Source organism: Mesobacterium hydrothermale (genome assembly GCF_035818635.1).
GTDB lineage: Bacteria > Pseudomonadota > Alphaproteobacteria > Rhodobacterales > Rhodobacteraceae > Mesobacterium_A > Mesobacterium_A hydrothermale.
The window spans coordinates 1-113,510 of record NZ_JAYLLH010000007.1 but is presented as its reverse complement, the minus strand read 5'-3'; the positions used below and the strand labels follow the sequence as shown (position 1 = coordinate 113,510).

Annotated in this window: 105 protein-coding genes (1 of these 105 running past the window's edge); 46 read left to right on the top strand and 59 right to left on the bottom strand. The window is 64.0% G+C overall.

From position 1 onward, the window contains the following. On the bottom strand, positions 1–2,483 hold the 5' portion of the coding sequence (locus tag VK792_RS07150) for an Rne/Rng family ribonuclease (protein ID WP_326296728.1). Its footprint begins 484 nt before the window's first position; only the first 2,483 of its 2,967 coding nucleotides appear in the window; its start codon is at positions 2,481–2,483; its stop codon lies beyond the left edge, outside the window. Positions 2,484–3,107: 624 nt separating this feature from the next. Next, a complete protein-coding gene (locus VK792_RS07145; protein WP_326296727.1) occupies positions 3,108–3,983 on the bottom strand; it encodes an NAD(P)-dependent oxidoreductase in 876 nt (291 codons plus the stop codon). A 108-nt stretch (positions 3,984–4,091) separates the two neighbouring features. On the opposite strand from VK792_RS07145, the gene VK792_RS07140 reads away from it, so the two are divergent. Continuing rightward, positions 4,092–6,554 carry a penicillin acylase family protein gene (locus tag VK792_RS07140; RefSeq protein ID WP_326296725.1) on the top strand — a complete coding sequence of 821 codons (2,463 nt, stop codon included), beginning with the start codon at positions 4,092–4,094 and terminating at the stop codon, positions 6,552–6,554. Positions 6,555–6,722: 168 nt separating this feature from the next. On the opposite strand, the gene VK792_RS07135 is transcribed toward VK792_RS07140, so the two are convergent. After that, on the bottom strand, positions 6,723–7,943 hold the full coding sequence (locus VK792_RS07135; protein ID WP_326296724.1) for a calcium-binding protein: 1,221 nt from the start codon (positions 7,941–7,943) through the stop codon (positions 6,723–6,725). A gap of 279 nt (positions 7,944–8,222) precedes the next feature. Then, positions 8,223–8,687 (bottom strand): GatB/YqeY domain-containing protein, encoded by a 465-nt coding sequence (locus tag VK792_RS07130; protein ID WP_326296723.1) that lies wholly within the window; start codon positions 8,685–8,687, stop codon positions 8,223–8,225. 184 nt (positions 8,688–8,871) lie between these two features. Here VK792_RS07130 and carA point away from each other — a divergent pair, with 184 nt between their 5' ends. Next, on the top strand, positions 8,872–10,032 hold the full coding sequence (gene carA / locus VK792_RS07125) for a glutamine-hydrolyzing carbamoyl-phosphate synthase small subunit (protein WP_326296721.1): 1,161 nt from the start codon (positions 8,872–8,874) through the stop codon (positions 10,030–10,032). A 66-nt stretch (positions 10,033–10,098) separates the two neighbouring features. Then, entirely contained in the window at positions 10,099–11,970 is a 1,872-nt protein-coding gene (locus VK792_RS07120; protein WP_326296720.1) for a glycosyltransferase family 2 protein, read from the top strand. Here VK792_RS07120 and VK792_RS07115 read toward each other — a convergent pair whose 3' ends face one another. Further along, the gene (locus VK792_RS07115) at positions 11,971–12,618 is read right to left on the bottom strand and encodes a GntR family transcriptional regulator (protein ID WP_326296718.1); all 648 of its coding nucleotides are present in this window, start codon (positions 12,616–12,618) and stop codon (positions 11,971–11,973) included. 119 nt (positions 12,619–12,737) lie between these two features. Between VK792_RS07115 and VK792_RS07110 the strand changes: the two genes are divergently transcribed. From VK792_RS07110 to VK792_RS07100, 3 genes are all read left to right on the top strand, one after another. Continuing rightward, positions 12,738–13,382 (top strand): pyrimidine 5'-nucleotidase, encoded by a 645-nt coding sequence (locus VK792_RS07110; RefSeq protein ID WP_326296717.1) that lies wholly within the window; start codon positions 12,738–12,740, stop codon positions 13,380–13,382. A 99-nt stretch (positions 13,383–13,481) separates the two neighbouring features. Beyond that, the gene (locus tag VK792_RS07105) at positions 13,482–13,712 is read left to right on the top strand and encodes a hypothetical protein (RefSeq protein ID WP_326296716.1); all 231 of its coding nucleotides are present in this window, start codon (positions 13,482–13,484) and stop codon (positions 13,710–13,712) included. Positions 13,713–13,771: 59 nt separating this feature from the next. Next, the gene (locus VK792_RS07100; protein WP_326296714.1) at positions 13,772–14,968 is read left to right on the top strand and encodes a UbiH/UbiF family hydroxylase; all 1,197 of its coding nucleotides are present in this window, start codon (positions 13,772–13,774) and stop codon (positions 14,966–14,968) included. 107 nt (positions 14,969–15,075) lie between these two features. Here the strand turns inward: VK792_RS07100 and VK792_RS07095 are convergent, their stop codons facing one another. The 3 genes from VK792_RS07095 to VK792_RS07085 form a co-directional block, all read right to left on the bottom strand. Beyond that, positions 15,076–16,200: an aminotransferase class V-fold PLP-dependent enzyme gene (locus tag VK792_RS07095; protein WP_326296713.1), complete on the bottom strand. Its 1,125-nt coding sequence runs from the start codon at positions 16,198–16,200 to the stop codon at positions 15,076–15,078. A 132-nt stretch (positions 16,201–16,332) separates the two neighbouring features. Then, entirely contained in the window at positions 16,333–16,788 is a 456-nt protein-coding gene (locus VK792_RS07090; RefSeq protein WP_326296712.1) for an Lrp/AsnC family transcriptional regulator, read from the bottom strand. Beyond that, positions 16,785–17,240: an Lrp/AsnC family transcriptional regulator gene (locus VK792_RS07085; protein WP_326296710.1), complete on the bottom strand. Its 456-nt coding sequence runs from the start codon at positions 17,238–17,240 to the stop codon at positions 16,785–16,787. Before VK792_RS07085 ends, VK792_RS07090 begins: the two co-directional genes overlap by 4 nt. 131 nt (positions 17,241–17,371) lie before the next feature. On the opposite strand from VK792_RS07085, the gene ilvC reads away from it, so the two are divergent. After that, complete coding sequence (gene ilvC / locus VK792_RS07080; RefSeq protein WP_326296709.1) at positions 17,372–18,394, top strand: ketol-acid reductoisomerase; 1,023 nt, start codon at positions 17,372–17,374, stop codon at positions 18,392–18,394. Positions 18,395–18,500: 106 nt separating this feature from the next. On the opposite strand, the gene VK792_RS07075 is transcribed toward ilvC, so the two are convergent. Then, positions 18,501–20,135: an FAD-dependent oxidoreductase gene (locus tag VK792_RS07075; RefSeq protein WP_326296708.1), complete on the bottom strand. Its 1,635-nt coding sequence runs from the start codon at positions 20,133–20,135 to the stop codon at positions 18,501–18,503. A gap of 289 nt (positions 20,136–20,424) precedes the next feature. On the opposite strand from VK792_RS07075, the gene VK792_RS07070 reads away from it, so the two are divergent. Continuing rightward, positions 20,425–21,342: a DMT family transporter gene (locus VK792_RS07070; protein WP_326296707.1), complete on the top strand. Its 918-nt coding sequence runs from the start codon at positions 20,425–20,427 to the stop codon at positions 21,340–21,342. 63 nt (positions 21,343–21,405) lie between these two features. Here VK792_RS07070 and folP read toward each other — a convergent pair whose 3' ends face one another. From folP to VK792_RS07035, 7 genes are all read right to left on the bottom strand, one after another. Next, positions 21,406–22,410, bottom strand: coding sequence for a dihydropteroate synthase (gene folP, locus VK792_RS07065; protein WP_326296705.1), 1,005 nt, complete (start codon positions 22,408–22,410; stop codon positions 21,406–21,408). A 90-nt stretch (positions 22,411–22,500) separates the two neighbouring features. Beyond that, positions 22,501–23,373 (bottom strand): dihydroneopterin aldolase, encoded by an 873-nt coding sequence (locus VK792_RS07060; RefSeq protein WP_326296703.1) that lies wholly within the window; start codon positions 23,371–23,373, stop codon positions 22,501–22,503. A gap of 97 nt (positions 23,374–23,470) precedes the next feature. Next, on the bottom strand, positions 23,471–24,106 hold the full coding sequence (locus VK792_RS07055; protein ID WP_326296701.1) for a cell wall hydrolase: 636 nt from the start codon (positions 24,104–24,106) through the stop codon (positions 23,471–23,473). A gap of 168 nt (positions 24,107–24,274) precedes the next feature. After that, entirely contained in the window at positions 24,275–26,884 is a 2,610-nt protein-coding gene (locus tag VK792_RS07050; protein ID WP_326296700.1) for a putative PEP-binding protein, read from the bottom strand. 127 nt (positions 26,885–27,011) lie between these two features. Further along, positions 27,012–29,240, bottom strand: a complete 2,229-nt coding sequence (gene glyS, locus VK792_RS07045) for a glycine--tRNA ligase subunit beta (RefSeq protein ID WP_326296699.1) — start codon at positions 29,238–29,240, stop codon at positions 27,012–27,014. 12 nt (positions 29,241–29,252) lie between these two features. Beyond that, entirely contained in the window at positions 29,253–29,768 is a 516-nt protein-coding gene (locus VK792_RS07040; RefSeq protein WP_326296698.1) for a DUF6446 family protein, read from the bottom strand. Next, positions 29,765–30,694, bottom strand: a complete 930-nt coding sequence (locus tag VK792_RS07035; RefSeq protein ID WP_326296696.1) for a glycine--tRNA ligase subunit alpha — start codon at positions 30,692–30,694, stop codon at positions 29,765–29,767. Before VK792_RS07035 ends, VK792_RS07040 begins: the two co-directional genes overlap by 4 nt. A gap of 155 nt (positions 30,695–30,849) precedes the next feature. On the opposite strand from VK792_RS07035, the gene VK792_RS07030 reads away from it, so the two are divergent. Then, on the top strand, positions 30,850–32,640 hold the full coding sequence (locus tag VK792_RS07030; protein WP_326296695.1) for a serine protease: 1,791 nt from the start codon (positions 30,850–30,852) through the stop codon (positions 32,638–32,640). 111 nt (positions 32,641–32,751) lie between these two features. Here VK792_RS07030 and VK792_RS07025 read toward each other — a convergent pair whose 3' ends face one another. The 5 genes from VK792_RS07025 to VK792_RS07005 form a co-directional block, all read right to left on the bottom strand. Then, positions 32,752–33,336, bottom strand: a complete 585-nt coding sequence (locus tag VK792_RS07025; RefSeq protein ID WP_326296693.1) for a hypothetical protein — start codon at positions 33,334–33,336, stop codon at positions 32,752–32,754. Between the two features lie 88 nt (positions 33,337–33,424). After that, the gene (locus tag VK792_RS07020) at positions 33,425–35,596 is read right to left on the bottom strand and encodes an RNA degradosome polyphosphate kinase (protein ID WP_326296692.1); all 2,172 of its coding nucleotides are present in this window, start codon (positions 35,594–35,596) and stop codon (positions 33,425–33,427) included. Positions 35,597–35,636: 40 nt separating this feature from the next. Then, positions 35,637–36,332 (bottom strand): P-loop NTPase family protein, encoded by a 696-nt coding sequence (locus VK792_RS07015; RefSeq protein ID WP_326296691.1) that lies wholly within the window; start codon positions 36,330–36,332, stop codon positions 35,637–35,639. Between the two features lies 1 nt (position 36,333). Continuing rightward, on the bottom strand, positions 36,334–37,404 hold the full coding sequence (locus VK792_RS07010; protein WP_326296690.1) for an AI-2E family transporter: 1,071 nt from the start codon (positions 37,402–37,404) through the stop codon (positions 36,334–36,336). Between the two features lie 100 nt (positions 37,405–37,504). Next, positions 37,505–38,872: an FAD-dependent oxidoreductase gene (locus VK792_RS07005; RefSeq protein ID WP_326296689.1), complete on the bottom strand. Its 1,368-nt coding sequence runs from the start codon at positions 38,870–38,872 to the stop codon at positions 37,505–37,507. Between the two features lie 253 nt (positions 38,873–39,125). Between VK792_RS07005 and proS the strand changes: the two genes are divergently transcribed. The 7 genes from proS (at position 39,126) to VK792_RS06970 (ending at position 48,181) form a co-directional block, all read left to right on the top strand. Then, complete coding sequence (gene proS, locus VK792_RS07000) at positions 39,126–40,469, top strand: proline--tRNA ligase (RefSeq protein ID WP_326296688.1); 1,344 nt, start codon at positions 39,126–39,128, stop codon at positions 40,467–40,469. Between the two features lie 286 nt (positions 40,470–40,755). Further along, entirely contained in the window at positions 40,756–41,904 is a 1,149-nt protein-coding gene (locus VK792_RS06995) for a LacI family DNA-binding transcriptional regulator (protein ID WP_326296687.1), read from the top strand. Next, positions 41,880–43,226 carry an ABC transporter substrate-binding protein gene (locus tag VK792_RS06990; RefSeq protein ID WP_326296686.1) on the top strand — a complete coding sequence of 449 codons (1,347 nt, stop codon included), beginning with the start codon at positions 41,880–41,882 and terminating at the stop codon, positions 43,224–43,226. Before VK792_RS06995 ends, VK792_RS06990 begins: the two co-directional genes overlap by 25 nt. Before the next feature lie 119 nt (positions 43,227–43,345). Next, positions 43,346–44,578: a carbohydrate ABC transporter permease gene (locus tag VK792_RS06985; RefSeq protein WP_326296684.1), complete on the top strand. Its 1,233-nt coding sequence runs from the start codon at positions 43,346–43,348 to the stop codon at positions 44,576–44,578. A 94-nt stretch (positions 44,579–44,672) separates the two neighbouring features. Next, on the top strand, positions 44,673–45,875 hold the full coding sequence (locus tag VK792_RS06980) for a carbohydrate ABC transporter permease (protein WP_326296683.1): 1,203 nt from the start codon (positions 44,673–44,675) through the stop codon (positions 45,873–45,875). 3 nt (positions 45,876–45,878) lie between these two features. Next, a complete protein-coding gene (locus tag VK792_RS06975) occupies positions 45,879–47,135 on the top strand; it encodes an MGH1-like glycoside hydrolase domain-containing protein (RefSeq protein ID WP_326296682.1) in 1,257 nt (418 codons plus the stop codon). Next, entirely contained in the window at positions 47,135–48,181 is a 1,047-nt protein-coding gene (locus VK792_RS06970) for an ABC transporter ATP-binding protein (RefSeq protein WP_326296681.1), read from the top strand. The genes VK792_RS06975 and VK792_RS06970 overlap by 1 nt, the downstream gene beginning before the upstream one ends. Before the next feature lie 120 nt (positions 48,182–48,301). On the opposite strand, the gene ureG is transcribed toward VK792_RS06970, so the two are convergent. From ureG to VK792_RS06900, 14 genes are all read right to left on the bottom strand, one after another. Continuing rightward, positions 48,302–48,937, bottom strand: coding sequence for an urease accessory protein UreG (ureG, locus tag VK792_RS06965; protein ID WP_326296680.1), 636 nt, complete (start codon positions 48,935–48,937; stop codon positions 48,302–48,304). Next, entirely contained in the window at positions 48,925–49,344 is a 420-nt protein-coding gene (locus VK792_RS06960; RefSeq protein WP_326296678.1) for a DUF3995 domain-containing protein, read from the bottom strand. The genes ureG and VK792_RS06960 overlap by 13 nt, the downstream gene beginning before the upstream one ends. Then, entirely contained in the window at positions 49,341–49,976 is a 636-nt protein-coding gene (locus tag VK792_RS06955) for an urease accessory protein UreF (RefSeq protein ID WP_326296677.1), read from the bottom strand. The genes VK792_RS06960 and VK792_RS06955 overlap by 4 nt, the downstream gene beginning before the upstream one ends. Continuing rightward, a complete protein-coding gene (locus VK792_RS06950; protein WP_326296676.1) occupies positions 49,966–50,511 on the bottom strand; it encodes an urease accessory protein UreE in 546 nt (181 codons plus the stop codon). Before VK792_RS06950 ends, VK792_RS06955 begins: the two co-directional genes overlap by 11 nt. A 21-nt stretch (positions 50,512–50,532) precedes the next feature. Beyond that, positions 50,533–51,093 (bottom strand): hypothetical protein, encoded by a 561-nt coding sequence (locus VK792_RS06945; RefSeq protein ID WP_326296675.1) that lies wholly within the window; start codon positions 51,091–51,093, stop codon positions 50,533–50,535. 159 nt (positions 51,094–51,252) lie between these two features. Continuing rightward, positions 51,253–52,962: an urease subunit alpha gene (gene ureC, locus VK792_RS06940; RefSeq protein ID WP_326296674.1), complete on the bottom strand. Its 1,710-nt coding sequence runs from the start codon at positions 52,960–52,962 to the stop codon at positions 51,253–51,255. Positions 52,963–52,964: 2 nt separating this feature from the next. After that, positions 52,965–53,285, bottom strand: coding sequence for a hypothetical protein (locus VK792_RS06935; protein WP_326296673.1), 321 nt, complete (start codon positions 53,283–53,285; stop codon positions 52,965–52,967). Then, a complete protein-coding gene (locus tag VK792_RS06930; protein WP_326296672.1) occupies positions 53,282–53,692 on the bottom strand; it encodes a carboxymuconolactone decarboxylase family protein in 411 nt (136 codons plus the stop codon). Before VK792_RS06930 ends, VK792_RS06935 begins: the two co-directional genes overlap by 4 nt. Before the next feature lie 6 nt (positions 53,693–53,698). Beyond that, positions 53,699–54,037: a hypothetical protein gene (locus VK792_RS06925; protein WP_326296671.1), complete on the bottom strand. Its 339-nt coding sequence runs from the start codon at positions 54,035–54,037 to the stop codon at positions 53,699–53,701. A gap of 20 nt (positions 54,038–54,057) precedes the next feature. Then, complete coding sequence (locus VK792_RS06920) at positions 54,058–54,453, bottom strand: lysozyme inhibitor LprI family protein (RefSeq protein WP_326296669.1); 396 nt, start codon at positions 54,451–54,453, stop codon at positions 54,058–54,060. A 16-nt stretch (positions 54,454–54,469) separates the two neighbouring features. Continuing rightward, positions 54,470–54,775 (bottom strand): urease subunit beta, encoded by a 306-nt coding sequence (locus VK792_RS06915; protein WP_326296787.1) that lies wholly within the window; start codon positions 54,773–54,775, stop codon positions 54,470–54,472. Positions 54,776–54,787: 12 nt separating this feature from the next. Continuing rightward, the gene (locus VK792_RS06910; protein ID WP_326296668.1) at positions 54,788–55,363 is read right to left on the bottom strand and encodes a HupE/UreJ family protein; all 576 of its coding nucleotides are present in this window, start codon (positions 55,361–55,363) and stop codon (positions 54,788–54,790) included. 45 nt (positions 55,364–55,408) lie between these two features. Next, positions 55,409–55,711: an urease subunit gamma gene (locus VK792_RS06905; protein WP_326296666.1), complete on the bottom strand. Its 303-nt coding sequence runs from the start codon at positions 55,709–55,711 to the stop codon at positions 55,409–55,411. 4 nt (positions 55,712–55,715) lie between these two features. Next, positions 55,716–56,498 carry an urease accessory protein UreD gene (locus tag VK792_RS06900; RefSeq protein ID WP_494337872.1) on the bottom strand — a complete coding sequence of 261 codons (783 nt, stop codon included), beginning with the start codon at positions 56,496–56,498 and terminating at the stop codon, positions 55,716–55,718. A gap of 349 nt (positions 56,499–56,847) precedes the next feature. On the opposite strand from VK792_RS06900, the gene VK792_RS06895 reads away from it, so the two are divergent. The 3 genes from VK792_RS06895 to VK792_RS06885 are packed head-to-tail and all read left to right on the top strand — an operon-like array spanning position 56,848 to position 59,371. Continuing rightward, on the top strand, positions 56,848–57,600 hold the full coding sequence (locus VK792_RS06895) for a 5-oxoprolinase subunit B family protein (protein WP_326296664.1): 753 nt from the start codon (positions 56,848–56,850) through the stop codon (positions 57,598–57,600). Continuing rightward, positions 57,597–58,607, top strand: coding sequence for a 5-oxoprolinase subunit C family protein (locus VK792_RS06890; protein WP_326296662.1), 1,011 nt, complete (start codon positions 57,597–57,599; stop codon positions 58,605–58,607). Before VK792_RS06895 ends, VK792_RS06890 begins: the two co-directional genes overlap by 4 nt. After that, positions 58,604–59,371, top strand: a complete 768-nt coding sequence (locus VK792_RS06885; protein ID WP_326296661.1) for a LamB/YcsF family protein — start codon at positions 58,604–58,606, stop codon at positions 59,369–59,371. The genes VK792_RS06890 and VK792_RS06885 overlap by 4 nt, the downstream gene beginning before the upstream one ends. Positions 59,372–59,465: 94 nt before the next feature. Here VK792_RS06885 and VK792_RS06880 read toward each other — a convergent pair whose 3' ends face one another. Together VK792_RS06880 and ychF are read right to left on the bottom strand one after the other, a co-directional pair. Further along, positions 59,466–60,197, bottom strand: coding sequence for a DUF6065 family protein (locus VK792_RS06880; RefSeq protein WP_326296660.1), 732 nt, complete (start codon positions 60,195–60,197; stop codon positions 59,466–59,468). 121 nt (positions 60,198–60,318) lie between these two features. Continuing rightward, positions 60,319–61,416, bottom strand: coding sequence for a redox-regulated ATPase YchF (gene ychF / locus VK792_RS06875; protein WP_326296659.1), 1,098 nt, complete (start codon positions 61,414–61,416; stop codon positions 60,319–60,321). A 97-nt stretch (positions 61,417–61,513) separates the two neighbouring features. Between ychF and VK792_RS06870 the strand changes: the two genes are divergently transcribed. Both VK792_RS06870 and trpA read left to right on the top strand, forming a co-directional pair. Next, positions 61,514–61,930: a VOC family protein gene (locus VK792_RS06870; protein ID WP_326296658.1), complete on the top strand. Its 417-nt coding sequence runs from the start codon at positions 61,514–61,516 to the stop codon at positions 61,928–61,930. 157 nt (positions 61,931–62,087) lie between these two features. Further along, positions 62,088–62,879, top strand: coding sequence for a tryptophan synthase subunit alpha (trpA, locus tag VK792_RS06865; RefSeq protein WP_326296657.1), 792 nt, complete (start codon positions 62,088–62,090; stop codon positions 62,877–62,879). 87 nt (positions 62,880–62,966) lie between these two features. On the opposite strand, the gene argC is transcribed toward trpA, so the two are convergent. Then, on the bottom strand, positions 62,967–63,884 hold the full coding sequence (argC, locus tag VK792_RS06860; protein ID WP_326296656.1) for an N-acetyl-gamma-glutamyl-phosphate reductase: 918 nt from the start codon (positions 63,882–63,884) through the stop codon (positions 62,967–62,969). A 144-nt stretch (positions 63,885–64,028) separates the two neighbouring features. Beyond that, positions 64,029–64,802, bottom strand: coding sequence for a ZIP family metal transporter (locus tag VK792_RS06855; RefSeq protein ID WP_326296655.1), 774 nt, complete (start codon positions 64,800–64,802; stop codon positions 64,029–64,031). Between the two features lie 129 nt (positions 64,803–64,931). Between VK792_RS06855 and VK792_RS06850 the strand changes: the two genes are divergently transcribed. After that, on the top strand, positions 64,932–66,095 hold the full coding sequence (locus tag VK792_RS06850; protein ID WP_326296654.1) for an alpha-hydroxy acid oxidase: 1,164 nt from the start codon (positions 64,932–64,934) through the stop codon (positions 66,093–66,095). Positions 66,096–66,198: 103 nt separating this feature from the next. Here VK792_RS06850 and VK792_RS06845 read toward each other — a convergent pair whose 3' ends face one another. After that, positions 66,199–67,347, bottom strand: coding sequence for an MFS transporter (locus VK792_RS06845; protein ID WP_326296653.1), 1,149 nt, complete (start codon positions 67,345–67,347; stop codon positions 66,199–66,201). 155 nt (positions 67,348–67,502) lie between these two features. Here VK792_RS06845 and VK792_RS06840 point away from each other — a divergent pair, with 155 nt between their 5' ends. The 4 genes from VK792_RS06840 (at position 67,503) to VK792_RS06825 (ending at position 70,547) form a co-directional block, all read left to right on the top strand. Then, entirely contained in the window at positions 67,503–68,126 is a 624-nt protein-coding gene (locus tag VK792_RS06840; RefSeq protein WP_326296651.1) for a 50S ribosomal protein L25/general stress protein Ctc, read from the top strand. Between the two features lie 125 nt (positions 68,127–68,251). Continuing rightward, positions 68,252–68,947, top strand: a complete 696-nt coding sequence (gene pth, locus VK792_RS06835) for an aminoacyl-tRNA hydrolase (protein WP_326296650.1) — start codon at positions 68,252–68,254, stop codon at positions 68,945–68,947. 56 nt (positions 68,948–69,003) lie between these two features. Beyond that, positions 69,004–70,167, top strand: a complete 1,164-nt coding sequence (locus VK792_RS06830; protein ID WP_326296648.1) for a serine hydrolase domain-containing protein — start codon at positions 69,004–69,006, stop codon at positions 70,165–70,167. Between the two features lie 11 nt (positions 70,168–70,178). Beyond that, a complete protein-coding gene (locus VK792_RS06825; protein WP_326296647.1) occupies positions 70,179–70,547 on the top strand; it encodes a DUF2237 family protein in 369 nt (122 codons plus the stop codon). A 217-nt stretch (positions 70,548–70,764) separates the two neighbouring features. On the opposite strand, the gene trpB is transcribed toward VK792_RS06825, so the two are convergent. The 10 genes from trpB to dusB form a co-directional block, all read right to left on the bottom strand. Next, positions 70,765–72,012, bottom strand: a complete 1,248-nt coding sequence (gene trpB / locus VK792_RS06820) for a tryptophan synthase subunit beta (protein ID WP_326296645.1) — start codon at positions 72,010–72,012, stop codon at positions 70,765–70,767. Between the two features lie 205 nt (positions 72,013–72,217). Next, positions 72,218–73,492, bottom strand: a complete 1,275-nt coding sequence (gene hflX, locus VK792_RS06815; RefSeq protein ID WP_435404834.1) for a GTPase HflX — start codon at positions 73,490–73,492, stop codon at positions 72,218–72,220. Beyond that, the gene (gene hfq / locus VK792_RS06810; protein ID WP_326296644.1) at positions 73,489–73,728 is read right to left on the bottom strand and encodes an RNA chaperone Hfq; all 240 of its coding nucleotides are present in this window, start codon (positions 73,726–73,728) and stop codon (positions 73,489–73,491) included. The genes hflX and hfq overlap by 4 nt, the downstream gene beginning before the upstream one ends. 125 nt (positions 73,729–73,853) lie before the next feature. Then, positions 73,854–75,371, bottom strand: coding sequence for a TrkH family potassium uptake protein (locus tag VK792_RS06805; RefSeq protein WP_326296643.1), 1,518 nt, complete (start codon positions 75,369–75,371; stop codon positions 73,854–73,856). Positions 75,372–75,374: 3 nt separating this feature from the next. Beyond that, a complete protein-coding gene (trkA, locus tag VK792_RS06800; RefSeq protein ID WP_326296642.1) occupies positions 75,375–76,751 on the bottom strand; it encodes a Trk system potassium transporter TrkA in 1,377 nt (458 codons plus the stop codon). A 188-nt stretch (positions 76,752–76,939) separates the two neighbouring features. Next, positions 76,940–78,349: a nitrogen assimilation response regulator NtrX gene (gene ntrX, locus VK792_RS06795; RefSeq protein ID WP_326296641.1), complete on the bottom strand. Its 1,410-nt coding sequence runs from the start codon at positions 78,347–78,349 to the stop codon at positions 76,940–76,942. Between the two features lie 15 nt (positions 78,350–78,364). Beyond that, positions 78,365–80,626 carry a sensor histidine kinase NtrY-like gene (locus VK792_RS06790; protein WP_326296640.1) on the bottom strand — a complete coding sequence of 754 codons (2,262 nt, stop codon included), beginning with the start codon at positions 80,624–80,626 and terminating at the stop codon, positions 78,365–78,367. Between the two features lie 99 nt (positions 80,627–80,725). Next, positions 80,726–82,096, bottom strand: a complete 1,371-nt coding sequence (locus tag VK792_RS06785; protein ID WP_326296638.1) for a response regulator — start codon at positions 82,094–82,096, stop codon at positions 80,726–80,728. After that, the gene (locus tag VK792_RS06780) at positions 82,096–83,181 is read right to left on the bottom strand and encodes a two-component system sensor histidine kinase NtrB (protein ID WP_326296637.1); all 1,086 of its coding nucleotides are present in this window, start codon (positions 83,179–83,181) and stop codon (positions 82,096–82,098) included. Before VK792_RS06780 ends, VK792_RS06785 begins: the two co-directional genes overlap by 1 nt. Further along, on the bottom strand, positions 83,178–84,161 hold the full coding sequence (gene dusB / locus VK792_RS06775; RefSeq protein ID WP_326296635.1) for a tRNA dihydrouridine synthase DusB: 984 nt from the start codon (positions 84,159–84,161) through the stop codon (positions 83,178–83,180). The genes VK792_RS06780 and dusB overlap by 4 nt, the downstream gene beginning before the upstream one ends. A 160-nt stretch (positions 84,162–84,321) precedes the next feature. Between dusB and VK792_RS06770 the strand changes: the two genes are divergently transcribed. From VK792_RS06770 to VK792_RS06755, 4 genes are all read left to right on the top strand, one after another. Further along, positions 84,322–85,467, top strand: a complete 1,146-nt coding sequence (locus VK792_RS06770; protein WP_326296634.1) for a bifunctional 2-C-methyl-D-erythritol 4-phosphate cytidylyltransferase/2-C-methyl-D-erythritol 2,4-cyclodiphosphate synthase — start codon at positions 84,322–84,324, stop codon at positions 85,465–85,467. Continuing rightward, positions 85,464–85,949, top strand: coding sequence for a phosphatidylglycerophosphatase A family protein (locus tag VK792_RS06765; protein WP_326296633.1), 486 nt, complete (start codon positions 85,464–85,466; stop codon positions 85,947–85,949). The genes VK792_RS06770 and VK792_RS06765 overlap by 4 nt, the downstream gene beginning before the upstream one ends. Further along, a complete protein-coding gene (locus VK792_RS06760) occupies positions 85,946–86,419 on the top strand; it encodes a CinA family protein (protein ID WP_326296632.1) in 474 nt (157 codons plus the stop codon). The genes VK792_RS06765 and VK792_RS06760 overlap by 4 nt, the downstream gene beginning before the upstream one ends. 157 nt (positions 86,420–86,576) lie before the next feature. Continuing rightward, a complete protein-coding gene (locus VK792_RS06755; protein WP_326296631.1) occupies positions 86,577–87,755 on the top strand; it encodes an ammonium transporter in 1,179 nt (392 codons plus the stop codon). Between the two features lie 39 nt (positions 87,756–87,794). On the opposite strand, the gene VK792_RS06750 is transcribed toward VK792_RS06755, so the two are convergent. Beyond that, positions 87,795–89,066, bottom strand: coding sequence for an MmgE/PrpD family protein (locus VK792_RS06750; RefSeq protein WP_326296629.1), 1,272 nt, complete (start codon positions 89,064–89,066; stop codon positions 87,795–87,797). Positions 89,067–89,150: 84 nt separating this feature from the next. Beyond that, positions 89,151–89,603: a type II toxin-antitoxin system RatA family toxin gene (locus VK792_RS06745; protein WP_326296628.1), complete on the bottom strand. Its 453-nt coding sequence runs from the start codon at positions 89,601–89,603 to the stop codon at positions 89,151–89,153. A 69-nt stretch (positions 89,604–89,672) separates the two neighbouring features. Between VK792_RS06745 and hpt the strand changes: the two genes are divergently transcribed. The 4 genes from hpt to VK792_RS06725 all read left to right on the top strand — a co-directional run bounded on the left by hpt (position 89,673) and on the right by VK792_RS06725 (position 91,916). Then, the gene (gene hpt / locus VK792_RS06740; protein WP_326296627.1) at positions 89,673–90,218 is read left to right on the top strand and encodes a hypoxanthine phosphoribosyltransferase; all 546 of its coding nucleotides are present in this window, start codon (positions 89,673–89,675) and stop codon (positions 90,216–90,218) included. Positions 90,219–90,221: 3 nt separating this feature from the next. Continuing rightward, the gene (locus VK792_RS06735) at positions 90,222–90,407 is read left to right on the top strand and encodes a hypothetical protein (RefSeq protein WP_326296626.1); all 186 of its coding nucleotides are present in this window, start codon (positions 90,222–90,224) and stop codon (positions 90,405–90,407) included. 165 nt (positions 90,408–90,572) lie between these two features. Continuing rightward, positions 90,573–91,031, top strand: a complete 459-nt coding sequence (locus tag VK792_RS06730; protein WP_326296625.1) for a c-type cytochrome — start codon at positions 90,573–90,575, stop codon at positions 91,029–91,031. A 3-nt stretch (positions 91,032–91,034) separates the two neighbouring features. Beyond that, on the top strand, positions 91,035–91,916 hold the full coding sequence (locus tag VK792_RS06725; protein WP_326296624.1) for a cytochrome c: 882 nt from the start codon (positions 91,035–91,037) through the stop codon (positions 91,914–91,916). On the opposite strand, the gene VK792_RS06720 is transcribed toward VK792_RS06725, so the two are convergent. The 3 genes from VK792_RS06720 to VK792_RS06710 form a co-directional block, all read right to left on the bottom strand. Next, entirely contained in the window at positions 91,889–93,190 is a 1,302-nt protein-coding gene (locus tag VK792_RS06720) for a tetratricopeptide repeat protein (RefSeq protein ID WP_326296623.1), read from the bottom strand. The genes VK792_RS06725 and VK792_RS06720 overlap by 28 nt on opposite strands. Beyond that, complete coding sequence (gene lipA, locus VK792_RS06715; protein ID WP_326296622.1) at positions 93,190–94,140, bottom strand: lipoyl synthase; 951 nt, start codon at positions 94,138–94,140, stop codon at positions 93,190–93,192. Before lipA ends, VK792_RS06720 begins: the two co-directional genes overlap by 1 nt. Before the next feature lie 182 nt (positions 94,141–94,322). Then, positions 94,323–95,390 carry a DUF6456 domain-containing protein gene (locus VK792_RS06710; RefSeq protein WP_326296621.1) on the bottom strand — a complete coding sequence of 356 codons (1,068 nt, stop codon included), beginning with the start codon at positions 95,388–95,390 and terminating at the stop codon, positions 94,323–94,325. A gap of 225 nt (positions 95,391–95,615) precedes the next feature. Here VK792_RS06710 and VK792_RS06705 point away from each other — a divergent pair, with 225 nt between their 5' ends. Beyond that, entirely contained in the window at positions 95,616–95,903 is a 288-nt protein-coding gene (locus VK792_RS06705) for a DUF6477 family protein (RefSeq protein ID WP_326296619.1), read from the top strand. A gap of 58 nt (positions 95,904–95,961) precedes the next feature. On the opposite strand, the gene VK792_RS06700 is transcribed toward VK792_RS06705, so the two are convergent. Further along, positions 95,962–97,515: a trimethylamine methyltransferase family protein gene (locus VK792_RS06700; RefSeq protein WP_326296618.1), complete on the bottom strand. Its 1,554-nt coding sequence runs from the start codon at positions 97,513–97,515 to the stop codon at positions 95,962–95,964. Between the two features lie 338 nt (positions 97,516–97,853). On the opposite strand from VK792_RS06700, the gene VK792_RS06695 reads away from it, so the two are divergent. Together VK792_RS06695 and guaA are read left to right on the top strand one after the other, a co-directional pair. Continuing rightward, positions 97,854–99,122 (top strand): OmpP1/FadL family transporter, encoded by a 1,269-nt coding sequence (locus VK792_RS06695; protein ID WP_326296617.1) that lies wholly within the window; start codon positions 97,854–97,856, stop codon positions 99,120–99,122. A 105-nt stretch (positions 99,123–99,227) separates the two neighbouring features. Beyond that, on the top strand, positions 99,228–100,793 hold the full coding sequence (gene guaA, locus VK792_RS06690; protein ID WP_326296785.1) for a glutamine-hydrolyzing GMP synthase: 1,566 nt from the start codon (positions 99,228–99,230) through the stop codon (positions 100,791–100,793). A 92-nt stretch (positions 100,794–100,885) separates the two neighbouring features. Here guaA and VK792_RS06685 read toward each other — a convergent pair whose 3' ends face one another. Then, the gene (locus tag VK792_RS06685) at positions 100,886–101,728 is read right to left on the bottom strand and encodes an FkbM family methyltransferase (protein ID WP_326296616.1); all 843 of its coding nucleotides are present in this window, start codon (positions 101,726–101,728) and stop codon (positions 100,886–100,888) included. Positions 101,729–101,940: 212 nt separating this feature from the next. On the opposite strand from VK792_RS06685, the gene VK792_RS06680 reads away from it, so the two are divergent. The 9 genes from VK792_RS06680 to VK792_RS06640 all read left to right on the top strand — a co-directional run bounded on the left by VK792_RS06680 (position 101,941) and on the right by VK792_RS06640 (position 111,187). After that, positions 101,941–102,810, top strand: coding sequence for a DMT family transporter (locus VK792_RS06680; protein ID WP_326296615.1), 870 nt, complete (start codon positions 101,941–101,943; stop codon positions 102,808–102,810). Positions 102,811–102,936: 126 nt separating this feature from the next. Continuing rightward, positions 102,937–104,097, top strand: a complete 1,161-nt coding sequence (locus tag VK792_RS06675) for an OmpP1/FadL family transporter (protein ID WP_326296614.1) — start codon at positions 102,937–102,939, stop codon at positions 104,095–104,097. A 122-nt stretch (positions 104,098–104,219) separates the two neighbouring features. Further along, complete coding sequence (locus tag VK792_RS06670; RefSeq protein ID WP_326296613.1) at positions 104,220–105,125, top strand: DMT family transporter; 906 nt, start codon at positions 104,220–104,222, stop codon at positions 105,123–105,125. Positions 105,126–105,185: 60 nt separating this feature from the next. Beyond that, complete coding sequence (locus VK792_RS06665; protein WP_326296612.1) at positions 105,186–106,058, top strand: ATPase; 873 nt, start codon at positions 105,186–105,188, stop codon at positions 106,056–106,058. A gap of 65 nt (positions 106,059–106,123) precedes the next feature. After that, positions 106,124–107,065 carry a homoserine O-succinyltransferase gene (locus tag VK792_RS06660; RefSeq protein WP_326296610.1) on the top strand — a complete coding sequence of 314 codons (942 nt, stop codon included), beginning with the start codon at positions 106,124–106,126 and terminating at the stop codon, positions 107,063–107,065. Between the two features lie 309 nt (positions 107,066–107,374). After that, positions 107,375–108,322 carry an alpha/beta fold hydrolase gene (locus tag VK792_RS06655; RefSeq protein WP_326296609.1) on the top strand — a complete coding sequence of 316 codons (948 nt, stop codon included), beginning with the start codon at positions 107,375–107,377 and terminating at the stop codon, positions 108,320–108,322. Positions 108,323–108,407: 85 nt separating this feature from the next. Continuing rightward, complete coding sequence (gene ppk2 / locus VK792_RS06650; RefSeq protein WP_326296608.1) at positions 108,408–109,280, top strand: polyphosphate kinase 2; 873 nt, start codon at positions 108,408–108,410, stop codon at positions 109,278–109,280. Then, positions 109,280–109,897, top strand: a complete 618-nt coding sequence (locus VK792_RS06645; protein WP_326296607.1) for a TetR/AcrR family transcriptional regulator — start codon at positions 109,280–109,282, stop codon at positions 109,895–109,897. The genes ppk2 and VK792_RS06645 overlap by 1 nt, the downstream gene beginning before the upstream one ends. Before the next feature lie 51 nt (positions 109,898–109,948). Continuing rightward, positions 109,949–111,187 carry a lytic murein transglycosylase gene (locus tag VK792_RS06640; RefSeq protein ID WP_326296606.1) on the top strand — a complete coding sequence of 413 codons (1,239 nt, stop codon included), beginning with the start codon at positions 109,949–109,951 and terminating at the stop codon, positions 111,185–111,187. A 117-nt stretch (positions 111,188–111,304) separates the two neighbouring features. Here the strand turns inward: VK792_RS06640 and VK792_RS06635 are convergent, their stop codons facing one another. Both VK792_RS06635 and VK792_RS06630 read right to left on the bottom strand, forming a co-directional pair. After that, the gene (locus VK792_RS06635; RefSeq protein ID WP_326296605.1) at positions 111,305–113,227 is read right to left on the bottom strand and encodes an FAD-dependent monooxygenase; all 1,923 of its coding nucleotides are present in this window, start codon (positions 113,225–113,227) and stop codon (positions 111,305–111,307) included. A gap of 50 nt (positions 113,228–113,277) precedes the next feature. Next, positions 113,278–113,510 (bottom strand): hypothetical protein (locus VK792_RS06630; protein WP_326296604.1); only part of this gene is annotated, 233 nt, incomplete at its 5' end.

Here is a 113,510-nt window from a genome sequence, read left to right as displayed (position 1 = left end):
GGCTCGTCACCGTCTGCGGCAACCGGCGCTTCGGTCTCGTCGCTGGCGGCGTCTTCGGTTGCGCTCTCGGCGGCCTTGTCCGCGCCCTCTTCCGCGGGCTTCTTGCGCCGCGACCGGCTGCGCGAGCGGCGCCTCCTGGGCTTGTCGTCGCCCTCGCCCTCCGCGGCCTCGGGGCTTTCGCCCTCGGTCTCGGCCTCGTCGTCGTCGTCGGCGTCCGCGCTGTCAGCCTCGTCAGAGACCTGAGCTTCGCCTTCGCCGTTGCCGGGCTTCTTCCGCCGCCGACGACGACGGCGCTTCTTGGGTTTTTGTTCCTCGTCCTGCGCCTCGGGGGCTTCGGTTTCGGCTTCGGCCTCGTCTTCCTCTTCGACCAGGTCTTCCTCGTCGATCTGGTCCATCAGCGAGGTGTTCACCGACACCACCGGCACGGTGACTTCGGGCACGGCCCGGGTCGCGGTCTTGAACTTCTCGATCGAGAAATCCGGGCTGATCAGCATCGCGTCGCCTTCGATCCGGACCGACAGCCCATAGCGGGCCTCGATCTGCGCGATGTGCTCGCGTTTCTGGTTCATCAGGAAGTTGGCAATGCTCACCGGGCATTTCACCAGAACTTCGCGTGACCGGCCGCGGGTGCCTTCCTCTTCGATCTGGCGCAGGATGTTCAGCGCCATGTTGTCGTCCGAGCGCAGCAACCCGGTGCCGTGGCAATGCGGGCAAGGCGCGGTTGTGGCCTCGATCATGCCGGGGCGCAGGCGCTGACGGCTCATCTCGAGCAGGCCAAAGCCGCTGATCCGGCCGACCTGGATGCGGGCGCGGTCGTTCTTCAACCGGTCCTTCAAACGCTTTTCGACGGCGTTGTTGTTCTTGCGCTCGTCCATGTCGATGAAGTCGATCACGATCAGGCCGGCCAGATCGCGCAGGCGCAACTGGCGGGCCACCTCGTCGGCGGCCTCAAGGTTGGTCTTCAGCGCGGTTTCCTCGATCGAGCCTTCTTTCGTGGCCCGGCCAGAGTTCACGTCGATCGCCACCAGCGCTTCGGTCACGCCGATCACGATATAGCCACCCGATTTCAGCTGCACGGTCGGGTTGAACATCGCCGCCAGATAGCTTTCCACCTGGTAGCGCGCGAACAGCGGCAGACCGTCCTGGTAGTTCTTCACGTTCTTGGCGTGGGACGGCATGATCATCTTCATGAAGTCCTTGGCGTTGCGATAGCCGCGTTCGCCTTCGACCAGAACTTCGTCGATGTCGCGATTATACAGATCGCGGATCGACCGTTTGATCAGGTCACCTTCTTCATAGATCTTCGCCGGGGCGGTGGATTTCAGCGTCAGCGCGCGGATCTGTTCCCAGAGGCGCTGCAGGTATTCATAGTCGCGCTTGATCTCGGTCTTGGTGCGCTTGGCGCCCGCGGTGCGGATGATCAGCCCTGCGCCCTGCGGCACGTCGATCGACTGGGCGATTTCCTTCAGCTTCTTGCGGTCGGGCGCGTTGGTGATCTTGCGCGAAATGCCGCCGCCACGGGCAGTGTTCGGCATCAGCACGCAGTACCGGCCGGCCAGCGACAGATAGGTGGTCAGGGCCGCACCCTTGTTGCCACGCTCTTCCTTGACGACCTGTACCAGCAGGATCTGGCGGACCTTGATGACCTCCTGGATCTTGTAGCGGCGCGCGCGCGGTTTGCGGACCGGACGAATGTCTTCCTCGACGTCGTGATCCGACACGGACTCGATGCCGTCGTCGTGGTCGTCGTCTTCGTCGTGCTCGTCGTCGGACTCGTCCTCGTCGGCGTGCTCGTCGTCGGACTCTTCCGCTGCCTCGGTGTCTTCGGCCTCTGCATCGGCAACGGCTTCGTCTTCCACGGCTTCGGACACATCCGTCGCCGCGGCAACTTCGGGCGCGTCTGCTGGCACTTCGGCTGCGGCCTCAGGGGCCTCTGCCGCCTCGGCGGTCCCATCATCCGCCACCGCGTCCACCGGTTCTTCAACCGGGGTTTCGGCTACGGTTTCCATCGGCGACAGCCCTTCGGTGTCGCCTTCGTCAAGGTCGATGGTCTCCATCCCGGCGATTTCCCTGGAAACCTCGCGGGTGGTGGTTTCGTCCTGCGACTTGGCCTTTTCCGCCTCGGCACGCGGCTTGCGGCGGCGGCGGGATTTCGGCCTGGCCTCGTCCTCGTCCTGCGCGTGCATCGCGTCGGCATAGGCCTGTTCTTCCGCCATCAGCGCCTCGCGGTCGGCGACGGGGATCTGATAATAGTCGGGATGGATTTCCGAAAACGCAAGGAACCCGTGGCGGTTGCCGCCGTAATCCACGAACGCCGCCTGAAGCGACGGTTCGACCCGGGTTACCTTTGCAAGATAGATGTTGCCAGCAAGCTGGCGTTTACTTTCGGATTCAAAATCGAACTCTTCAACCTTGTTTCCGTCAACCACCACAACGCGGGTTTCTTCCGCGTGGGTGGCGTCGATGAGCATTTTCTTTGCCATGTTGTCCGTCTGCACACCCAATCGAACCCAGGCCCTGTCGGGCGCGGGGTGGCTGGGCGGTGTCTTGTCTGGGCGAGGGTGCGCGCGCGGGAAAGCAGTGGCGGTTCGCCTCCTGCCTGATGCCCCATAACGTTCGCGCGTTTCATCGCGGTTCTTCTCCGACGCAGTCCCGGTTCACGGTCTGCGCCCGTTTAATACCCGCCGCTGTCGCGATCCGGGCGATACTTCTGGCCATGTGGCCTGAAAACTCCGTCGCAGTCGGCGCGGTTTGTCCGGCGTCGGTTCTGCTTCGGCGAAACTCTCGGTGGCGCGGATGTTTGTATACAATCCGGCCTTCGGCCAACATAAGGGCAGAGCGTGGACAAAGGCAATGGGCAATGTCACCTTTACCCGCGCCCCGGGCCCAACCGTTGCTTTGAGGTCTGCAAACACCGCCTCTGGGCCTGTCGCGCGTTCGGCAAGGCCGCGATCCCGGTCCCGGCCCCGGCGGCAAACGCCAAGGCCGGAGCGCGGCCGCGATCATCGCGCAACGCCCGGCCCGCCCCGGCGCGAGGCAGAAAATCGAACAACACCAATGCGGTCGAAGTGCCCGGACCAGGTTCCGGGCACCGGTCTTCGAGGGTGTCAGCCGTCCAGCTTGCGCAGGCGCTTGATCAGGCTGGACGTATCCCAACGCCCACCGCCGATTTTCTGCACCTCTTTGTAGAACTGATCGACCAGCGCCGTCACCGGCAGCGAGGCGCCGGTTTCATTCGCAGTCGCCAGGCAGATGCCCAGGTCCTTGCGCATCCAGTCGACGGCAAAGCCGTGCTCGAACTTGTCGTCGATCATGGTTTCATAGCGGTTCACCATCTGCCACGACCCGGCCGCACCGCCGCCGATCACCTCGATCACCGCGCGCCCGTCCAGCCCCGCCTTCTCGGCGAAATGCAGACCTTCGGACAGGCCCTGCACCAGGCCGGCAATACAGATCTGGTTGACCATCTTGCAGAGCTGGCCCGCACCGCTGTCGCCCAGACGCTTGCACAGCTTGGAATAGGCGTCGATCACCTGCTCTGCCTTGGCATAGGGGGCTTCCTCGCCGCCGCACATCACCACCAGCTGGCCGTTCTCGGCCCCGGCCTGCCCGCCGGAAATCGGCGCGTCGACAAAGGCGATGCCCTTTTCGGCCCCGGCGGCGTGCAGTTCGCGCGTCACTGCCGACGACACGGTGGTGTGATCGACAAAGATCGTGCCCGCGGCCATCCCGGCAAAGGCGCCGTCGTCGCCCAGGCAGACCGACCGCAGGTCGTCATCGTTGCCAACGCAGGACATCACGAAATCGCAGCCCTCGGCGGCCTCGCGCGGGGTGGCTTTCCAGCTTCCACCGAACTCTGCCGCCCATTTTTCCGCCTTCGCCGCGGTGCGATTGTAAACCGTGACCTCGTGACCGGCCTTCACCAGGTGGCCCGCCATCGGGTAGCCCATGACGCCAAGACCAAGAAATGCAACTTTTGCCATTGTATCCTCCCTTAGGGTTTGCCCTGTCTTGCCTTGCCCATGGCCCCTTGGCAAGGGGCGGCGGGCAGGCTACCCCCATGGGCAATCCGCAGGGAAGAGGAGCACATCATGGCCCAAGTCTTTCGCTGGCTGTTCCGGCTGACCACCGCCGCGCTGGTTCTGGCGGTGCTGGCCGTCGTGGCGGTGTACTACCTGGCCTCGCGGTCGCTGCCGGAATACAACAAGACCCTTCAGGTCGCCGGCATCACCTCGGATGTGGAAATCATCCGCGACAATTCCAACGTCCCGCATATCTTCGCCGCCTCGGATCGCGACGTGTTCTTTGGCCTGGGCTATGTTCATGCGCAGGACCGGCTGTGGCAGATGATGCTGATGCGCCGCACGGCCCAGGGCCGGCTGAGCGAGATGTTCGGTGCCCGCACTCTGGAAACCGACAAGCTGTTGCGGCGGCTTGATCTTTACCCGCTGGCGGTACAGTCGGTGCAATATCAGGACGCCCGCACGCTGGACGCGCTGGAAAGCTATGCCGCCGGGGTGAATGCCCGGCTGGAAGAAATCAACCGCGACAGCCTGGGCCGTGGCGCACCGGAATTTTTCCTGTTCGACGCCCCGATTGCGCCGTGGCAGCCTGCCGACTCCATCGCCATCGTCAAGCTTATGGCGTTGCAGCTCTCGGGCTATCTCGGTGACGAGGTGCTGCGCGCCCGCACCTCGCTGCTGTTGCCCGATGCCAACCGCCTTGCCGATATCCTGCCCGACGTGCCCGGCCCCGCGATCGCCGCCCTGCCCGACTATGCCTCGCTGGTGCCCGGCGTGCCGCGCTTCACCGATGCGCCGCCGCTGCAGCACGCGGCCCTGATGCCGGTGCCGCCGCGCGGGCTGGCCGGGGCCTCGAACGCCTGGGCCGCCGCGCCGTCACGCGCCGCGGCCAATGGCGCGCTGCTGGCCAATGACCCGCACCTTGGCTTTACCGCGCCGACGATCTGGTACCTTGCCCGGCTCGAGCTCAGTTCCGGTGGCGTCATCGGCGGCGGCATCCCCGGGATCCCGGCCCTGATGGTGGGCCGGTCGGAACAGATGGGCTGGGGCCTGACCAGTTCCTACCTCGACGACCAGGACGTGTTCATCGAAGAGCTGAGCACCGAAAACCCCGAGGAATACCGCACCCCCGACGGCTTCAAACCCTTTGTCACCCGCAAGTCGATCATCCAGATCAAGGACACCGCCCCCGTCACCATGACCCTGCGCTGGACGGACAACGGCCCCGTGCTGCCCGGCACCCAGTTCGACCTGGGCACCATCACCCCGCCGGGCCACGTCGCGGCCCTTGCCTGGACGGCGCTGACCCCGCGCGACACCTCGATGAGCGCCGCCATCGGCCTGATGTTCGCGCGCACTGTCGATGACGCGCTGGAAACGACCAAGACCTACATCGCGCCCTCGCAGAACCTGACGCTTGCCGGGCCAGACAAGATCGCGCTGAAACTGATCGGCGCCATGCCCCGCCGCGATGCCAACCACCAAAGCCAGGGCCGCCTGCCCAGCCTGGGCTGGATGGCGCAGAACCGCTGGCAGGGGATGCTGCCCGCGTCGGCCAACCCCGAATTCATCGCCCCCGCCGGGGGCATCGTCGGCAACACCAACAACAAGATCGTCGACCGCCCGTTTCCGCTGCACGTCAGCTTCGAATGGGGCGACAGCCAGCGCATCCAGCGCTGGCGCCGGATGATGCAGGGCCGTCAGGTCCACACCCGCGACAGCTTTATCGAGGTCCAGCTCGATACCGTGTCCACCGCCGCGCGCACCCTTCTGCCGCTGATCGGCCGCGACCTGTGGTTCACCGGGCAGGCCGCCGCCGAAGGCACCCCGGAACGCCAGCGGCAAAAGGCGCTCGACCTGCTGGCCAACTGGAACGGAGAGATGAACGAGCACCTGCCCGAGCCGCTGATCTACGCCGCCTGGCTGAAATTCCTACAGGACCGGCTGATCCGCGACGACCTCGGCCCGCTGGCCGGCGAATTCACCCATGTCGAGCCGCTGTTCATCGAACGCGTCTTCCGCGACATCGACGGCGCCAGCGCCTGGTGCGACATCATCCGCTCCGCCGCCGTCGAAAGCTGCACCGACGTCGCCCGCCTTGCGCTGGACGACGCCGTGGTCTGGCTCGGCGAAACCTATGGCACCGCGCTGGAATCCCTGCGCTGGGGCGAGGCGCACCAGGCCACCCACGACCACCCCGTTCTGGGGGAAGTGCCGCTGCTGCGCTATTTCGTCAACATCCGCCAGCCCACCAGCGGCGGCGACCAGACCCTGCTGCGCGGCCGCACCCGGGGCACCGGCCCCGACCCGTTCCAGAACGTGCACGGCGCGGGCTATCGCGGCGTCTACGACTTCGCCGACCCCGACAGCTCGGTCTTCATCTCGTCAACCGGCCAGTCCGGCCACTTCCTGAGCCGCCATTACGACGACCTCGGCCTGCTCTGGCGCCGCGGAGAATACATCCCCATGTCGCTGGACCGAGACCTCGCCCGCGCCGCCTCCGTCGGCATAACGCGGCTGGTCCGGGATTAAGGGGTGGGGATGACATGCACCCCGCAAAGGTCAACACCACCTCCCTTGGGGACGGTCCGTCACAGAACGTAACTGGCCCGGCGACACTCTGTCGCCCGGATCTCGAGCTACTGCTCCATCCTGCGGGGAGGTGTCAGGCAGTATGGCTGATCGCGGCCGGGCCTTGCGTCAAGCGAAGTCGAATGCGTCCAGGTTTATCCCGACAGCAAAGACATCCTCGATCGTCAACGAGCCGATCAAGGTTTCGATCAAAAGATCGGTCCTGCCGTCGATTGTATAGGTGGTGACACTCTCATCGCCACCATCAAAGAACCCGTTTCCATTGGTGTCCAGCAGGCCGAGTTCTGCATCGTTTGTGGGCGTTACAGTGCCATAATGCGTGTGTGCAAACGAAACACCGTCAAGAACGATCCTGTCGCCCGCGTCGCGACTAAAGCCTTCGATGGTGCTGTTGCCCGTCCCTCCCCGAAACACGAAACGATCGTCGTTCCCGCCTGCAATAACATGGTCCGCGCCCTCGCCGAAAATGAAGGTATTTCCGCCCCACCGATCCTCTAAAACATCGTCACCTTCACCACCATCAAGCGTGTCCGCGCCAAAGCCGCCGCGTAGGGTATCGTGCCCGTCGCCACCATCGAGATAGTCGTCCCCGACGTCGCCAATCAGCCAGTCATGGCCGGCGCCGCCAAACAGCTTGTCGTCGCCCGCGTCGCCATAGATGTAGTCCATGCCGGTCTCACCCACCGCCACATCATCGCCCTGCCCGCAATAAATCTCGTCGGCCCCGCCACGCCCGACGATGTAGTCGTCGCCGCCCATGGCCCAAATCTGATTTGGACCTTCGGTTCCAAAAAACATGTCGTTGCCATTGGTGCCCACGACGCCTTCGACCGAAATCAGTTGTTCCTCGACAACAGCGCCTTCCAGGATGATTTCGCCTTCAATATGAGGCCCGGAAATCACCTCGTCCGCTTCCAGGACGAGCGCCATTCCCTTTTGCAAATCCACGATGACCTGCGCGGCGCCTTGATAGGACACGACGTCAAACCCCTCGCCTCCGTCAAAATAGTCCACGCCGTCGCCACCCCAGAAAAAATCGTTGCCGCCCAGTCCGTCAAACCAACTGTCGTTTTTATTCCCCAAGACGACATCGCCCCGCTCGCTTCCAGACACATCCAAGGCCATTTGGGAAAACCTTTCGTGGTCCCCGTTGATCCACATGCCCTGGTAGTCCCAAAATGCTCTCAATTGGTTCGACCTGCCCGCAAGCTGAGCGAAGTTATATCCGTCGCTATCGCGATTGGCCTCGGTAAAAAACCATCCTATCGCCGGAATAAAAAGGGTCCCGTCGTATTCTTTGTGGTCGTATTCATAGGGCTTGCGGATCATGGCCGTTTTCCTTTGGACAACTCTTGCCCAAAGGCTAGCAAAACGCCGCAAAGCGGTCAGGTCATGAAAACCGTGCCTTTGCTGGAGTAGGGTTGCACCCGGCCTTTAGCCCCGCACCGGACGCCCCGTGAACCCCCATCCGGCACATCCGCGTATGCATGGAATGTGCATGCAATGTGCATGAGTTGTGCCCCCGGCAAAACCCAGCCTCATCAACGTGTTAAGGAGTGATTCCCTGCGGCGTCCCGGCGCCGGGCGGACCCGGCGCGCCCGGATCGCTCAGCCCTGCGCCAGCTTGTCCTTGATCAGCGCGCCGACCGCGCCGAAATCCATCTGGCCACTGTATTTCGTCTTCAGCACGCCCATGACCCGGCCCATGTCGCGGATCGAGTCCGCGCCGACCTCGGCCACCGCCGCATCGACCGCCTTTGCGACCTCGTCATCCGACAGTTTTCGCGGCAAAAAGCCTTCGATAACAACGATTTCCGCCAGTTCGCGCTCGGCCAGGTCCAGCCGCCCGCCCTCTTCATAGGTCTTGGCGCTTTCGCGGCGCTGCTTCACCATCTTGGCAAGGATCGACAGGATCTCGGCCTCGCCGACCCCGTCTTCCTGACCTTCGCCGCGCAGCGCGATGTCGCGATCCTTGATCGCCGCATTGATCAGCCGGATCGTCGACAGCCGGGCGCTGTCCTTGTCCTTCATGGCCTGTTTCATCGCCGCGGTGACGCGCGCCCGAAGTTCCATGTTCCCCATCCCCGTTGGTTTCATGCAAAATGGCACCATATGCGAAGACGCCAACCGGCGCAACCTGCGGAGGGATCCGACAAGCCCCTGTAAAACAAGGATTATTCTTTTCCCGCGCGGACTTGACCCGGTGCGCCTGCGGGCATAGTTTCCCGCCAATTTGCCCATTATCAGGAGTCGCGCCATGCCCCAGGACATCTCGCGCAAACCCACAGCCTGTCTGGCACTGGCCGACGGCACCGTGTTTTACGGACAGGGCTTCGGCGCGACCGGCGAAACCGTGGCAGAGCTGTGTTTCAACACCGCGATGACCGGCTACCAGGAGATCATGACCGATCCGTCCTATGCCGGGCAGATCGTGACCTTCACCTTTCCCCATATCGGCAACACCGGCGTCACCCCCGAGGATGACGAAACCGGCGACCCGGTGGCAGACGGCATGGTGGTCAAATGGATGCCCACCGACCCGTCGAACTGGCGCGCGGCACAGGATTTGTCGGCCTGGCTGGCGGCCCGTGGCCGCATCGCCATCGGCGGCATCGACACCCGCCGCCTGACCCGCGCGATCCGCCAGCAAGGCGCCCCGCACGTGGCGCTGTCGCACGATCCCGAAGGCAATTTCGACATCGCCGCGCTGGTCGCAAAGGCCCGCGCCTTCCGCGGGCTGGTGGGGCTTGACCTGGCCAAGGACGTGACCTGCGCGCAAAGCTATCGCTGGGACGAAATGCGGTGGGCCTGGCCGGATGGCTATGCGCGCCAGACCAATGCCCGCCACAAGGTGGTTGCGGTGGATTACGGGGCCAAGCGCAACATCTTGCGATGCCTTGCGAGTGCCGGGTGCGACGTGACGGTGCTGCCTGCCTCGGCCACCTATGACGATGTCATGGCCCATGATCCTGATGGCGTCTTTCTGTCGAACGGCCCTGGTGACCCGGCAGCGACCGGCGAATACGCCGTACCGATGATCCGCGACCTGCTGGACAAGACAGAGCTGCCGATCTTCGGCATCTGCCTGGGTCATCAGATGCTGGCACTGGCGGTGGGTGCAAAGACCATCAAGATGAACCACGGTCACCATGGCGCCAACCATCCGGTGAAAGAGATCGAGACCGGAAAGGTCGAAATCACGTCGATGAACCATGGCTTTGCGGTAGACAGCCAGACCCTGCCCGATGGCGTGCTGGAAACCCATGTGTCGCTGTTCGACGGCTCGAACTGCGGAATCCGCATGGCCGATCGCCCGGTGTTTTCCGTCCAGCACCATCCGGAAGCAAGCCCCGGCCCGCAGGACAGTTTTTATCTGTTCGAACGGTTCGCCGCCTCGATGGACCGGGCGGCCGGTTAAGCCACGATTAACCATCTGTTAAGGCTCGGGTGCTCCACTGGTTTCAGCCAGTGGAGCACCCGAGCCATGCCCGATTCCATTCCAGACCGAATTTCCGCGCAGGACAGCGTGCGGCGGCTGGGTCTGCGTCCGGGCGTGCCGATGGCGCGGTTGCTGATGGACGCGGGCGCAGCGTCGCCACGGCAAATGCTGACCGCGCTTGGCGATGCCAAACGCACCGGCGCTAGCCTTGACCAGGTGATGTTGTCACAGGGGCTGGCAAGCCCCGAAGACACGCTGGCCAGCCAGGCGGTGCATCATGGCGTGCTGGTCGTCGATCCCGTCACTGTACCGCCTGATCCGACGCTTGCGGGGATGATCGACCCGGAATTCAGCCTGCAGCACGCTTTCCTGCCCTGGGCCCGGATTGGTGACACGGTGCTGATCGCCACCGCAAGGCCAGAGGAGTTTGCCGCCACCTGCGCCCGCCTGCCGACGGGGATTGGCCCGCTGCGCATGGCGCTGGCGCTGGAAAGCGATCTTCAGGCGGTGATTGCCGAACGTCACGCCCACGATCTGGCCCGGGCGGCGGAAACCTGGGTTCGGGCGGAAGAAAGCTGCCGTGATTTCAGGGAACTCAGCGGCCGGCGCCTTGCTGTTCTGGCCACGGCCGGGGGCGGCATGGGTCTGGCGCTGATCCTGTGGCCTCAGCTGTTTTTCGCGGTGGCGGTGGGGCTTGCGATGCTGTCACTGATCGTGTCGCAGATATTGAAGATCGCAGCCGCCTTTGCCGGGCAGGCCCACGTGCCACCAGACAATCGCCGCATCGTGCCCGCGCGCTATCCGATGGTCAGCGTCCTGGTGCCTTTGCTGCATGAAAAGGACATCGCCAGCACGCTGATCCGCCGCCTGTCGCGGCTGAGCTATCCCAAATCCCGGCTTGAGGTCTTGCTGGTACTGGAGGCTGCGGATGACCAGACCAAGGCCGTGCTGGCGCACACCAACCTGCCCGGCTGGATGCGGGTGATCGAGGTCCCGCCAGGCAGCGTGACCACCAAGCCGCGCGCGCTGAACTATGCATATCGGTTCAGCAAGGGTGAAATTGTCGGCATCTATGACGCCGAGGATGCCCCCGACCCGCACCAGCTTGAGCTGATCGCGGCCCGTTTCGAAACCGCTCCGCCCGAAGTCGCCTGCCTGCAAGGCGCGCTGGATTTCTACAACCCACGCGCCAACTGGCTTTCGCGGTGCTTTACCATCGAATACGCCGCCTGGTTCCGGGTCTTGCTTCCCGGGCTGGCACGGTTGGGCTTTGCCATCCCGCTGGGCGGGACAACCGTGTTCTTTCGCCGTCACGTGCTGGAAGAGGTCCGCGGCTGGGACGCCCACAATGTGACCGAGGATGCCGATCTGGGCATTCGCCTTGCGCGCTATGGCTATCGGACAGAAGTCGTGCCGACCGTCACCCGGGAAGAGGCCAACAATCGCCCCCTGTCCTGGGTCAAGCAGCGCTCGCGCTGGCTGAAGGGATACCTGGTTACCTACCTTGTGCACATGCGCAGCCCACGCCGTCTGCTGTCCGATCTGGGGCCGTGGAAATTTGCCGGGATGCAGGCTGTTTTCCTGACCACGATCCTGCAATTCACGCTGGCGCCACTGCTGTGGTCGTTCTGGCTGGTGCAACTGGACCTGACGCATCCGGCGCAGGCGTTGCAAGAACCGGTGTTCCATGCCCTGCTTGCGCTCTTCCTGCTGTCCGAAGGGGTGTCTTTGCTGGTCGGGAGCCTCGCCCTTGTGCGCAGCCCGCATATCGGGCTGATCCCCTGGGTGCCGACGTTGATCCTCTATTTCCCTCTGGCAGTTGCCGCCGCCTACAAGGCGTGGTGGGAACTGCTCGCCGATCCGTTCTTCTGGGACAAGACAACCCACGGCCGCTCCGGACCGGATCCCCCGGCGTGATCAGCGCGCCTCGGACGTATTGTCCAGTTTCAGCCGCGTGACAAAGGCCACCGAAATATGGTCGCGCAGCGCCTTGTAGGCCGCATCTTCGTCCCGCCGGGCGATTGCATCGACGATCGCCTGGTGTTCAGCCATCGCGATTTCCCCCCGGCCCTGCGCCGCGAGCGACGTGGTTGCCATCAACGCCATCGACCGGTGCACAAGGTCCAGCTGCTGCACCAGGTACCGGTTGTGCGATGCCAGGTGGATCATCTTGTGAAACCGCCGGTTCGCCCGTGCCAACGCAGACGGATCGTTCATCAGGGCCCGGTCTTCGTCCACCATCTCTCGCAGGACCTGAATTTCCTCCTCGGTCGCGTGACGGGCGGCCAGCCGCGCGGCCAACCCTTCCAGTTCGGTCCGCACCACGTAAAGTTCGGCCATCTGGTTGTGGTCGAGCGAGGCCACGATCAGCGATCGGCCATCCCGCGCCAACAGGGACTGTGTTTCAAGCCGTTGCAACGCTTCGCGAATCGGCGTTCGAGAGACTCCGAAACGGTCGGCCAGATCACTCTCGACAAGCCGGTCTCCGGGCTTGAATTCGCCCATGTCGATCGCCTCGAGGATCAGGGTATATGCATCCTTCTGCGGCGATTTCGCTTGCGGCATGGTCTACCTCCCGGGTCAGTCGCGGCAAGATAGCCCCCCGACGGCCGAACTTGCAAGTTGGCCATTGCCGCATGGGCCGCGCGCCCCTAGCTATGGCGCACGCAACCCGGGACACAACCATGCCGAAAAACCGTTTCAGCCACGTCAAGACCTGGGTTTTCGACCTCGACAACACGCTTTACCCACCCGCGGTGCGGCTTTTCGATCAGATCGAGGTGAAGATGACCCGCTTCGTGATGGAGGCGCTGGGGGTCGACCATGACCGCGCCAACCATCTGCGCAAGCACTACTGGCGCACCTACGGCACCACGCTGGCCGGTTTGATGCGCGAACATGACATCGACCCGGGTCCCTATCTGCACGACGTGCACGACATCAGCTTTGAAGCACTATCCCCGGATCCGCATCTGTCAGAGTTGATCCAGTCGTTGCCTGGCCGCAAACTGGTCTATACCAACGGTTCCGCCCCCTATGCGGCGAAGGTCCTGAAGGCGCGCGGACTGGATGCCGCGTTTGACGAAATCTACGGCGTCGAACACGCCGATTACCACCCCAAGCCCGAACGCCGAGCGTTTGAAACCGTGTTCGGCCTGGCCGGGATCGATACGGAATCGGCCGCCATGTTCGAAGATGACCCGCGCAACCTGGCCGCCCCGCATGACATGGGCATGCGCACCGTTCACGTCGCCGAAACCCCGGTCGAGGCCGAGCATATTCACCACCACACAGAGGACCTCGCGCAATTTTTGGCAAGGATCACATAAGTAAATTCAAATATTCATATATGCGACAATATGAACATGTGATGGGCGTGACAGAAAATATATGTGTACTGGACAACATAAAATCCAGTGGAGACCTTCATGACCCAAATCGACACCTCGCCTGCAACTTTCGGTGGTGCCGTTTCCGAAATGCCGCTCGGGTTCTTTGCCCGCAACGGTCTGGCTGCCTTCTACCTGCTTCTGGCCGTACTGGTCGTGCTATGGGGCGTGGCCGTCTACACTTGGGGCCCGGTCGCCCTGACCGTGCCCGCACTGGTCATGGTGCCGGTGGTCTATGCCGTTCTGATCACGATCACTGTCGGGAAGTGATGCCGCATGGCTCCTGTCTGCGGCTGGCGTTAGACTGGCCGCAGTGAAGGAGCTGTTCGATGGATCATGACATCGTCATCTCCGGAGGCGGGATCGCCGGGCTTACCGCCGCGGCCGCCTTCGGAACCCAAGGGTTCAACGTTCTGTGCGTGGACCCTGCCCCGCCGGTCACCACCCGCGACAGCGACGGGTCGGACCTGCGCACAACCGCGTTCCTGCAACCGGCGCAGGCGTTCCTGGAACGCGCGGGCCTTTGGGCCCGGCTGGCCCCCCATGCCATGCCCCTGCAGACCATGCGCATCGTCGACGCAGGCGGAGACATCCCCGAACCGCGCGTGATCAAGGATTTCGACGCCTCCGACATTTCCGCGCTGCCGTTCGGCTGGAACCTGCCGAACTGGCTGCTAAGGCGCGAGATGGCGGCACATCTGGACCAGATGCCCACTGTCGATTTTCGCCCCGGTACCGCCACCACCACGCTGTTCACCCGCACGGCAGAGGCCCGCGTCGGGCTCAGCGACGGCACAAACGTCCGCTGCAAGCTGGTGATCGCCGCCGATGGGCGCGGCTCTCCGATGCGAAAGGCCGCGGGGATCGGGGTGCACACCACCCGTTTCGGGCAAAAGGCGCTGGCCTTCGCGGTCACCCACCCGATCCCGCACGGCAATGTCTCGACGGAAATCCACCGCACCGGCGGCCCGTTCACGCTGGTCCCGCTGCCCGACTACAACGGGCTGCCCTCCTCGGCCGTGGTCTGGATGGAAGAAGGCCCCAAGGCACAGGACCTGTTCGCGCTGGCCGATGCCGATCTGGAGCGCGCGATGACAGACCGGTCCTGCGGCCTGTTTGGCCCGCTGAAACTGGCCTCGCGCCGCACAATCTGGCCGATCATCGCCCAGCACGCCGACACGCTTTACGGCGAACGTCTGGCGCTGGTGGCCGAAGCCGCCCATGTCGTGCCCCCGATCGGGGCACAAGGCCTGAACATGAGCCTGAACGACATGGTGGCGCTGCTGGAGCTTGCGGAAAAGCACCGCGACACGCTTGGCGATCAGCCCATGTTGCAGGCCTATCACCGCGCCCGCATGACCGATATCCGCGCCCGCGTCGCCGGCATCACCCTGCTCAACCGCACCTCGATGCTGTCGGCGCGGCCGCTGCGCGACCTGCGGGCCAAGGGGCTTGACGCGCTCTATTCGATCAAGCCAGTGCGCACGACGCTGATGCAGATGGGCCTTGGCACCCGGGCGCGTTGACCCGTTTCTTTTGCCTTGAAAAGACCTCGGGGGTGAATTTTCTCTGAAAGCGAAAAGAGGGGGCAGCGCCCCCTCTTCTCACCGTGCCAAACCGGACAGCGCCCGGATCAAAGCACCTGGTCCAAGACCCCGCGCAGCCGCGCCACGGTGCCATCCACGTCATAAAGCTTGTCCAGCCCGAACAGCCCCAATCGGAAGGTAGAAAAGCCCTGCGGCTCGTCACATTGCAGCGGCACACCGGCGGCAATCTGCATACCCCTGGCGGCAAAGGCGCGGCCCGACTGGATTTCCGGATCAGAGGTATAGCTCACCACGACCCCCGGCGCGCCGAAGCCCTCTGCCGCGACCGATTTCACGCCTTTCTCTGCCAGCATCGCACGCACCGCGTTGCCCAGCGCCCATTGCGCCCCTTTCAGCCGGTCAAAGCCATATTCGCGGGTTTCCAGCATTGTGTCGCGGAAAGCGCGCAGGCTGTCGGTGGGCATTGTGGCGTGATAGGCATGGCCGCCGCCTTCATAGGCCGCCATGATCGACCGCCATTTCTTCAGATCCAGCGCGAAACTGTCCGAGCTGGTCTCTTCCATCCGCGCCATGGCGCGATCGGACAGCATCACCAGTCCGGCCGCAGGGGTCGACGACCACCCTTTCTGCGGGGCAGAGATCAGCACATCGACACCGGTCGCCTGCATGTCGACCCAGATCGTGCCCGAGGCGATGCAATCCAGCACCATCAGCGCGCCAACCTCATGCGCGGCAGAGGCCAACGCGGTGACATAGGCATCGGGCAGGATCACACCGGCGCTGGTTTCGACATGCGGCGCAAAGACGATGTCGGGTTTCAACTCGTGGATTTTCGCCACCACCTTGTCAATCGGGGCGGGCGCAAAGGCAGCGGTCGGCTCGTTGCCGGTCTGGCGCGCCTTCATCACCGTGGTGTCGGCGGCAAAGCCCCCGGCGTCGAAGATCTGCGTCCAGCGGAACGAAAACCAGCCGTTGCGCACCACCAGCACGTTGGCGCCATGGCCGAACTGGCGCGCGACCGCCTCCATCCCGTAGGTGCCGCCCCCGGGGACCACCGCCACCGCGTCGGCGTGATACACCTCTTTCAGCATGTCAGAAATGTCGCGCATCACCTGCTGGAACGTCCCCGACATGTGGTTCAGGGACCGGTCGGTGAAGACGACGGAAAATTCCTCCAGACCCTCAGGGTCGACGGTATCAAGCAATGCCATGGCTGGCGCCTCCTTTGTCCTTTGCGCCGTGCTAGCGCGAATGACGCCCAAAGGCAAAAGCAGATATCAACCGCACCGCAGGTTCAGGGCCGTTCTGGCGGCGCGCCTGCAACCGGTCGGTCTGGCATGTCCTCAGATCGGCCCGGGGCGTCGCTCTTCGCTCAACATCACGTTGGCCTCGACATTGCCCACCCCCGGCAGCGTCATGATGCGCCGCCGCAGCACACGTTCGAAATCCGACAGGTCCCGCGCCGCCACCCGCAGACGATAATCGTACATCCCCAGCACATGTTCAACCGTCTGCACCTCTGGGATGGCACAGACCGCGCGTTCGAAATCCTCCAGGCTGACACGCCCCTTGGTGGCCAGCTTCACCCCCAGAAACACCGTCACGCCAAAGCCCAGCGCCGCGCGGTCCAGGTCCAGCCGCGCGCCCGCGATCACGCCGGCCTCTCGCAAACGTTTCAGCCGGCGCCAGGCCGCCGGTTGCGACAGGCCGAACTGCCGGCCCAACGCCCCCGCGCTGATCTGCGCATCACGTTCCAGCGCCCGCAGAAAGCCACGGTCGATCTCGTCCAGGTCCATCACAGCGGCAGCGCCTCGTCGGTTTTCAGCCGGGCGATATGCACCAGCGATTCAATGTCGGAAATGTGCGGCAGCGGCAAAAGCCGTTCGCGATAGATCTGCTGGTAATGCGCGATATCCCTCGCAATGACTTGCAGCCGCACATCGACCACACCCAGGAATGTCTGGAGTTCCAGCACCTCGGGCACCTCGCGCGCCGCTGCCAGGAATTCATCGAAGGCGCGCGGCGCGGTCTTGTCCAGCGTCACCCGCAAAGAAACCTCGACATCATAGCCCAGCGCGGGCCAGTGGATCACCCCGCGCACCCCGCGCAACACCCCGGACCGGCGCAACGCCTCAAGCCGCCGCGACAGGGTGGTCGGGGTCACCCCGGCCCGGCCCGCCAGATCCGAGGCCGCGATTTCCGGTGCGGCCTGGTACTGCCGAAGTATGCGCCTGTCGGTATCGTCAAGCATGATTTCTCCGAATTTTTAAGATTTTAGGAATTACTGTGCATCATCTTGCTAGAAATATCCAAAAAACGCAAACACACTCGGCGTCACAGGGCTATTTTCCCCGCCAGAAACACAAAGGAAGGAGCGCCAAGATGCGCGTTTATTACGATCGCGATTGCGACATCAACCTGATCAAGGACAAGAAGGTCGCCATCCTGGGCTATGGCAGCCAGGGCCATGCCCACGCGCTGAACCTGCGCGACTCGGGGGCCAAGAACATCGTCGTTGCCCTGCGCGAAGGTTCGCCCTCGGTCAAGAAAGCCGAAGCCGAAGGTCTGGCCGTGATGGGCATCGCCGAAGCGGCTGCCTGGTGTGACGTCATCATGTTCACCATGCCCGACGAATTGCAGGCAGAGACCTATAAGAAATACGTTCACGACAACCTGAAGGAAGGCTCGGCCATCGCCTTTGCCCACGGCCTGAACGTGCACTTCGGCCTGATCGAGCCCAAGCCCGGCGTCGACGTCATCATGATGGCACCGAAGGGCCCGGGTCACACCGTGCGCGGCGAATACACCAAGGGCGGCGGCGTGCCCTGCCTGGTGGCCGTGCACAATGACGCAACCGGCAAGGCGCTGGAAATCGGCCTGTCCTACTGCTCGGCCATCGGTGGCGGCCGCTCGGGCATCATCGAAACCAACTTCCGCGAAGAATGCGAAACCGACCTGTTCGGCGAGCAAGTCGTTCTGTGCGGTGGCCTGGTCGAACTGATCCGCATGGGCTTCGAAACCCTGGTCGAGGCCGGTTACGCGCCGGAAATGGCCTATTTCGAATGTCTGCACGAAGTGAAGCTGATCGTGGACCTGATCTACGAAGGCGGCATCGCCAACATGAATTACTCGATCTCGAACACCGCCGAGTACGGCGAATACGTGTCCGGCCCGCGCATCCTGCCCTACGACGAAACCAAGGCCCGCATGAAGGACGTCCTGACCGACATCCAGCGCGGCAAGTTCGTGCGTGACTTCATGCAGGAAAACGCCGTTGGCCAGCCCTATTTCAAGGCCACCCGCCGCATCAACGACGAGCACCAGATCGAAGCGGTCGGTGAAAAGCTGCGCGAAATGATGCCGTGGATCTCGGCCGGCAAGATGGTCGACAAGTCGAAGAACTAAGCAGCCCCGGCGGGGGGGCCCCCGCCCGCCCGACACAGGGAAAGGCCAGCGCGGAGACCGCGCTGGCCTTTTTCATGTCGAAGCGCGCTGCAAAAACAGGTGGCGCTTATCCCGCCGCCTTCTGCTCGGCCTCTTCGGAATGCCAGTCGATGCCGTAAACTGCTTTCATGTGACCCTGGAAATAGTCGCGCATCAGCGGGAAGCCCTCGGCCAGCTTCACGAAATCCTCGCGCGCGATGACCATGATCTTGCAGTCGCTCAGCGCCTTGACCGTGCCCGACCGGCGGCGGTGCCCCAGCAGCAGCCGTTCGCCGAAATGGCCGCCCGGCCCGATCACCTTGGTCACCTGTTGCCCCGCATCGTCGGTATAGGTTAGCTCGACCTCGCCCGAAACGATGGTATAGAACCCGTCCGCGCGCGTGCCGGTCTCGAACACCCGGTCGCCTTCGCGATAATGCACGAAGCGCACGCCCCGGTCGGCACCGCTGGTCAACTGCACCACGGACCGCGGTGTGAACAGATCGTAGATCCAGTTCGTCAGAACCCGCAGCTTGGTCGGAAAGCTCGGCAGGAACGACAGGTAGTAGGCACGCCACAACAGCCATGCGGGCAGCCCCGACAGGTTCAGACCCCAAACCTGTGCCACGCCCTTGTGCGCCCCAAGCGACGCAAGGGCACCTTGCGATTTGTACTTGAACGGCGTCATCGTCTTGGCCCGCAAAGAGGCGGCCATGTTGTTCCCCAGATGCCGGGCTTCGCGCACGGCGAATTGCGCGGTCGGCGGGGCAAAATCGTCGCGCGCCTCGGCGCCGTCCTTCATCGGGATCAGCGCGCAATCGCCCAGCGCCCAGACGTTTACGTGGCCTTCGACATTCAGATTGCGGTCGACCTTGATCCGGCCGTGCGCTTTGGGCAGGTCCATCCGCTGCACCACGGGCAGCGGCGCGTTGCCGATCGTGGCGACGATCGTCCGGGTCGGAATTTCCTCGCCGGTCGAGGTGATCAGCCGCGTGCCGGTGGCGGATTTCACCCCGGTGTTCAGCATGATCTCGATCCCGCGCGCCTTCAGCTTCTCGGCGGCATAGGCCCCCAGTTTCTCGGGCAGTTCGTTCAGCACCCGGGGCGCGAATTCCACCACGATGGTGCGCACCTCCTCGGGCTTGATGTTGGGATAGTATTTCAGCGACCGGTCGATCATTTCCTTCATCTCGCCCACGGTCTCGACCCCCGAGAACCCCGCGCCGATGACACAGAAGGTCAGCGCCTCGCGCTTGACCTCGGGCAGGTTGGTGATGTCGGCATGTTCCAGCCGTTCGATCACATGGGCGCGCAGCCGCCGCGCATCCTCCAGGTTCTTCATGGTCAGCGCGTGGTCCGACAGGCCCGGCATCCGGCTCAGGTCACTGCCCTGCCCCAGCGCGATTACCAGCTGGTCATAAGGCACCTCGGTCGGGCGGCGCTGCACACCCTGGAACACGGTCACCACACGGCGTTCGAAATCCACGTTTTCGACCCGCGCCTTGCGCACCGTGATCCCCTTCAGCAGGAACCGCAAAGGCGAAACCGCCTGAACGGCGTTGATCGAGCCCGCGCCAACCTCAGGCAGAAGCGGCTGGAACACGAAATAGTTCTGGTCGCTGATCAGCTCGACCCGGACATGGGTGCCAAGCTTTTTCTTGATTTCCTTCGCCGCGAACATGCCAGCGAAACCGCCACCAAGAACAAGGATACGCTGGGCCACGCAAAGCCCCCTTTTCTGCCAAAGCTATCCTCCCGCATTGGCCTATAGCGCAGGACCGAGCGGAATTCCAAGCCCCGCACGGCAAGTATATTCATGTAAGCCATTGAAATCACTTGCATACCATGGCATCCCGAATGGTGCATCCAGACAAGCTGTGGAAAACATTACAAAAGGCGCCGCGACCGCCTGCCCGACCCAGGGAACGATGTTGCAATTTCGCCCGCGGTTTTCGCGATTGACCCCCGCCGCGCGGCGGGTCATGTGCTGCTCACGCCCAAAGGAGAGCGACATGGAACCACAGATCACCGCCCGGAACTGGATACAGATCCTGGCATTGGGCCTTGTCTGGGGCGCGACATTCCTTGTCATGGAACTGGCCCTGCGTGGCATTGGCCCGGCATGGCTGGCCGCAGGGCGCATCGGCTTTGCCGGGCTTCTGACGCTGGCGATCTGGTGGCTGCGCGGCGCACGCTTGTTCCTTGGCGACGCGACGGACTGGGGCACTCTGGCGATCTGCGGGCTCCTGTCCACCGCCTTGCCCTTCATGCTGCTGACCTTCGGGTTGCAGCATGTCACCTCGGGCTTTGCCGGCGTGTCAATGGCGGCGGTGGTGCTGATGGTGCTGCCGCTGGCGCACTTTCTGATCCCGGGCGAAAAAATGACGCTGCGACGCACCCTGGGGTTTGTCATCGGCTTTGCCGGGATCCTCGTATTGATCGGGCCCGGCGCCTTTGCCGCGTCCGGTGCCGAGGGCGAGGTGCTGGGCCGACTGGCCTGCCTGGCCGCAGCGTCCTGTTATGCAATCAGCTCTGTTCTCTTGCGCCGTCTTCCCGCCATCGACCCGCTGGGGCTGACGGCCATGACCTTCGTCATCGGCTCTGCCCTTGTGCTGCCCGCGGCCTGGCTGATGGAAGGCCCACCGCCGCGTACCGACGCGATCACCCTGTTCTGGGTGGTGGTTCTGGGCATGATACCCACCGCCGCCGCCAACCTGTTGCGCATCCTTGTCATCCGCAGCGCCGGCCCGGTGTTCATGGGCCTGGTAAATTACATGGTGCCCGTTGCGTCTGTCCTGCTGGGCGCGCTGATCCTGTCAGAGCCGCTGCCCCCCGGCCTTCTGTCAGCCATGATGCTGATCCTTGCCGGCATGGGGCTCAGCCAATACGGCGCCCTGTCGCGGCTATTCCGGCGCCGGCCCCTGCCCTGACCCTTTCATCTTTCCAAAAATACTCACATGCCACGCCCGCCACGCTGCCCGGTGCCTGGCAGACTACCCGTTCTGCACCGCCTGCCACAACGACAGCGCCTGGCAGGTTTCCTGCACGTCGTGCACGCGCAGGATCTGCACACCTTGCGCCGCCGCCGCCAGTGCAACGGCGACAGATCCCAGAACCCGTTCCCCCGCGGTTTCGACCCCGGACAAGGTCCCGATGAATTTCTTGCGCGACGCGCCGACAAGGATTGCGCAGCCGAGGCTGTGGAACAGGCTGATCCGGTTCAGGATGGCCAGGTTATGATCCAGTTTCTTGCCAAAGCCGATGCCGGGATCGACGATGATCCGGTCGCGCGGTACGCCCAAGTTTTCCAGAAACACCACCTGCGCCGCAAGGAAATCATAGACGTCCAGCAACACATCGTCATAGCGCGGGCTGACCTGCATGGTTTCCGGGTCCCCCAAGGCGTGCATGATGCACACCGGCAGGCCCTTGGTGGCGCAAAACGGCGCCAAAGCCCGGTCATAGGTAAAACCGGACACATCATTGACCACATTCGCCCCCTGCCCGACCGCTGCCCGCGCCACGGCAGCCTTGCGCGTGTCAATCGAGATCGGCACCGACACCGCGTGGCGCAGGGCGCCGATCACCGGTTCGGTCCGGGCGATTTCCGCCTCGACCGGGATGGTCTGCGCGCCGGGGCGGCTGGATTCTCCACCCACGTCGATCATCGTGGCCCCGTGTGCCACCATCTGCCGACCACGTGCCACGGCCATCGCTGGTACTTCGTGCCGTCCACCGTCGGAAAAGCTGTCGGGTGTCACGTTCAGGATGCCCATGACATGGGGTCGCCCCATGTCCAGCCCGGCAATATCGGCCCGCGGGGCAGCAATGCGCGCCACCACATCGGGCGGCACGTCAGCGATCGGGATCACCCGCGGCGGCGCGGTTCGGCAGAGGCATTCGACATCAGAAAACCAACCCTTGCCGCCGGCGACGGGCTGCGCCTCGGCGGGGCGGGTCAGATCGAATCGTACAATAGGGCGATAGTAATGCGACATAACGAAGTGTGATTGCGCGATTCCGGGCACCCCGGCAATAAGAAATTTTGCACGTATACCTTTTCGTCCGAGAATGGGCGGCAAATCGCCTTAGGGCACATCGCCCCCAAGATCGCTCAACCCTGAGGCGCCAAATGTCCTGGCAAACCAGGCGGCCAGCGCCTGGGCGTCGGCCACGCTGTTTCCCGGCCCTTCAACCGCATCCAGAACGATCTTTGACGGCGCCCAGACGCAGAACTGGCCATGTTTCATGGCCCAGTCGATTTCTGTCCGGCTGGCCACCACGACACAGCGGGCGTCGCGTCCGGCCAGGACCCAGGCGTTCTGTTCCATTGCCAGCAGGTCGATCCGGCGCTGCGCCAGCGGATGCGTGGAATGCGGTCGCGTCCCGTCCGGCAAACCGACGCAAAAGATTACAGGTTCGCCCACCGTTTCCAGCGCGTCGATCTGCGCGTTCAGGTGATCTGAATGAATGGCCAAGTTGGATACAAAAACAACGCGCGGATGCGGCCCGTCTTCCCCCCCGATGCCCGGCCGGTCGCGCAGTTGCTGCCTGGACCGCACGATTTCAACGCCAAGCGCTCCAGGGCCGCGATCCAGCTTTTCGATCCGCACAAAGGCGCGCACGGCCTGCGGTTCAACGAGAATGCGTTCTGCAATCCGGTCTGCCAGCGTTTCCAAAAGGTTCAGTCGTTCGGCCGCCAATTCGTGGGCAATCGCCTCGGTCACGCGATCATAACTCAGGATGCGATCCACGTCGTCATCAAGGTCGGGGGCCTGGGCCACCTCGACCACGACGTTGAAACAGACCCGCTGAGTGGTGCCGCGTTCCTGCTGGAACGCTCCGATCTCGACCTCGACGATATGATCGCGCAGGGAAATGCGATCCAAAGGCGCACCGTCATCTGTCGCCATCGACCGTTCGGACGGATGGGCGAAGGCAAGGCGGATTTCCTGGCTCATGACATCCCTTTCGTCCCGTGGCCATAGGGCGGACGCTATCACAAGGCGCAAAGTCGCTTCCGTCGCAAGCGGCAGGACGCGCCCGGAAAGCGGCGTATCAGTTTTTCGAGACCCGATAGTCCTGACGATAGAATTTGTGCACACCGATGGTCGCGGTCTTGTGGAACACACGTGCCCACCGCGGGGCAACCTGCGTGGTGTGGTAATGGGTGGCACCATCGGTCAGGCTGCGCGGCGCGCCGTCCAGCATGGCGCGCGCCACGCGACCCACACGATCATAGGCAGCAGGTTCGTGGATCGTCTCGGCGCGACCGTCGCAGGTATAGGTGAATTGGCAGGCAAATTTCTTGCCCGTGCCCTGGTTCACGACGCCACAAACGGTGTTGGGAAAGCGCGGGCTGTCGACCCGGTTCAGGATCACCTCGGCCACGGCAAACTGACCTTTGACGGTTTCGCCGCGAGCCTCGAAATACAGCGCCTCGGCCAGGCATTGCCACTGCTTGCCGCCGGTTGGTGCGGGTTGCGACGCCAGCCAGTCCTTGTCGTAGCGAACCTTCTTGGCCCCGCGTTGCTTTACAGGAGTAGCCAGCTTGCTCAGGTGGCCCGGGGCCGCCGCTTCAAGGCCGCGGCGTTCCTGTTCGATCAGCCGGGCAGCGCCTTCAAATTTCAGCTCGGCATGGGCCGGCATCGACAGGCTCAGAAGCGCAGCAATGGCCGCTGTCAGTACTCGCATCGGGGCAGTTCCTTCACGTCATGAAGGGCGCCACAGGTGGGCACCATCATCCAATCCGCAGGCTCTTAGCCAAAAAACGGGCAAAGGTCCAGAAAACAGCTATTCACGAGGCGCAAACCAGGGTTTCACCCTTGAATCTCCCCAGAATTGGTGGATGCCGCGCGTGTTTTAAGCCGATCTAGACCGAATCGCCAACTGTGCCGCGGCCAGTCTCGCGACCGGAACACGGAAGGGTGAACAGCTGACATAGTCGAATCCCGCTTCCCGGCAGAAGGCAATCGATTCGGGGTTACCGCCGTGTTCGCCGCAAATCGACAGGGTGATCTCCGGATCGCTTTGTCGCCCCCGTTCAGCCCCGATCTGAAGCAATTCCCCGACGCCTTCGGTATCCAGAACATGGAAGGGGTCCTCTGGGTAAACGCCCAAGCGGACATACTCTGACATGAACCGCCCGGCGTCGTCGCGCGACAGGCCATAGGTCATCTGTGTCAGGTCGTTCGTCCCGAAGGACAGGAAATGCGCGTGGTGGGCGATGTCGGCGGCGCGCAGGCAGGCACGCGGCGTTTCCACCATCACCCCAAGGCGATAGTCAAAATCCTGCCCGCGTTCATTGCGGACTGCCGCGGCGACCGCGTCGATCCGGGTGCGCACCAGTTCGACCTCGCGCCGGGCGCTGACCAGCGGGATCATCACCTCGGGCACGACCGGTTCACCATCCTTGCTGGCCTCGACCGTCGCTTCGAAAATCGCGCGCGCCTGCATGTCATAGATCTCGGGCACGGTGATGCCCAGGCGCACGCCACGCAGGCCCAGCATGGGGTTGTATTCCCCCAGGCTTTCGACCCGGCGGGTCACATCGCTGACCGGCAGGTCCAGCGCCTCGGCCAGGTCGCGCAAACCGGCGCGGTCATTGGGCAGGAATTCGTGCAGCGGCGGGTCAAACAGGCGGATGCAGACGGGCAAGCCCTGCATGATGCGGAAAAGTTCGGTGAAGTCTGCGCGCTGCATCGGCAAAAGCATCGCCAGCGTCGCCTTGCGATCCTCGACATCGTCGGCAAAGATCATCTCTCGCATCGGCGTGATGCGGTCGGCCTCAAAGAACATGTGCTCGGTCCGGCACAGCCCGATCCCCTCCGCCATGAAATTGCGCGCGGTCTGGGCGTCGGCCGGGGTGTCGGCATTGGCGCGGATACCGATGTCGCGCTTTTCATCGGCCCAGTCCAACAGGGTCCGGAACGCGTCGTCCAGCGACGCTTCGACCATGGCGGGGGCACCTTTCAGCACCTGGCCATTGGTGCCGTCAATGGTGATGATGTCGCCTGCGCGGAAAATCCGGCCCTTTTCGCCGATCACCTCCTTGCGACGCATGTGAAAACTCATCCGGCTGGCACCCACCACGCAGGGCAGGCCGATGCCGCGCCCGATCACCGCCGCGTGGCTGGTCATGCCGCCCCGCTCGGTCAGGATCGCGACCGAGGCATGCATGCCGCGGATATCCTCGGGGCTGGTTTCGCGGCGCACCAGGATACACGGTTCGCCCCGCGCGGCGCTGGCCTGCGCTTCGTTGGCGGAAAACACGATCTTGCCGGTGGCGGCACCGGGGCTGGCCGCGACGCCGAACCCGATCACGTCGCGTTCCGCATCGGGAGCCACCTGCCGGTGCAGCAGTTCCGAAATCGCGCGCGGCTCAACTCGCATCACCGCCTCTTCGCGGGGGATGATGCCGTCTTCCGCCAGGCTGACGGCGATGCGCACTGCCGCTTGCGGGCTGCGTGCAACACGCACCCCGTCAAGGATATGCAAGCGGCCGTTTTCAATGGTAAATTCGATCTGCATTTCCTCGCGCAGCCGCCGTCGCATCAGGGCCGCGTGTTCCTTGAGGTTGGCAAAGGCCTCTGGCGCCAGTTCTTCCAGCGACCGACCGCGCGGGTCCTTTTCCAGAAACAGCGACGCAGCGCCGGAGGCCAATGCCTCGCGGCCCTGGCTCTGGCTCAGGTAGCGGCCGGTGATCTGCGGTGCACCGGTTTCAGAACTGACCAACTGCAATACGCCAGAGCCACATTCCCCCTGCCCCAGCCCCAACGCCATCTCCTGCACGACAAGGCCCAGCCCCGCATCCATCGGCGCGCCTTTGGCCTGTCGCAACAGCCGCGCGGTGGTGCCTTCCCAGGCCCGCGCCATCGAGCGCAGCACCTCGGACAATTGCCGGGCCGGATCCTGCGGAAACGGCTCTTCGGCCTCGTCTTCATAGGCGCGCATCGCTTCGCCCAGGCCGATCTGACCGTCCTCGGCGATCTCGTCGAAAACATCGGGGTCCAGCCGCGCCACATGCACCGCATAGGCCTGAACGAAGCGCATGTAGATCGAGGCGGCGGCCTCGTGCCCGATGCGGTCGGACAAATCGACATAGCGCGCATCGTTCATCCCGATGTTCAGGATTGCCCCCGGGCCGCCCCAATCCGGATCTTCGGACGACGGGCGCACGCAAAGCAGCGCACCGTCGTCGAATTGCGCAAGGATCTTGGCAATATCGGGCATCTCTCCCGCGGCGATTTCATGCACGGTTTCAAAGGACAAGGCCACCGTGCAGGGCACCGGCAGGTCAAGCCGGACAAGGCGTTGCAGGCACTTCGCCCGACCGCCATGCGTTGGCGTCGTGATCGGCGCGCTGGGGGTCACGAGGGCGACGGCGGGGTCTTGGAGCGACGGTTTCTGCACTGCGGCACCTTTCTTGTTGCCGTCACAATACGCCGCCGCGCGGGGCTGGCAAGAGAGCATGTCGCCGGATCGCACAGGAGTCCGGGGCCTGTTCGGGGTGAGCAACGACAAAGAGGGGGCGTCGCCCCCTCTTGCCCCTGCGGGGCAATTCACCCCGAGAGTATTTGCCGGAAAGATGAAAGGCCAGTCAGCCTTCGATCCGGGACAGGTCGGCCACCTGAAGGCAGGTGCGGCGGATATCGCCCAGCAGGTTCAGGCGGTTCCGGCGCAGGATGTCACTGTCGGCATTGACCTGGACCGCGTCGAAGAACGCATCGACCGCCGGGCGTAGCGCGGCCATCGCGGCCATGGCGCCCGCGAAATCCTCGGTCGCCATCGCCGGGGCGATCGCTGCCTGCGCGACATCGAGCGCGGCGAAGAGCGCGGTTTCCTCAGGCGCATCCGCGAATTTCGCATCCGCACCGAAGCTGTATTCGACGCCATCCTTGTCCTCGGCCTGTGTCAGGATGTTGTTGGCGCGCTTGAAGCCCTGGATCAGGTTTACCCCGTCCTCGGTTGCCAGCATGTCCGACAGGGCCCGGGCGCGTTTGACCAGCAGCGTCAGGTTGTCCTTGCCCGGCATGGCCAAGCAGGCGTCGATCACGTCGTGGCGAATCCCTTGGTCGCGCAGATAGACCTTGAGCCGGTCATGGATGAAGGACAGCAGGTCGTCGCTGGTGTCGGGTTGGTGGTTGGCAATCTGCGCCACCCAATCGGGCGCATCGGCCGTTGCCAGTTTGTCGAGAGCGGTGCGGACGGCGGCGCCGAAAATGCCATGCCTGGCGATCTTTTCCAGCAGGTCGTCGCGCAGCGCGGTCTGGGCCGCATCGCCGTTTGTGTCGATCTGGTGGCGCAGCAGCTGCGCGTCGATGAACCGGTCGAGCGGCAGACGCAAATCATTGGTCAGTACCAGCCGGATCACCCCCAGAGCTGCGCGGCGCAGGGCATAGGGATCCTTGGACCCGGTGGGTTTTTCGTCGATCGCCCAGAAGCCTGTCAGTGTGTCCAGCTTGTCGGCCAGCGCCACAGTGATGGAGACAGGCGCGGTGGGCACATCGTCGGACGGGCCCAGCGGCGAATAGTGGTCGCGGCAGGCATCGGCCACGGCCTGCGGCAGACCGGCCTTTTGCGCGTAATACCGCCCCATGATCCCTTGCAACTCGGGGAATTCATAGACCATTTCCGAACTGAGGTCGGCCTTGGCCACCTGCGCCGCCGTCACCGCCTGATCGGTGTCCGCGCCGGTGATCGCAGAGAGTTTCCGCGCCAGCGCGGCGATGCGGGCGATGCGGGCGCCCTGGCTGCCCAGCTTGTTGTGGAAGGTCACTTTGTCCAGCGGCGCGGCCATGGCCTGCAGCCCCTGCCGTTCGACCATGCGCAGGTCGTTTTCCCAGAAGAACTTGGCATCGGACAGGCGCGCGGCCAGAACCTTCTGGTTGCCGGCCAGGATCGTCGCGCCATGGTCAGCGGTTTCGACATTGGCCACGGTGATGAACCGTTCGATCCGACCGGTCGCCGTGTTGCGGACCGAGAAGAACTTCTGGTGTTCCTTCATCGAGGTCTGCAGCACTTCTGGCGGCAGGTTCAGGAAATCCTCGCCGATCTGGCCCATCAGGACGACCGGCCATTCCACCAGACCGGCGACCTCGGCCAAGAGGCTACGATCTTCGACAACCTTGAGCCCGGCGGCGAACGCGGCGTTGCTGGCATCGTGCCAGATCGCCTCGGCCCGTTCCTCGGCGGACAGGATGACATGGGCACGTTTCAGCCGCGCCTGATAATCATCGAACGAGGTGACGGAAAACGCGCCCGGCGCCATGAACCGATGACCTTCGGTGACGTTGCCCGCCGCGATCCCGTCGACCGTCAGCGGCACGACCTCGGCGCCAGCCTCGTCCGTCAGGATGCAGAGGATCCGGTGCAGCGGGCGGACCCAGCGCAGGCTGCCCGCCCCCCAACGCATGGACTTGGGCCAGGGGAATGTGCGGATGACCGTTTCCAGCTGTTCTGCCACGATCTCGGCCGCCGCGCGGCCGGGGGTGACGACGGTGGCGTAATAGAAGCTGCCCTTCTTGTCCTCACGCTCTTCCAGCTGGTCGCGGGCCACGCCCGCGCCGCGCAGGAAGCCTTCGATCGCCTTGTCAGGAGCACCGACCTTCGGGCCACGGCGTTCCTCTCGCAGGGTGGGAGAGTGCGCCGTCAGCCCCTGGATCGTCAGCGCCAGTCGGCGCGGCGTGGAAAAGGTGGCGGCACCGGCGTAGGTCAGGCCGGCCTCAACCAGACCGTCGGTCAGGCGTTTCTTCAGGTCCTCGGCGGCACGGGTCTGCATCCGCGCGGGGATTTCCTCGGAAAAGAGTTCGATCAGAAGATCAGGCATCGGTCCGTATCCTTACTCGCGCGGCGGGCAGTTTTCGCCCAGGGGCGTGCCGTCATAGGCCTTGTCCCCGCATTCGTTGATTTCTTCCCAGACATAGCCGCGGCCATCGCCGGTGACGGCGACAACGCGGTCGATGCCGTATTCGATGTTGCGCTGCCCGGTGAAGACCAGGGCCGTTCCGGCCTCGATCTCGGCACCGATGGCGGCGGCATCGAAACAGTCGAACCAGCCCGGCGCGTTGCGCGGGGCGGCGCCGTCATAGGATTCATAGGTCTCGGACATCATCGCCAGCGACAGCGGCGTGGTGAAACAGGCGCGATACCGGATCGGGCTGCTGGTTGCGTCGATGGCGCGCAGGTCGGTTGTCGGGATTTCTTCCAGCTCTCCGCTGGCCAGGACGGTCAGGCGCACCACGGCCTGGTCGGCGGGCACGTCCTGATAGTAATAATAGACCTGAGTGTAATAGACGATCGCGCCGAAGATCAGCGAAATCAGCACGATGCCCCCTGCCAGCAGCTTCCCGCTCACGCTGCGTATCCTCCGGCTTCGGTCTGGACGAAGGCGTCGGCGCACATCTTGGCCAGCGCCCGGACCCGGCCGATATAGGCCTGCCGTTCGGTGACAGAGATCACGCCGCGCGCATCCAGCAGGTTGAATATGTGGCTGGCCTTGATGCACTGGTCATAGGCCGGATGCGCCATCACGATACGTTTTCCGGTCTTCGGGTCGTCATATGGCTCTGCCAGGATGCGGGCGCATTCAGCCTCGGCCTCTTCAAAATGGCGCAGCAGGACTTCGGTGTCGGCCACGTCAAAGTTCCAGCGGCTGTATTCCTGTTCGGTCTGGCGGAAGATATCGCCATAGGTCAGCGGGATTGGTGTCTGCGGGTCGTTGAACGGCATGTCCATGACATGGTCGATCCCAAGCACGTACATTGCCAGACGTTCCAGGCCATAGGTCAGTTCACCCGAAACCGGGTGGCAATCGTGGCCGCCGACCTGCTGGAAATAAGTGAACTGGCTGACTTCCATGCCGTCACACCAGACTTCCCAGCCCAGCCCCCAGGCGCCCAGCGTCGGGCTTTCCCAGTCGTCCTCGACAAACCGGATGTCGTGCAGCGCCATATCGATTCCGATCGCCTGAAGCGACCCGAGATACAGCGCCTGAAGGTCCGGCGGCGACGGTTTGATCAGCACCTGGTACTGGTAGTAGTGCTGCAAGCGGTTCGGGTTTTCGCCATAGCGCCCGTCGGTTGGGCGGCGCGACGGCTGCACGTAGGCTGCGGCCCAAGACTGCGTCCCAAGCGATCGAAGCGTCGTTGCGGGGTGGAACGTCCCGGCCCCGACCTCCATGTCGTAGGGTTGCAGCACGGCACAGCCCTTGGACGCCCAATAGGTCTGAAGCCGCAGGATGATTTCCTGAAAGCTGCGCGGTTTTACCGGTGTATCGCTCATCGCCAAGGCCCTTCGTCAGGTTGGCGCTTACCTATGACGCAACGGTCCAAGGGTCAATTGACCGGCTGACCATAATTTGAGGTGCACGCCTTTGCACATTTGGTAAAAGCCTTGTGACAAAACATCAAAGAGACAGGGCAAGGGCACTTCTTCACATGACCAAACGTGTTTTCCCGCTGGTCGCGGCCGCGTTCATTTTCGCGCAAACCGCCGTGGCCCAGGACATGACTTTCATCCAGATCGAGGCTCAGCCGAGCCTTGCGCGCGCAGAACAACGCGTGCGCGACTATGCCGGGGCGCTCAGCAACGTGAACGGCTTTTCGCTGGGCGCGGGCTGGTACGGGATCGCGCTGGGCCCCTATACCCGCGCCGATGCCGAGGCGCTGCTGCGCCAGCTCAGGGCCGAGGGGCGCATCCCGTCGGACAGCTATGTCGCCGGATCGGAAGAATACGAAAGCCAGTTCTGGCCCGTGGGCGCCAGCATTGCCGCCCCAGTGACCCCGGCACCGCTGCCGGTGCCAACTCCGGCGCCGGCCCCCGCGCCCGCGCCCGCGCCACAGACGCAACAGGCGCAACCGGTTCCGGCGCCTGCCCCCGTGCCTGCCCCCGCACCTGCCCCCGTGATCGACGAAACCCCGCGCGAGGCCCGCGCCTCCGAGGCGCGCCTGTCGCGCGAGGAACGGATGGAACTGCAGATCGCGCTGCGATGGGCCGGCTATTACAATTCCGCCATCGACGGTGCCTTTGGCCGTGGGACCCGCGGCTCGATGAGCGCCTGGCAAGACGCCAACGGGTTCGAAGCCACCGGCATCCTGACCACGATGCAGCGCGCCGAATTGCTGCGCCAGTACAATGCTGTACTGGACGGCATGGGCATGCAGACCGTAACCGAAACGCGCGCGGGCATCCGGATGCAATTGCCCATGGGCGTGGTGCGCTTTGACAAGTACGAAGCGCCCTTTGTCCATTACGCATCGACCAACGACATCGGCGCGCGTGTCCTGCTGATCAGCCAGCCCGGCGACCAGAGTACGCTTTATGGTCTGTACGAAATCATGCAGACGCTGGAAATCGTCCCGCTGGAGGGCGACCGGGAACGCACCCGCACCGGCTTTTTGCTGGAAGGGGCGAACAACCGAATCGTGTCGCACACCGAAACCGTTCTGAAAGACGGTCAAATCAAGGGGTTCACCCTGATCTGGCCGCAAGGTGACGAAGAACGCCGCACCCGTATCCTGGCACTGATGCAGGACAGCTTCGAATCCATCGCGGGCGTTCTGGACCCGGGCGCCGTGACCGGCACAGACCAGACCGTAGACCTGGTGTCGGGGCTGCGCATCCGCACCCCGAAAGTGTCGCGGTCGGGCTTTTATGTCGACACCTCGGGCAGCGTCGTGACCACAACCGAGGCGGTTCAAGGCTGTAGCCGCATCACGCTGGATGGCCAGTATGACGCCACGGTTGCCGCAGCCGACACCGCCAGCGGCATTGCCGTTTTGCGCCCGACGGGGACTCTGGCACCGATGCAGGTGGCAGCCCTGGCCAATGGCGCGCCGCGCCTGCAATCGGAAATCGCGGTGTCGGGGTATTCCTTCGAAGGCACCCTGCCCGCCCCGACCATGACCTTTGGCACATTGTCGGACCTGCGCGGTCTGAACGGTGAGGACGGCGTCGACCGGCTGGAAATATCTGCCCTGCCGGGGGACAGCGGCGGGCCCGTGTTCGATGCTGCCGGAGCGGTGATGGGGATGCTGCTGCCCAAGGAAAGTGGCACCCGGGTGCTGCCGGCCGAGGTGGGCTTTGCCGCCGACGTGTCCAGCCTTCGCGCGGTGCTGAGACAGGCGGGCGTGTCTGTGCAGACCAGTCGCGCCACGGGTGCCATGGCGCCCGAGGACTTGACCAACATGGCCACCGCGATGACCGTTCTGGTCAGTTGCTGGGAATGACGCGGGCCGCGCGACGCTCTTGACCGGCGTTGCGCCCCTGTCGTGGCGTGAGGGGCCAGCCCCTCACACTCCCCGGGATATTTTTCGCCAGAAGAAGGCGCAGCGGGGCGCTTAGTTCCCGGCGCGCTGCATCATCATTTCATGGACCGCCTGCATGCCGCGGTTGGCCATGTCCGTGACCTCTGCGGCGTGCACGTGCATCGCCTCGACCAGTTCGGGGTCATCGGAGGTTTGCACCACGACAATGCCCTCGTCGGTGATTTCGATCTCTGTCTGGATCCGGTCACCGCGTTCGAAGAAAATGTCGAGGGTCGGGCTCTGGATGAAAATCTTGGGGTCGCGCGCCTCTTCGACCCGGGTGATCATGCCGGTCACGTGGCTGACCAGCGCCGCCATGACATCGTCGTCGTGGGCGACGGTGACGGTGCGGATGCCATTGGGCAAGTTTTCGACCCGGCGGTCGATCAGCGGAAAGTTTCGGAACATCACTTGCAGTTCCAGGCTTTCTTCGGGTGTGGCGTCAAGACCGCGCAGGCCTGGCATGTTGACCTCGTCGTGGCCGGTGCCGTCGGCACCGTGCATGTGACCCATGCCGCCACCATGCCCCATTCCCTGAGCCAGCGCGGCGCCCCCCGTCAGCAATCCGAAAGCGAGCACCACCGCGCCGACAGTCCGCGATTCCATAAAACCTGGCATGTTCTGACCTCCGTCCATGCGTGTCCGTCCTTTTGGCACAAAAACCTGGACAGCGATACAAGGCTACACACGGATGTGAGGTCAGGCGTCAGTCGCCCTTGTGCGCGAGTTTCGGCACATCCGCCGCGCCGGCAGAGCCGCGCCCCGACAGCGACGGGTTTTCCATGAAAAACCGGTGACAATTGAACGCGGACCTGCCCTCGGGAACCTGTTCGCGGGTAAATTTGCCATCCGGCCCCATGATCCAGCTTTGGGCGGTATCTGCGAAATTCGCCGCCATGATCTGGCTGACGATCTGTGCCTTGACGGTGGGGTTCTTGATTTCCACCAGCGTTTCGATCCTGCGGTTCAGGTTGCGCCCCATCCAGTCAGCAGACGAGATAAACACCTTGGCCCCGTCGTTGGGCAGCGCCGCGCCATTGCCGAAACAGGCGATGCGCGAATGTTCCAGGAACCGCCCGACGATGGACTTGACGCGAATGTTGTCGCTGAGCCCCTTGATCCCGGGGCGCAGCCCGCAGATGCCGCGGATCACCATGTCGATCTTCACCCCGGCCTGGCTGGCGGCATAAAGCGCATCGATCATGTCGGGTTCGATCAGCGAATTCATCTTGATCCAGATCTGTGCCGGCGTGCCGTTGCGGGCGTGTTCCGCCTCTGCCGCGATCATGTCGAGCATGTGGGATTTCAGCGAATGCGGAGAGATCGACAAGTTTTCCAGCTGCGCGGGCTTGGCATAGCCTGACAAGTAGTTGAACACCTTGGCCGCGTCGCGCCCCAATGCCGCGTCACAGGTAAAGAACGACAGGTCGGTATAGATCTTGGCGGTGATCGGGTGGTAGTTGCCGGTGCCCCAATGGGTATAGGTCACCAGCTTGTCGCCTTCGCGGCGCACGACCTGGCTGATCTTGGCGTGGGTCTTCCAGTCGAGGAAGCCATAGACGACATGCGCCCCCGACCGTTCCAGCCGGCGCGACTGGCGGATATTGGCGGCCTCGTCGAAGCGCGCCTTGAGTTCGACCAGCGCGGTGACGGATTTGCCGTCCTCGGCCGCTTCGCACAAGGCCGCGACAATGGGCGAATGTCGGGACGTGCGGTACAGGGTCTGCTTGATCGCGACGACGTTCGGATCGGCGGCAGCCTGGTTCAGGAACCGGACAACCATGTCGAAAGTTTCGTACGGATGGTGCAGCAGCATGTCCTTGGACTTGATCGCGGCGAACATGTCGCCGTCATGGTCCTGCACGCGTTCGGGCACGCGCGGCGTAAAGGACGGCCACAGCAGATCGGGCCGCTCGTCCAGCACCAGTTCTTTCAGATCGGCCACGCCGACCATGCCGTCCAGTTCCACCACCTCGGCATCGGTGACATGCAGTTCACGCATCACCACCTGCTTGAGCGCGGCCGGTGCCCCGGCAGATACAGTCAGGCGCACCACCTCGCCGCGGCGGCGGCGCTTCAGGGCCACTTCGAATTCGCGGACGAGATCCTCGGCCTCTTCCTCGACTTCCAGGTCGCTGTCGCGCAACACGCGGAATTCGAAATGATCGGCGACACGATAGCCCGGGAACAGGCTGTCGATGTGCAGCAGCAACAGTTCTTCCAGCGGCAGGAATCGCTGTTGGCCTTCGGGCGCGGGCAGCGGCATGAACCGGTTGACCTGAGCCGGGATCGGCAGCAAGGCCTGCAGCGGCTTGCCCCGCCCACCGTCCAGATGCAGCGCCAGGCAATAACCGGTGTTGGCGATGAACGGGAACGGGTGCGCCGGATCGATCGCCAGCGGTGACAAGACCGGAAAGACCTGTTCAAGGAACGCCTCGGCCAGATAGGCCTTGTCCGCCTCGGTCAAGGCATCCCGCTGCAGTACGTGAATACCGGCTTCGGCCAGTTCGTCACGCAGCGCCACCAGCACGCGCTGCTGGGTCTGCATCAGGTTGCGGGCATCTTCGTTGATCAGGGTCAGCTGCTCCGCCGGGCTCAGCCCATCGGCGGCAGGGGTGGTATTGCCCGCATTTGCCAGTTCGCGCAGACCCGCCACGCGCACGGTATAAAACTCGTCGAGGTTGGTGGAGGAAATCGACAGAAAGCGCAGCCGTTCCAGCAGCGGCACGCGGGGGTTCTCCGCCTCTTCCAGCACGCGCCAGTTGAAGCCCAACCAACTGAGTTCGCGGTTGTAGAAACGCGCCGGGCCGGCCTTGTCGAAATCGGGCAGGTCTACTGTGGGCGGTAGCGGGCTCTTGAGGAAATCGGCTTGGGTCATGGCGCGCTTATGATCTGGAGATGCAACGAAATGGTGACAGTCAATTGTCGCCCGAAGCCTCGCAAAGCTCAAGGGCTGCCAGCGCCTCGCGCGCCTTGGCTCGGGTGGCGCCCCCACGCGTGGCCAGGGCCCTGCGGTCGATTTCGGCAACCACCTGCCCCGCAGCCGCGAAAGACCTGGGCATGTGGCGCAGAAGATAGGGGATGACATCGGGGGCAGGCACGCTGTGCCGGTCGGCAAAAAGTTTCGCCAGCACCGCACTCAGCAGCGCGTCGTCGGGCGGGCCAAGCCGGGCCACTTGCGTGCCCATCATGCGGCTGGCCAGATCAGGCAGCCTGATCCCCCAGTCGGTCGGCGGGGTGTGCGCGGTCAGCATCAGCGCGTGGCGCTCTGCCAGCACGAGGTTGTGCAGGTGGAACAGCGCGTTTTCCGCCTCGGGCTGGCCTGCGATATCGGAAATGTCTTCGACGCAGACCGGGCCGGTGGCCAGCGCCGGGATATCGGCCAAGGCAAGGTCGCGGGCGGGCAAGATACGCGCGCCGCTGTCCTTGGCCCAGACATGGGCGAGATGGGTCTTGCCTGCACCTTGCGGGCCCACCAGCGCAAGTTTGCCGCCCGCCCAGTTGCGCCAGCCGTCTATCAGCGCTAACGCCAATGCGTTCGCTTCGGTGACAAAAAAATCTTCCCGCCCCAGCGCAAGGCGCCTTGGCAGGTCCAGCCCGTATTGTGTGGTCATGTCAGTCCTGCTCTTCCTGGCCGATCAGCCCGCGATACAACCGGCTGCCAAGGTATTGACCGAGGGCAAAGCGGATCAACACACCAAGCGCGGCTGCCAGCGGCACCGCAACCAGCATCCCGACAAAGCCGAACAACGTGCCGAAAACCGACAGCGCAAGGATCAGCCACACCGGGTGCAACCCGACGCTGGAGCCGACGAGGTTTGGTGTCAGCACGTTGCCTTCGAGCACCTGACCCAGCATGAAAATGCCCGCGACCAGACCGAGCGACACCCAATCCCCCCAGAACTGAAACAGGCCAAGGCCGATGGCCAGCGCGCCGCCGAGCAACGCGCCAACGTAGGGAATGAAGGTGATCAGCCCGGCGATGAAGCCCACGACAAGACCGAATTGCAGCCCGACCAGCATCAGCGCCACGGCGTAATACGTGCCAAGGATCAGGCAGACCGTGCCCATGCCGCGAATGAAGCTGGCCAGCGTGTTGTCAATGTCTGACGCCAACTTGCGGATGATCGGAGCATGGTCGCGTGGCAGCAGATCATCGATCCGGGCCACCATGCGATCCCAGTCCAGCAGCAGGTAGACTGCCACCACCGGCACGATCACGAACAGCATCACGATGTTGATGATCGACGCGGCAGAGGTCAGCACCGTGTCCAGCAACTCTCCCCCCCGGCTGCGGATGGTTTCGCCCAGCGATACGATGCTTTCCCGCAGCACGCTGCCCTCGACCATGACCGACGGGAATCTCTCGGCCAGAAAGGCCTGCAACTGCTTGAACAGCTGCGGTGCCGTGTTGAACAGGCTGATGGTCTGCTGGATCAATGTCGGCACGACAAGCAGCGCCATGATGACAAAGACCAGGATCGCCACGACGGTGATCAGCGCTGTCGCCGCGGCGCGCGAAAATCCCATTCGTTCAAGTCGGTCTGCCACCGGGTCCAGGAAATACGCAATCGCGCCGCCAAGGATAAAAGGCAAAAGCACCTGCCCAAGATACCAAAGCACGATCGAGAACACCGCCGCGGCGATGCCCCAGTATTTCAGCTGATCCCGGACGGGAAGTGCCATGCGTGGTCCTCGTTTTCCCCTATGTCGCCGTTTCGGCGCGCGCTTTCAAGGGTTTGCCGGGCAATTGGCGAGCGGTCACGGACCCTGCGGGAACAGAGGATCAGTGAATGCGCACCCCCTGCTGGATCAACTCGCCCTGCACCGCGGTCAGGTCGACCTCGGCCACCGCACGTTTCGCCTTGACCGCCAGCGCGGCGGCGACGCCCGCGCCCTGCCCCATCACCGCGCAGCAACTCATGTTGCGCGTCGCGGCATGGGCGATGCGATCCCCCCCTGACGACCGGCCGGCGATCAGCAGGTTCGCGACGCCCTTGGGCAGGATCGACCGGTAGGGCAGTTGCATGTACCGCCCCGTGGTGGGCAGGATCAGGATGCCATAGCCGTCGATGAATTCGGGATAGATCCCGATGCTATCCTCGAACCGTCCCTGCTCTCGCACGTCGGTTTCGGTCATGTTGTATTGGGCGTCGATCTTGCGGGTGTCGCGGATGCCGAGCGTCATGCCGAAATTCCTGAGCCGCGCACCGGCACAGCCGGGCGTGTAGCGCCGCAACGCGTCCAGCGCGAGCATGGCCTGACGGCGGCCTTCGATTTCCCCCCGGGTCAGGCTGTCGGGGTCGGTGCCGTCGATCCCGTCGAGGTGGATCAGGTTCATATAGGTCAGCTCGCCACTGTCATGCATCGCGCCCCAGGTGCCGGCGATGGTGGTCAGATCGGGCGGGATCAGCCCGTCCTTGATCGCCTGCTGGAACGGCTTTTTCAGGAACGGCGAAAACATCGCGTCCTCTTTCCCCGTGGTTTCGATGTTCCATTCTCCGCCGCCGCCCCAGTCGGCATAGGTCTGCGGATCGGCCTGGATGCCTGCCATGAAGGCGCGCTTGTCGACCCCTGCCAGATGGAACATGACCGAGGCCGCCATCATCTGTTCGCGCGGGGTCAGATGGGTCGGGCACCCGGCGCGATGGGCCACGTCGGCATCGCCGGTGGCGTCGATCACCACAAGCGCCAGGATCGCCTCTCGTCCGGCCTTGGATTCGACGATCACGCCGGTGATCGCATCGCCGTCGAGGATGGGGGCCACGAACTGGCGGTGCAGCATCGGGATGATCCCGGCTTCTTCCACCAGCCGGTCGGCGACCAGCTTGAAGCCTTCGCTGTCAAGCTCGTAGCTGAGCGACTGGCTTTCGGGAACGGCGGCGCCCATTGCGTGGGCGCGGTCCTCGAATTCACGGCCGATGCCGCCCGCCTCGATCGTCTGTTCGTGGCGATACCAGGCGAAGCCTTCGACGCCGACGGCGGTGATGTTGCCGCCGAAACAGCCGAAGCGTTCCAGCAGCGTGACCTGCACGCCAGCGCGTGCCGCGGCCAGCGCCGCCGCCAGCCCGCCGGGGCCGGAGCCCACGACCAGCACGTCGGTTTCATGCACCACGGGGATGTCGCGGGCGGGTTCGTGGATGGTTCCGGGCATGGCTCTCTCCTGTCACGCGCTGGCGGAGACTGCGGGCGCGGGGCGGGGTCCGTCAAGACCTGTCGCGGGGGGACGCGCGCACCGCGCGTACGAGAGGCGCTGCCTCTCGTGCTCTCCGGGATATTTTCGGCCAGAAGAAGGAAAGTAGGCCGGACGGTATTGAAGGAACCGGAAAAGTTCGAAGCCCTTGTTTGTCGGGCATCTGCGACGTAAACCGCAGGTCGACACATTCACTTCAGCCAAGGGACGCCCGATGCGCCTTTCCCGCTATTTCCTGCCCGTTCTGAAAGAGACGCCCGCCGAGGCACAGATCGTCAGCCACCGCTACATGCTGCGCGCCGGCATGATCAAGCAAGCCAGCGCCGGGATATATTCCTGGTTGCCGATGGGCTTCAAGGTGCTGCGCAAGATCGAGGACATCATCCACGAGGAGCAGATCCGCGCCGGGCACATTCCGCTGCTGATGCCCACCATCCAGTCGGCGGATCTTTGGCGCGAATCCGGGCGGTATGACGATTACGGTCAGGAAATGCTGCGCATCACCGACCGGCATGATCGCGACCTGCTGTTCAGCCCCACCGCCGAGGAACTGATCACCGACATCTTTCGCAGCCATGTCGGCAGCTACAAGGACCTGCCGCTGACGTTGTACCAGATCCAGTGGAAGTTCCGCGACGAAATCCGGCCCAGGTTTGGCGTGATGCGGGGGCGCGAATTCTACATGAAGGACGGGTACAACTTCGACCTGACGAAAGAGGCGGCGCTGCATGCCTACAACCGGCATCTGGTCAGCTATCTGCGTACGTATGAACGGATGGGGCTTCAGGCGATCCCGATGCGCGCCGACAGCGGCCCGATCGGCGGCGATGACACCCATGAATTCCTAGTGCTGGCGGAAACCGGCGAATCCGAAGTTTTCTATGACAGCGCCATCACCGATCTGAAGTTCGGCGACCGGCAGATCGATTACGATTCTGTCGAGCAATGCCAGGCGGTCCTGGAGGAATTCACCAGCCGCTATGCCCGCACTGATGAAACCCACGACGAAGCCCTGTTCAACGAGATCCCCGAAGACCGCCGCCGCGTGGCGCGCGGGATCGAGGTGGGGCAGATCTTCTATTTCGGGACCAAGTATTCCGAACCGATGGGCGCGACCGTCGTCGATGCGGACGGCAATCGGGTACCGGTGCACATGGGCAGCCACGGCATCGGCGTCAGCCGCCTGCTGGGTGCGATCATCGAGGCCAGCCACGATGACAAGGGCATCATCTGGCCGGAAGGCGTAACGCCGTTCCATTGCGGACTGGTCAACCTGAAACAGGGCGACGAAGCGGCTGATACGGCGTGCCAGGCGATCTACGCCAGCTTGACCGCCATCGGACTGGAGCCGCTTTACGACGACACCGCCGAACGCGCTGGCGCGAAATTCGCGACGATGGACCTGATCGGTTTGCCCTGGCGCATCACCGTTGGCCCGCGCGGGCTGAAGAACGGGGTGGTCGAACTGACCAGCCGCCGCACCGGTGCGAGCGAGGAACTGCCGCCGGAGCACGCCATCGCGCGGATCGCGGCGATTTATGGCAAGGCGAGCGCCTGACACAGGGCAAGACCCGGCCCCCGCGCTGCCCCCGGGGGCACAGGACAACGCGAAAGCCCCGGCGCCGCAAGGCACCGGGGCTTTGGCTTCAGTGACCATTCCTTAAGCGTTTTCAAAGGCCGCGTTGGCCGATCCGCGGGCAAACAGGCCTGCTATTCGCCATAACCACCTGGAAAAGCTGATTTTCCATATTTGCCCATACCTTGCACAAAATTCCGAAACCGGTTTCAGAAAGCGCTTGCCGAAACCGGTTTCGGTATTTCCTATAGAGGCAAGGGAGCCAATCATGTCGCCTACGAAGACCGGGACCACCGGCCCGACACCGCGTAAACGGCGGGTCACGATCGACGATCTTGCAGGTCATCTGAACCTGACGAAAAGCACGGTCAGCCGGGCGCTGAACGGCTATACCGACATTTCCGAAACCACCCGGCTGCGGGTGCGACGCGCGGCCGACGCGATGGGGTATCGCCCGTTGTCGCACGCCCAGGCGATTCGCACCGGGCGGGTGCGGTCGATCGGGTTGGTGCTGCAGGTTTCCGAACATGACGGCCACCGGCCGTTCCTGGCCGAATTCCTGGCCGGCGTTTCCGCCGCCGCGTCGCGGGCCGACTGGACGCTGACACTGGCGACCGCCTCAAGCGACGAAGACAAGCTGACGTTGCTGCGCGGCCTTTGCGATCAGAACAAGGCGGACGGGTTCATCCTGCCGCGCACCGGGCAACAGGATGCGCGGGCGGATTTCCTGCGGGCGGCCAATATTCCTTTCGTACTGTATGGACGGACATCGAACCCCGAGGGATGCGCCTGGTACGACATTGCCAGCGAAGATTCGATGAAAGATGCGGTGTGCCGGCTGCACGCCCTTGGGCATCGCCGCATCGGCTTTGTGCAGGGCGGTGCGGCCTACATGTATAATGCGTTGCGTCTGTCGGGCTATTGCGAGGGGCTGAAGGCCTGCGGCCTGCCACCCGCGCCTGAACTGGTGCGCCCCGCCGCGCTGAACCGGGCCGAGGGGGTCGCGGCGACGCGCGCTCTGCTGGCGCTGGACACGCCGCCTACCGCGATCCTGTTTGCCGTCGACCGCGCCGCGCTTGGCGCCTGGGCCGTGGCCGACGACCTGGGGCTGACCATCGGTCGCGACCTGTCGGTGATTTCCTATGACGGCATTCCCGAAGGCGCACTGATGCGCCCGCAGCTTTCGACCTTTTCGGTTGATACCCGCCACGCCGGAGAACGGCTGGCGAACCTACTGATCCGCCGCATCCGGGGGGAAGCCCCCGAGGCGCTGCGCGAGATCGGCCAGGCGACGTTCCTTGACCGGGGCTCGCACGGCAAACCTGCCCTGACCTCAGAACAACTGTCAGACATCGTCAGGGCCAATTCCATACCAACAGGAGGAAACCCCACATGTCATTCAATCGAAAACTGCTGACAGGTACGGCGATGGCGCTGGCCCTTGTGGCCGGCGGCGTCAGCGCCGATACGATCCGGTTCTGGACAACCGAGGAACAGCCCGAGCGTCTGGCAAAGCAGCAGGAGATGGCCGCCGATTTCGAAGCCAAGACCGGCACCGCGGTCGAGGTCATCCCGGTCACCGAAAGCGATTTGGGCACCCGTGCCACCGCAGCCTTCGCCGCAGGCGACCTGCCCGACGTGATCTATCACACGCTGCAATACGCCCTGCCCTGGGCCGAGGCAGGCATCCTGGACACCGAGGCCGCGACCGAGGTGATCGAGGAGTTGGGCGCCGATACTTTTGCCCCGGGTGCGCTGGCCATGGCGGCCTATGAAGGCGATACCGCATCGGTTCCGGTCGATGGCTGGACCCAGATGATCGTTTATCGCAAGGACCTGTTCGACGCTGCAGGTCTGGCCGCGCCGACCAGCTATGCCAACGTTCTGGCCGCGATCGAAAAGCTGCACAACCCGCCGGAAATGTTCGGGTTTGTCGCTGCCACCAAGGTCGACGAAAACTTCATGAGCCAGGTGCTGGAACATGTGTTCCTGGCCAATGGCGTGTCGCCGGTCGGCCCCGATGGCTTCATGCCGCTGGACGAAGCCAAGACCATCGAGGTGCTGGACTTCTACAAGGCCATCGCCAAGGCATCGCCTCCGGGGGACCTGTTCTGGAAGCAATCGCGCGAGCTGTACTTCTCGGGCAACGCAGCGATGATCATCTGGTCGCCTTTCATCCTGGACGAACTGGCCGGCCTGCGTGACAGCGCTCCGCCCACCATCAACGACGATCCGACCAGCGGAGAGCTGGCGTCGAAAACCGGGATCGTGACCACATTCTCGGGCCCGTCGAACCCCGATGGCGCAGCCTGGGGCGATATCCGCTATTTCGGGATCACCTCGGACGCGAACACTGACGCGGCGATGGAATTCGTCAAGTATTCCGTGGACGAAGGCTACGGTCAGACCTTGTCGATCGCGCCGGAAGGCAAGTTCCCGGTGCGCGCGGGCACCGCGGGCGATCCGCAGAAGTTCAAGAACCTCTGGGCCACACTGCCGGTGGGTGTCGACCGCAAGAAGCCGCTGGGCGAACTCTATGCGCAAGACATGATCGACGAAATCGTCGGCGGCCTCGACGTGGCACAGCGCTGGGGCGTCAAGGAAGGCCAGCTTGGGCTGGCGTCCAAGATGATCAACAGTCAGGTGATCAACCGAGTCGTGCGTGAATACATCGACGGTCAGATCGACGGCCCCGGTGCCGTGGCCGAGATGAACGACGAGTTGTCGAAGATCCAGTAACGCGACCTTGACGGGGCGGCCCGGGTGCCGCCCCGTCCTTCGCATCTTGCAGCCGACTTCCCCTTCCCACCCCCGCCCTCCGACGACCCGCGGGCGGGGCAAGCCCGGGACCTGACGTTATGACATCTGCCCTTCCTCCCACCGGCACGCCGCCGCTGGCCCGGCGCGAAGCCCGCCTTGCCTGGGGTCTGCTGGCGCCCACGCTGATCAGCGTCGCGCTGGTGGTCATCCTGCCCTTGCTGGCGATCTTCTGGATCAGTTTCAAACCGGTGGGCCTGGCCGACCTGCGCCCACCCCGCGCCATCCTGAGCGAAAGCCTGCGGGGTTCTGGTGACAGCTTGCGGATCGAGTACCGGCTGCGCAATTCGTCACAGACCAAGGACATCACCGACGTCGCCTTTACCGACACGATCCCGCCGATGATCACTCTTGGCGATCTGCCCGAGGTCTGCGCCCTGTCCGGAGCAGAATTGCGGTGCGAGATTGGCACCCTCACGGGCGGATACAACGAACGGCTGCGAATCGCGGTGACCATCACCGGCGACGAAGACACCGCAGAGGCCGCCGCCGAGGATGGCGAACCTTTGGTCACTGGCACATCGAGCAACATCCTGACCAACGGCGAATTCACGTTGCAGAACTTTGCCCGTATTTTTGATGGTCGCGAATTCTGGGGCGTACTGGGAGTCACAACTTTTTACACCGTGTTCGGGACTCTGGGCGCGCTGCTGGTGGGGCTGTTTGCGGCGTTGCTGCTGAACAAGTCGTTCAAGGGCCAGGGCATCCTGCGTGGGCTTTATCTGTTTCCCTACGTCGCGCCGGTCATCGCGGTGGCGTTTTCCTGGCTGATCCTGTTCGATCCGTTTTCCGGCTCGGCCAATGCGCTTCTGGTGCAGATGGGGGTGACGACGCAGGCGATCAATTTCTTCGGCGAGCGCCCGCTGGCGCTGATCATGGTGACGGTATTCGAGATCTGGCGCTATTTCCCGCTGTCCTTCCTGTTCATCCTGGCGCGGATGCAGTCGATCGACACCGACATGTACGAGGCCGCCGACATGGATGGCGCAAGCCCGTTCCAGCAGTTCTGGTACCTGTCGATGCCGCAGCTGCTGGGGATCTTGAGCGTGCTGTTCCTGCTGCGCTTTATCTGGACCTTCAACAAGTTCGACGACATCTTCCTGCTGACCGGCGGCAATGCCGGGACGCGGACGCTGACGGTGAATGTCTATGAACAGGCGTTTGCCGTGTCGAACATCGGTGCCGGGGCCGCGGTGGCGGTTGTGATCTTCTGCTGTTTGCTGGTGTTTTCGGTCTTCTTCTTCCGCTTCATGAGCCAGGAGGAGGGGCTATGATCCGTTTCGCTTGCCTGCGGCAACCGACCGAAGCGGGGGGCACTGCCCCCCGCACCCCCCGGGATATTTCCGGCAAGATGATGGGAGAGTTGTGATGCAGGCCCTGAGGTTTGGATACGTGACCGGACCGGTGCTGGGGGCACTCTGGACCTTTGTCATCGCGACGACGGTGGCGGTTGCCATGAGCTTCGTGACGGGAGAGGCCTTCCGGCCCTCGCTGCTGTTGTCGCTGGCCTGGGGGGCACTGCTTGGGACGGCAACGCTTTATGGCCGGCGGGGGGCGATCGGTGGCGCTGTGGTGTTGCTGGCCCTGGGGGTGCTGGCATACGGACCGATGCAGACCGGTGACGTCGGGCTGCTGGCGGGCCTGACCGGCCATGCGGCGGTGGCCGGGTTCGCGGCGCTTGGCATGATCCTGATCCTGGAGGATTGCCACATCGGCGCGCTGACCCGACATGAATTCGAGGCAGCGGTGATCCGGTTCCTGACCGGGTTCGGCTATATCTTTTTCACCGCCATCGTCCTGATCCCGTTCTACGTGATGGTGATGACCAGCCTGAAGAACCAGTCGGAATTGATCCAGAACCCGTTGGATTTCAGCCTGGACCTGTCCAAGGGCTGGGGGTTGCTGCGCAGCTATGAAGAGCTGTTCATGCAATTCAACTTTGGCACCTATCTGCTGAACAGTTTCGTGATTTCGGTCATCACCGTGTTTGTCACGCTGCTGTTCTCGGTTCCGGGGGCCTACGCGGTCGCGCGGCTGCGGTTTCGGGGGCGAGCGGCGTTTTCGCGGTCGATCCTGCTGATCTACATGGTGCCGATGATCGTTCTGGCGCTGCCCATCTATATCGCGTTTTCGATGACCGGGCTGCGCAATTCGATTCTGGGGATCGTGATGATCTATCCAGTCACCACGATCCCGGTGTCGCTTTACATGTTGCAGGGGTATTTCCGCGGCCTGCCGGCCGAGGTCGAGGAAGCCGGGCTGATGGACGGGCTGAACCGGCTGCAGGTGATCTGGAAGATCACTCTTCCGCTGGCCCTGCCCGCCATGGCCTCTGTTTCGCTGTACGTGTTCATGATCGCCTGGAACGAGTTCCTCCTGGCGTTCATGCTGCTGGACGACCCGTCCAAGTTCACCCTGACCCGCGGGATCGCCAGCCTCAACTCTTCTGAAATTCCGCGCCAGCACCTGATGGCCGGCGCCGTGATCGCAACCGTCCCGATCATGGCGCTGTTCCTGGGTCTGGAACGGTTCATGACCAAGGGCCTGACGGCAGGCTCCGTCAAAGGATAGACCATGAATTTCGACAAGATCGACAAACGCGCGCGCAAGATCATGCGCGAGAACGACCGTGGGCTTTACACGGTGCCAACCAAGGGCCTTTACCCCTATCAGTGGAACTGGGACAGCGCCTTTGCGGCCTGGGGGTTTTCCACCTATGACGTGCGCCGCGCCTGGTCAGAGCTGGAAACCTTGTTCACCGGGCAATGGGACAACGGCATGGTTCCGCATATCGTGTTCCACAAGCAAAGTATCGGATACTTTCCGGGGCCGGATGTCTGGGGGGTGCCGCGCGTGCCGCACACCTCCGGGATCACCCAGCCACCGATCGCGGCGACCATGGCGCGTGCCGTCTATGAAGCCGACAAGCACTATGGCCGCATCCATATGGAGCTGATGTATGGCCGGCTGGTCAGCTGGCACCGCTGGTTCGTGAAATACCGTCTGCATGACGGCATGGTCGCGATCACCCACCCATGGGAATCCGGCCGTGACAATGCCGTCGACTGGGACGACGCGATGGCCAACGTCGACGGCTCGGGGGTGGGCGAATACACCCGTCGCGACACCAGCCATGTCGATCCGTCGATGCGCCCGAAGAAGGAAGACTACGACCGTTACCTTGCAATGGTGCAGTTCGGTCGCGACACCGGCTGGAACGAAGTCGAGATCGCCAGGAACGGCCCGTTCCGTGTCGCGGATGTGGGCATGACCCTGCTGTTCCTGCGTGCCTGCCGGGACCTGTTGCACATTGCCGTCGAACTCGACCACGAGGTCGAAGAGATCGAAGGCTGGATCGCCATGCTGAAGCGCGGGGTGGAAAACCACTGGAACGCGGAGCGCGGGCACTACGACTCGATCGACCTGCGCACCGGCAAGTTCACAAATTCGCTCAGTTCCGCGTCCTTCCTGGTGTGGTTCGCAGGCATCCGCGACGATCGAATGTTGCCGCATCTCGACCGGATCATGACCGAGGTCGCCTTTGGCGTACCATCGAACGATCCGTCGGATCCGCATTTCAACCCGCTGCGGTACTGGCGCGGGCCAAGCTGGGGCATGATGAATTCCCTGATCGGGATCGGCCTGGCGGAAACCGGGCACATCGTGCATGCCGAAAAACTGCGCAAGAACACGCAAAAGCTGATCGCAGAGCATGGATTCTACGAATATTTCAGCCCGGTGGACGGGGCGCCTGCGGGGGGGAACCATTTCACATGGACCGCCGCGATCTGGCTGACCTGGGCATCGCCACATGCAAAGGGGAGGTTCTGATGGGCGCGATCACGCTGAAAGCGGTCGAGAAATGGTACGGGGATATCCAGGTCATCAAGGGTGTGGATCTTGAAATCGCCGATGGCGAATTCGTTGTCTTCGTCGGCCCCTCTGGCTGTGGCAAGTCCACGCTCTTGCGGATGATCGGCGGGCTGGAGGACATCAGCCGCGGCACGCTGGACATCGACGGGCGCGACGTCACGTCTGAACCACCGTCGAAACGCGGCCTGGCGATGGTCTTCCAAAGCTATGCGCTCTACCCGCATATGTCGGTGCGCGACAACATGGGGTTTTCCCTGAAAACCGCCGGCGCCCCCAAGGACGAAATTGCCGCCAAGGTGAACGCCGCCGCCGCGGTGCTGAAACTCGAACCCTACCTTGACCGGCGCCCAAAGGATCTGTCGGGCGGCCAGCGCCAGCGCGTCGCGATCGGGCGGTCGATCGTGCGCGACCCGACGGCGTTCCTGTTCGACGAACCGCTGTCGAACCTCGACGCTGCCCTGCGGGTCGAAATGCGCTACGAGATCGCCAAGCTGCACCAGAGCCTGAAATCCACGATGATCTACGTGACCCATGACCAGGTCGAGGCGATGACGCTGGCGGATCGCATCGTGGTGCTGGAATTCGGCAAGATCGCCCAGGTGGGTACCCCGCGCGAACTTTACGAACGACCTGCGAACACCTTTGTGGCGCAGTTTATCGGCAGCCCCAAGATGAACCTGTTGCCCTGCGAAACCGCCGGCAAGACCTACAGCCTGCCCGGCGGGCGAGGCGGCACCTGTGCCGTCACCGCCCCGGCGACCCAGTTGGGCATCCGTCCGGAACACATCACGCTGGGCACGCCGGGACACGGCCAATGCGACGGCACGGTGGATATCGTCGAATACCTGGGGGCGGACAGCTTCGTCGTGGTCGAGTGCGGTGCCTTGGGCAAATTGACCGTACGGATCACCGGGGATACCGACCTGCATCCGGGCGATGGCGTCGGGCTTGGCTTCGAAGCGACCGCGCTCAATTTCTTTGGCACGGACGGGCTCAGGGTCTGACCTGTTTGCCCCGTCTTTGGTTTTCCAAATACCTCGGGGGTATGGGGGCAGCGCCCCCATGCGGCCGCGCAGTGCGCGGCCGCTTCGGTCGGATCGGGCAATGCCCGATCCGAAACCGCTCTATTCCGCCGCGGCCCGTCCCAGCGGCAGCCCGCCAATCCGCGCCAGCAGATCGACGATCTCATCCACACCCTCGCCCTTGCGGATCGCGGCAAAGACATAGGGCCGCCCGGCCCGCATGCGGGCGGCGTCGCGGTCCATCACCTCCAGTGATGCCCCGACATGAGGCGCCAGATCGGTCTTGTTGATCACCAGAATGTCCGAGCGCGTGATCGCCGGCCCCCCCTTGCGCGGGATTTCCTCGCCCGCGGCCACATCGATCACGTAGATCGTCACATCCGCCAGTTCCGGGCTGAAAGTGGCCGACAGGTTGTCCCCGCCCGACTCGATCAGGATCAGATCCAGATCGGGAAAGGCCGCGTTCAGTTCCGCGATGGCGGCCAGGTTGATGCTGGCATCCTCGCGGATCGCGGTGTGTGGGCAGCCGCCGGTTTCAACCCCGCGAATACGCTCCAGCGGCAGCACCTGGCGGCGCATCAGTTCCTCGGCATCTTCCTGGGTGTAGATGTCGTTGGTCACCACCGCCATCGACAGCCGGTCGCGCAGCGCCAGGCACAGAGCCGCGGTCAGCGTGGTCTTGCCCGCGCCCACCGGGCCACCCAGCCCGACGCGCAAAGGTCCGTTTATCGAGGCCATTCGATTCCTCCTGTGATCACAAATCCAACCCCAAGGCCCAGGCTCAGAGGCCCGTAAACCCAACGATCCAGCGTCGCGAAGGGCTCTTCCGGCAGGGCTCGCCGCCACGCGGGCAGCCAGGCGATGCCCCCGCGCAGGACGAATAGCGTGCTCAGCCCGGTCACCCAGCCAGCCTTGCCCGGCACCCAATCCAGGTGCGGCAGCAGCGCTGCGAAAAACAGGCCCATGGCCACCGTCGCACACGCCACGGGCCCCGGCATCTTGGTGATGCCGCGCCGCCCCACAACTGCGCGCGCCAGCCGGGTTTCGTCAGCGACCGGCATCCACCAGCCCAGCGCCCACAAAAAGTGCAGCGCCGACAACACGATCAGCACCCCGCTCAACCCCAACTGCGCGACAAGTGTCATGACCGGAAAATCCGCGAATACAGCGCACCGTGACGCTGTCCCATGATATCGACCATCGGCGTGAACCCCCCGATATCGTCCAGCCCCGCGCGCTGCGCGCGACCGGCAAGGTCCACGCACAGTGGCGCCAGCGCATGGGTAATGCGTTGCCCGTCCGTCTGCCCCAGGGGCACCAGCCGCACGCAAGCGGCCGTGATATTGGCCGCAAAGGCTTGCAGGTACAGGCGCAGCGCATCGGCAAGGGGCAAGTCCAGCAATGCCACCGCCCTGCCACAAACCAGTGGATAGGCCATGTCGGGCAGGTTCGCCCCCCAGACATCCCGAAGCGTGGCGGCAAAGGCCGCGCCCTGTTTCTCTGTCTCCAGCCGCCGTTCGGCGGATGGGGTCAACGCCCGCGCCAAGGCGGCCAACTCGGCCAGGTCCCCGCCCTGCGCCGCTTGCGCCAACAAAACCGCATCGGACCAGCCAGAGCCGTGTTCCAGTACATCACGCAACCAGGTTTCGACCCCGGCGGCATCCTGCAACATCCCGGCCTGAACCGCGGCCTCTGCGCCGTGGGAATACGCAAATGCCCCAACCGGAAAAGCCGGGGAAAACAACTGGTGAAGGGTCAGGTGAGGATCAGTGGTCATGCGAATGCGCGTGATCCCCGTGAGACTGGTGCCCATGGTCATGCCCGTGATCACGGGCATGGCCGTCCGGTCCATAGCTGTGGGAATGGTCGTGACCGTGCGTGCGGCCATGGCCATACGCACCGCCTTCGGGGGTGAAAGGCTCGGTCACTTCGGTGACCGTTGCGCCGATGCGTTGCAACATGTCTCGAATGACGTGGTCGCGCTGGATCAACAGGCGCCCGGCTTCGATCTGGCAGGGGGTATGGCGGTTGCCGATGTGCCATGCGATGCGGGGCAGGTCTGCACCCGTCACCTGCAACAACGGCTCCTCTGCCGCGACAACCTCTACCAGCCGGCCATCGGTCAGTTCCAGAGCATCGCCATGATCCAGGCTTTCGGTATGGGCCAGGTCCAACAGGAAATGCGCACCGCCAACCGTGTGCAGCACTTTGCGCCGCAGGAACCGGTCGTCATAGGTCAGACGGCAGGACTCAGCGGCGCCTTCCCAGCTTCCGGCCCGGTGCAGCAGGTGGCAGTGCGGTATGTCGCTCATCTCGGTCCTTTCCGCGCGCCCTCAGCGCAGTCGTTCGATCTTGTAATAGTCATAGACGTCTTCTGTCCCGTCGTAAGACGAGGCGGCGAAATAAGCCAGTTCCAGCGCGGGCAGGTAGTGCAACACGTCAAGCAGCGTTTGGTTGTCCGGCCCATAGCGGATCTCGATCGGGATCATGTCATAGCTACAGGCGCCCATGGTCACCACAGTCTTCGCCCCGAAACTGTAGCTCTGAATCTCGTTTCGCAGTTCCCCGGCTTCCAGGATGACGACTTCTGCCGACCAGCGACCGTTTGGCACGGGAACCGGCATCTCGGTCGGCTTCATCGAGAAACCGTAGGTCGTGCGCGTGTCCATCGCGGGGCTTCCGTCCAGCAGATCGACAAGTTCCAGAAGATAGGTCCCTTGCCCCAGCATGCTGCGCACGACAAAACCGTCGGTTGCGGTATAGATCGATTCAACCACGCCCGGCGCGACGCTGCGGTAACTGTCGGTGTCGCCCCCCACGATCGAGAACAGCACCCCCTGCGGCATGTCCGCAACGGTCGGACAGTCGGCTGCAAGCGCCGGTGATGCCAACATGCCGGCAGTAAGGAAAGAAGCAACACGCATTGTTGGGCTCCCGATGATGACCGCGTTCAAAGGACCATAACACCGACGGCTGCCAAAGTGACAAGAGACAGCGCCAAGCGGGCTTTGCCAACGTCGCGGTTTGTGAAAGCCGGCGCGGCCCGCGCCGTCTTAGAACAGGAAATACCGTTGCGCCATCGGCAGCACCTCGGCCGGTTGGCAGGTCAGCAATTCTCCGTCGGCGCGCACCTCGTAGGTTTCGGGGTTCACTTCGACATGGGGCATGGCGTCGTTCAGGATCAGGTCCGTCTTGCCGATGCCCCGGGTGTTTTTCACCGCGACGGTCTCCTTGGCCAACCCAAGGTTGGCGCGGACGCCTTCGGCCTGTGCCGCCTCGGACACGAAGATCACGGCGGAATTTTCGACCGCGCGGCCATAAGCGCCGAACATCGGGCGGGTATAGACCGGTTGCGGCGTCGGGATCGACGCGTTCGGGTCGCCCATCTGCGCCATGGCGATCATGCCGCCGATCAGCACCATTTCCGGCTTCACGCCGAAGAACGCCGGGTTCCACAGCACCAGGTCGGCGCGCTTGCCCACCGCGATACTGCCGATCTCGTGGCTCAGCCCATGGGCGATGGCGGGGTTGATCGTGTATTTCGCGACATAGCGGCGGACGCGGTAATTGTCGTTCTCGCCGGTTTCCTCGGGCAGGCGCCCGCGCTGCTTCTTCATCTTGTCGGCGGTTTGCCAGGTGCGGATGATAACCTCGCCCACCCGGCCCATGGCCTGGCTGTCCGACGCGATGATCGAAAACGCGCCCATGTCGTGCAGGATGTCCTCGGCCGCGATGGTTTCGCGGCGGATGCGGCTTTCGGCAAAGGCCACGTCCTCGGGGATGGACTTGTCAAGGTGGTGACAGACCATCAGCATGTCCAGGTGCTCTTCCAGCGTGTTCACGGTGAAGGGGCGCGTGGGGTTGGTCGAGGACGGCAGGACGAAGGATTCCCCGCAGATCTTGATGATGTCGGGGGCGTGACCACCCCCCGCGCCTTCGGTGTGGAAAGCATGGATCGTGCGGCCTTTCATGGCCGCCACGGTGTTTTCCACAAAGCCGGATTCGTTCAGCGTGTCGGTGTGGATCATCACCTGCACGTCCATGTCATCGGCCACGGAAAGGCAGCAGTCGATCGCAGCGGGTGTGGTGCCCCAGTCCTCGTGCAGTTTCAGGCTGCAGGCGCCCGCTTTGACCTGTTCGACCAGCGCGGCAGGCAGCGACGCGTTGCCCTTGCCGGCAAAGGCCAGGTTCATCGGAAAGGCATCGGCTGCCTGCAACATGCGCCCGATGTGCCAGGGTCCAGGGGTGCAGGTGGTGGCCAGCGTGCCATGTGCCGGGCCGGTGCCGCCGCCCAGCATGGTGGTCAGGCCCGAATGCAGCGCATCCTCGATCTGCTGCGGACAGATATAGTGGATGTGGCTGTCAAAGCCCCCCGCGGTCAGGATCTTGCCCTCGCCCGCGATGGCCTCGGTTCCCGGGCCGACGATGATGTCGACGCCGGGCTGGGTGTCAGGGTTGCCCGCCTTGCCGATGGCCACGATGCGCCCGTCCTTCAGACCCACGTCGGCCTTCAGAATGCCGCTGTGATCAACGATCAGCGCATTGGTGATGACGGTATCCACTGCGCCTTCGGCCCGGGTCGCCTGAGACTGGCCCATGCCGTCGCGGATCACCTTGCCGCCGCCGAACTTGACCTCTTCGCCATAGGTGGTGAGGTCGCGCTCGACCTCGATGATCAGGTCGGTATCGGCCAGCCGCAGCTTGTCGCCCACGGTGGGGCCGAACATGGCGGCATAGTCGGCGCGAGAAATCCTTGCGGGCATGGTCAGTCCTGTTCGTAGGTGGATACGCTGTCGATCGTGTTGTCCACGACCATCAGCGTATCGGTAAAATAGATTTCCGGCGTCGCGCCCATACGTTCGGCAAACCCCTTCTGGAAATCGGGATTGAGCAACGCCTGGGCAGAGGCAAGGCTGTCGAACTGGTAAAAGCTGGTGCCTTGCCCCGTGGTTTCATCATAGCAATAGGTCTTGCGCAAAAGCCCCGGCGCGCTGCGATAGACATCGACGGTCTTGCCGAAGCGTTCCAGCAGCTCTGCCCGGGGCATCGGACCGGGCAAGGTATAGGTGACGACCGCGCCGATCATGCCTTGACCTCCGGCGCCTTGAAAACCGCGTCTACGGGCACCTGCATGGCGTTCGCCAGCGCGTTGGTCTGGCTGGCCATGCCGATGACCGCCAGCAATTCGCCATACATCGCATCCGTCATCCCCTTGGCCCGCGCGCTGGCAGTGTGGGAATGCGAACAGTATTCGCAGGAATTGGCCGCCGAGACCGCCAGATAGATCATTTCCTTGGTCAGCGGGTCCAGCGCACCGGGCCCCATGATCACCTTTAGCCGCGCCCATGTCGCCGCAAGCGTGGCGGGGTCACAGGCCAGCGCGCGCCAGAAATTGTTGATGAAATCCGTGCCGCGCGTGGCGCGGATGTCATCGAAAACGGCCCGAACCTCGGGCGAGGCATCAGTGTCGCTGACTAGGGTGACCGTGGCCATGACGTCTTAATCCTTTGACAGTTTTTCCGGCATCGCGGGCGGCTTCGACGGTGTGCGACGGGCGCGGGTCGGGGCCGGTTGCGCGGTGCTGATCGCCGGTTTGCGCGGCGCAGCGGCCTTGGGCTTGGCGGCGGGTTTCGTGGCCGCTTTGCGCACAGGCCTGCGCGCCGGTGCGGGCTTTTCGGGGCGCACACCGTCAGGATGGGCCAGCCCAAGGAAAACACGCTGTTGGTGCAGCGCGGCCTGGGCCACAACGTCGGCCACATGCAGGTGGTTGACCCAGACCTGTCCGGCCACACGCATCCACACGGTTCCAAGGTCAATCGGTAAGGTCATCGGCAACATCGGCGGTCTCCTTTTCCGGGTCAGTTGATCATGCCGTAAAAGATTTTGAGGTCTTCGGTGCGTGCGCGGGTCAAGCGCTCCATGCAGAACATGACCACCTGGGGGTGCATGGACCCGCCGCGTACGCTCAGGGCTTCTGCCTCGCAGGCCTTGTCGCGGAAACTGATCCAGGCGCGCTGCGCGTCGCGCAGGGTGGTCTCGGCGGGCACGTCGCCGGCTTCCAGATATTGGTCCATCTGACGCGCCGCAGCGACGGCCTGTTGCCATGTCGCATTCAGTTCGGCGTCGGCGGTTTTGAAGTCCCGACCTGCACAGATCGTCATCCCGGATTGCGTCATCGGACTGGCACAATCGATCTGTTGCGCCCCGACCGGGAACGCCGAAAACAGCGCCAACAAGATCAAGCTTCGGTCCATGTTCCCCGCCGCACGATCAAAGTGCGCCCATCACCTGTTGGTTAAATCCATAGATCTTCCGGTTGCCGCCGATATCGATCAGGGTCACCTCGCGCCGCTGGCCGGGTTCAAACCGCACGGCAGTGCCCGACGCAATGTCCAGCCGCTTGCCGCGCGCCACGTCACGGTCGAACTCCAGCGCCGGGTTGGTTTCGGCAAAGTGATAGTGGCTGCCGACCTGAACAGGACGGTCGCCGGTATTGGCGACCATCAGCGTAAGTGTCTCGCGCCCGACGTTCAGGGTCAGGTCGCCTTCGGCTGGAAAGACCTCTCCGGGGATCATTTCCGACATCTCTCAGCCCGCAACGGCCAGGAGTGCACCAAAGGCAGCAACGCCGGCACCGGCAGTACGCAGCGCAAGACCGGGCGCAACCCGCGTCAGCACAAGGCCAAGCCCGACCCCGGCCAGATGCAAGGCCGCCGTCGCCGCGACAAAACCGCCGAGAAAGCCCAAAGCGCCCGCACCGCCCAATTCAGCCCCGTGCGCAAACCCGTGAAACAGGCCGAAACCCGCCACCAGCGCGGCACCGGCGACCGCGCTTAGCCGCACCGACAGGGCCACCAGAACGCCCAGCGCCATGATCGACGCGAGGATCGCGGGCTCGACCAGCGGTAGGGCGCTGCCGAACAGTGCCAGACCGAAACCAACGGCCATTGCCGCGACAAAAGCCGCGGGCAGCGCCAGCATGGAACGACCGCCCATAACCGCCGCCCAAAGGCCGACACAGACCATCGCAGCCAGGTGATCCGCGCCCATCAGCGGGTGGGTCATACCGGCCGCAAGAGACCCGTGCGTTGCCGGATCGACATGGGCCAGTGCAGGACCTGCCGTCAGAACGGTGGGAAGAAGTGCGAATGACAGCTTTTTCATCGTGCTCTTGTCCTTCTATTGAAACAAATGCCGGGCAACGCCCGGTCAGCGGATCGGGTTGTGCACGGTCACCAGCTTGGTGCCGTCGGGGAAGGTAGCCTCGACCTGAACCTCGTGGATCATCTCGGGCACGCCTTCCATGCATTGCGAACGGGTCACGACCTGCGCGCCCGCTTCCATCATGTCGGCCACGGAACGGCCATCGCGCGCGCCTTCGACCACGGCATCGGTGATCAGGGCGATCGCCTCGGGGTGGTTCAGCTTTACGCCGCGCGCCAGGCGCTTGCGCGCCACCTCGGCAGCCATCGAAATCAGCAGCTTGTCTTTTTCTCTTGGGGTCAGTTGCATGCGGTCAGATCATCCAGGGTCTTGGCAGGTCCGTGGCGGAAAGCGCCACCAGCAGCGGAACAAGCACGCCCCGCAGACTGAGGGTATCGTGGGCCAGAAGCCGGACGAATACCAGATCATTTGTGATGGCACTTGCACCACCGGTTTCCGGAAGCATGTCGCGGATCGCGGGAACGTGGCGTGCGGCATCCGGCGCGGACAAAAGCACCGATGCCATTGCCATCGCCCCTTGCGCCACCGCCAACCGCTGCAACTGCCCATCGGCGTCGCCGTCCAGCCGCAGCCTGTCGGCAAAGGCAAGCTGGCCATCAACAACAAGATCCAGCCGATCGCGCAGGAAGACCTTGTTCACCCGTTCGCCCATCGCCAGTCGACCAAAGGCCAGCGTTTCGCAGGCCAGAACGCGCGCATCCCCTGCCGCCTCGATCCGCAAGCTGCGGTCCAGCGCGGCGCCGTCGAACAGGATGGTTTCTTGCGGCAGCCAGTGAAGTTGCGCCCTGGACGCGACCCGTAACGTGCTGCGGACATGGCCGGGGGCACCGGGCTGGGCGCGATATATACGTTCGGCGGCCTGAGTGGTGACGGTCAGGTGCGCCCCGGCCTCTGCCTCTGCCGCGATTTCGAACCGGTCGCCACCGGTGATCCCGCCCGCCGTGTTCAGCAACACCGCCTGCAAAGCGCCGCCCGAGGTGCGCGGAAACAACAGCTTGAGCGAGCCTGACATGTGAAGCTGGGAAATCGACGTAGACGTCCCCCGAGGGCCGGCCGAGACCCGAACCCGTCCCACCGCGCGCGGCTGGGAGGAGGAGAAAGCGCCATGTTCAGCGGGTATGGAGCTCGAGTCCAGAATTGCCTTGCCCTCGGAAGTCGTGAGATCAGATGACGCCACCCCGCCGGACGAGGCAAGAGCGCGGCGGGTCGAGGCCACCCGCGCGCCGGAAGGACCGCCCGCAATTCGCGCAACCTCCGCCGTCTTGCCTGCTTTTTCATCACTCAAGAGATCACCTCCGGCCTTGTCCCCGTCTTTGGGCGGCATTCTGCACGCCACCAACCGCAGGACAAGATCGCAACCGGGTGTCTTTCCCACCGCGCCGGGCTGTTATAGCGTTGCGCAAAACAATCGGCGCAGGGTGACGATGATCGCGGACGTGACAGAAAAACCAACCGGCTTTCCGACGCTTCGGCGGATGGGCGTGGCCGGTGTGCTGGTCAGTTTCGGCGATCACTTGTCGGAACCGGCAAACCGCGCGGCCCTGGCCTTTCGCGCCGCGATCGAGGCCGAAGGCTGGGACGGGGTCGAGGAAACCTCGACCTCGCTGGTGTCGGCCTTCGTCCGTTTCGATCCGTTGCACTTGCCCCACGCCACTCTGGAATCGCGGCTGTCCGATCTGCTGACGTCGCAGGATTGGTACGCGGCCCCCCTGCCCGAAGGTCGCCGTCTGTTTCGCGTGCCCACCGTCTATGGCACCGATCTGGCCCCACAACTGGCCGAGGCCGCGGCCGAGGCCGGGCTGAGCGTGCAGGACGCCATCGCGTCGCTTTCCACCGTGCGCGTGCGGGTGCAGACCATCGGCTTTGCCCCCGGTCAGCCCTATCTGGGCCCCCTGCCCGAAGCCTGGGACATCCCCCGCCAGACCGCGCTGACCCCCCGCGTCCCCGAGGGCGCGCTGGTCGTGGCAATCCGCCAGTTCGTGCTGTTTTCCGTCAGCACGCCCACCGGCTGGCGTCACGTCGGCCAGACCGCCTTTCGCCTGTTCCGCCCCGAAAGCGACACGCCCTTCCTGCTGCGCCCGGGGGACGAGGTCATCTTTCCGCAAGTCGCGCCAGAAGAGTTTCAGAACATGCGCAACGATGCCGATGGCGGCGCCACGTGGGAGGCAATTGGATGAGCCTGACCGTCCTTGCCTGCGGCCCCGGCACCACGGTGCAGGATATGGGCCGCCCCGGCGCGCTGGAATTCGGCCTGTCGCGCGGTGGCGCCGCCGACCGGCTGGCGCTGGCCGAAGGGGCTGCGCTGGTCGGCAACCCGCCGGACTGCGCGGCGCTCGAACTGGTGCTGGCCGGCGGGCGGTTCCGGGCGGAAACCGACCTGCGCCTGGCCCTGACCGGGGCCAGCATGCCCCTGTCCGTCGATGGCGCCGCGGTCCCTGCCTACACCAGCTTTGCCCTGCGCAAGGGCGCGGTGCTCGACATCGGCGCCGCCCGCGCCGGGGTTTATGGCTACCTGCATGTCGCGGGCGGCATCGTCACGCCCGAACGCCTTGGCAGCCGGTCCGCCCACCTGCCCGCCGGTCTGGGCAAGGCGCTGGCCGCGGGCGACACCCTGCCCACCGGTCCCGCGCCCAACGGCGACACCGACCTGACGCTGACGCCCGAGCCACGCCTGTCAGGCGGCGAAATCCGCGTGGTCGAAAGCGCACAAAGCCGCCATTTCGCCGATCAGCTCGACCGGTTCCAGGCGACGGAATTCACCCGCGACGCCCACGGCAACCGCATGGGCGTGCGCATGGCCTCGGACGGCCCCGGTTTTGCCGCGCAGGGGGGCCTGCGCATTCTGTCGGAAATCGTCGTGCCCGGCGATATCCAGATCACCGGCGACGGCACGCCTTTCGTGCTGCTGGCCGATTGCCAAACCACCGGCGGCTATCCCCGGCTGGCCACCGTCATACCCTGCGACCTGCCCCGCATCGCGCAGGCGGCACCCGGCACCAAGCTGCGGTTTCGCGTCGTCACGCTGGACGACGCCTTGCAGGCCGAGGCTGCCTTTGCCCGTCACCTCAAGGCTCTGCCCGGTCAGGTCGCCCCCCGCTTCCGTCACCCCGCCGACATTCCCGACCTGCTGGGCTATCACCTGATCAGCGGCGTCATCACCGGACATGAAGAGGAACACGAATGACCGCCACCGTCGATCTCAACGCCGATATGGGCGAAAGCTATGGCCCCTGGGTCATGGGCAACGACGCCGAGATCCTCAAGATCGTGACCTCGGCCAACATCGCCTGCGGCTTTCACGCCGGCGATCCGGACGTGATGGCAAAGACGATGCAAATGGCCCATGACAGCGGCACCGGCATCGGCGCGCACCCGGGGTTCGCCGACCTGCAGGGCTTCGGACGTCGCCGCATGTCCCTGCCCAAAGACACGCTGGCCAATATGGTCGCCTACCAGGTCGCCGCCGCCACCGGCATGGCCACCGCGCTTGGCACACGGGTCCGTCACCTGAAACTGCACGGCGCGCTGGCCAACATGGCCGCCGAAGATGCGGCCATGGCCCGCACCTGTTACGAGGCTGCCCTGCGCGTCGCCCCCGACCTGATCGTCATGGTGTTGGCGGGCACCGAACAGGAAGAGGCCGCCAAGGCCATGGGCGCCCCCCGCGCCAATGAAATCTTCGCTGACCGCGCCTATAACGACGACGCCACGCTGGTCGACCGGTCGTTGCCGCACGCCATGGTGCACGACCCGGTGATCGCAGGCGCGCGGATGGCCCGGATGGTCGCACGCGGGGCGATCGAAACCCATTCCGGGCAATGGCTGCCGGTGCCCATCGACACGATCTGCCTGCATGGCGACGGGCCAGAGGCGCTGGCCATCGCCCGCGCCGTCAAGGCCCACCTGGCCGAAGCGGGCGTCGCGCTCAAACCCTTCGAGGGCCGCTGACCGTCCAAGTCCTGCCGCTGCGTCTTTTGTTTCACAAATACCTCGAGGGTGTGGGAGCAGCGCTCCCACGCGCTTTCGCGGCAAGTGCCCCGGTCTACGTCCGTTTCGGCTGCGCCAGGTTCAATGCCGTGCGGTGCGTCGCTTGCTTCTCGCCATCGAACTTGCCGCGGAAATAATGCTTCTGCCACCGCGCGCTCCCGTCGGCGGGGTCAGACGTCTTGAGCTTGTCGTTGAACTCCAGCCGCGACTTTGAATACGCCTCGAACCCGGCTTGAAGCTCTGGGGTTTCCTCGATCGACCGGACCTCCATCTCATAGCTTTCGATCTCGTCCAGCCGCACCGGGAAAATCATGCAGTAGGGCTCGTCTTTCTCGAATTCGATCCAGGTGTCCGGCTCCATCGCCTGCCAGTTCATCGTGAAGGTGAATTGCAGCCAGTCGGTCTCGATGATCCCCGACATCGGGTAAATCCCGGCCTTCGGTCGGTTGATCGGCCCGGTGCAGAAGGTCGACACCCCCTCGGGTGTGGTGATCACCGCCGGGATGTGGAAGGTCAGGATGCCAGAGCCGAAATGCGAAACCGCGGGGGGGTCCTGCGGGTTTTCATACTCGAACTCGAACGCGCTTTGCTCCGCCCCGCCATTCCAGCGGCAACGAAACCCCGACGGGGTCAGAATGTGCCAGCCATGCGCATTGGCGATGTTCAGCGGCAGGCAGCGATAGGCAAAGCGATACGGCGTTGCCTCCATCCAGTCGCGGCGCACCGCGGCCGGTTCGATCTTCACATCGCGCCGGGGCAAGGTATTGATGGTAATCAGGTTTGACATGGAACCGCTCGCTCACTGAGTGCTTTTTTGCGGTACTGTCATCCGGCCCTTCCCCATCGTCAAGCAGCCTGCGCCGAAAACGGTCCGGGCTGGGTCAAACCTGCATCAATCCGGGGATCGATCAGGTATTGAACAGGAAATGCAGCACGTCACCGTCCTGCACGACATAGCTCTTGCCCTCGGCGCGCATCTTGCCCGCCTCCTTGGCGCCCGCTTCGCCCTTGCACGCGATGTAGTCGTCAAACGCGATGGTTTCCGCCCGGATAAAGCCCTTCTCGAAATCGCCGTGGATCACGCCCGCCGCCTGCGGTGCGCCGGTGCCCTGGCGGATCGTCCAGGCGCGCGCCTCTTTCGGGCCGACAGTGAAATAGGTCTGAAGGTTCAACAGGGCATAGCCCGCGCGGATCAACCGGTCGAGCCCGGCCTCCTGCAGCCCCAACTCGCTCAGGAACATCTCGGCTTCGTCGGGCTCCAACTGGCTGATTTCTTCCTCGATCTTGGCCGAGATCACCACATGCGCATTGCCCTGCGCGGCGGCCATTTTCGCCACGGCCTCGGAATGGGCGTTGCCGGTTGCGGCTTCGTCCTCGGATACGTTACAGACGTAAAGAACCGGCTTGGTGGTCAGCAGTTGCAGCATCTTCCAGGCCTTGGCGTCATCATCGCCCACCTCGACCACGCGCGCGGGCCGGCCCTCTTCCAGAACGGTCTTCGCAGCCTCCAGCAAGCGCTGTTGCTGCACCGCCTCCTTGTCGCCGCCGCGCACCTTGCGCACGATGTTGGCCAGGCGTTTCTCGATCGATTCCAGGTCGGCCAGCATCAGCTCGGTCTCGATCGTTTCGGCATCGGCCACGGGGTCGACATGGCCTTCCACATGGGTCACATCGCCGTCCTCGAAACAGCGCAGGACGTGGGCGATGGCGTCGGTTTCCCGGATATTGGCCAGGAATTGATTGCCAAGGCCTTCGCCCTTGCTCGCGCCCTTCACCAGGCCGGCGATGTCGACAAAGGTCATCCGCGTCGGAATGATCTGTTTCGAGCCGGCAATCGCCGCCAGCTGATCCAGCCGCGCGTCGGGCACTGCCACGTCGCCGACGTTGGGTTCGATGGTGCAGAACGGGAAATTCGCCGCCTGCGCCGCTGCCGTCTTGGTCAGCGCGTTGAACAGCGTCGACTTGCCAACATTGGGCAGCCCCACGATCCCGACCTTGAAACCCATCTCATCCTCCAGCGGAAAAACCTCGGGCGTCCTCTAATGCGCCGCGCGCGACAGCGCAAGCCGTGCTATCCTGCGCTTATGCAGCAGGAGTATCGCAATGCAAGTCACCCCGTATCTGTTCTTTCCCGGCACCTGCGAAGAGGCGGTCAGCTTTTATGCCGAAACCCTCGGCCTGCCGAAACCACGGTTTTTCTATTTCGAAGCGATGCCACCAGAAGAGCAGGCCAGGATGCCCGGCGTTTCACCCAAATCCGTGATGAACTGCGCGCTCGACTACCAGGGCCAGATGCTCTTTCTTGCCTCGGACGACACGACACCCGCACCGGCCGCCATGGCCGGGTGTTCGATCCATCTCGCGCTCGACGCTGTGGATGACGCACATCGCGTCTTTGCCACCTTTGCCAGCGGCGGAGAAATCGGGATGCCGATGGCGGAAACCTTCTGGACCCCGGCATTCGGCACCGTCAAGGACCGCTTTGGCATCCGCTGGATGGTCTCGGTCACGGACAGCTGACCTGTGGCTTTCATCTTTCCCGAAATACTCTCGGGGGAGCACGAGGGGGCGGACAGCCCCCTCGCGCCGTCGCCCGCCACATACGCGGCCGTGGACCATTGATTTTTCCCGTCCCATGCGACAAACCCCGGTGAACGCCGCCAGAAGGACACCGGGAATGACTCGCATTGACGCCAAATTCGCACGCCTCAAGGCAGAAGGCAAAAAAGCCTTTGTCTCTTATGTCATGGCTGGCGATCCGGATTTCGACACCTCACTCGAACTGGTCAAGGGCCTGCCCGCCGCCGGGGTCGACGTGATCGAACTCGGCCTGCCGTTCACCGATCCGATGGCCGATGGCCCGACAATCCAGTTGGCCGGGCAGCGCGCGCTCGACCGCGGCATGACCCTCGACCGCACGCTTGACCTTGTCCGCGCGTTCCGCGAAGCCGACACGGAAACGCCGATCGTCCTGATGGGCTATTACAACCCGATCTATTCCCGCACGGTGCCAAAATTCCTTGAACAGGCCAAAGCGGCCGGGATCGACGGTTTGATCGTGGTCGACCTGCCGCCCGAGGAAGACGAAGAACTGTGCATTCCCGCGCAAGCGGCCGGTTTGAATTTCATCCGCCTGGCGACGCCCACCACCGATGACAAACGCCTGCCCAAGGTTCTGCAAAATACCTCTGGCTTTGTCTATTATGTCTCGATCACCGGGATCACCGGCGCGGCCGAGGCGCAGGCCACCGATGTCGGCCCCGAAGTCGCGCGGATCAAGGCGCAGACCGATCTGCCGGTGATCGTGGGATTTGGCATCCGCACCCCCGAGGCGGCTGAAACCATTGCCAGCGTGGCCGATGGCTGCGTGGTGGGCTCTGCCATTGTGGGCGAACTGGCCAGCGGAAAATCGGTTTCAGAGGTGCTGGCCTTCGTCAAAGGGCTGGCCGATGGCGCCCACCGAGCCTGAGCAAACCCGCACTGAAACCGAAAAAGACACCCCCGCGGCGCACGCCCCGGGGGTGTCTTTTTGTCCTGTGTCTCGGTCAGCGGGGGATTAGAGCCCCGTGTCTTCGTCCAGTCCAAGCATGACGTTGAGGTTCTGCACGGCAGCCCCGGACGCGCCCTTGCCAAGGTTGTCCAGCACCGCCACCAGCACCGCCGCCCCGCTGTCGCGGTTTCCATGCACCGAAAGGTGCAGGTTGTTGGTGCCATTCAAACGTTCCGGGTTCACCCGGGGTTCGTGCGTGGTGGCCTCCACCACCGACACGAAGCGGGCGCCGTCATAGTGGGCACGCAGTGCCGCCTCGGCCTTTTCCAGACCTTCGGCACCCAGACCGGGCAGATGCAGCGCCAGCGCCATGCCCTGGGCATAGTGGCCAACCGACGGGACAAAAACCGGCGCGGCGGTCAAAAGACCATGCCTGGCGATCTCGGGCAGGTGTTTGTGGCCCTGCCCCGCGCCATAGAGGAACGAGCCAGAGGTTTCGCCACTTTCGTATTCCGCGATCATCGCCTTGCCACCGCCGGTGTAGCCCGAGACGCCGGAAATCGCCGGGGCGCTGTCGGGCGCGATTATGCCGGCTTCGACCAGCGGACGGATCAGGGCAATGGCGCAGGTCGACCAGCAGCCGGGGTTCGAGACCCGTTCCGCACCGGCAATCGCCGCGCGCTGCCCCGTTGCCATCTCCGGAAAGCCGAAAACCCAGTTCGGATCGACCCTGTGCGCGGTCGAGGCATCGATCAGCCGGGTGCCGTGCGGCGCGGCCAGCGCCGCGGCCTCTTTCGCAGCCGCATCGGGCAGGCACAGAATGGCAACATCGGCCTCGGCCAGGGCAGCTGCACGCGCGTCGGCGTCTTTTCGGCGTTCGGGATCAATTCGGATCAGCGCAATATCGGCGCGCGGCTCCAGCCGCTCGCGGATTTGCAGGCCCGTTGTCCCAACCTCGCCGTCAATGAACACCTTGTGCGCCATCGCGCCCTCCTTTCGATGTAAGTGGGCGCGGCTTACCACGGTCGATGCGGCTTGCATAGTTGTTCAACAGGGTGTGGGCGTGTGGGAGCGAGGGGCCAGCCCCTCGCGCTCCCCGGGATATTTGCGGCAAGATGATGGAAGGGGTCAGCCCAGGGTCACATCGAGGAACATCATCAGGATCAGCCCGACGATGAACCCCAGCGTGGCGCGGTGCTGGTGCCCGTTGCGATGGGTTTCCGGCACGATTTCGTGGCTGATGATGTAAAGCATGGCGCCCGCCGCGAACGTCAGGCCCCAGGGTAACAGCGCCGCACTCACCGACACCGCGACCACGCCCAGAAGCGCGCCCACGGGTTCCACAAGCCCGGTCAGCGCGGTGTAGAACAACGCCTTGCGCCGGGAATAGCCCAGGCCCACAAGCGCCACAGCGACCGCCAGCCCCTCCGGGATGTCTTGCAAGGAAATGCCGGTCATCACTGACAAGCCGTTGGATTTGTCGACGCCGAAGGCGACACCGATCGACAGCCCCTCGGGGAAGTTGTGGATCGAGATTGCGAAGACAAACAGCCAGATCCGCGCCACAGTGGCGCCGTCGGCACCGCCTTCCGGCCCGGTCTTGAAATGTTCATGCGGGATCGCGCGGTTCAGCCAGGCCACGAAACCCGCCCCCGAGGCGATGCCGACCGAGGCGACAGCGGCCGCGATCCAGACCGAACCAAACTGCTCTTCGGCCACGTCGATCCCCGGCAGGATCAATGAAAAATAAGAGGCCGACAGCATCACGCCAGCTGCAAATCCCAGCATGGTGTCTGAGGTTGCCTGCGACATCTTGCGACCGACCAGCGCCGGGACCGCACCGGCGGTCGTGGCAATCGCCGCGATCATGCCGCCCATAACGCCCAAAAAAATCTCGTGCATTGCTGTCCTCGGCTTTGTTGCCGCCCGTTGTGGGCGCACAAGGGCGGAATGACAAGGGGCCGAGATTGCACCTGCCGCGCAATAGCGGTAAGGAAACCTGACCAGTTCGGCCTGGAAAAGGACTCAGCCATGCCCGTCATCACGGAAATCGAAGACCTCAAGCGCATCTATCGCCGCCGCGTCCCCAAGATGTTTTACGACTATTGCGAGTCGGGCAGTTGGACGGAACAGACCTTCCGCGAGAACACAAGCGACTTCGACAAGCTGTACCTGCGCCAGCGCGTGGCCATCGATATGGCCGATCGGACAACGAAATCGCAGATGATCGGGCAGGATGTGTCGATGCCGGTGGCATTGGCCCCGGTGGGCTTGACCGGCATGCAGCATTTCGACGGAGAGATCAAAGCCGCTCGTGCGGCCGAGAAATTCGGGGTGCCCTTCACCCTGTCAACCATGTCGATCTGCTCGATCGAAGATGTCGCTGAGAACACGTCGAAACCGTTCTGGATGCAGGTCTACACACTGAAGGACGACGACTTCATGCAGCGCCTGTTCGACCGCGCGAAAGACGCGAAATGCTCGGCGGCGGTCATCACCGTAGACCTTCAGATCATGGGGCAGAGGCACAGGGATCTCAAGAACGGTCTGTCCGCCCCGCCCAAGCTGACCCCTCAGTCCATCGCCAACATGATGACCAAGGTGCAATGGGGCCTGGGGATGCTGCAGACCAAGCGGCGGTTCTTCGGCAACATCGTGGGCCATGCGAAAGGCGTGGCCGATCCCGCGTCGCTTTCGTCCTGGACCAGCCAAGCGTTTGACCAGTCGCTGAACTGGGACCGCATCCGTGAATTCCGCAAGATGTGGGACGGCCCGCTGATCATCAAGGGCATCATCGATCCGCGCGATGCGCTGGAGGCATGCAACGTCGGCGCTGATGCCATCGTGGTGTCGAACCACGGCGGGCGCCAGTTGGACGGTGCACTGTCCGCGATCCGCGCCCTCCCCGCGATCATGGACGCCGTGGGCGACAAGATCGAGGTTCATCTGGACAGCGGCATCCGGTCGGGCCAGGACGTGCTGAAAGCCATCGCCCTGGGCGCAAAGGGCACCTACATCGGTCGCGCTTTTGTCTATGGTCTTGGCGCTATGGGCGAGGCCGGCGTGACCAGGGCGCTGGAAGTGATCCACAAGGAAATGGACCTGTCGATGGCGTTCTGCGGCCACCGCGACATCACGACTGTCAACAGCGACATCCTGATGATCCCCAAGGACTTTCCAGGGGAATGGCTGTAATTTTTTTTGAGTATTTTCAGAAAGATGAAAGGGAATTCAGACACTTTTCCCTTTCATCTTTCCAGCAAATACTCAAATCCCCTGGCCGCCACCCGGCGCAACTTCATCGAAGACGCGCGGCGCGCGACACCAGCGGCTCGAGGGCCAAAGGCACGAATAGCAGCAGCAGGGCCACAAGGGTAAAGGACATCGGCAGCCCTGCCGCTTCGGCGACCAGCCCCATCAAGGGCGGGCCGATGAAAAAGCCGGAAAATCCAACCATCGACAGACGGGAAATCGCGCGGGTCCGGTGCTCTGCCGGGACCTGACGACCGACCCAAGCGAACGCCGTCGGCGCGATGACCGAAACGCCCAAACCCAAGAGGGCAAACCCGGCATAGGCCACCGGCAGCACCGGGGCCCAGGCGGCCACCAGCGCCCCGACGGCTGTCAGCAGCGCCGCCCAACGGATCAGCAGCGCCTCTGACAGGCGGGCGGCCACCATCTGGCCAGAGAGCCGGCCGATCCCCATCGTAAGGCCCAGAACCGCCGGGCCAAGCGCGCCCTCGGCGGCGCCGGCACCAAGTCCGCGCTCAAGATGCAGCGCGGACCAGCCTTCGGTCGCCTGCTCCGACAGGAACGCGATCAGGATAATCAGCCCCCCTGGCAGCAAAAGCCCCCAGCCCGGCGCCCTGCCGGCTGTGTCCGGGGACGACGCCACCAGATCGCGGGCCTGCGCCATCACTACGGTCAGCGCCAACGTGAGCGCCCCCATCACGGCGAATACCGTCAGCGGGGCAATACCCGCTTCCCGCATCAGCCCAGCGGCAATGGCTGCAAACGTATACGCAAAGGAGAAGATGGCGTGGTTCAGATTCATCAACGGACGGTTGGTTTCTGCCTCCAGCAGGCTGACGCGGGCGTTCATCACCACATCCAGCGTGCCAGACATGATCGAAGCCGCCAGCATCGCCAGCGCGAACCCCACGCCCCCCGTCGCCAGGCCGGGCGCCAGAAATGAGGCCGCCAGCAGCACCGCGAGAACCGGCATCGCCCTGCGGCGCAGGCGCGCCTCGACCCGCGGGGCCAGCGCCATGGCGGCCATTGCGCCGCACGATGCCACCAGCAGCGCCAGGCCGAATTCCCCGTCAGACAGCCCGGCCCGCGCTTTCAGAACCGGCACCAAGGCGGCAAAGCTGCCCCAGAACAGCCCGATCGTGGCGAAGGCGCTTGCCGGGGCGCGGCAGGCACGGATGTCTTTCAGTGCAATCATACAGGCGAAGTGGCACGAGGGCTCCGGGCTTTCCAGTCCCAAACCGGCCAAAGGGGATCTTTTGCCTTGTGAATCGTCGCGATCCGGTCTATCGCGCAGCCTTCAACCACGGGGTGACAGCCTTGGAGGCACCCCATAGCTATGGAGACTACGATATGGCCGGAGAGATCCCTGATCTGATCTGCCAGGAACGTGCGGGGACGGGCAAGGGCGCCGCTCGCGCAGCGCGTCGCGCTGGTATGGTTCCTGGCGTTGTTTTCGGCGGCGAAGCAGAGCCGCTGGCAATCCAGATCCCGTTCAATGAACTGCTCAAGAAGCTGAAGGCAGGTCGCTTCAAGTCGACCCTGTTCAACCTGAAGGTCGACGGCCACGACGATGTTCGCGTGATCTGCCGCGACGTTCAACGCGACGTGGTCAAGGACCTGCCGACCCACTTCGACCTGATGCGCCTGCGCCGTACCTCGAAGATCAACCTGTACATTCCGGTTGAATTCGTGAACGAAGGCGCGGCCCCCGGTCTGAAGCGCGGTGGCGTGCTGACCGTGGTGCGTGCCGAAGTCGAACTGATGGTCACCGCCGGCGATATCCCGGAAAAGATCACCGTCGATCTGTCGGGCAAAGCCATCGGCGATGTCATCCACATCTCTGACGTGGCCCTTCCGGAAGGCGCCAAGCCGACCATCGACCGCGACTTCGTCATCGCGAATATCTCGGCCCCGTCGGGCCTGCGGTCGTCCGATGCTGAAGACGAGGCAGAGGACGCCACCGAAGAGGCATGATCGCCGTCGGATACGGTTTGTGAAACGGGGCCCCGACGCGGGCCCCGTTTTCTTTTGGGTTGCCTGCGCTTGGCCCCTGTCCCGGCCTGCGCTATGTCAGGGCGGACGACAGACAGGAACACGCGATGCAGATCTTCGTGGGGCTGGGCAATCCCGGCGCAAAATACGCAGGCAACCGGCACAACATCGGGTTCATGGCGCTGGACCGCATCGCCGGGGATCACGGCTTTGGACCTTGGAAATCCAAGTTCCAGGGCCAGATCGCCGAGGGACGCCTTGGGTCCGAAAAGGTCTTGCTGCTCAAGCCTGAAACCTTCATGAACCTGTCCGGCCAGTCGGTGGGCGACGCCATGCGGTTCTACAAGCTGGAGCCCGGCGACATCACTGTTTTCCACGATGAACTGGATCTTGCCCCGGGCAAGTGCCGCGCCAAGACTGGTGGCGGTCATGCCGGGCACAACGGCTTGCGTTCGATCCACGGCCACATCGGCGATGCCTATCACCGTATCCGGCTGGGGATCGGCCATCCCGGGCGCAAGGAACTAGTTGCGCCTTATGTGTTGCACGATTTTTCCAAGGCCGATCAGCAGGACTGGCTGGATGACCTGTTGCGCGGCATCTCGGACGGCGCGGTGGCCTTGGCTCAGGGCGACACCGGCAAGTTCCAGAATGCCGTGGCCCTGCGCGTGAACCCGCCTCGGTCCTCGGACAAGACCCAAGAAAAACCCGTGAAAGCCGCCGCCCCCCCCGCCGCCAAAGCGGAAGCGGACGCGCAGGACACGCGCAGCGCGTTTCAGAAACTGGCCGACAAGTTTCGCTGAAACCCATTGCCGGGCTACGTCCCGCATGGTGAACTGCCCGAAAGGGAGGACACAGAATGCGCCAAGTTCTGAAATGGACCGTTCGGGTCCTGAGTGTGCTGGTCCTGATCGCGGTCGGTCTCGGGGTCTGGAAACGTGACGAGTTGATCCGTCTGAACGCCGTGAACACGCTGTTTGCGGAAGACAAGATCGTTCATAATTTCAGCCATATGGGCGAGCTTTTTCAGTCGGTACCGGTGCCGCGCGGCGATGGTCCGATTTCGGAATTACCGCGCAGCATCGAGATCGCCATGCCGCCAGGCTTTGACGCCTGGCTTGACCGGCGCTCTGTTACGTCACTTGTCGTGCTCAAAGACGGCAACATCGTCTACGAAGACTATTACAAAGGCACGGCGGCTGGGGACAAGCGTATCTCGTGGTCCATGGCCAAGTCCTATTTGTCGGCCCTTTTCGGGGTGATCGTCGCCGAAGGTCATGTGGATGACCTGAATGATCCGGTGGTCAAATATGCCCCCGAACTGAAAGGTGGCGCCTATGACGGCGCCCGCGTCATCGACGTTCTGCAAATGTCATCCGGTGTAACCTTTGACGAGGACTATCTTGATTTCTGGAGTGACATCAACAAGATGGGCCGTGTCCTTGCACTTGGTGGCTCGATGGACAGCTTCGCAGCCGGACTTGACCAAACGTTCCAGGCGCCGGGCACCGGGTTCAAATACGTCTCGATCGATACCCACGTCCTGGGCATGGTGGTGCGCGGCGCAACCGGCCGGTCGATCCCCGATCTGCTGTCGGAAAAGATTATTCAGCCGATGGGGCTGGAGGCCGAACCCTATTATATCACGGATGGGTACGGCGTCGCCTTCGTGCTGGGCGGGCTGAACCTGACAACCCGCGATTACGCCCGGATGGGGCAGATGTTCCTGCAAAAGGGACGGTTCAACGGCCAACAGATCGTACCGGAAGTATGGGCCTTGGAGTCCACCTTGCCCTCGGCCAAGACAGCACCCGGCGAACTGCACTACGGTTATCAATGGTGGATGGCTGCGGACCCGCGCCCGGGGGAGTTCCTGGCTCGCGGGGTCTATGGCCAATTTGTCTATGTCGACCGCGCGTCCGGCACTGTCGTGGCCACCAACGGTGCTGATCGACAATTCAGGGACCAAGGCGCATTCCAGGACGCCCTGGACATGTTCCGCCTGATCGCGGCCACGCAGTAAGGAGCAGCCAGATGGAAAAATACCCTTCGATCAACGTACTGGGCGGTGACCTTGAACTCTGCTCGCAAGCGCCACTGACCGGCTTCTACCGCGACGGGCACTGCAACACCTGCGATCAGGACTACGGCAGTCACACTGTCTGCGCCGTGATGACTGCCGAGTTCCTGGCCTATTCGAAATATGTCGGCAACGACCTCAGCACGCCACGCCCGGAACTCCGCTTTCTCGGCCTCAAACCTGGTGATCGCTGGTGCCTGTGCGCTGCGCGGTTCCTTCAGGCCCATGACGAAGGCTGCGCCCCCAAGGTTAGGCTCGAGGCAACACACCGAAGCGCGCTGGAAATCGTCCCGATGCGGGTGTTAGAACTTTACAGATCCTGACCTTCCTCCAACAGCTCATGAAAAAATGCCGCCCGCACCCCGCTGTGCAGGAGCTTTCAGTTACGACCATTTAACAGGCGTTCTTTACTCAAAACACCAGATATGGCGGCAAAACTGGTTTCATATACACGATCTACCCACAGATTTGTCCACAGTCCACCGACGCCCTAAAAAAAAGCGGCCCGAGGGCCGCCTTTCAGACGCTCTGTCCTTCGGATCAGTCCATCGACCGCCCTTCGGTATCCGACATATCGAACCCCAGGTGTTTCGCGACGGTAAAGATGTCCTTGTCGCCGCGTCCACACAGGTTCATGCAGATGATGTGATCGGCAGGCAGCTCCGGCGCGATCTTCATCACATGGCCCAGCGCATGACTGGGTTCCAGTGCCGGAATGATGCCTTCGGTTTCGCAGCAAAGCTGGAACGCCTCCAGCGCCTCTTTGTCGGTGATCGAAACATATTCGGCGCGGCCGATATCGTGCAGCCAGGCGTGTTCCGGCCCGATCCCGGGATAGTCCAGACCGGCAGAAATGCTGAACCCTTCCAGGATCTGCCCATCCTCATCCTGCAACAGGTAGGTGCGGTTGCCATGCAACACGCCCGGACGCCCGCCGGTCAGACTGGCGCAATGCTCCATCTTCTCGTTCACGCCCTTGCCACCGGCCTCGACCCCGATGATCCGCACCGAGGCGTCATCGAGGAACGGAAAAAACAGCCCCATGGCGTTCGAACCACCGCCAATCGCGGCGATGATGGTGTCGGGCAGGCGGCCCTCGGCCTCCATCATCTGTGCCTTGGCTTCCTTGCCGATGATCGACTGGAAATCGCGCACCATCGCAGGATAGGGATGCGGACCGGCCACCGTGCCGATGCAATAGAACGTATCGCGCACATTGGTCACCCAGTCGCGCAGCGCGTCGTTCATCGCGTCCTTCAGCGTGCCACGGCCCGACGTCACCGGAATCACCTCTGCCCCCAGCAGGCGCATGCGGAACACATTCGGCGCCTGGCGCTGCACGTCATGCGCGCCCATGTAGACCACGCATTTCAACCCGAACTTGGCGCAAACGGTGGCGGTAGCAACACCATGCTGCCCGGCACCGGTTTCCGCGATGATCCGGGTCTTGCCCATGCGTCGCGCCAGGATGATCTGGCCCAGCACGTTGTTGATCTTGTGCGCCCCGGTGTGGTTCAACTCGTCGCGCTTCATGTAGATCTTGGCGCCGCCCAGACGCTCGGTCAGCCGCTCCGCGTAGTACAGCGGCGATGGACGACCGACATAGTGCTTCCACAGGAACTCCATCTCGTCCCAGAAACTCTGATCGGTCTTGGCCCGCTCGTATTCCTCTTCCAGGGACAGGATCAGCGGCATCAGCGTTTCCGATACGAATCGCCCGCCAAAAATGCCGAACCGGCCCTTTTCGTCGGGACCGTTCATGAAGCTGTTGAACAGATCATCGGCCATGGGTGGCTCCTTCAACGTGGTTTCGGCTTTCGTAGCCGGAAGCCCGTGCAGGAGCAAGGACCGCTTGACCGCAATGGCAATGCTTCCTGCCCCTTCCCATCATTTTGCCGAAAATATCCCGGGGGTCCGGGGGCAGAGCCCCCGCGCGCGGCGCAGCCGCGCCCGCTTGGCTCTTGCGCGGCGCAACCACGCGGGTCGGATCGGCTTACAGCCGGGCGAAGTCCTCGCGCTCCTTGCGGCCCCAGCGCAGTTGCAGCGTATACCCGTCTTCGCCCTGCACCTCGGACAGGACCAGCCCGCGCTCGAAAAGCCAGGCGCGCTTGCGTCCCTCGTCGAAGCCCAACCTCAGTGTGTCGTCCTGCAAACCCGTGTCCAGCGCCTCTGTCAGAGCCTCCAGGAACGCCTGCACGCCCTGCCCGGTCAACGCCGACACGGCCAGGATGCCCGGATCGCGTTCCGCCCGTGCCTCGGCGGCGGCGCGGGCCTCCGGGTCCAGCCGATCTGTCTTGTTCCAGACTTCCAGCCTGGGCGTGCTGTCGTCCACCCCCAGCGACGCCAGGATTTCCTCGACATCGGCGGCTTGCAGCGCGGTCTCGGCATGGCTGATGTCGCGCACATGTACGATCACATCCGCGGCCAGAACCTCTTCCAGCGTGGCGCGGAACGCTGCCACCAGTTCGGTCGGCAAGTCAGAGATGAACCCCACGGTGTCCGACAGGATCACGTCCGGCCCGGTTGGCAGCTTGACCGCCCGCATGGTGGGATCCAGCGTGGCAAAAAGCATGTCCTTGGCCATCACCTCTGCCCCGGTCAGCCGGTTGAACAGCGTCGATTTCCCGGCGTTGGTATAGCCCACCAGGGCCACGATCGGATACGGCACCTTGGCGCGCGCCTTGCGGTGCAATTCCCGCGTCTTGACCACCTTGTCCAACTGCCGCCGCAGCCGCACAAGCTGTTCGTCGATGGCGCGCCGGTCGGCCTCGATCTGGGTTTCGCCGGGGCCGCCGACGAAACCCAGCCCGCCGCGCTGGCGTTCCAGGTGGGTCCAGGCCCGCACCAGCCGCGTGCGCTGATAGGACAGTGCGGCCATCTCGACCTGCAACACCCCTTCGCGGGTTGCCGCTCGGTCGCTGAAGATCTCCAGGATCAGCCCGGTCCGGTCGAGAAGCTTGACGCCCCATTCCTTTTCAAGATTGCGCTGCTGCACCGGGGTCACCGGACCATCGATCAGCACCAGTTCAACCTCGTTTTCGCTGAACCGGTCTTTCAGTTCCTCGATCTTGCCCGACCCGAACAGCGTGCCCGGCTGCGCCTTGGGCAGGCGCACGATTTCGGAGCCCACGACATGCAGGTTCGGCAAAGCGGCGGCCAACGCCACGGCTTCTTCCAGTGCGGGCCCCGGATCACGGCGCTCGCGGTCTGACTTGAGGTCAGGGTGCAGGACCCAGGCGCGGGTCACATGCGTCGAGTGTTCTTTCACTCTTTGTCTTCACCGTCATACAGATTGATCGGCTGCGCCGGCATGATCGTCGAAATGGCATGCTTGTAGACAAGCTGGGATTGACCATCACGGCGCAGAAGGACGCAGAAATTGTCGAACCATGTGATCACACCCTGGAGTTTCACCCCGTTGATCAGGAACACGGTCACCGGCACTTTCGTCTTGCGGACGTGGTTCAGGAATGCGTCTTGAAGATTCTGTCTGTCCGAAGCCATTGAAATTGCCTTTTTTCTTTCACTGCACCGAAACCCGGTACGCCCTCTCAGCATCAATTATGTAAGCTAGGCTTCCGGGTTTCCAGTGGAAAATCAAGCATTTTTGCACTTGCGGCAAACCCGTGTCAGTCGCGCCATGCATCTGGCGTCAACATCACGATGATCGCCAACAGTTCCAGCCGCCCCAGCACCATGGCCGAGGCGAAAAGCATCTTCACATAGCCAGGCTGGCCCAGCAGCCCAAGCGGCTGTTCCGCAACCGTCACGGTGACCAGCGGTCCGGCATTCGACAGCCCCGCAACCGACATGAGAATCGCATGTTCAAAGCGCACGCCCATCAGCCCGAAAATCGTGGTGTAAAGCGCCAGCGTCATGGCAAACAGCATGAAAAAGACCCACGCAATAAAGGCCCCTTCGCGCCGGATGCGGCGGGTAAAGGTGTTCGCCCGACCTACCGATGACGGATGGATCAGCCGCTCGATTTCACGCACGCCGTTCAGATACAGCGCCAGCACACGCAGAAGTTTCACTCCTCCAGCCGTGGTGGCCACACCACCCCCGATCAGTGCCAGCCCCATCAGGATCATCCCTGGCGTCTCCAGCCCCGACCATCCCCGCGCGTCGTCCCAGTTCACGCTTTCGAAACCGGTTGTGGTCAGAAAGGACATGACCGTGAACAGGCTGCCCCACAGCGCCTGGGCCAGCGCGACCAGGTCCTCTTCGTCCCCGGTTTCAAACGCGGCCACCCAGTGGCGCAGAATCAGCAGCGCAGGGACGATCACGATCACCGCCAATCCGGCGCGGAATTCCGGGTCATGGCGCAGGCCCGGACGTCCGGTGTTCATCGTGTCATTGGAAAACGTCAGCCGCGACAGGGCAAAGAACATGAACAGGAACATCAGCATCTCGCCCGCGATGCCGCTCTGGCTGCCCGAAAGCCCCCCCACCGGCGAAATGCCTGACGTGGCCAGCACCGACATCGCGTGGCAGAGGGCGACAAACGGGGTATCGCCCGCCACCAGCAGCATCAGCCACAATGCCAGCGTCAAGCCGCCATAGACCGGCGCCAGCATCCGCGCCGAACGCAGCAGCCGTTTCGCCGGATCGGCACTGTCGGCCTGTGCACTTCCCGAAAGCAACACCTGCCCCGGCTCGCTCGAAGCCGTCACTTCAAAGCCTCCCAGCGCCAGCGGTGCCAGGATTGCGGCGGCGGCCACCCACATCAGGTACCCGCCGATCCACCCCACCTGCGCCCGCCACAGGTGTTCGGCATCTGACAGACGGGACGGCTCGAACAGGCTGGCGCCGGTGGTGGTCAGCGACGACACCATCTCGAAATAGGCATTCACGAAACTGGTTGTCCGCACCGCCTCGTGGAACGGCACCGCAAGGAAGGCCGGCAGCAGCACGAAAACCCCCAGCAGTGCCACAAGCTGCCGCAATGAACTACGCTGCGTTTCGCGGCCCGCCGTCGCCAGCCCGACAAAGCTGGTCAGCACCAGCCCGCCCAACCCGGCATAAAAGAAACTGCGGGCATCGTGGAACCCGTCCTGCCCCAGCGCCAGCGCAGCCGGGGCGACCATCGACACCGAAAACAGCCCCATCAGCATCAGGAACAATGGCAGAGAGGCCAGCACACGCATGGTTCAGAAGAAATCGATCGAGACCTGCAACAGCCGCTCGACCTCTTGCACGTCCTTGGACATCGCGAACAGGACAATCGTATCGCCCTCTTCGATCAGCGTACTGCCCGTGGGTTTGATGACCTTGCCGTTCTGCAGAATCGCCCCCACAAGCACACCTTCAGGGAAATCCGTATCACGGATGCGCTGCCCCGCGATCGGAGAGGTCGACAGAACCTCCGCCTCGATCACCTCGGCCTCGGCATCGCCAATGGAATAGACCGCGCGCACCCGACCGTGGCGGATGTGGCGCAAGATAGAGCTGACGGTAGTGGCGCGCGGGTTGATATAGGCGTCGATCCCAAGGCTGTCGATCAACGGCACCAGCGTCGGGTCGTTGATCAACGCGATGGCATAGGGACAACCTTCGGCTTTCGCACGCACCGCGGCCAGCATGTTGACCTTGTCGTCGTCGGTCACGCAAAGCACGGCGTCGGCACGCTCGATATTGGCCTCGGCCAGCAGTTCCGTATTCAGCCCGTCGCCATGCAGCACGATCGTCCGTTCCAGCGCCTCCGCGGCGTGTTCGGCCACCTTGCGGTTGCGTTCGATCACCTTGACCCGCACCCGGTCGGCGCGGCTTTCCAGCTCGCGCGCGACCATCAGCCCGACGTTGCCGCCGCCGATGATCACCACCCGTTCCTGCTTGCGCACGGTCTTGCCGAAGACCTCCATCGTGCGGCGGATGTCATCGGCATGGGCAATGACATAGCAGGCATCGCCGACGAACAACTGGTCGCCAGCCTCGGGTGCGAACAACGTCCCGTCGCGGCGCACCCCCACCACTACGGCCCTCAGGGTCGAAAACAGATCGGTCAGCTGCCGCAGCGGTGTGTTCACCACCGGGCAGTTCTCGTCGATGGTCAGGCCCAGCAGCTGCACCTTGCCGTCAAGGAAGGTCACGCTGTCAAAGGTCGCGGGCGCCGCCAGCCGGCGCTGCGCGGCGGCGGCCACTTCGCGTTCGGGGCTGATCACCACATCGATGGGCAGATGGTCGCGACGGTAAAGATCGGAATAGATCGCCGTCAGGTAACTGCGCGACCGCAGCCGGGCGATCTTGCGCGGGATGTCGAACACCGAATGGGCCACCTGGCAGGTGACCATATTGACCTCGTCGGAATAGGTCGCGGCGATGATCATGTCAGCGTCCCGCGCGCCGGCGCGGTCCAGGACATCGGGATAGGACGCAAAGCCGGAAATCCCCTGCACGTCCAGCGTGTCGGTGGCCCGGCGCACAAGATCGGGGTTGTTGTCCACAACCGTCACATCGTTGCTTTCCCCGGAAAGATGACGCGCGATCTGCCAACCCACCTGGCCTGCGCCGCAAATGATGACCTTCATCAACCGCCCCTTGCGTGCTGTTGCCTGCCTGAATGACAGGCCGCCGAAACAGCGTCAATGCCGGAATGCGCCGCTCTGGTCCGGACCGAAAAGCGGCCTGTCCCATCATCTTGCCGAAAATATCCCGGAGGTTTGGGGGCAGCGCCCCCAACCGGATTTTCGCAGAAAATCCGTACCCGGTCCACGCGTCAGTCCACCACCTCGTCCTCCAGCCGCGCCACGCGCGACCCGGCCTTGGTGCTGGTGACCACGCCCAGCGACTTCAGCTTGCGGTGCAGCGCGCTGCGCTCCATCCCGACAAAGCTCGCGGTGCGGCTGATGTTGCCGCCAAACCGGTTGATCTGCGTCAGCAGGTATTCGCGTTCGAACGCCTCGCGGGCCTCACGCAGCGGCAGCGTCGCCAGCGTCCCCGACAACACCACGCGGCTGTCGTCATCCTGCCCCACCGCGGTTTCCTGCGGCAGTTCCGAGGCCGCGATCTCGCCCGAGCCATCGCCCAGGATCAGCACCCGCTCCACCAGGTTCTTCAGCTGGCGCACGTTGCCCGGCCAGACCATGGTCTGCAACAGCGCCTGCGCCTCTTCGCTCAGCTTGCGCAGCGGCAGACCCTGGCTCTTGTTGCACTGCTCGATGAAATAGGCGGCCAGGAACGGAATGTCCTCGCACCGTTCTTCCAGGCTCGGTACCGCGATCGGCACCACGTTCAAACGATGGTACAATTCCTGCCTGAAATTCCCCGCGTCGATTTCGGCCAGCAGGTCACGGTTGGTGGATGAAATCACTCGCAGGTCGACCCGCACCTTGTCATGCCCCCCGACGCGGGTGAATTGCTGGTCGACCAGCACGCGCAGGATCTTCGACTGCGTCCCAACCGGCATATCGGCAACCTCGTCGAAATAGATCACCCCGCCATGCGCCTGTTCCAGCAATCCAGGCTCGACCCCGCGATCGGGGGTCTCACGTCCGAACAGCACCTCTTCCATGGTTTCCGGTGCCACGCCCGCGCAGTTGACGGTGACAAACGGGGCCGAGGCACGGTTGGAATTGGAATGGATATAGCGCGCTGCCACTTCCTTGCCGCACCCGGCAGGTCCGGTCAGCATCACCCGGCCGTTCGATTTCGTCACCTTGTCCAGCTGGTTCACCAGCCCACGGAACGCCGCGCTCTCGCCGACCATGCTCGCGGCCTGGGTTTCACGGCGCTTGAGCTTCTGGTTCTCGCGGCGCAGGCGGCTGGCTTCCATCGCGCGGCGGATCACCACCAGCAACTGGTCGATGTTGAACGGCTTTTCGATGAAGTCATAGGCGCCCTGCTTGATCGCCGCCACGGCGATCTCGATGTTGCCATGGCCTGAAATGATGACCACCGGCACATCGGGGTTGTCGCGCTTGACGGTTTTCAGGATGTCGATCCCGTCCATCTTGCTGTCCTTCAGCCAGATATCCAGGATCATCAGCGCCGGCGGCTCTGCATTGATCTCGGCCATGGCGTCGGTGGAATTCCCCGCGAGCCGGGTGGTGTACCCCTCGTCCTCGAGAATGTCGCCGATCAGTTCGCGAATGTCGCGCTCGTCGTCTACAATCAGAATATCGCTCATGATGCCTCTCGTCACTCAGACCGCCTGTTCAAAATCTTCTTCTGTCTTCGGGGCTGCGGGGGACAGGGGCAGACGGATCACCGCCATGGCCCCCGCATGGGACGCGCCTTCGAAAACGGGCGCATCGTCAAGGATCAGGCTGCCGCCATGTTCCTCGATAATCTTCTTCACGATGGGCAGGCCAAGGCCGGTGCCCTTGTCGCGGGTGGTCACATAAGGTTCGAACAGCCGCGCCCGGTCCTCGGGCAGACCGATCCCGTTGTCCAGAATGCGGATTTCCGCGCGGCCATCGACCTCGGCGCAGCGAATGCGGATCTCCGGGGCAAAACCGTCCGGAGCCCCTTTTTCCTGAAGGCTTTCGATCGCCTCGCCCGCGTTCTTGATCAGGTTGGTCAGCGCCTGCCCGATCATCGTCGCGTCCAGTTCCGATGGCATCGGGTCAGCGCACAGGTCGGTGACGAAGCGCACGCCGGGTTGGCCGGCCTCCTGCATCAGCACCACACCGCGCAACAGGTCGACCACGTCTTCGGGCTTGCGTTCGGGTTCGGGCATGCGCGCGAACTTGCTGAACTCGTCCACGATTCGGCGCAGATCATCGGTCTGGCGCACGATGCGTTCGGTCAGGCCGCTGACCTTCTCGGCGTCCTGCGGTTCCAGCCGCCGGACAAAACTGCGCTGGATGCGTTCCGCCGACAGCTTGATCGGGGTCAGCGGGTTCTTGATCTCATGCGCGATCCGGCGGGCAACGTCGCCCCAGGCCGCCATCCGCTGCGCGCTGACCAGGTCGGTCACGTCGTCAAAAGCCACCACATAGCCTTCCAGGCTGCCGTCTTCGCGCCGCCGCGTGGACATCCGCACCAGCAGGTTTTCGGCCCGGCCTTCCCGGCTGACCTTCAACTCTTCCTGCGCGATTTCAAGGCCTTCGGCCTGGACCCTGTCAAACAGCGGGCCAAACTCCGGCACGGCGACATGGATATGCACCGTGGCCTTGTTTTCATGCCAGCCCAACAACCGTTCCGCCGACCGGTTCACAAAGGTCACGCGCCCCTGATCGTCCAGCCCCACGACGCCTGACGTGACAGAGGTCAGGACCGAGTTGAACAGCCGCTGGCGGCGTTCGATCTGGCGGGTATTGTCCAGAAGCGTCTGGCGCTGGATTTTCAGCTGCCGGGTCATCTGGTTGAAATAGCGGCCCAGCATGGCGATCTCGTCATCGCCGTCTTCCTCGATGACCTGAACGTCCAGATCCCCGGTGCCCACGCTTTGTGCAGCCCCGGTCAGCCGCCCCACGGGGCGCGACAGCCGTTCGGCGAACCACATGCCCAGCCAGACCGCCGCCATGATCAGCAGCATTGCGAACCCAAGATACAGCAGTGCGAAGTCGAACAGCCGCCGACCCCGCTCGCTTTCCTGTTGTTGATAGAACCGTGCGGTTTCCTGCGTGTCGTCCAGCAGGTTCAGGATACCGCCATCGACCTCTCGGCTGACATAAAGATACCGGTCGACGAAGGCCCGCAGCGGCAGCAGCGCGCGGAATTCGTTATTGTCCCAGTCCTCGATCACCGCGATGCCGTTTTCTTGCGCCTCGGCCAGGTCGGCGTCGGACGGCTTTTCGAAATCGAACAGGTAGGAACGCTCACCGCGCGCCCTGATTTCACCGGTGCCGTCAATCACATAGGCCTCGCGTAGCCCCCGCTGGATCTGCGCCTGCCCCTGCGCAAGGACCTGCCGCAGGTCACCGTCGTTCATGATAAAGGTCGCACGGCGCGCAGCGTTCAGGTATTGCGCCAGCGCTTTCGCATCCTGGGTCAGATCGGCGCGATGTTCGTTCTCATAGGCCTCGGCCGCCGACAGCGACGCGCCCACCACGTTGCGGACCCGTTCGGAAAACCATGTCTCCAACCCGATGTTGATCGTCAGCACGGCAAAGACCGCGACGGTGACCGTGGGCAACAACGCCATCACGGCAAACACGCCCGTCAACCGCAGATGCAGCCGCGATCCGGCGGACTTGGCCCGTCGCGCGGCCACCATCTTGGCCACCCGTTGCAGCACCAGCGCCGCGATCAGCAGGACATAGACGAAATCCGCCAGCAGGATCAGCCGCAACACAAGCGCAGACAATCCCTGGTCCAGCGGACCAAGCGCAAGAAACGTCGCCACGGCCAGGATCGGACCGAGGATCACAAGCCCCAATGTCACGGCATTCTGGACGCGCCGCTGTCGCCGCAAACGGCTCAGCCGCGCCCAATTCAGCGTGCGTGCCCCAGTGGCCACAGCCCGACCTCTTCTTGATGTGGTGCTTTACGCACCCGACCGCAATATCTTGTGGTCCTGTCGCTGCTGACGCAACGCGGCCACGGTTGTGTGGCCCTTTTACATCAATTTGCGGCGGCGTGTCACCTGAATATCGAGTTCCGTGATCTTCTTGCGCAAAGTATTGCGGTTGATGCCAAGCAGATCGGCGCATTTCGCCTGATTGCCGCCGGTCGCTTCCAGCGCGATTTCGATCAGGGGGGCCTCAACCTCGCGCAGAATACGGCCATACAGCCCCGGCGGCGGCAGCATGTTGCCGTGCAGGTCGAAATATCGGCGCAGGTGGCGTGCCACCGATGTGCCCAGCTTTTCGCTCTCGCCACCCTGCAGGATCGGGCCCATCTCGGGCTGGTTGCCCAGAACCGCCTCGACCTCGGACCGGCTGATTTCCTCGGCGCGGCTGGTCAGCGACAGGCGCCGCACCGCATTTTCCAACTGGCGCACGTTGCCGGGCCAACTGTAGGCCCGGAAAATCTCTTTCGCGTCGGCGGATAGCCAGCGTGACGGCGCGCCCTCGCGTTCGGATTTCGCCAGGAAGTGGTCGGCAAGCAACTCGATGTCGTCTACACGTTCCCGCAACGATGGCACCTGGATCGACGCACCCGAAAGACGATAGAACAGATCCTGCCGCACCCGGCCGTCGTCCATCGCGCGGGCCAGATCGGTCTGGCTGGTGGCCATGAACCGCGGCACATGTTCGCCAGGCACATCCATCATGCGCACGATACGGGCCTGCACCTCGTCCGAAAAATCGGTGATCTCGTCAAACAGCAGCGTTCCGCCCTTGACCCGGGCCAGCACCCGCGCGGGGCCTTCCAGATCGGACAGATCGGCAGCGGTGACGGTCACGAAAGGCAGCGTGCGGCGGTCGGAAAAATCGTGGATCGCCCGCGCGATCAGCGACTTGCCGGTCCCGGATTCTCCCGAAATCAACACCGGCAGGTCGGTATTCATCACCCGCGCGACCAGGCGATACAGCGCCTGCATCGCGGCAGTCTTGCCCACCAGCGGCAGTTCGTCCGGGCCATCGCCTCCGGTCACCACCTCGTCCCGCACCGGGGTGCGCTGGCGGTTTTCCAGCGCTTTCGCGGTCCGTTTCATGAGGTCCGGCAGGTCGAAGGGCTTGGGCAGGTAGTCATACGCCTCGGCCTCGGCCGCCTGGATCGCCGTCATGATCGTGTTCTGCGCCGAAATCACGATCACCGGCAGGCCGGGGCGATCCTGGTGAATTTTCGGCAGCATTTCCAGCCCGTTGCCATCGGGCATGACCACATCCGAGATCACCACGTCGCCCTTGCCCTCACCGACCCAGCGCATCAGCGTGGTCAGCGATGAGGTGGCGTGCACCTTGCACCCGGCGCGGGTCAGCGCCTGGGTCAGAACCGTGCGGATCGTGCGGTCGTCGTCGGCAACCAGTACCGTGCCATCCATCAGTCTGTCTCCTCAGTGATCTTGGGTGCCCGCGGAAGCGAGATGCGGAACACCGTGCGGCCGGGGACCGAATCCACCGAAATCCAGCCGTCGTGGTCTGAAATGATCTTGCTGACCAGCGCCAGCCCAAGCCCCGTGCCGTTTTCCTTGCCGGAAACGAACGGGTCAAAGATATCGCCCTTGATGTGTTCTGGCAGGCCGGGACCGTCGTCGATGATCTCTACCTGCAGCGGCAGCTTCTGGGTGCTGCCATCGGTGCGCCGCATGCGGAAACTGTGGTCATAGAAGGTGTGCAGGCGGATCGTACCGCCCTCTTTCGGATCGCTCGCCTCGGCCGCGTTCTTCAGCAGGTTCAGCACCACCTGCAACAACTGGTCGGGGTCGCCAAAGGCCATCGGCAACGACGGGTCGTAATCCTCGATGTATTTCATGTGCGCACCAACGCCGAGAGAGGTCGACCGGCGCGCGCGGTCCAGCACGTCGTGAATGTTCACCGACTTGCGTTCCGGTGCCGACAGGTTGCCGAACTGTTCGACCTGTTCCAGCAGCTTCACGATGCGGCGGCTTTCGGCGACGATCAGGTCAGTCAGTTCCAGGTCTTCCTTCGACAGGTTCATCGACAGCAGCTGTGCCGCCCCGGTGATCCCGGCCAGCGGGTTCTTGATCTCATGTGCCAGCATCTCGGCCATCCCGATCGCCGACTTGGCCGCGGATTTGACCGAATGGCTTAGCGTCATCCGCCCCGCCAGTTCGCGCGGCGAGATCAGCATGATCATCCAGCCCGGGCTGCCTGCCAGCGGCGCGAAGGACAGGTTGCAGACCAGCGGCGGACGGCTGCCGGTGCCGACATCCACATCGTTGACGAACAGCGGCGTGCTGAATTCGCGGGCCCGCGCCAGGCTTTCTTCCAGCGGGGCATCAACCGCCAGCCGGTCCCAGATCGGCTGGCCTGTCAGCCACTTGGCGGAATTGTTCAGGAACCCCTCTGCCGCCGAGTTCAGATCGGCGATCCGTTCTTCGGCGTCGATCAGGATTCCCGGGATCGGCAGCGACGACCAAAGCTGAAGGTCGGTTTCGGTGTTCATGCCGCGGCCCTTTCAGACCCGCCCAGTGCCAGCGGAATCAACTGCATGACGGTTTGCGGATCGCGGCAGGTCAGCACCTCGCGCCGCAGCGGCGCGGGGGTGCCCGCGTCGTCCATGTACCAGCCCAGGTGCTTGCGCGCGACGCGGCTGCCCAGATCGGCACCGTAGAAGGCCAGCATGTCCTGGTAATGTCCTTGTACCATGTCGATCAGCGCCGCCCCCGTCGGTACGGTCGGGGCCGGTGTTCCGTACAGATCGGCGGCGATCTGCGCCAGCACCCAGGGCCGGCCCTGTGCCCCGCGCCCGACCATGACGCCATCCGCGCCCGATTGGTCCAGGGCGGTGCGCGCGCTGGGGCTGTTGATCACGTCGCCATTCGCGACCACGGGGATCGAGACCGCGTCTTTCACGGCACGGATCGCGGCCCAGTCGGCCTGCCCCTTGTAGAACTGGCACCGGGTGCGGCCGTGGATCACCACCATCGTCACCCCGGCATCCTGTGCCCGGCGGGCAAGATCGGGGGCGTTCAACGCGTCGTGATCCCAGCCCAACCGTGTTTTCAGGGTCACCGGCACATCCACCGCGGTCGCCACCGCATCGACCAGCGTCAGCGCGTGATCAAGGTTGCGCATCAGGGCAGAGCCGGAATAGCCGCCCACCACCTTCTTGGCGGGGCAGCCCATGTTGATGTCGATGATCCTTGCGCCCATGTCGGCCACCATGCGGGCGGCCTCGGCCATCGGCGCGGGCTCGCGCCCGGCCAACTGGACCGAGGTGTTCTGCGCCTCCAGCCCGAGTTCCGCCTTTGCACGGGTTCCGGGGCGCGCGGCCAGGAATTCACCGCTGGCGATCATCTCGGACACGACAAGCCCCGCCCCGAACCGCGAAACAAGGGCGCGGAACGGCAGATCCGTGATTCCAGCCAGCGGAGCCAGCAGGACAGGCGGTGAGATGGGAGTGCCGGCCAGACGAAGGGTCAAGCGCCTATTCCTTGTGCAGATGGGACTGAGTTATTGTGGAGCGCCCCACTTATCAATGAATCGGGGGGATATGCCAGCAACTGAATGGGCATTTGCTTAAAAATTAGGCGACACGTTCCGCGCAATTGCGCAGAGGTCGCACAGCGCATATGCAGACGCCATGTCGGACCAAAACCACAAGATCGCCGCCCTGATCGTTGCCGCCGGGCGCGGCACCCGTGCCGGCGGGCCGCTTCCCAAGCAATGGCAAGAGGTTGCCGGGAAACCGGTGGCCCGCTGGACGCTGGAACGGTTTGCACCGCTGGCGCGGCTGGTGCTGGTGATCCACCCCAACGACCGTGACCGCGCGCAGGCGCTGTGTGCCGGACTGCCCGTCCTGCTGGTTGACGGCGCCGCCGAGCGCGCGGGCTCCGTCCTTGCCGGGCTCGAGGCGCTGGCCGGTGACGCGCCCGACATCGTCCTGATCCACGACGTCGCCCGGCCCTGCGTCGGCGCGACCACCATCAACGCAGTCATCGCCGCGCTGGCCAGCCATGACGGCGCGGCCCCGGCCCTGCCGGTGACCGACGCGCTCTGGACAGGCGCGGACGGCATCGTGACCGGCACCCGCGATCGCGCGGGCCTGTACCGGGCACAGACACCGCAAGGCTTTCGCTTCGACGCCATCCTTGCCGCCCACCGCGCCCACCCCGGGGGCGCTGCGGACGATGTGCAGGTGGCGCGCGACGCGGGCCTGACGGTGGCGATCACCGAAGGCTCCGAACACAACCTGAAGATCACCGGCCCCGGCGATTTCGCCCGCGCGGCCCGGATACTGGAGACGGGAATGGATATCAGACTGGGCAACGGGTTCGACGTGCATCGCTTCGGCGACGGCGACCACGTCGTGCTGTGCGGGGTCAGGGTGCCCCACGGGCGCGGGCTGCAAGGGCATTCGGACGCCGATGTCGGCATGCACGCGGTGACAGACGCGATTTACGGCGCGCTGGCCGAAGGCGACATTGGCCGCCACTTTCCACCCAGCGACATGCAGTGGAAAGGCGCCGACAGCGCGATTTTCCTGCGCCACGCCGTCGATCTGGCCCGGTCCAGGGGCTATGAGATTTCCAACGTCGATTGCACGCTGATCTGCGAACGGCCCAAGATCGGCCCCCATGCCGCCGCGATGATGCAGGTCATGGGCCAGATCATGGGCCTTGCCCCGGATCGCGTGTCGATCAAGGCGACCACCTCGGAACGTCTGGGTTTTACCGGGCGAGAGGAAGGCATCGCCGCTATCGCAACCGCAACGCTGGTGAAACCATGAAAGCCATTGCCACCTTCTTTTACGTCGGACTGCTGCGCCCTGCCCCCGGCACCTGGGGATCGCTGGCCGCCCTGCCCTTTGCCTACGGCATCCACACGATCGGCGGCTTCTGGCTGTTGCTGGCGCTGACGGTGCTGGGCTTCGGCGCAGGCTGGATCGCCACGCACGAGGTGACCAAAGGGACCACGGACCACGACCCGTCCTATATCGTTATCGACGAGGTCGTCGGCCAGTGGATCGCGCTGTTCCCGGTCAGCTATGGTGCGTTGATGATGGGGATCGGGGTTGAACGGCTCTGGCCCGGCTGGGTGGCGGGGTTCCTTCTGTTCCGGCTGTTCGACATCTGGAAACCCTGGCTGGTCGGTTGGGCCGACCGGCGCGGCGACGCGCTGGGGGTGATGCTGGACGACGTGATCGCGGGCGTCTTTGCCGCGCTCGGCTCGATCGCGCTGGCCAGCCTGTACCACGGGGTGCTGATGTGACCCTGGCCGAGGAGATCGTGACCCTTGCCAGCGCGAAGAGCCTGACCGTCACCTGCGCCGAAAGCTGCACGGGCGGGATGGTGGCGGCGGCAATCACCGATGTGGCGGGTTCCTCGGCCATCTTCGAACGCGGCTTCGTGACCTATGCCAACCTGGCCAAGCAAGAGATGCTGGGTGTGTCCGGCGCAACGCTCGACGCCCATGGCGCGGTATCGGAACAGGTGGCGCGGGAAATGGCTGCGGGTGCGCGGAGCGCGGCGCGGGCAGACGTGGCCGTTGCGATCAGTGGCATCGCTGGCCCCGGCGGGTCAGAATTCAAACCCGAAGGTCGGGTCTGCTTTGCGCTGGCTCAGAACGGGGACGTCAGCAGCGAAACCGTCGAGTTCGGCGCAATCGGCCGCGCCAATGTCCGTGCACGGGCCCGCGACCACGCGCTGCGACTCATCCGCGATGCCCTGATCACAAAGTGACGATTTTTGCGCCGCCAAGGTAATTTTCTGCATATTTTTATATCAATTCTGAAACTGCCTGCATTTTAGACGGTCAAAATTCGACTTGCCGCTTTATTATGCGAGCCACTTCCCTTCTCTGGCGCGAAATCATTTGCCAAGAGGGAAGGGCCTGGAAATGAACGCAGCGGATACCGCTTGGATTCTCGTGGCAACGGCGCTTGTGCTGTTCATGACATTGCCGGGACTGGCACTGTTCTATGGCGGGCTTGTGCGTGCCCGAAATGTGCTCAGCGTGTTCATGCATTGCTATGCGATTGCCTGTTTGATGAGCGTTTTGTGGTTCGTCTTCGGCTATTCCATCGCCTTTGGCGACGGCAACGCCTGGTGGGGCGGGCTGGGCAAGATGTTCCTGTCGGGGATCACCGCCGAGACGCTGTCGGGCAGCCTGCCGGAAGTGCTGTTCTTCGCCTTCCAGATGACGTTCGCCATCATCACCCCGGCGCTGATCGTCGGGGCCTATGTCGAACGGGTGGGCTTTGGCTTCGTGCTGCTGTTTTCGGCGCTGTGGATGCTGGTCGTCTACGCTCCGGTCACCCATTGGATCTGGGGCGGCGGGTTCCTGGCCGATGGCGGCATCTTTGGCGAAACCGGGGTCAGGGATTTCGCCGGAGGCATCGTGGTGCATGAAACCGCCGGTCTGGCGGCGCTGATCATCGCGGTCTTCCTTGGCCCGCGCAAGAACCACACCACCCCGCCGCACAATCCCGGCTATGTCATGATCGGGGCGGCAATGCTCTGGGTGGGCTGGTTCGGCTTCAACGGCGGCTCGCAACTGGCCGCTGACGGCGGCGCGGCAATGGCCCTGACCGTCACGCACCTGTCGGCGGCCACCGCGTCACTGTCATGGGCGCTGTGGGAAAAGATCAAGTTCGGCAAGGCCTCGCTGGTCGGCATCGTCACCGGCACCATCGCCGGTCTGGCGTCGATCACCCCGGCCAGCGGCTTTGTCGGCCCGGTCGATGCGCTGATCATCGGCGCCATCGCCGGCATCCTGTGCCAGGAAGCGGTCAACCTGATCCGAAATGTCGTCAAGATCGACGACACGCTGGATGTTTTTGCCGTGCACGGTGTGGGCGGCATCTTCGGCACGATCATGATCGCGGTGTTCGGGGCGGGCAGCTGGGCGGCACAGCTTGGATCGCTGGCCATCGTCGGCGTCTTCACCTTTGTGGTGACGGTGGCGCTGGTGCTGATCGTGCGCGTGATCACCCCGCTGCGCGTCGATGAAGAGTCCGAGGTCAACGGGCTGGACCTGAGCGTGCACGGCGAACGCGCCTACGACACCCGCAGCTGAAGACCGGCATGTCGGAACGGGCCCCACGCGGGCCCGTTTTCACATTTCCGCGGTCAGATGCGCGACCGAACGATGATCGCCATGCACCGATTCCCAGACGCGCGCAGCCTGCGCCGCACCCAGCAGCGCCGTGGCCTTGGACCGGATCCGTGCGGCGCGGTCATCATAGGCCATCGGCGCATCCAGATCGAATTCTGCCATGTGACGTTGACCGCCCAGCACCAGTTCCACGCGCGCAGCGGTTTCCGCGACGCTGTCATCGGCCGTCACGCTGACCTTGTCGCGCAGCGCCACCAACGCCGGATCGGCGCACAGCGCATCGGTATATGTCGACAGGGCCGCGGTCGACTGCCCCAGCAGCGACGCTGCGACAACGCCGCGATAGCTGAACTTGAGCGCCAACCCGGTCTCTGGCTCGGGCTGGTTGCAGACGGTCATCCAGCGCGGATGGGTGGTGACCGCCACGCCCTTGACCGCCGAGGGATCGACGGGCTTCACGGTTTCCAGCGCCTCCAGCGTGGCATGCAGCCCGTGGCAACAGGCGTGGAACTTGTGGCTGACACCCTGCATCAACCACCCTTCCGGCTGGTCGCCGGGTCCATCGGCATGATGGGTCTGCAAGAACCCGTTCACACCATCCAGCGCACCGGGGTTCGAGACGAACCCGCGCGCTGCCAGCAACGCGGCCTCGACCCCGTTCGATGCGGCGATCCCGGCGTTCAGCGGTTTGCCCATTGTGCCGAACTGCGACTTGAGCCCCGAGGCGCGGGTTGAAACCAGCCCCAGCGCCTGCCCCGTCGCGTCCCGGTCCAGCCCCAGCAGGATCGCCGCCGCAAGCGCCGCGCCAAACGCCCCCGCCGTGCCGGTCTGGTGAAAACCCACCTGGTAATGCGCGCGCCCCAGCGTCAGCCCCATGCGCACCGACGCCTCGGTTCCGCGCAGCGCGGCCTCGGTGACCTCGGTCACGCTGGCCCCGTTTTTTTCCGCCACCGCCAGCGCCGCCGGGATCACCGCGACGGACGGGTGACCGATATGGGCAAAATGGGTGTCGTCGTAATCCAGCGCGTGGCTGGCCGCGCCATTGACCAGCGCCGCCGCCCGCAGCGGTGCCTTGCCGCCACCGAACAGGCTGGCCTGCCCGGCCCCGCCTTCGTCCAGCACCATGTCGCGGGTCAGACGCGCAACCGGTTCATCCCGGCCCGCGATCCCCACTGCCAGCCAGTCGACCAGCGACAGACGCATCACAGCCAGCGCATCGGGCGTGGCGGGCGCGGCGGTCAGGTCCAGCAGACGGGTCAGGATATCGGTCATCGCGGGGCGTCCTTTTTTCCGGGGCTCGCCAGATGGTATGACAAGCCCGGTACCGGGACGGAAGGGGGAAAACGGGCGGGGCCGTCACGCCCCGGCGCTGTAAAGCTCTGCCGCCCGGCGTTCGAAGGCACGCACGATGCGCTGCATCGCCTCGTAAAAGAACATCCCGGCCGCGCCTTGGAGGATCGGGTTGCGGAATTCGAAATCGACGAAAAAGCTGACCTCGACCCCCTCGTCCACATCCTTGAAGGCCCACTTCGAGATCATGTGCTTGAACGGCCCGTCCAGGTACTCGGTGTCGATGCGGTGGTCAGCAGGCCACAGCGTCACGCGCGACCCGAACCGTTCGCGGAACACCTTGAAGCTGATCACCAGGTCGGCCAGCATCACCGTGTGATCGCCGAAATCGTCGCGCGACCGGATCCGCGCCGCTGCCGTCCACGGCAGGAACTTGGGATAGTTCGCGACGTCCCCCACCAGGTCGTACATCTGCTGGGCGGTATAGGGCAGAACGCGCGTTTCGGAATGGGTCGGCATGGGGCCCCTTATTTGCGTGACAGTGGCGCCCCATTTCGTATGCTGCGCCCGAAAATTCAAGGGGAACCCATGCCAGAGCGTCCTTATGTCGTCGACGAGATGATTTCCGCCAAGGCCATCGCCGCCCGGATCGAAAGCCTGTGCCGAGAGATCAAGCACGAATTCGCGACCACCGACAAGCTGGTGGTCGTCGGCCTGCTGCGCGGCTCTTTCGTGTTCATCGCCGATCTGGTGCGGGAACTGGACCTGCCGATCGAGGTCGATTTCCTCGAAGCCTCGTCCTATGGCGACGCGATGGAATCAAGCCGCGAGGTGCGTATCCTGAAAGACCTGCGATCGGGCATCGAAGGCCGGGACGTCCTGGTGGTCGAGGATATCGTGGATACCGGTCACACCCTGTCGCATGTCGTGCACCTGCTGCAATCGCGCAACCCGGCGCGGCTGAAATCCATCGCCCTGCTGGACAAGCCGTCGCGGCGCGAGGTGGATTTCCGCGCCGACTGGATCGGGTTCGAGATCCCCGATGAATTCGTCGTCGGGTATGGCATCGACTTCGCCCAGCGCAACCGCAACCTGCCCTTCATTGGCAAGGTGCGTTTCCCCGATCAGGCCTGAGCGGTGGATTGGCTTTGGCTTCTGCGGATGCGGCAGTGGGCACAGCACCCGCCCAGCGCCCGTAGGGTCCTGCTGGTGATCGGGGTGATTGTGGTCTGTCTTGCGCTATATGCTACGGAACACTGGATCGGCTGGCCTGACTGGATGACGCTGGACCCCGTGCGCGCGCCCGCGCGGGTCATTCGCTAGGGTCGCGACCTTCGGAATTGCCTCTCTCGTAACTCGCGCGCGATCACAAATCTGTGTGAAACCTGTGCGGGAACAGACAATCGTTTTGCGAATATGAAGAATATGGTTGTTACGAAAAACATGCATACTGATGTGCAAGCCAATCCAATAGCAGGGAGTACCTTGATGAAAAAGACTTTTGCCGCACTGGCCGCCGTTGCCACACTCGCATCGACCGCCGCAGTCGCACAGGATTTCAAAGCGCCGATTCAGGCCCGCCAGGGTGAAATGCGTATCCTGGGCATGAACCTCGGGATCCTCGGCGGCATGGCCAAGGGCGAAGTGCCCTACACCGTCGAAGCGGCCAGTGCCGCGGCCAACTCGATCGTGGGCGTTACGATGATCCACCAGGCCACGCTGTTCCCCGCGGGCTCGGACGAGATGGGCGCCGACGGCACCCGCGCCAAGGCCGAAATCTGGGACAAGATGGACGACTACATGGCCAAGTGGGACGCCCTGGGCGCCGCCGCGGCCGAAATGCAGACCGCTGCCGCCACCGGGCAAGAGGCCATCGGCCCCGCCCTGGGCAAGATCGGCGGCGCCTGCAAGAGCTGCCACGAAGCCTATCGCGCGCCGCAGAACTGATCCGTGGCACGCATCTTGAAATACCTGGTTGCGGTGGCCGTTCTGGCCATCGCTGCCGGGCTTTGGCTGACCCGGGCGCAGCCCCTGCCGGATGATGCGCTGGCGGGGCTGTCCGGGGAAGCGACCCACGGCAAGCAGGTGTTCACCGCGGCCGGATGCGCCTCGTGCCACGCCGCGCCCGAAGCCAAAGGCGCCGACAAGCTGACGTTGAGCGGCGGGCAGCGGTTCGCATCCGATTTCGGCACCTTCATCGCGCCCAACATTTCGCCCGACCCGACCCAGGGCATCGGCGGCTGGACCCTGGCGCAGTTCGCCAGCGCGGTCACGCGCGGCGTGTCGCCGGAAGGGCAGCACCTTTATCCCGCCTTCCCCTACACGTCCTATGTCCGGATGACCGATCAGGACGTTGCCGACCTCTGGGCCTACATGCAGACCCTGCCCGCGTCCGACGTGGCCAGCCTGCCGCACGAAGTCGGGTTTCCGTTCAACATCCGGCGCAGCCTGGGCGGCTGGAAACTGCTGTTTTTCCGCGACGCCTGGGTGATGGATGTGCCGCCAGAATTGGAACGCGGCCGCTATCTGGTCGAGGCGCTGGCCCATTGCGGTGAATGCCACACCCCGCGCAACGCGCTTGGCGGGCCGGACCTGTCGCGCTGGCTGGCCGGTGCGCCCAACCCGTCGGGCCAGGGCACGATCCCCGCGCTTACACCGGACAAGCTCGACTGGTCGGCGGCGGATATCGCCTATTACCTGGAAAGCGGGTTCACCCCCGAATTCGACAGCGTGGGCGGCCACATGGCCGCCGTAGTCGAAAACTTCGCGCAACTCTCGGCCGAAGATCGCGCCGCCGTCGCCGCCTATGTCAAGGCGTTGCCGGCGCCCTGATCCAGCCCGCTGACCGCGCGGCCCTTGTCCGTCAGGGGGCGACGCAGTGTCAGCAGGCGCTGCGCTTCCTCGCCCCGGCCCATGCGCAACAGCGTTGTCGCAACGGCATATTCGATCAGGTCACGCTGCGCCCGGCTGCCACCCAGACGGGCGTGATCCCGCATCACCACCAGCAGATGCGCCAGCGCGCTCGGCCAATCCTGCGCCGCCAGCGCGCCGAACCCTTCGGCACAGGCGCGGGTGATATCGGCGGCAGGCCCCTTGGCATCGGACACGATCCGCGCCAAGGCGTCGCCCTGCCCCGCCATCGCATGTGCAAGCGCCGCGTGCACATCGGCAAAGGCCATGCCGGGGTTGGGAAAGGTGTGCGCGGCGTATTGGCTCAGCGCGTGCCAGCGTTCTGCGGGCACGTCGATGCCCGCCATGTCCGCCCGGCAATACAGCGACGCCAGATCGGTCAGGATGTTCAGCGACGGGCTGACCGACACCTCGGGGCTCAGGTCACGGTCGACGATGGCCCACATTCCGGCCTCGTCGCCTTCGGCCAGCGCCCAAAGCGCGACATGCCACGAGTTGTGGCAATGCATCAGCCCGCCGCGCGCATATCCCGACATCCAGTCCGACAGGAACGCCCGGCCCGCGCCGGTTTCGCCCACTTCGTAATAAAGATGCGCACGCACATGCGCGCCGTGGGCATTGTCGGGACGCGCCGCCAGGGACCGTTCGATATGCGCCTCGGCTTGCGCCACCTGCCCCGCCTCCATCCGGGCAAAGGCCATCTGGCCCTGAAACCACCAGTCGTCGCCGTAATGTGGCGCCAGCGTTGTCAGGAAAGCCAGCAATTCCGCCTCGCGCCCCGGCAGGCCGGAAAACCCGATCAGGCCGAAGACACCCATGTAGGGCTGCGCCATCAGCGCGTCGCGGGGATGGTCGGCCAGATGGGCGCGGATCGCGGCGGCCCCTTCGGCCCCGCGCCCGTCGATCAGATGACCGATGGCGTCGATATGCGCCCGTTCCCGGGCAGAGGCCGTGTGCGCCACGGCCCGCGCCTTGGCCAGCGCCTCCCTGGCCTGCCCCATCCGGCCAAACGCCTGGTGCGCCCGTGCGATCCCCAGGTGGCCCAGCGCGAAATCGGGATCGGCCGCGACCGCCTGTGCGAAAACGCCCTCGACATCCGGCGCGGCGGTCAGGAACGCATCCAGCCCCGCCCCCCAGGCATCCGCCGCCGCCCGCGACGCTGTCGACAGCGGCAAGCCATAGCGGTCGGTGAACATCAGACCTTGGCCAGCTTGGCCTCGCGCGCGGCGCGCAGGCGGGCGAAATCGTCCCCGGCGTGATAGGACGACCGCGTCAGCGGCGTTGCCGATACCATCAGGAACCCCTTGCCATAGGCCGCCTTTTCATAAGACGCGAATTCTTCGGGCGTGACGAAGCGATCCACGCCGTGGTGTTTCGGCGTCGGTTGCAGGTACTGACCGATGGTCAGGAAATCGACATCGGCAGCGCGCATGTCGTCCATGACCTGCAACACGCCCTGACGATCTTCGCCCAGGCCCACCATGATGCCGGATTTGGTAAAGATCGACGGGTCCAGCTCCTTGACCCGCTGCAACAGCCGCAGGCTGTGGAAATAGCGCGCGCCGGGGCGCACCTCGGGGTAGAGGCCCGGCACGGTTTCCAGATTGTGGTTGAACACATCCGGTTTGGCCGCGACCACCACCTCCAGCACCTCGGGCGCGCATTTCAGGAAATCCGGGGTCAGAATTTCGATCGTGGTACCGGGGCTGCGGTGACGCACGGCGCGGATGGTCTGGGCAAAATGCTCGGCCCCGCCGTCCTCCAAGTCGTCACGGTCGACGGATGTGATCACAACATGGTTCAGGCCCAGCTTCTGCACCGCATCCGCGACGCGGCCCGGTTCGAACGCATCCAGCGTCTGCGGCTTGCCGGTGGCGATGTTGCAGAAGGTGCAGCCACGGGTACAGATCTCGCCCATGATCATCATGGTCGCGTGGCCCTGGCTCCAGCATTCGCCGGCGTTGGGGCAACCGGCCTCTTCGCAGACGGTCACCAGCTTGTGTTCGCGCATGATGCGATGCGTATCCATATACGCCTTGCCCGCGGGCGCCTTGACGCGAATCCAGGCCGGTTTCTTGGGCTGGGCGTTGTCCGGGCGGTGCGCCTTCTCCGGGTGGCGCTGCTCCGGGATTTTGAGATCACGCATAGATTTTTCCCCGCGAACATTCTGTTTCCCGGGAATAGCATAGTCAGTGCAGGGGGTAAGTACCAGTACCGCATAGCAGTCATGCAGCGGCGCATCCCCATGTAACGAGTGCCCCCTGCACCTGGTACGCGATGTGTTCGAGGTATCGACGGGTCGGTCTGGCGAGATCGGCCCGTCCGTTCCTATCCCAACAGATCGTTTTGCGGCCCGCACGCATCGTAATGGCGGCGCAGCCGTTGCAACGCGATGCGTAACACGATCTTGCCGGACCGTTGCGACCAGCCCAACTGCTTTTCGCAGGTTTCCAGCCCTTCCAGATAGCAGCAGCAGCGCAGCGCGACATCGCCCAGCCCCGGCCCAAGCTCGCGCAGCGCGGCCGCCAGACGGTGGCGTGCGGCCTCTGCACCAATGGCCCCGGACTTGGCAGGCGGCAGCGGCAGCGCGCGACCGGCCAGGAAATCGTCCCAGTTGCGCGTCACCTTCGGGTCCAGCCGGGCCAATTCAAAATCTTCGCGCAACCGGTCTCCCGCCGAAACCAGCTCTGGGCCCAGGAACGGCTGGCCGTCCTTTTCCCTGCGCCGCGACAGCACGACAAGCGGCGGTTCGCTGCGGGCGGTACGGGGGCGGTGTGGCGCGCCGTCGAACCGGGTCAGGGATTCGGCGAATCCACGCGCGCGGTTGGCCTCCTGCGCCATCAACCGGGCCAGTTCGGCCCGTCCCTCGGCAGTGATGTGATAGCGGCTGATGCGGCCAGGCTTGTCGCAGGCGATCCAGTCCTTCAGCGCCATCGCCTGCGCCACGCCACGGTCCACGGCCAGCGGCTTTCCGACATGGGTGTCGTCAACGACCACGGCCTTTTCCATCACATCCGACACCGCCAGCACCGCCGACGGGCGGCACAGGGCCGGCAGGATCCGGCGGCTTTCCTGTTTCAGCGTTTTGGCATCCGGAATCGACGGCAGTGCATTCATGGTTTCGGTGTCCTTGTCCGCGACCTTGGCGGGGCTTTGGTGCATCGGGCCGGCAAGTTTGCGCAGCACGGCATCGACCAGCGGGTCGTCGCGGCGCGATTCAACCTTGCGGACCTGGCGCAGAACGGTCGAGGCATGGCAGCCCGCGCTGCGCGCCAGTTGCCGGATCGAGGTGCCTTGTTCGGTATGCGCAAGATAGTTTCGCGCCCCTTCCGGCACCCAGCTGGGCACCCCGTTTTCAGTAAAGTTCCTCTGCATGTGCAGTGCCGTCCGTTGCATCGCCCCCGCCCCCTTATCAACAGGGTTATCCACAAATTTACCCACAGCTTTGCGAGTAATTCTTTCGCGTTGGTTAACAAAGTGTCCGTGAAATAAGCATTGTTTCGAAATGATTAACAAAATCCACAACCACCGTACGGCGATATCCCTCTCAGGCAACACCCCTATAGGTTGTGCAACGGTCGGTCATCCGAGTCAGCAGATGTTCCGAAGGAGGACAGACCGATGCATGACATTCTTGGACTTGTGGAGCAGATCAAACGCCCCCGACTTCTGATCCACGCCGCGCGGATCGGGCTCGAGGACTACCGCCGAGACAGCTCCCTGCGCCGGCTGCTGGGCTATGGCAGCCCGCCACGCACCGGTGCCGTCCTGATCCGGCTGATCGAGATCGAGGCAGAGCTGGACAGCCGCCGGCGCGACTCCGAGGCGGGCTATTGCATTGCGCGCCATGTCGAGGTGCTGTCGGCCATCATGGCCGAAGCCCGGCTGCTGCGCCGCGCCCTCATCTGAAAAGGCAACGGGCGGCCCGATCCGGACCGCCCGCAAATTGCCATGCCGTGTGCACGGATCACATGAACGCGTCGGGCATCGAGGCTTTCTTGTTGGCGACATAGGCGTGCAGCGCCTCGGTAATGCCCGGATCCATCGCCGGTTGCTGGTACTGCGCCATCATCCGCTCGACCCGTTCGGACGCCAGCACGCGGGTGTCACGCGCGCCTTCCTCGTCCCAGGTTTCGAACGGCTTGTAGTCAAACAGCTCGGTCCGCCAGAAGGCCGATTTGAAATTCGACTGGGTGTGCGCGCAGCCAAGGTAATGACCGCCGGGGCCGACTTCGCGGATCGCGCCCATCGCCTGGGCATCCGCGTCCATATTCACACCTTCCGCGAACTTGTGCAGCGTGCCCAGCTGATCGGCATCCATCACGAACTTCTCGAAATCGGCGACCAGGCCGCCTTCCAGCCAGCCGCAGGAATGCAGCATGAAGTTCACGCCCGAAAGCAGCCCCATGTTCAGCGAATTGGCCGATTCATAAGCCGCCTGCGCATCCGGCAGCTTGGAGCCGCAGAACCCGCCCGACGACCGGAACGGCAGGTTCAGCCGACGCGCCAGTTGCCCGGCCCCATAGGTGATGTGGCTGGCCTCGGGCGTGCCAAAGGTCGGCGCACCCGAATTCATGTCGATCGAGGTCACGAACGCGCCGAAAATCACCGGTGCGCCAGGACGGCACAGCTGCGAATAGGCGATCCCGGCCAGAACTTCGGCCAGAACCTGAGTCAACGTGCCGGCCACGCTGACCGGCGCCATGGCCCCGCCCACGATGAACGGCGACACGATGCAGGCCTGCATGTTCTGCGCATAGACTTCCAGCGCCCCCATCATCACGTCATCGAAGGTCAGCGGCGAGTTGATGTTGATGAGCGAGGTCATCACGGTGTTTTCCTGCACGAAATCGCGCCCGAACAGGATTTCGCACATTTCCACCGAATCGCACGCCCGGCTGGGTTCGGTCACCGAGCCCATGAACGGTTTGTCCGACAGCGTCATATGCGCCATCAGCATGTCCAGGTGACGCTTGTTGACCGGTACGTCGGTCGGTTCGCACACGGTGCCGCCGGAATGGTGCAGCCATTTCGACATGTAGGCCAGTTTCACGAACTTCTCGAAATCCGCCATGGTGGCGTAGCGGCGCCCCCCCTTGACATCGCGCACAAACGGCGGGCCATAGACCGGGGCAAACACCAGGCTGTTGCCGCCGATTTCGACGTTGCGGGCGGGATTGCGCGCGAACTGGGTGAATTTCGACGGCGCTGTCTTGCACAACTGACGTGCCAGCCCGCGCGGAATGTGCGCGCGCTCGCCCTGCACATCGGCCCCGGCCTGGCGCCACCGCTCCAGCGCGCCGGGGTTGTTCACGAAATTCACGCCGATCTCTTCCAGAACGGTTTCGGCGTTGTATTCGATGATCTCCAGCGCTTCCTCGTTCAGCACCTCGAACAGGGGAATGTTGCGCTCGATGAACTTCGCGGTTTCGAAGCTGACGGCAGAACGTTCTGCCCGGCGCGCGGCGCCGCCTCCGCTTCTGGACCGGCGTCCGGCACGTGCGGTGGGTGCGTCAGTCATGCGTCATTCCTCCGGCAATGGGACTGGTTGGGTCCTGATAGACCGTTGCGCGCAAGGCCGAAGACGGATTTGCGCCCTTTTGCGGGCGAAAGCGACATTTGATGCGCTCAACGCTCCGCTTTTGCGACGCGAAAGCCGCTACATATATGGTGCCAAATTAGCAAAACAATGTTTTAATGATTTCGCGCGCTAACATTTTTCCGTGACAGGCCACATTCAACCCTCCTAATATCATGATTCGGGAATGTCAGGATGGCGGCCAGGAGGAGACACGGGTCCGACATCGCGACAAACACAGGTGCTGCTCACGCGCCACGTTCTTGGGAGGGACGGAAAACATGAGGAAATCTATCTTGCGCCGGCTGTCTGCCGCGACAGTTGCAGCGGGCATGGCGATCGCATCGCCCGCGCTGGCGACGAACGGGTATTTCGCAAACGGCTATGGCGGGGCGTCCAAGGGGATGGCCGGTGCGGGCGTCGCGGTGCCTGCGGGCGTTCTGGGCCTGGCACAAAACCCGGCCATGGGTCTCAAGGTCGGCAACCAGGCGGGCATGTGCCTGACCGGGTTCGCCCCCGACCGGTCCGTCACCATCAGCCCGGGCGGCGCGCTGACTACCGGCACCCACAAAAGCAAGAACGACTTCTTCCTGATTCCCTGCGGTGGCGCGAACTGGAAGCTGGGGGATCGTGCATCGCTGGGCGTGTTCATGTTCGGCAACGGTGGCATGAACACCGAATACACCACCAACTTCTTCGCACCGTTGGCGCCTCCGGGCGTGGCAAGCGCGCCGCTGGGTGTGAACCTTGAACAGGCCTTCGTCTCCGTCAACCTGTCCTACAAGCTGAACGATCAGGTCACCGTCGGTGCCGCGCCGATTTTCGCGATCCAGCGGTTCAGCGCCACCGGGCTGGAGCCGTTCGGCGGCTTTTCCAGCGCGCCGGCCAACGTCACCAACCGCGGTGACGACTGGTCCCAGGGCTATGGCTATAACCTCGGCATCCTGATCGAAGCGTCGCCGGAACTGACCTTCGGCATGTCCTACCGCTCCCGCATCGAGATGGAGAAATTCTCGAAATATTCGGGCCTGTTCGCAAATGGCGGCGAATTCGACGTGCCGGCCACGGCAACGCTGGGTGTGGCCCTGACACCCAAGACCATGCCGCAGTGGACCTTCACCGGGGAAGTGCAAAAGATCTTCTACAGCGACATCCCGTCGATCGCCAATGGCAACATCCCGCCTTTCCCGGCGCTCGGCACCCCCGGCGGTCTGGGCTTCGGCTGGAAGGACATGATGGTCTACCGTCTGGCCGCGGTCTATCGCTACAATCCGAAACTGACCCTGCGCGGCGGTGTCAGCTATGCGACCAAGTTCATCGACGACAGCTCTGCCGTAGTGAACACCCTGACCCCCGCAACGCCGCAATGGCACCTGTCGGTGGGCGCGTCGTACAAGATCAACGACCGCTGGGGCATCACGACCTCCTACACCCACGCGCTTGACGCGTCGGTCACCGGCATGAACCCCGGCCTGTCCGGCGGTGCGCAACCGGTCAAGATCCGCATGAAGCAGGACGAATTCGCCTTCGGCGTCACCTATCGCTGGTAACGCCTGCGACACAAGCATCGGACGGGCCGCGCGGGACACCCGCGCGGCCCTTTTGTTGGCCGGATCAAACAGCCTCTTGCGCGGGATCGGGACGCGCCCTATTCCCTGCGCATGACACAGCATGACCGCCTTCTGATCATCGACTTCGGCAGCCAGGTGACGCAGCTGATCGCGCGCCGCCTGCGGGAACTGAACGTCTATTGTGAAATCCACCCCTACCAGAACGTCACCGATGACTTTCTGGCCGGGTTCGCCCCCAAGGCCATCATCTTTTCCGGCGGCCCGGATTCGGTGATGCGCGACGGGTCTCCGCGCCCGCCACAAAGCGCCTATACCCTGGGCGTGCCGATCCTGGGCATCTGCTATGGCCAGCAGGTGATGATGCACGACCTGGGGGGCCGGGTCGAAGCGGGCGAACATGCCACCGCCGAATTCGGCCGCGCCTATGTCGCGCCGGCGTCCGATCACCCCGATTTTCTGACCGGCTGGTTCCTGGACGGCAAGGAACAGGTGTGGATGAGCCACGGCGACCACGTCGCCGAAATCGCCCCCGGCTTCCAGGTCTACGGCACCTCGCCCGGCGCGCCCTTCGCCATCACCGCGGACCTGTCGCGCAACTTCTATGCCGTGCAATTCCACCCCGAGGTGCACCACACCCCGAACGGCGCCACGCTGTACGAAAACTTCGTCAGGCTGGCCGGGTTCACCGGCGACTGGACGATGGGCGCCTACCGCGAGGAAATGATCGCCAAGATCCGCGAACAGGTCGGCTCCAAAAAGGTGATCTGCGCGCTGTCCGGCGGGGTCGACAGCTCTGTCACCGGCATCCTGCTGCACGAAGCGATCGGCGACCAGCTGACCTGCGTTTTCGTCGATCACGGCCTGCTGCGCCTGAACGAGGCCGAGCAGGTGGTTCAGATGTTCCGCGACAACTATAACCTGAACCTGATCCACGCCGACGAATCCGACCTGTTCCTGGGCCAGCTTGAAGGCGTCAGCGACCCCGAAACCAAGCGCAAGATCATCGGCAAGCTCTTCATCGACGTGTTCCAGAAATACGCCGACCAGATCGAGGATGCCGAATTCCTGGCGCAGGGCACGCTTTACCCCGACGTGATCGAATCGGTTTCGTTCTCGGGCGGCCCGTCGGTCACCATCAAAAGCCACCACAACGTCGGCGGCTTGCCGGAAAAGATGGGGTTGAAACTGGTCGAACCGCTGCGCGAACTGTTCAAGGACGAAGTCCGCGCGCTGGGTCACGAACTGGGCCTGCCCGCGTCCTTCATCGGGCGGCACCCGTTCCCCGGGCCGGGCCTGGCGATCCGCTGCCCCGGAGAAATCACCCGCGACAAGCTGGACATCCTGCGCAAGGCCGACGCCGTCTATATCGACCAGATCCGCAAGCACGGGCTTTATGACGAGATCTGGCAGGCCTTCGCCGCGATCCTGCCGATGCGCACCGTGGGTGTGATGGGCGACGGGCGCACCTATGACTATGCGCTGGCGCTGAGGGCCGTGACCTCGGTCGACGGGATGACCGCGGATTACTATCCGTTCACCCACGACTTCCTCAGCGAGACATCGACCCGGATCATTAACGAGGTCAAGGGCGTGAACCGCGTGTTCTATGACTGCACGTCGAAACCGCCGGGCACGATCGAACTGGAATGACCCCGCGCCCCGGCGTGACGGCATTCTGACCGTGGCGGCCCGTTCGCGGGCCGCACCACGCGCCACGCCGGTCAGGCACCGGTTGACCGGCCCTACATCCGGAAATCGCGCCAGACCGGCGGCATCACGAAATCGACGTTTCGCCGGTCGTTGGGTGTGTCCAGCGGATGCGGCAACGGCGCGGCGGGGCGCAGATCCGTGACCCGGTCACGCCGCAGATAAGTGATCTCGAATGTCGGCGGCACGCTCAGACGGCCAAGGCTCATCGGCGCGTCGCAGTTGTTGATATGGACATGGGCCACCACGAAATCGCGCCCCAGCCGTTTCAGCACGCGCAACTTCTGCGCCGCAGCGCCGTCGCGGAACACCTCGTGGAAATCGTGTACCTCCAGCGCGATGATCCGGAACCGGTTCAGCACCGCATCGCTGACCGTATCCAGCACGTCCCATTCCGCCCCTTCGATGTCGATTTGCAACAGCAGGTCGCCCTGTGCCGGCGCTTTCCCGGCCACCCAATCATCCAGCGTGATGAACCCCGGGCGGGTTTCCGGCCCCAGGAACAGTTTCTCGAAATCGAACAACGGGTTCTGCACCGGCGGCCCGTCCACCGACGCGTCCGCCATGAACACCGGAACGCCGCGCGCCGCCATGTCCAGGTCGAAATCGACCATCACGTTCACCCCCGGCGAAAATGACGCCGCCAGCCCGTCAAGATCGTCGGGCAGCAGGTACCCGCCGTCCCGTGCGCCGCCGATCCGAACCAGGTCGAAACCGGTTGCCATCGGCTCCAGCCCCGGCAGCACATCGGCCAGCACCTCGACCGGCGTCAGGCCGTCCCGGTCAAGCAGCTGTTGGAACGCGGTGTCGCGCGCCAGTCTTTCCTTGCGTTTGCGGCGTTTGCGCTGCCAGCGTGTCAACGGGTAAAGAAAATCCATCGCGGTCCTTCCAACGTCGCGGCCCGTGCAGGCCCCGACCCGCTATAGCCCCAACGTCGCGCAAATCCAATGCCGCGCCGGTGCCAAACAATCCTTGCCAAACACCTCTGCTTCGGGACAGATGCCGCCATGTCGCACCGGCCTGATCCCACAGTGTTTTCCCCTGTTGTCCGTCCTACGGCAGCCGTCCTTCGTCATGGCAAGGGGGCAGCGTGAACCAGACCCTCAAGGCCGCGCTCTGGATGACCGGGGCCATCGTGTCCTTCACCTCGATGGCAGTGGCCGGGCGTGCGGTCAGCCTCGATCTCGACACGTTCGAGATCATGATGTACCGCAGCCTGATCGGCGTGGGACTTGTGCTGCTGGTGTCCAGCCTTGCCGGCACCCGCAACCAGATCGCCATGCGCAAGATGGGTTTGCACACCCTGCGCAACATCAGCCACTTCGCCGGGCAGAACCTTTGGTTTTACTCGATCACGGTGGTGCCACTGGCACAGGTTTTCGCGCTGGAATTCACGTCTCCACTGTGGGTGATCCTGCTGTCGCCGCTGATCCTTGGTGAACGGCTGACAGCCAGCCGGGCTTTGGCCGCGGTGCTGGGATTCATCGGTATCCTGATTGTCACCCGGCCCAGCCCGGAAACCTTCCACATCGGCCTGCTGACGGCGGCGCTGGCGGCCATCGGCTTTGCCGGGTCTGCGGTGTTCACGCGTCGGCTGACGCGCACCGAAACCATCACCTGTATCCTGTTCTGGCTGACGGTCATGCAATCGGTCTTCGGCCTGGTCTGCGCCGGGATCGACGGCGACATCGCCCTGCCCAACTCCACGAACCTGCCATGGATTGTCGTCATCGCCGTCGCCGGGCTGGTGGCGCATTTCTGTCTGACGACGGCACTGGGTCTGGCTTCGGCCACCGTGGTGATGCCGATCGATTTCGTCCGCCTGCCGGTGATCGCCATCGTCGGCGCGCTGGTTTACGGCGAGGCGCTGGATCCCTTGGTCCTGCTGGGCGCGGCCGTCATCTTTGGTGCCAACTATTACAACCTCCGGGCGGAAACCCGCACTGTGACGAAAACGTGACGTTGCGCCCCGTGCACGTAAGCTGACGTATCGTCAAAGATTGACCGTGCGCCATACCCGTCGTTAGCGTCCCACCAGAGGAGATTTTCGGGGCTCACTCCCCCGGCACCTTAAGGGATGAGGAACATGAAACGTATTCTGTTCGGGGCGTCTGCCCTGGCAATGTGCGCAGGTCTTGCGCAGGCCGGCGGGATCGAACGCACCACCCAGTCGGCACTGGTCCTGTACGAAAAGGGCAACCACGCCGAACTGTCCTTCGGCAGCGTCACCCCAAGCGTCAGCGGCACCAGCCGCGCCGTGCCGCCTGTGCTGCCTGCGGTTGGCATCGGCAACGTCGCCGACGATTACACCCTGCCCAGCGCCGCGATCAAGCTCGACATGGGCGAGAAGATGGCCTTCGCGCTGATCTTCGACAAGCCCTGGGGCGCGGACGTGGCATATGACCCGACCAACCCGATGCTGGGCGGCACGATGGCGACGGCCTCGACCTCGGCCATCACCGCGCTGCTGAAGTACCAGGTCAACCCGTCGTTCAGCGTTTTCGGCGGCTTCCGCCACCAGAAGGCCGAAGGCGACATCACCCTGACCGGCGCGGCCTATGGCGCGGTCAGCGGCTACAAGGTTACGCTGGATCAGGCCTCGGCCACCGGCTATGTCGTGGGTGCGGCCTATGAAAAGCCGGAAATCGCCCTGCGTGTTGCGCTGACCTACAACTCGGCAATCGAACACAGCATGGCCACCACCGAATCCGGCCCGCTGGTCGACCCCGATGGCGCCGGCCCGATCCCGGCGCTGCCGCTGCTGAACGGCACCTCGACCACCAAGGTCAAGACCCCCGAAAGCTGGAACCTCGAATTCCAAAGCGGCGTCGCCGCCAACACGCTGGTGTTCGGCTCGATCCGGCGCGTCAAGCATTCGCAGTTCCGCGTCGATCCGACCAACTTCGTCACCGTCACCGGTGGCGGCCTGATCGACCTTGACGATACCACGACCTACAAGCTGGGCGTTGGCCGTCGCTTCAACGAAAAGTTCTCGGGCCTGGTCAGCGTGTCCTACGAAGCTGCCGGCAACGATCTGGTTTCGCCGCTGGCGCCGACCAACGGCAACACCACGCTCACCATCGGTGGCGCGTACAGCATCAACGAAAACGTCACCCTGTCGGGCGGCGTCAGCTATGCCTGGCTCGGCGATGCCAAGCCTGAAACCGGTACGCCCGACGTGGCCCGCGCCGATTTCACCGACAACCACGCCCTGGGCGTCGGCATGAAGATCGCCTTCAAGTTCTGATCGCTTCCTTGCGACGGACAAACGCCCGGGCCGGAACGCCCGGGCGTTTTTCTTTGCGCCCGGCGCAAGGGATGCGCAGGAACCGGATCGCGCCGCCCCGGCAAAGCGCCTAGACCGCCACCATGACACAAACCGCCCTCTCCCCCCGCACCTGGTTCGAACTGACGCTGCTGGCCTTGCTTTGGGGCGGATCGTTCCTGTCCAACCTCGTGGCGCTGGACGAACTGGGCCCGCTGACCATCGTGGCGCTGCGCGTCAGCCTGGCTTGCGCGGTCCTCTGGGCAGTTGTGCTGTTCCGTGGTCAGCACGTCCCCCGCGGGCTGCGGACCTGGGGGGCCTTCGCGGTGATGGGCCTGCTGAACAACGCGATCCCCTTCTCGCTCTATTCCTGGGGGCAGCAGTTCATCCCCTCTGGCCTGACGGCGATCTTCAACGCCACCACGGCAATCTTCGGCGTGCTGGTGGCGGCCCTGGTCTTTGCCGACGAACGCCTGACCGCGCGGCGCGCGCTTGGCGTGGCCATCGGCTTCGCGGGCGTGCTGACCGCCATCGGCCCTGCCGCGTTGCTGCGGCTTGATCTGACGTCGCTGGCGCAGCTGGGCGCGATTGCCGCCACCTTCTGCTATGCGCTGGCGGGGGCGTGGGCGCGGCATTTCCTGAAAGGCGTGTCGCCGGTCATGGCCGCGACCGGGATGCTGACCTGCTCAAGCGTGATGATGATCCCTGTCAGCCTCTGGGCCGAAGGGCCGCCGCCCCTTGTCCTGCACCCCGCGACCTGGGCCGCCGTCCTGTACTACGCGCTGATCGCCACCGCGCTGGCCTACCTGCTGTATTACCGCGTTCTGGCCGCCGCCGGGTCGGGCAACCTGTTGCTGGTCACGCTGATGATCCCGCCGGTTGCCATCGCACTTGGCGCGTGGCTGCGCAATGAGACCCTGCCGCCGCAAGCCTATGCCGGCTTTGCCCTGCTGGCCCTGGGGTTGGCGGTGCTGGACGGGCGGCTTTTGCGCCGCAGACAGCGGGTTTGACGTGGCCCGCAGGGCAGCTTACCAAGCCAAAGAACCGCCCCAAGGACCAAGGCCCCGACGATGCTGTACCAATCTGCCCAGGACTGGCGCGACGCGCCGCACAAACGGGTTGTCCTGTTCGCCATGTCGGGGCTGGGCAAGACCCATGTCTCGACTACGCTGCGCGACACCGGGGACTGGTTTCACTATTCCATCGACTACCGCATCGGCACCCGCTACATGGGCGAATACATCGTCGACAGTTGCCTTGCTGCCGCGATGGACCATCCCTACCTGCGCGAAATGCTGTTGCACGACGCGATCTATATAGCGCCCAACGTGCACACCCACGACCTGACGGCCGTCTCAACGTACCTGGGCAAACCGGGCGACACGGCCAGGGGCGGGCTGCCGATCGACGAATACACCCGCCGTCAGGCCCAGTTCAAACGGGCCGAGGAACAGGCGCTGCTGGACACCGACCATTTCATCCGCCGCGCCGAACGGGTCTATGGCTATCCGCATTTCATCTGCGACACCGGCGGTTCGATCTGCGAATGGGTCGACCCGCACAACCCGCAAGACCCGATCCTGAGCGCGCTGAGCCAAGCCGCCCTGATGGTCTGGATCCGCGGCGCCGACGACCACACAGAAGAACTGATCCGCCGCTTCGACAAGGCGCCCAAGCCGATGGCCTACCAGCCGGAATTCCTGTCGCGTGTCTGGGCCGACTACCTGTCGGAAACAGGCCAGGCGCCCGATCAGGTGGACCCGGATGCCTTCATCCGCTGGACCTATGCCCAGGCGCTGGCCCACCGCCAGCCGCGCTACGCGGCCATGGCCCGCGCCTGGGGCATCACGGTGGACGCCAGCGATATGGCGCAGGTCGAAGATGCCGACAGCTTTACCGACCTGATCGCCCGCACCCTTGAGAGTGCCGGAAAACCGGCCTAGATCGACAGACCTGAACCGACGGCCCCGGCACCGGGGCCCGACGGACAACCCAAAGGACCTGACGGATGCCCATCAAACTGCCCTCGAACCTGCCCGCCTACAACGTGCTCTCGCGCGAAGGCGTCATGGTCATGGACGAGGACGCGGCCGCCCATCAGGACATCCGACCGCTGCGCATCGGCTTGCTGAACCTGATGCCCAAGAAGATCCAGACCGAAAACCAGTTTGCCCGGCTGATCGGCGCGACGCCGTTGCAGATCGAATTCTCGCTCATCCGCATGACCGAGCACGAGACCCGCAACACCGCTGCTGAACACATGGAAGAATTCTATCGTCCCTGGGCCGACGTCGAGGCCACGGGCGAGAAATTCGACGGCCTGATCATCACTGGCGCCCCGATCGAACACCTGCCTTACGAGGACGTGACCTATTGGGACGAACTCACCCGGATCTTCGACTGGACCCAAAGCCATGTGCATTCCACCTTCGGCGTCTGCTGGGGCGGGATGGCGATGATCCACCATTTCCACGGGGTCAACAAATACCTGCTGGATCACAAGGCTTTCGGCTGCGTGCGGCACCAGAACCTTGCGCCCGCCTCGCCCTATCTGCGCGGGTTTTCCGATGACATGGTGATCCCGGTCAGCCGCTGGACCGAACTGAAGCGCGCAGAAATCGAAGCCGCCGGCCTGCCGATCCTGATCGACAGCGCCGAAACCGGCCCCTGCCTGGTCGAGGATCCGGCCCATCGCGCGCTCTATATCTTCAACCACTTCGAATATGACAGTGGCACGCTGAAAGAAGAATACGACCGCGACGTGGCCGCCGGAAAGCCGATCAACGTGCCTGCGAATTACTATCCCGACGACGACCCGTCGAAGCCGCCGCAGAACCGCTGGCGCAGCCACGCCCACCTGCTCTATGGGAACTGGGTGCAGGAAATCTACCTGACCACCCCCTACGACATCGGCCAGATCGGGATCAGTTCGACCGACTGGCGCGCCTGACGCCCCCGGACGTGTCCGGGGTCGCTGCCCGCAACCTCTGCCGCCCAACCGCCGCGCGCCGTGTTAACCCGGCCCCGGCGCATCCCGATGCGCATGGAATGTGCATCGGTTGTGCATGCAGTGTGCCCCCCACAAAGTCCCGCCTCCTCAAACTGTTACCCGCGATTCGCGCGGTCGGTTTGCCTTCCCCCGCTCCGCGCCCCATATTGCGGTTAACCGATGTACCCAAAGCGCCATGTTTCACCGCACCCTACTTGCCATCGCCGTCGCCAAAGCCGCACCCCGCGCCCTGACCACCGGGCAAAGGTCATGATCCGCATGGTGTTCCTTGTCCTTCTCCTGAGCGGGTTCTGGGCGCTAACTCTTTGGAAAGCCTCGAAACACGAAGCGAACGCAGAGGAAACCCACCCGCCCCTGGGCGATTTCGTCACCATCGACGGCCACCGCGTGCACTATGTTCAGAAAGGCACCGGGCCGGACCTTGTCCTGATCCACGGCGCATCGGGCAACCTGCGCGACTGGACCTTCGACACCGTCGACCGCCTTGCCAGCCGCTATCGTGTCACGGTGTTCGACCGCCCCGGCCTCGGCTACACCGACCGCATCAACAAGACCGGTGCCACCATCACCCAGCAGGCCGACCTTCTGGTCAAGGCGTCCCGACAGGTCGGTGTCACGCAACCCATTGTTTTGGGACAATCTTATGGCGGTTCGGTCGCGCTGGCCTGGGCTGTGAACCACCCCGACGACCTGTCGGCGCTGGTGCTTCTGGCCGCCGCCTCGATGCCTTGGGACGGGTCGCTGCCGACCTATTACCGCATCACCTCGAACCCTGTTCTGGGGCCGGTGGTGATCCCGCTGCTGACGGCCTGGGTGCCAGACCGGGTGGTGGAAAGCGCCATCGACGAAACCTTTTTGCCGCAACCCGCCCCGGACGGGTATCACGACTACATCGGCGCGGGGCTGACCCTGCGCCGGGTGTCGATGCGCGCAAACGCGCTGCAACGTGCCAACCTTTTGGAAGAAGTGATAAAATTGCGCCCGGGCTACGAAGGCATTTCGGTCCCGACCGAAATCCTGCACGGCGATGCCGACACCATCGTCGGGCTGCACATCCATTCCGAACCCTTGTCCCGGATCATCCCCGGATCGGTGCTGACGGTGCTGGATGGCATCGGCCACTGCCCGCAGCACGTCGCCATCCCGCAGGTCGACGCCGCGATCGACCGGGCCGCTGCCCGGGCCGGTTTGCGCTAAGCCCCGCACGCCAAAGCGTTTCGAACCGTTTGCGTTAAGCCCCTTAACATCCCATATTGACGGGCAAGAGCAGCCAGAGACCGACATGACCGAGCTTCCTTTTGACGGCGCCATCAGCGCCTTTTTCAATGACACCGCCCCCAATGACATCCGCAACGCGATCAAGCGGGGCGACAAGGATGACATCCTGAACGCCGACTATCCGCATTCCGAACGGATGCCGCGCAAGGCCTATGAAAAGGACCTGACGAAACTGCAGATCGAACTGGTCAAGATGCAGGCCTGGGCCAAGGAAACCGGCGCCCGCGTGGCAATGGTGTTCGAAGGCCGCGACGCGGCCGGAAAAGGCGGCACAATCAAGCGCTTCCGTGAAAACCTGAACCCACGCGGCGCACGCGTCGTGGCGCTGCCCAAGCCCTCGGACATCGAGGCGACGCAATGGTATTTCCAGCGCTACATCGACCATTTGCCCGCCGGCGGGGAAATCGTGTTCTTTGACCGCAGCTGGTACAACCGGGGCGTCGTGGAAAAGGTTTTTGGTTTCTGCACCGACGACCAGCGCGAACACTTCTTTCACCAGGCGCCAGAGTTCGAAAAAATGTTGGTGGATGAGGGCATTTACCTGTTCAAGTTCTGGCTGAACGTCGGCCGTTCCGAACAGTTGCGCCGGTTCATCGACCGCGAACAGGATCCGCTGAAACAGTGGAAACTGTCCTGGATCGACGTCGAGGGGCTGAAGAAGTGGGATGACTACTCCGCCGCGATTCAGGAAACCCTGTCCCGCAGCCACACGCCCCATGCCCCCTGGACGATCATCCGGTCCGATGACAAGCGCCGGGCACGCCTGAATGCGATCCGCACCGTGCTGCACGCGCTGCCCTACAACCGCAAATCGGTCAAGGCGATCGGCCAGATCGACGAAACGGTCTGCGGCGGGCCGGACATCTGGGACGCCTGATGGCGAAACGCGGCTATCACCACGGCAACCTGCGGCAGGCGCTGGTCGAAGCGGCGCTGGAGCTGATCCGCGAAAAGGGGCCGACCGGGTTCACCCTGTCCGAGGCGGCGAAACAGGCAGGCGTGACGCCCGCCGCCGTCTATCGCCATTTCGCCGGGCGCGAGGACCTGATCGCAGAAGCGGCGCGGCAGGGGTACGAAGTTTTTGCCGACGTCATGCAATTTGCCTACGACTCGGGCCAGCCTTCGGCGCTGGCCGCGTTCGAGGCGACGGGACGGGCCTACCTGGCTTTTGCGCGCAAGTATCCCGGCCATTACATCGCGATGTTCGAAAGCGGGATCAGCGTGAACCGCAACCCTGACCTGGCCATCGTGGCACAGCGTGCGCGCGACGTTCTGGAACGGGCGGCCAGCGACCTGTCGAAACACATACCCCCGGAAAAACGCCCCCCCGCCGCGATGTTTTCCGCCCATATCTGGGCGATGAGCCACGGGGTCGTGGAACTTTTCGCGCGCAACAGCCCAGGCTCGGTCAGCCCATTTCCGCCCGAGGAACTTCTCGAAACCGGGATCGGCGTTTATCTGCGCGGGCTGGGCCTGATCCCACCGGACAATTGACCACCGGGTCTGCTATTGCTTGGGTAAGGACAAACAAGACAGGGCAGGCAGATGACATATTCGCGACGTTGGATCTTGGCAGGTGGGGCAACCGCGCTGTTGGCGGGTTGCGGCGGTGGGGTCACCGCCCCTGCCCCACGCGCCCCGGTCGTCGATCCCGGGCTGCGGCCACAGCGAAACCCCGGCTATGACGCCTGGGTCGCCGCCTTTCGCAATCGGGCCCAGGCGCGCGGGATCACCGTGCAGACGCTGAACGCAGCCTTTCGCGGCACCGGGTTCCTGCCCGGCGTGGTCGAGCGCGACCGCAACCAGACCGAATTCACCCGGACGTTGGAAGACTACCTTGCGATCACCGCGTCCGAGGCCAAGGTCAGCCTGGGGCGCGCCGCTTTTGCCCGGCACCGCGCGCTGCTGGCGCAGGTCGAGGACCGCTATGGCGTGCCTGCCGAAATCGTCGCCGCGGTCTGGGGGCTGGAAAGCCAGTTCGGCACCCGGATGGGCGATATCCCGGTGGTGTCGGCCACGTCGACGCTGGCCTATGACGGGCGGCGCGGGGCGTTTTTCGAGCGCCAGCTGATGGCGGCGCTGCGCATCCTTCAGAACGGCGATATCCCCGCCAACCGCATGACCGGCAGCTGGGCGGGCGCGATGGGCCATACGCAGTTCATTCCCACCACATTCGAAGCCTATGCCGTCGATTTTCGCGGCGACGGTCACCGCGATATCTGGTCGGCCGATCCCACCGACGCGCTGGCCTCTGTCGGCAACTACCTGTCGAAATCGGGCTGGCGGCGCGGACAGGGCTGGGGGCTGGAGGTGCGGCTGGCCAGCGCCGATCTTCCCACCGGGCGCGGCACCACGCGCAGTGTGGCGGACTGGGCCGCGGCCGGGGTGCGGCCTGCGCGGGGCGGCGCCCTGCCCGACCATGGCCCGGCCTCGGTGTTGCTGCCATCGGGCGCGGACGGCCCCGCGTTCCTGGTGTTCCGCAATTTCAGCACCATCCTGCGCTACAACAATTCCGAGAAATACGCCCTGGGTGTCGGCCACCTGTCCGACCGGCTGTCCGGTGCGCCGGGGCTGGCGGCAGGGTTCCCGCCCGATGTCCATGGGCTGACGATCGACGACCGCAAGGCGCTGCAACGGGGCCTGAACGCGGCGGGGTTCGACGCGGGCGACCCCGACGGCGTGTTTGGCAAGAAAACCGAAGCCGCCATTCGCGCCTTCCAGCGTGCCAAAGGTCTGCCGGTGACGGGCACGCCATCGCGCGCCCTGCTGGCGCTGGTGGCGTGATGGGGCTGCAACGCTGACCCGCCCTGCAGCGGCCTGTGGCGCGGTGGCCTGCAAGACAAGCAACGACAAAAGCCCCGACGGGTACCGGGGCTTTCGCGGGCGTTGGGGCGGTACAGCTCAGGTTGCGGGCAGAAGGACCCCGGTGAAGAATGCCGACAGGTCGCCATAGGCGTCCAGCGGCAGTACGTTGGCGATATATTGATCCGGGCGCACGACGATCATGCAGCCCCGATCGCGGTCGATCCCGCGCATGTCAAAGATATCGCCAAGGCCCTTGTGATCGACGCAGAAGACCTTTTCGAAGTCGATCAGCCCAAGTTGTCCGGTCTTCGGCCTCAGCAGCGACGGCATGTCTTCGTAAGCCAGTTGGTCAAAGGTCTGCTGAAACACAGCGCGGACGTCGATGATGGCGTCGATATCCTCGACCTTGCGGGTGTGCCTGACCACCGGCGAGGCCGGGTCGGTTTCCAGCCAGTCCGCCAACTTGTGAATGGCCGATCCGGCATCCGAACCGTCGTTCTGGCCGGCAAAGGCATAGATGCGCCAGCGCCCGTCGGCTTCGGCCACATGGCCCAGTTGCATCTGCTTGGCATCGGCAAGCCGGACCACCGGCGCCGAATGAAAGCGGCGGCCGATTTCCTGGCCGCTGGCAAGTGCCTGGTAGGTCGGCGCGGCGGTCAGGGCGCTTCGGTCATATTTCACCGCGAGTCCGCCGGTGAATTCCAGGTTTTCCTTGAAGGCGCGGATGAAGCGCGGTTCGACCTTGCCGTCGCGTTCGTCCTGCGTCGCGGGGGCCGACATGATGCGCGCCCATTCATGGTCCGTTTCCACAAGGCGTTTGGCTTCCAGCAGGCGTTCGCCGGAATAGGAATGCAGTGGCGCCGCATCGGCGCGCCCCTGCAACACATGGGCCAGCTTCCAGCCCAGGTTGAACGTGTCCTGCATCGACACGTTCATGCCCTGCCCGGCCTTCGGGCTGTGGGTGTGGCAGGCGTCGCCGGCGGTGAACACGCGCGGGGTGCGGGTGGCGCGCTTGTCGTCCGGCACATCATCGAACTTGTCGGAAATCCGGTGCCCGATCTCGTAGATCGACCACCAGACAACCTCTTTCACGTCAATGGTATAGGGCGCCATGATCCGGTTCGCGGCGGCGATCATGTGATCCTGGGTCAGGTTCCGCTGGGCGACGCGCTCATCCTCGTTCAGCTTATCCAGTTCGACATACATGCGAAACAGGTAGCCGCCTTCGCGCGGCAGGATCAGCACGTTGCCTTCGCTGGCCGAGGTGATCAGGCATTTCTGCCGCACATCCGGGAAATCGGTGTTGGCAAGGATATCCATCACGCCCCAGGCCTGGTGCGCGGCGTCGCCTTCCAGCTTGCCGCCGATGGCGCTGCGCACCTTCGACCGAGCGCCGTCGCATCCGACGACATAGTTCGCCCGCACGGTGCGGGTTTCGCCCCAGTTCACACCTGTGTCTTCCAGCGTCACGGTCACCGGGTGATCGTCGGTATCGGGGTCAACGCTCAGGTCCTTCAGGCCCCAGCTGTAGTCGGGCTCCAGCCGCGACGGCGCATTGCGCATGACTTCAAGGAACAGTTCGTGCAGGCGCGCCTGGTTGATCAGGATGTGCGGCATTTCCGAGCTGTCGTCGGCCACATCCTGCACCCGGCCCACGCGCTTGATCGCGGCGGGGTTTTCCGGGTCCGGCATCCAGAAATTGGTCTGGTTCACCCAATAGGTTTCGCGCTTGATCTTGTCTGCAAATCCGAAGGCCTGGAACATTTCCATCGTCCGGGTGTTGATGCCGTCGGCCTTGCCCTTGACGATGTTGCAGGGGCTGGCCTCGACGATCATCGTGTCGATTTCGGGGAACTGGGCAAGTTGCGCGGCCAGGCACAGGCCCGCAGGGCCAGTGCCGACGATCAGCACATCAACCTTTTCCGGCAGGGGCGCGTTGGGGCTGCGGTCACGTCGGTTGGGGGCTGCGGTCTTGATGTCCGGGTTCCCGCCACGAAAGCCATCCTTGTAATACTGCATGCTGGGTCCCCTGCTCCCGCTGATCCCTGATGACAGATTAATAGCTATACTTACCAAACGCGGTCAAGAAAAAAGGAAGTGTACAAATTACCAATCTCAAGCCCCTGAATTAAATTGCCTTTATGGCGGATCGACCACGGCCCAACCATCGGCAGAAGTGGGCGGGTGCGGGACACGACCGACCCGGCGCTTGGGCTGGCTCCAAAGGCGCTAGTGGATTGAATCCAACATTTGGAACCCTCGATTTCTTGCGGCGATGATGTCGTTGGGGTCTGCCCGCCAA

Excerpts from the sequence above, each read along its gene's own strand:
- VK792_RS07145 (WP_326296727.1), bottom strand. The coding sequence starts at position 3,983 with ATGGCAAAAGTTGCATTTCTTGGTCTTGGCGTCATGGGCTACCCGATG.
- VK792_RS07140 (WP_326296725.1), top strand. The coding sequence starts at position 4,092 with ATGGCCCAAGTCTTTCGCTGGCTGTTCCGGCTGACCACCGCCGCGCTG.
- VK792_RS07135 (WP_326296724.1), bottom strand. The coding sequence starts at position 7,943 with ATGATCCGCAAGCCCTATGAATACGACCACAAAGAATACGACGGGACC.
- VK792_RS07130 (WP_326296723.1), bottom strand. The coding sequence starts at position 8,687 with ATGGAACTTCGGGCGCGCGTCACCGCGGCGATGAAACAGGCCATGAAG.
- carA (WP_326296721.1), top strand. The coding sequence starts at position 8,872 with ATGCCCCAGGACATCTCGCGCAAACCCACAGCCTGTCTGGCACTGGCC.
- VK792_RS07120 (WP_326296720.1), top strand. The coding sequence starts at position 10,099 with ATGCCCGATTCCATTCCAGACCGAATTTCCGCGCAGGACAGCGTGCGG.
- VK792_RS07115 (WP_326296718.1), bottom strand. The coding sequence starts at position 12,618 with ATGCCGCAAGCGAAATCGCCGCAGAAGGATGCATATACCCTGATCCTC.
- VK792_RS07110 (WP_326296717.1), top strand. The coding sequence starts at position 12,738 with ATGCCGAAAAACCGTTTCAGCCACGTCAAGACCTGGGTTTTCGACCTC.
- VK792_RS07105 (WP_326296716.1), top strand. The coding sequence starts at position 13,482 with ATGACCCAAATCGACACCTCGCCTGCAACTTTCGGTGGTGCCGTTTCC.
- VK792_RS07100 (WP_326296714.1), top strand. The coding sequence starts at position 13,772 with ATGGATCATGACATCGTCATCTCCGGAGGCGGGATCGCCGGGCTTACC.
- VK792_RS07095 (WP_326296713.1), bottom strand. The coding sequence starts at position 16,200 with ATGGCATTGCTTGATACCGTCGACCCTGAGGGTCTGGAGGAATTTTCC.
- VK792_RS07085 (WP_326296710.1), bottom strand. The coding sequence starts at position 17,240 with ATGCTTGACGATACCGACAGGCGCATACTTCGGCAGTACCAGGCCGCA.
- ilvC (WP_326296709.1), top strand. The coding sequence starts at position 17,372 with ATGCGCGTTTATTACGATCGCGATTGCGACATCAACCTGATCAAGGAC.
- VK792_RS07070 (WP_326296707.1), top strand. The coding sequence starts at position 20,425 with ATGGAACCACAGATCACCGCCCGGAACTGGATACAGATCCTGGCATTG.
- folP (WP_326296705.1), bottom strand. The coding sequence starts at position 22,410 with ATGTCGCATTACTATCGCCCTATTGTACGATTCGATCTGACCCGCCCC.
- VK792_RS07060 (WP_326296703.1), bottom strand. The coding sequence starts at position 23,373 with ATGAGCCAGGAAATCCGCCTTGCCTTCGCCCATCCGTCCGAACGGTCG.
- VK792_RS07055 (WP_326296701.1), bottom strand. The coding sequence starts at position 24,106 with ATGCGAGTACTGACAGCGGCCATTGCTGCGCTTCTGAGCCTGTCGATG.
- VK792_RS07050 (WP_326296700.1), bottom strand. The coding sequence starts at position 26,884 with ATGCTCTCTTGCCAGCCCCGCGCGGCGGCGTATTGTGACGGCAACAAG.
- glyS (WP_326296699.1), bottom strand. The coding sequence starts at position 29,240 with ATGCCTGATCTTCTGATCGAACTCTTTTCCGAGGAAATCCCCGCGCGG.
- VK792_RS07035 (WP_326296696.1), bottom strand. The coding sequence starts at position 30,694 with ATGAGCGATACACCGGTAAAACCGCGCAGCTTTCAGGAAATCATCCTG.
- VK792_RS07030 (WP_326296695.1), top strand. The coding sequence starts at position 30,850 with ATGACCAAACGTGTTTTCCCGCTGGTCGCGGCCGCGTTCATTTTCGCG.
- VK792_RS07025 (WP_326296693.1), bottom strand. The coding sequence starts at position 33,336 with ATGCCAGGTTTTATGGAATCGCGGACTGTCGGCGCGGTGGTGCTCGCT.
- VK792_RS07020 (WP_326296692.1), bottom strand. The coding sequence starts at position 35,596 with ATGACCCAAGCCGATTTCCTCAAGAGCCCGCTACCGCCCACAGTAGAC.
- VK792_RS07015 (WP_326296691.1), bottom strand. The coding sequence starts at position 36,332 with ATGACCACACAATACGGGCTGGACCTGCCAAGGCGCCTTGCGCTGGGG.
- VK792_RS07010 (WP_326296690.1), bottom strand. The coding sequence starts at position 37,404 with ATGGCACTTCCCGTCCGGGATCAGCTGAAATACTGGGGCATCGCCGCG.
- VK792_RS07005 (WP_326296689.1), bottom strand. The coding sequence starts at position 38,872 with ATGCCCGGAACCATCCACGAACCCGCCCGCGACATCCCCGTGGTGCAT.
- proS (WP_326296688.1), top strand. The coding sequence starts at position 39,126 with ATGCGCCTTTCCCGCTATTTCCTGCCCGTTCTGAAAGAGACGCCCGCC.
- VK792_RS06995 (WP_326296687.1), top strand. The coding sequence starts at position 40,756 with ATGTCGCCTACGAAGACCGGGACCACCGGCCCGACACCGCGTAAACGG.
- VK792_RS06990 (WP_326296686.1), top strand. The coding sequence starts at position 41,880 with ATGTCATTCAATCGAAAACTGCTGACAGGTACGGCGATGGCGCTGGCC.
- VK792_RS06985 (WP_326296684.1), top strand. The coding sequence starts at position 43,346 with ATGACATCTGCCCTTCCTCCCACCGGCACGCCGCCGCTGGCCCGGCGC.
- VK792_RS06980 (WP_326296683.1), top strand. The coding sequence starts at position 44,673 with ATGCAGGCCCTGAGGTTTGGATACGTGACCGGACCGGTGCTGGGGGCA.
- VK792_RS06975 (WP_326296682.1), top strand. The coding sequence starts at position 45,879 with ATGAATTTCGACAAGATCGACAAACGCGCGCGCAAGATCATGCGCGAG.
- VK792_RS06970 (WP_326296681.1), top strand. The coding sequence starts at position 47,135 with ATGGGCGCGATCACGCTGAAAGCGGTCGAGAAATGGTACGGGGATATC.
- ureG (WP_326296680.1), bottom strand. The coding sequence starts at position 48,937 with ATGGCCTCGATAAACGGACCTTTGCGCGTCGGGCTGGGTGGCCCGGTG.
- VK792_RS06960 (WP_326296678.1), bottom strand. The coding sequence starts at position 49,344 with ATGACACTTGTCGCGCAGTTGGGGTTGAGCGGGGTGCTGATCGTGTTG.
- VK792_RS06955 (WP_326296677.1), bottom strand. The coding sequence starts at position 49,976 with ATGACCACTGATCCTCACCTGACCCTTCACCAGTTGTTTTCCCCGGCT.
- VK792_RS06950 (WP_326296676.1), bottom strand. The coding sequence starts at position 50,511 with ATGAGCGACATACCGCACTGCCACCTGCTGCACCGGGCCGGAAGCTGG.
- VK792_RS06945 (WP_326296675.1), bottom strand. The coding sequence starts at position 51,093 with ATGTTGGCATCACCGGCGCTTGCAGCCGACTGTCCGACCGTTGCGGAC.
- ureC (WP_326296674.1), bottom strand. The coding sequence starts at position 52,962 with ATGCCCGCAAGGATTTCTCGCGCCGACTATGCCGCCATGTTCGGCCCC.
- VK792_RS06935 (WP_326296673.1), bottom strand. The coding sequence starts at position 53,285 with ATGATCGGCGCGGTCGTCACCTATACCTTGCCCGGTCCGATGCCCCGG.
- VK792_RS06930 (WP_326296672.1), bottom strand. The coding sequence starts at position 53,692 with ATGGCCACGGTCACCCTAGTCAGCGACACTGATGCCTCGCCCGAGGTT.
- VK792_RS06925 (WP_326296671.1), bottom strand. The coding sequence starts at position 54,037 with ATGTTGCCGATGACCTTACCGATTGACCTTGGAACCGTGTGGATGCGT.
- VK792_RS06920 (WP_326296669.1), bottom strand. The coding sequence starts at position 54,453 with ATGGACCGAAGCTTGATCTTGTTGGCGCTGTTTTCGGCGTTCCCGGTC.
- VK792_RS06915 (WP_326296787.1), bottom strand. The coding sequence starts at position 54,775 with ATGATCCCCGGAGAGGTCTTTCCAGCCGAAGGCGACCTGACCCTGAAC.
- VK792_RS06910 (WP_326296668.1), bottom strand. The coding sequence starts at position 55,363 with ATGAAAAAGCTGTCATTCGCACTTCTTCCCACCGTTCTGACGGCAGGT.
- VK792_RS06905 (WP_326296666.1), bottom strand. The coding sequence starts at position 55,711 with ATGCAACTGACCCCAAGAGAAAAAGACAAGCTGCTGATTTCGATGGCT.
- VK792_RS06895 (WP_326296664.1), top strand. The coding sequence starts at position 56,848 with ATGATCGCGGACGTGACAGAAAAACCAACCGGCTTTCCGACGCTTCGG.
- VK792_RS06890 (WP_326296662.1), top strand. The coding sequence starts at position 57,597 with ATGAGCCTGACCGTCCTTGCCTGCGGCCCCGGCACCACGGTGCAGGAT.
- VK792_RS06885 (WP_326296661.1), top strand. The coding sequence starts at position 58,604 with ATGACCGCCACCGTCGATCTCAACGCCGATATGGGCGAAAGCTATGGC.
- VK792_RS06880 (WP_326296660.1), bottom strand. The coding sequence starts at position 60,197 with ATGTCAAACCTGATTACCATCAATACCTTGCCCCGGCGCGATGTGAAG.
- ychF (WP_326296659.1), bottom strand. The coding sequence starts at position 61,416 with ATGGGTTTCAAGGTCGGGATCGTGGGGCTGCCCAATGTTGGCAAGTCG.
- VK792_RS06870 (WP_326296658.1), top strand. The coding sequence starts at position 61,514 with ATGCAAGTCACCCCGTATCTGTTCTTTCCCGGCACCTGCGAAGAGGCG.
- trpA (WP_326296657.1), top strand. The coding sequence starts at position 62,088 with ATGACTCGCATTGACGCCAAATTCGCACGCCTCAAGGCAGAAGGCAAA.
- argC (WP_326296656.1), bottom strand. The coding sequence starts at position 63,884 with ATGGCGCACAAGGTGTTCATTGACGGCGAGGTTGGGACAACGGGCCTG.
- VK792_RS06855 (WP_326296655.1), bottom strand. The coding sequence starts at position 64,802 with ATGCACGAGATTTTTTTGGGCGTTATGGGCGGCATGATCGCGGCGATT.
- VK792_RS06850 (WP_326296654.1), top strand. The coding sequence starts at position 64,932 with ATGCCCGTCATCACGGAAATCGAAGACCTCAAGCGCATCTATCGCCGC.
- VK792_RS06845 (WP_326296653.1), bottom strand. The coding sequence starts at position 67,347 with ATGATTGCACTGAAAGACATCCGTGCCTGCCGCGCCCCGGCAAGCGCC.
- VK792_RS06840 (WP_326296651.1), top strand. The coding sequence starts at position 67,503 with ATGGCCGGAGAGATCCCTGATCTGATCTGCCAGGAACGTGCGGGGACG.
- pth (WP_326296650.1), top strand. The coding sequence starts at position 68,252 with ATGCAGATCTTCGTGGGGCTGGGCAATCCCGGCGCAAAATACGCAGGC.
- VK792_RS06830 (WP_326296648.1), top strand. The coding sequence starts at position 69,004 with ATGCGCCAAGTTCTGAAATGGACCGTTCGGGTCCTGAGTGTGCTGGTC.
- VK792_RS06825 (WP_326296647.1), top strand. The coding sequence starts at position 70,179 with ATGGAAAAATACCCTTCGATCAACGTACTGGGCGGTGACCTTGAACTC.
- trpB (WP_326296645.1), bottom strand. The coding sequence starts at position 72,012 with ATGGCCGATGATCTGTTCAACAGCTTCATGAACGGTCCCGACGAAAAG.
- hfq (WP_326296644.1), bottom strand. The coding sequence starts at position 73,728 with ATGGCTTCGGACAGACAGAATCTTCAAGACGCATTCCTGAACCACGTC.
- VK792_RS06805 (WP_326296643.1), bottom strand. The coding sequence starts at position 75,371 with ATGCGTGTGCTGGCCTCTCTGCCATTGTTCCTGATGCTGATGGGGCTG.
- trkA (WP_326296642.1), bottom strand. The coding sequence starts at position 76,751 with ATGAAGGTCATCATTTGCGGCGCAGGCCAGGTGGGTTGGCAGATCGCG.
- ntrX (WP_326296641.1), bottom strand. The coding sequence starts at position 78,349 with ATGAGCGATATTCTGATTGTAGACGACGAGCGCGACATTCGCGAACTG.
- VK792_RS06785 (WP_326296638.1), bottom strand. The coding sequence starts at position 82,096 with ATGGATGGCACGGTACTGGTTGCCGACGACGACCGCACGATCCGCACG.
- VK792_RS06780 (WP_326296637.1), bottom strand. The coding sequence starts at position 83,181 with ATGAACACCGAAACCGACCTTCAGCTTTGGTCGTCGCTGCCGATCCCG.
- VK792_RS06770 (WP_326296634.1), top strand. The coding sequence starts at position 84,322 with ATGTCGGACCAAAACCACAAGATCGCCGCCCTGATCGTTGCCGCCGGG.
- VK792_RS06765 (WP_326296633.1), top strand. The coding sequence starts at position 85,464 with ATGAAAGCCATTGCCACCTTCTTTTACGTCGGACTGCTGCGCCCTGCC.
- VK792_RS06755 (WP_326296631.1), top strand. The coding sequence starts at position 86,577 with ATGAACGCAGCGGATACCGCTTGGATTCTCGTGGCAACGGCGCTTGTG.
- VK792_RS06750 (WP_326296629.1), bottom strand. The coding sequence starts at position 89,066 with ATGACCGATATCCTGACCCGTCTGCTGGACCTGACCGCCGCGCCCGCC.
- VK792_RS06745 (WP_326296628.1), bottom strand. The coding sequence starts at position 89,603 with ATGCCGACCCATTCCGAAACGCGCGTTCTGCCCTATACCGCCCAGCAG.
- hpt (WP_326296627.1), top strand. The coding sequence starts at position 89,673 with ATGCCAGAGCGTCCTTATGTCGTCGACGAGATGATTTCCGCCAAGGCC.
- VK792_RS06730 (WP_326296625.1), top strand. The coding sequence starts at position 90,573 with ATGAAAAAGACTTTTGCCGCACTGGCCGCCGTTGCCACACTCGCATCG.
- VK792_RS06720 (WP_326296623.1), bottom strand. The coding sequence starts at position 93,190 with ATGTTCACCGACCGCTATGGCTTGCCGCTGTCGACAGCGTCGCGGGCG.
- lipA (WP_326296622.1), bottom strand. The coding sequence starts at position 94,140 with ATGCGTGATCTCAAAATCCCGGAGCAGCGCCACCCGGAGAAGGCGCAC.
- VK792_RS06710 (WP_326296621.1), bottom strand. The coding sequence starts at position 95,390 with ATGCAACGGACGGCACTGCACATGCAGAGGAACTTTACTGAAAACGGG.
- VK792_RS06705 (WP_326296619.1), top strand. The coding sequence starts at position 95,616 with ATGCATGACATTCTTGGACTTGTGGAGCAGATCAAACGCCCCCGACTT.
- VK792_RS06700 (WP_326296618.1), bottom strand. The coding sequence starts at position 97,515 with ATGACTGACGCACCCACCGCACGTGCCGGACGCCGGTCCAGAAGCGGA.
- VK792_RS06695 (WP_326296617.1), top strand. The coding sequence starts at position 97,854 with ATGAGGAAATCTATCTTGCGCCGGCTGTCTGCCGCGACAGTTGCAGCG.
- VK792_RS06685 (WP_326296616.1), bottom strand. The coding sequence starts at position 101,728 with ATGGATTTTCTTTACCCGTTGACACGCTGGCAGCGCAAACGCCGCAAA.
- VK792_RS06675 (WP_326296614.1), top strand. The coding sequence starts at position 102,937 with ATGAAACGTATTCTGTTCGGGGCGTCTGCCCTGGCAATGTGCGCAGGT.
- VK792_RS06670 (WP_326296613.1), top strand. The coding sequence starts at position 104,220 with ATGACACAAACCGCCCTCTCCCCCCGCACCTGGTTCGAACTGACGCTG.
- VK792_RS06665 (WP_326296612.1), top strand. The coding sequence starts at position 105,186 with ATGCTGTACCAATCTGCCCAGGACTGGCGCGACGCGCCGCACAAACGG.
- VK792_RS06660 (WP_326296610.1), top strand. The coding sequence starts at position 106,124 with ATGCCCATCAAACTGCCCTCGAACCTGCCCGCCTACAACGTGCTCTCG.
- VK792_RS06655 (WP_326296609.1), top strand. The coding sequence starts at position 107,375 with ATGATCCGCATGGTGTTCCTTGTCCTTCTCCTGAGCGGGTTCTGGGCG.
- ppk2 (WP_326296608.1), top strand. The coding sequence starts at position 108,408 with ATGACCGAGCTTCCTTTTGACGGCGCCATCAGCGCCTTTTTCAATGAC.
- VK792_RS06645 (WP_326296607.1), top strand. The coding sequence starts at position 109,280 with ATGGCGAAACGCGGCTATCACCACGGCAACCTGCGGCAGGCGCTGGTC.
- VK792_RS06640 (WP_326296606.1), top strand. The coding sequence starts at position 109,949 with ATGACATATTCGCGACGTTGGATCTTGGCAGGTGGGGCAACCGCGCTG.
- VK792_RS06635 (WP_326296605.1), bottom strand. The coding sequence starts at position 113,227 with ATGCAGTATTACAAGGATGGCTTTCGTGGCGGGAACCCGGACATCAAG.